Genomic DNA, 98,910 nt, shown 5'->3' with positions numbered 1-98,910 from the left:
GCAGCCGAAGCGGGCCCCTGCCCACAGCCCGCCCAGCTGCGGGCAGCCGTGCCGCTGGGGCGGCACCCGTCCCAAAGAGAGGCGGCACCCCGACAGCGCCGGGCTGCGCGACCCACCCCGCCCCAGGACCAGCGCCGGGAACCTGACCACCTACGCCAGCGGGGCTCCGTACCCGTCCTTCGGGACCGGGCCCTGCTCATAGGGACCGTGCGGCTCGGGGTCCCGGGGCCCGAACAGCGCCGTCAGCCCCAGATGTACCACCAGCGCCGCCAACGACCACGCCAGCAGCGCCCCCTTCGCCCCCAGCTTCAGCGGCGCCGAGAACGTGACCCCCTTGCCCACGTCCTTCGCATGGGCGATCACATCCTGCGCGGGTCCGAGCCACACCCCGATCCGCCAGGCCAGCAGCGACCCGAGCAGTCCGCCGACCGCCAGCGCCACCACCAGCGGCACACCCCCGCGCCGCCGCAGCAGAAACACGACGACCGCGCTCAGCGCACCGAAGGCCAGCGCGAGCAGAGTGAACGTTCCGTCGACGCCCGCGGCCTGCTCCCCCTCGGTGTCCCTGAGGTAGACGACCCAGTTCTTGTCGACGACGTCCCCGACCAGCGGCACGCTCGGCGCCAGCCACCACCACAGCCCGCCGAGCAGCACCCCGGCGAGCGCCACGACCACGGTGATCACTGCGGCTTCCCGCACTTCGGTCTTCATTCCGGGCCCGTCCTGTCCATACGAACCGTACGAGCCGTGCGGCTCCTGCGAGCCGTACGCCTCGTGCCCGGCGTCGTGATACGCAGGGGCCACCTGTCCACCGGGCGGCTGCCACTCGTTCTGCGGGGACTGGTCACGCGGCGGGGGAGGGGGAGTCAGCGGTGCGGTCACTCTGACATCGTGCCAGGCCCGCCTGTGCGGCGCGTCACCGGACGGCCGCCCGGCGGTACGCCCAGGTGGCGACGGCCAGCGAGACAACGCCGACGACTCCGCACACGGCGAGGTCACCGAGCACGAAGGCCCAGTCGGGGTCCGGCCCGAAGGTCCGGGCGAAGGCCTCCACGCCGTACGTCGACGGCAGCAGATCCCGTGCGAACCGCACCGCCTCCGGCATCCGGTCGGCCGGCAGCACGCCCAGCAGCAGCGCCGCCGACATGCCCAACTGCCCGAGCAGGGTCGCCAGTTCCGGCCGCGGAGCGAGCAGCCCGAGGGCCGCGCCCAGCCCGGACAGGGCGGCGCCCGCGAGCGGGATCACGGCGACCAGTACCCAGAGGTGCGAGAGAGGCAGTCCGAACAGCACGCAGCCGAACACCGCCGTCACCACGGTCCCCGGCACGGTGAACGACGCGTACGCCCCCGCCGCCCCGAGCACCACCGCCGCCGGCGGCACCGGCAGCGTGGCGTAGTGGTCGAGGCCGCCGCTGGCCCGCAGCTGGCCGAAGTACTGCGCGAGCAGGTTCAGCGCCACGAACGCCACGACGAGCACCGCCGACCCGGCCACCACGGCCCGCGCCTCGCCGCCGCCGTCCACGACCCCGCGCATCAGGATCATGATCCCGATCGACTGGAAGGTCGCCACGAACAGCAGCGGGATCCGCGCGACCCGGGCCCGGGACAGCTGCGCCCGGTACACGGCGCACAGCGACGGCCACAGCCTCGCACGCGGCCCGAGCTCGGCCGCCTCGCGGACCGTCTCCTCGACGGGCAGGGCACTGCCGGGCAGAACCTCGGCGGGTACGACACTCACGTGGCGCTGCTCCCTTTCACAGTCGGGTTCACTCCGGCGTTCGCCCTGGTCCGTACGGATACGGTGGTCCGCGCGCTCAAACCTTCACCAACCCCTGCCGCGCGGCCCCGCCCAGCGCCAGATACACGTCCTCCAGGCTCGGCGTGGCGAGTGTGAAGTCGTCGAGGGCGGCGAAGGCGGCCCCGCCGGTGACGGTGGCGACGACGGCGCGGGCCTCGTCGGGCGCGAGCCGGAGCGTCCAGCGCCGCCCGGACTCCACGACCCTGTCCCGCAGTGCGGCGACCTCGGGCACGTGCAGGGGCGCCGCCTCGCGCCACACCAGGTCGACGCGGACCTCCCCGGCGACCTGTTCCTTGAGCCCGGACGGCGTGTCGCAGGCGATCACCCGTCCGCGGTCGAGCACCGCGACCCGGTCCAGTACCGTCTCGGCCTCGATGACGTTGTGGGTGACGAGCAGCACGGTCGTCCCGCGTTCGGCGCGCCGCCGGTCCACGGCGGACCACACCGCCCGCCGCGCCACGGGGTCCATCGCGGTGGTCGGTTCGTCGAGCACGAGCAGCGGCCGCTCCCCCACCAGCGCGGCGGCGAAGCACGCGAGCCGCCGCTGGCCGCCGGACAGCTTCTTCAGCGGCCGCCCGGCGAGCGGCGTGAGGCCCAGCTCGTCCAGTACGGCGTCCCGCTCGGCCCGCGCCTGCCGTACGTGGAGGCCGCGCAGCCGTCCGGTCGTCTCGGCGGCGAGGGAGACGGTGAGTTCGTCGAGGGCGGTGGACTCCTGGCCGAGGTAGGCAAGGATCCGCGAGGCCCGCTCCGGGTGCCGCACGATGTCGTGCCCGAGGATCTCCACGCTGCCGCGGTCGGGCCGCATCAGTCCGGTGAGCTGGCGTACGAGGGTGGTCTTGCCCGCGCCGTTCGGTCCGAGCAGCCCGAAGATCTCGCCGCGCCGGATGTCCAGCCGCACGTCGTCGGTGGCCCGCACCGCGGGTGTCGCGGGGACGCCGCGCCTGCCGCGTACCGCCGGATAGGTCTTGGTCAGTCCGCGCACCGCGCACACGACATCGTCACCGTGCCGAAATGCCTGTGCCGCGCGCGTACTCACAAGGGACGAGACTACGGGGTCGGGAACCCTCGCCGGCTCCCGGGTCGACTCATGGCCACAAATCCGCCGGAAAAGATCTCACTCGCCCGCCGGGGCGTGTTCCGCGGCCGTCCGCACGTCGATCTCCCGCCAGAACCCGGCCCGGATCGCGTACCGGTCGTGCTCGTCGATCTGGTCGTCCTTGTGTGCGAGCAGCCCGAAGCGGGCGGCGTACCGCAGCAGCTCGCCGTCGATCCGGTGCGGGATCCGCGGGTACATCCCGGACAGTTTCTGCAGATGAGTTTGGTCGCCGAGCCGCTCCATCCATCGCCGCGCGAACACCTGTCCGACCTCGTACGGGTCGCCGCCGACCGTGGTGATGTCCTCCTCCCGGTCGGCCCACCGCTGCTCGGCCGTGGTCAGCTGCGCGAGCGTCGGCATGGAGGCCGCCTCGGGCGGTTCGGCGGCGACACCGGGGCGGTCCACCCAGCCCTTGTCGGAGGACCAGCGCAGGGTCGCGTTCGGCGGATGCTGGGCGGGCTGAACGCCGGGGGCGCGCAGGGCGGCGAGGTCCTTGGGGGTGGGTACGCCCTTGGGCGCGGGCACCCGCTCCTGCGTGCCGTTCTCCGAGGGCGCCGGCGACGGTCCGTGCTCGCCCTCCTCCGCGTGCCGCTCACCCGTCGAGGAGAGCGCGGACTCGGGCAGCGGTGCGGAGAGGATCGCCGCGATCTCGGGCCGGGGCACGGGCGACGGCGCGCACACCCCGCCGAGCTCCTTGGCTCGTACGGCCTTGGTGATCCACGTACGGTCGAGGACGCGCCGTTCGTCGGCCTCGGCGACCAGGTCCTCGGACTGGTTGTAGTCGCCGTCGGCGGCCTGCACCGCCCACAGGTGTACGGCGACGCCGTGCTCCTTGGCGGCCATCATGCCCGGCAGCAGGTCACCGTCGCCGGTGACGAGGACGATGTCGGAGCAGGCGCGGTTACGGGCGAGCTCGGTCAGCTCGGCGTGCATCGCGGCGTCGACGCCCTTCTGCGCCCAGCGTCCGTCGCTGCGGGTCAGGGCGCCGAGCCGGACGGTGACCCGGGGCATCACGCGCAGCCTGCGGTGTTCGGGCTGTGGGACGCGGTCGGGGGCGCCGTCGAACCAGTAGATGCGCAGCAGGGGCCGTTCCGTGTCGGACTCGGCGCGTTCACGCAGGCCCTGAATGAGGGCGGCGTGGTCGACGGTGATGCGGGAACGGGAGGGCTCCCCGGCAAGGAGACTGGCGGCGGCCCCCAGCAGATACCCGGCGTCCACCAGGACGATGCAGCGGTCCACGCGATCCACCCTCTTTCCGGGAGGTTTGCTTCGGGCTTGCTTCGAGTCTGCCCGACCGCGCGGGGGTTAACGGCCCGAACTCGATCTTCGGCGTGGCGTTTCGGGGCATAGCACGCCGACAGGCCCTGTGACACAGGGTAATTATCCGAAATGCGTTCTTCATCAGCCTATGTGAATCTGGTCGCGGCCCTGGCCCCTAGATCCCCCACAGGAGGCAGAGCACCATGGCCAAGAACAAGAACCGTGATCGCAAGCAGCCGCAGCAGTCCGAGCGCGGGCAGCAGCAGGTCGAGCAGTCCGCGATGGAGTCGCAGGACGAGCAGCGCGCCACGCAGGTGACGCCCGGCGACATGGCCCGCAAAGGCCGGCAGAAGCGCTTCGGTCACAACTGAATCTGCGTAACGGGCCGTTGCAGCCCAGGCACACGCAAGGGGCGCACCCCGTACAGGGTGCGCCCCTCGCGCACGTCACCCGCCGCGGCTCAACCCGCCAGGCAGGACGGTCCGAGCAGCACCTTCAGGTCGCCGAACAGCGCCGGGTCCGGCTTCACCCGGTGCCGGTCCAGCCGTAGCACGGTCGTCTTGGTCGGGCCCTGGAGCTTGATGCGGACCTCGCTCTCGCCCTTGTGATGAGAGAGGATCTCGCCGAGCCGGCTCACCATCGGCGGGGTGACCCGGGTGGCGGGGATGGTGAGGATCACGGGCGCGTTGGTGCCCGCGTTGGACAGGTCGGGGACCTGGAGCTCCATCGCGACCAGGCGCGGCACGTCCTCGCGCTTGTCGAGGCGGCCCTTGACGAACACCACGGCGTCCTCGACGAGTTGGGTCGACACCAGCTGGTAGGTCGCCGGGAAGAACATGCACTCGATGGAACCGGCGAGGTCCTCGACCGTGGCGATCGCCCAGGCGTTGCCCTGTTTGGTCATCTTGCGCTGGAGGCCCGAGATGATGCCGCCGATGGTGACGACCGCGCCGTCCGCGTGCTCACCTCCGGTGAGCTGGGCGATGCCCGCGTCCGCCTTGTCGGACAGGACGTGCTCCAGGCCGAAGAGCGGGTGGTCGGAGACGTACAGACCGAGCATCTCCCGCTCCTGGGCGAGCAGATATGCCTTGTCCCACTCCTCAATGGTGAACTCCACGTCGAGTCCGAAGCCGGGCTCGGTGCTCTCCTCCTCACCCATGCCGCCGAAGAGGTCGAACTGGCCCTCGGCCTCCTTGCGCTTGACCGCGACCACGTTGTCGATCATCGGCTCGAACTGGGCGGTGAGGCCCTTGCGGGTGTGCCCCATCGTGTCGAAGGCGCCCGCCTTGATGAGCGACTCCGTGGTGCGCTTGTTGCAGGCGACCGCCTCGACCTTGTCGAGGTAGTCGGGGAAGGAGGCGTACTTCCCCTTGGCCTTGCGGCTCTTGATGATCGACTCGACCACGTTCGTGCCGACGTTGCGGACGGCTTCGAGGCCGAAGAGGATCACGTCGTCGCCCTGCGCGGCGAAGTTGTGCACCGACTCGTTGACGTTGGGCGGGAGCACCTTGATGCCCATGCGCCGGCACTCGTTGAGGTAGATGGCCGACTTGTCCTTGTCGTCCTTGACCGAGGTGAGCAGCGCGGCCATGTACTCGGCCGGGTAGTTCGCCTTCAGGTACGCGGTCCAGTACGAGACCAGTCCGTACGCGGCCGAGTGCGCCTTGTTGAAGGCGTAGCCGGCGAACGGGACCAGCACGTCCCACAGTGCCTGGATCGCCTCGTCGCTGTAACCGTTCTTCTGGGCGCCGGCCTGGAAGATGGTGAAGTTCTTCGCCAGTTCGTCGGGCTTCTTCTTGCCCATCACGCGGCGCAGGATGTCGGCCTCGCCGAGCGAGTAGCCGGCGATGATCTGGGCGGCCTTCTGCACCTGCTCCTGGTAGACGATCAGGCCGTAGGTGACGGCCAGGACCTCCTCGAGGGGCTCCTCCAGCTCCTTGTGGATCGGGGTGATCTCCTGGAGCTTGTTCTTGCGCAGCGCGTAGTTGGTGTGCGAGTCCATGCCCATCGGGCCGGGACGGTAGAGCGCGGAGACGGCGGAGATGTCTTCGAAGTTGTCGGGCTTCATCAGGCGCAGCAGCGAGCGCATGGGGCCGCCGTCGAACTGGAAGACGCCGAGCGTGTCGCCGCGCTGGAGCAGATCGAAGGTCGTCGGATCGTCGAGCGGGAGGCTCAGCAGATCGATGTCGGTGCCCTTGTTGGACTTCACCATCTTGACGGCGTCGTCCATGATCGTCAGGTTGCGCAGGCCGAGGAAGTCCATCTTCAGCAGGCCGAGCGACTCACAGCTCGGGTAGTCCCACTGTGTGATGGTCACGCCGTCGGTGTGCCTCACCCACACCGGGACGTGCTCGGTGATGGTCTCGCTGGACATGATCACGCCGGCGGCATGCACGCCCATCTGCCGGACCAGGCCCTCGACGCCCTTGGCGGTGTCGATGACCTTCTTCACGTCCGGTTCGTTCTCGTACATCCCGCGGATCTCGCCGGCCTCGCTGTAGCGGGGGTGCGAGGGGTCGGTGATGCCGTTCAGGTCGATGCCCTTGCCGAGGACGTCGGCGGGCATCGCCTTGGTGAGGCGGTCGCCCATCGCGTACGGGTAGCCCAGCACGCGCGCGGAGTCCTTGATGGCGTTCTTCGCCTTGATCTTGCCGTACGTGCCGATCATGGCGACCTTGTCGGCGCCGTACTTCTCCGTCACGTACCTGATCACCTCGACGCGCCGACGCTCGTCGAAGTCGATGTCGACGTCGGGCATGGAGACGCGCTCGGGGTTCAGGAACCGCTCGAAGATCAGGCCGTGCGGGATCGGGTCGAGGTCGGTGATGCCCATGGCGTAGGCGACGATCGAGCCGGCCGCGGAGCCTCGGCCGGGGCCGACCGCGATGCCGTTGTTCTTGGCCCACATGATGAAGTCGGCGACGACGAGGAAGTAGCCCGGGAACCCCATCTGGATGATGACGTCCATCTCGTACTCGACCTGCCTCTGGCGGTCCTCGGGGATGCCGCCGGGGAAGCGGCGCTCCATGCCGCGGCGGACCTCCTCCTTGAACCAGGTGACCTCGGTGTAACCCTCGGGGATGTCGAACTTCGGCATGAGGTTCTTCGCCTCGAACATGCCGGTGGTGTCGATCTGCTCGGCCACCAGGAGGGTGTTGCGGCAGCCCTCCTGCCAGGCGTCCGAGGAGTCGACGGCGTACATCTCGTCCGTGGACTTCAGGTAGTAGCCGGTGCCGTCGAACCTGAAGCGGTCGGGGTCGGAGAGGTTCTTGCCGGTCTGGATGCACAGCAGGGCGTCGTGGGCGGTCGCCTCGTGCGCGTACGTGTAGTGCGAGTCGTTGGTGACCAGCGGCGGGATGCCGAGCTTCTTGCCGATCTCCAGGAGGCCGTCGCGGACCCGGTGCTCGATGTCGATGCCGTGGTCCATCAGCTCCAGGAAGTAGCGGTCCTTGCCGAAGATGTCCTGGTACTCGGCGGCGGACTTCAGGGCCTCGTCGAACTGGCCGAGGCGCAGCCTGGTCTGGAGCTCGCCGGAGGGGCAGCCGGTGGAGGCGATGAGCCCCTCGGACCACTGGGAGATGGTCTCCTTGTCCATCCGGGGCCACTTCTGCAGCCAGCCCTCGGCGTACGCGTCCGAGGAGAGCCGGAAGAGGTTGTGCAGGCCCGTCCTGTTCGCCGCCCAGATCGTCTTGTGGGTGTAACCACCCGAACCGGAGACGTCGTCCCGCTTCTGGTGCGGCTGACCCCACTGGATCTTCCGCTTGTTGCGCCGGGACTCGGGGGCGACATAGGCCTCGATGCCGATGATCGGGGTGACTCCGGACTTCTTCGCGGTGTGGAAGAAGTCGTACGCCCCGTGCAGGTTGCCGTGGTCGGACATGGCGATATGGGTCATGCCCATCTCGTTGCAGGCGTTGAACATGTCCTTGAGCCGCGCGGCACCGTCCAGCAGCGAGTACTGGGTGTGGACGTGCAGGTGCGTGAACGGCGGCTTTGACACGGCTTGGCCTCCAACGGAAACACTCGGCGACAGGCTGCGGACAGTCTGGGGGGACAGCGTCGAAGTCTATGCCTCGGCACTGACACCGGGAGGCGTCTCCCCCGTACCTTCGAGGAGGAGTCGCGGGCACTCCCGCGTACTTTCGGACGTTGCAAGAGGACGGGCGATCCGTCCCCCCAAGCCGCGCACCACCTGCACCAGGAGGCACCCAGCGATGTCGGTACCGCAGCTCAGCGCCGAGCGACGCGGTGAGGAGATCCTCGCCGTCTTCGACACCGCCTTCGGCCGGCTCCTGGCCGCCGATCCGGCCGCGTTCCGCGTGAAGTTCCGGAAGATGGCGGCCTCGGCCTTCGCGTTCTACCGCGGCACGGCGTGCCTCTTCTACCACGACCTCACTGCGAACAATGGGTTTGGCTCCAAGCGGGGCGGACCGTACCTCGACGAACGCACCTCGCGCGTGTGGATCCACGGCGACCTGCACGCGGAGAACTTCGGCACGTACATGGACGCCAACGGCCGGCTGGTCTTCAACGTCAACGACTTCGACGAGGCGTACGTCGGCCCCTTCACCTGGGACCTCAAGCGCTTCGCCGCGTCGATCGCCCTCGTCGGGTACGCGAAGGCGCTCAGCGACGAGCAGATCACCGAGCTGGTGCAGATCTACGCGGGCGCGTACCGGGAGCGGATCCACGCCCTGGCGACCGGCGCCAAGAGCGACGAGGTGCCGCCCTTCACGCTGGACACCGCCCAGGGCGCGCTGCTGGACGCGCTGCGCGACGCCCGCTCGCTGACCCGGTTCGGGCTGCTGGAGTCGATGACCGAGATCCGTGACTTCGAGCGCCGGTTCGCCCCGGGCGGCGGCTCCATCGAGCTGGACGCGGCCAACCGCTACAAGGTGCTGGCGGCCTTCGACGGCTATCTGGAGACGCTGCCGGACGCGTCACTGGCCCGCCCGGACTCGTACCGGGTGAAGGACGTGGTCGGCCGGCGCGGCATCGGCATCGGGTCAGCCGGGCTGCCGTCGTACAACATCCTCCTGGAGGGACACAGCGACGCCCTGGAGAACGACGTGGTGATCTACATCAAGCAGGCCCAGACCCCGGCCGTCTCCCGGCACATCACGGACCCGGCGATCCGCGACTACTTCCAGCACGAGGGCCACCGTACGGTGATCTCCCAGCGTGCCCTCCAGGCGCATGCCGACCCGTGGCTGGGCTGGACCGAGCTGGACGGCTCGGGCCAGCTGGTCGCCGAGGTCTCGCCGTACGCCGTGGACCTGGACTGGGGTGACATCGACGACCCGGAGGAGATCGCGGCGGTGGTCGCCGACCTCGGCCGGGCGACGGCCACGATGCACGCGGCGGCGGACGACACCTCCGGCGAGTCCCTGGTGCCGTTCTCCACGGAGCGGGCCATCGACGCGGCGATCGCGGCGGACTCCGACGACGGCGCCGGCTTCGCGGACCTGCTCGTCGACTTCGCGCACGGCTACGGCGCACGCGCGCGTGCCGACCACCAGATCTTCGTGGACCTGTTCCGCAACGGCCGCATTCCGGGTCTGTGACGGAAAGGCCGCGCACAGGCACCCTTTAGGGGTCCTTTACCGGCCCACGTGACAGACTCTCCTCCGCTATGGACATATCCGGGATCCAGCTAAGAGCCGTACGCGCGGCGCTGTTCACGGCACTCGTCGTGACGCTCAGCACTGCGTCGCACGTGCTGCTGTCCCGGGTCCCGCTGCCGCTGAACACGGTGGCCGTGGTCGCGGCCGCCGTGTTCGTCGTCGCGTTCGCGCTGGCCGGCCGCGAGCGGAGCTTCGGGCGGATCGCCGCCCTGCTGATCCCGCTGGAGCTGGCCGCGGACACGGTCTTCACGACCGGTCAGGACGTCTGTTACGGCGAGGCGGGCGGCCCGGTCGCGGGCCCGCTGCGCTCCGTCGGCTTCGACGTGCTGTGCGGTGACAACACCGCCGTGGGCGCCCCGCTGGCCCAGGTGACCGGCACCGCCGGCGACCGCCTCGCGGTGCTGCTCGCCCACTCCGGCCCGTCGACGACCGCCTGGCTGCTGCTGGGCGCCCATGTCGGCGTCGGCCTCCTCGCGGCCGCCTGGCTGCACCGGGGCGAGCGGGCGCTGGCCCAGCTGCTGCGGGCGGTGACGGCGACGACGTTCCGCCCGCTGCTGCTTGCGGTCGCGGCGGTCACGGTGCGGCCGGCTCCGGCGGTACGCCGCCCGCGGCAACCCGTGCGCCGTACGGCCACCGCCCTCGACCGGATCCTCGTGCACTCCCTGGGACGGCGCGGACCGCCGTGCTCGCTCGCCTTCGCCTCCGCGTGAACGGCCACTGAGCACACGTAAGTCCACCCGTACGTATCCCGCGCACCCGACGTGCGCGCGTTTCCCATGGAGAACACCATCATGAGCAAGCGGAACACCCAGGCGGCGAAGACGGCGGCCCGTGAGCGGCTGCGCATCGAGCGCGAGCGTGAGGCCAAGCGGGCGAAGGTCAAGCGGCAGGCCATCGTGGCCGGTTCGGTCGTCGCCGTGCTGGCGCTGGCCGGCGGCATAGGCTACGCGGTCGTGCAGGGCAACAAGCCCAGCGAGTGGGAGGCCGCGGTGGACGCCAAGATCGTCGCGCCGGCCAACACCACGGGCAAGAACGGCACGACCGTCGTCATCGGCGAGAGCAGCGCGAAGAAGACCCTCAAGCTCTATGAGGACCCGCGCTGCCCGATCTGCGCCCAGTTCGAGCAGACCGTCGGCTCGACCGTCAAGAAGGACTGGGACGAGGGCAAGTACAAGATCCAGTTCATCGGCGGAACGTTCCTGGACGGGGACACCAACGACGACGGGAAGCTCGCGGTCGGCTCCCGGGGCGAGGGCTCCAAGAACGCGATGAGCGCCCTGGGCGCCGCGCTGAACGTGAGCCCCGAGGCCTTCCTGGAGTACAAGGAGGCGCTCTACTCGGCGAAGTTCCACCCCGAGGAGTCGGACGACAAGTTCAAGAGCGACGACTACCTGATCGAGGTGGGCGACTCGGTCGACGCACTGAAGGGCAACAAGAAGTTCCAGGACGCCGTCAAGAACGGCACGTACGACGCGTGGGCGCTGGCCATGTCGCAGACGTTCAACACCAACAAGGACGACGTCAACGGCACACCGAGCCTCGTCATGGACGGCAAGAAGCTCACGGGTTCGGACGGTCAGAACGCCCCCATGACGGTCGCCGAGTTCAACACCGCGATCGACAACGCACTCAAGTCCTGACGGGCCCTCCAGTCGGTTCACGAGGGCATTTGGTTCCCAACTCCCTTTATTTCTATATGAGTTGACCGTCGAAGATCCTCTGGCATATACATGATCACGACCACGGAAACTTCACAAAGGGGGTAGAACCATGTCCTTTCGTCTGAAGACGCTTGGCGGCGCTCTGGCCACCGGGGCTGCGGCCGTGATGTTCGCGGCCGGCCCGGCGGTCGCCGGCACGGACATCTACGTCGACACGACGGACCCGTTCAGCGGCGGTGCCGCCGGCTTCAAGGCGGACGGCGAGATATACACCGTCTGCGACAACCGCTCCGACGGCATGCGGGCCAGCGCCCACATCGGCTGGATCGACTCCAGTGCCTCCCACTGGATCAAGCTGGAGGACACCAACGGCTCCGGCAACGCCTGCGCGAGGATGAACCTGGAGATCGCCGAGGGAGAGTCGGTGGCCATCGAGGTCTGCCTGAAGAACGGGGCCAACGGGACGCCGAAGTACTGCGCGACCGACCGCAGCGGCAAGGCGTAGCCCCGGGCGCCGACTGGCAGACGAAGAGCGGGCGAACTTTTACGAGTTCGCCCGCTCTTGTTCGTACCGATCAGTAACCTGATCGTCCGTGACCAGTCGATACAGATCATCCGAGAGCACGACCTCGCCCTCCGAGGGCGCCAAATCCCACTCCCCGCGCCGCCGTACGGTCGTCAAGGCCGCGGCGGCGACGGCTGTCCTGGCCGGCCCTCTCGCCGCGCTGCCCGCCCGCGCCGCCGAGGAGGCGCCCGCCTTCCTCCACGGCGTCGCCTCCGGCGACCCGCTGCCCGACGGCATCCTGCTGTGGACCCGGGTGACGCCGACGCCCGAGGCGATACCCGGTTCCGGGCTCGGCCCGGACACCGAGGTCAGCTGGACCGTCGCCCGGGACAAGGCGCTGACGGCCATCGTCGCCAAGGGCTCGCTCACCGCCACGGCCGCCTCAGACCACACCGTCAAGGCGGACATCCGCGGCCTGGAGCCGGCCACCGACTACTGGTTCCGCTTCTCCGCCGGCGGCACCGACTCCCCCGTCGCCCGCACCCGCACCGCACCCGCCGCCGACGCGGCCGTCACGGGCCTGCGCTTCGGCGTGGTGTCCTGCGCCAACTGGGAGGCCGGCTACTTCTCGTCGTACCGCCATCTCGCGAACCGCAGCGACCTGGACGCCTGGCTGCACCTCGGCGACTACATCTACGAGTACGGCACCGGCGAGTACGGCACCCGCGACAAGGTCGTACGGCCGCACGCGCCGGCCCACGAGATCCTCACCCTCGCCGACTACCGCACCCGGCACGGGAAGTACAAGACGGACCCCGATCTCCAGGCCCTGCACGCGAAGGCGCCGGTCATCGCCATCTGGGACGACCATGAGATGGCCAACGACGCCTGGCAGGGCGGCGCCGAGAACCACACCGAGGGCACGGAGGACACCTGGGCGGCGCGTCAGGCGGCCGCCAAGCAGGCGTACTTCGAGTGGATGCCGGTGCGCCCGGCGCTCGCGGGCACCACCTACCGCCGGCTGCGCTTCGGCAAGCTCGCCGACCTGTCGCTGCTGGACCTGCGTTCGTTCCGCTCACAGCAGGTCGCGGTGGGCAACGGCGAGGTCGACGACCCGAGCCGGACGCTCACCGGGCGCGCCCAGCTCGACTGGCTGAAGGCGGGGCTGAAGTCCTCCGACACCACTTGGCGGCTGGTCGGCAACTCGGTGATGATCTCGCCGTTCGCGATCGGCTCGCTCTCCGCCGACCTTCTGAAGCCGCTCGCCAAGCTCCTCGGACTCCCCGGGGAGGGCCTCGCCCTCAACACCGACCAGTGGGACGGCTACACAGACGACCGGCGTGAGCTGCTGGCCCACCTGCGCTCGAACGCGATCCGGAACACCGTGTTCCTGACCGGCGACATCCACATGGCGTGGGCCAACGACGTGCCGGTGAACGCCGGCACATACCCGCTGTCCGCGTCGGCCGCCACGGAGTTCGTGGTCACGTCGGTGACCTCCGACAACCTCGACGACATCGTCAAGGTCCCCGAGGGCACGCTCTCCGCGGTCGCCGCGCCGATCATCAGGGCCGCCAACCGGCATGTCCACTGGGTCGACACCGACCGCCACGGCTACGGCGTCCTGGACATCACCGCCGACCGCGCGCAGATGGACTACTACGTGCTGTCCGGCCGCGCGAACCCGAACGCGACCTCCTCCTGGGCCCGTTCGTACCGCACCCGCAGCGGCACCCAGAAGGTCGAGCGGACGTACGCCCCTGTGTAACAGCTGTGCGTGAGGATCAATTTTCGGCCAATCGTGGTCCAGTCGAGGCCTGTTAACCGAAGATCACGTCACTACGGCGGGTGGTGCGAGCCGCGGTCCGAATCCGGACACACCACCCGCCCGGGTGACCGAAACCGTTACGCCCTGATCTCACGCTCCGGTCGGCAGCACTTACCACTTCCATCAATTGCCCGTGTTTGCCGGGAATTTGATTGGGCTTGATCAACCCTCTTCCAGCCTAGGCATGTCCACGTAATCTCCGGGCGGCGGCCAGGAAGACCCCTGCGCCCGTTCTCCCCGACGCATCAGCTAGGAGTCAGCATGCGTGTGCTTGCCCGGATATCCCCTCTTACGCGCAGACGCTTGGTCGGCACGGCCGTAGTGGCCGGAACTCTGATGCTCACTCCCCTGTCAGCACCCACCGGTGTCGCGGCGGCCCAGGCTCCGGCCGCCGAATGCGCAGAGGAGACCGGCCACTCCGCGGCCCGCGAGGCCCACCCCGGGCACACCGGCGAGGGCGTCGCCGAGCCCAACGAGATCAGCGCCGCCAAGGCCGAGACGATGGACGCCGACCTCAAGAAGAAGCTCGACAAGCTGCCCGCCTCGGGCAGCCGCAGCCTCGCCGCCACGGCGGCCGCCACGACCTCCGTCCCGGTGTACTTCCACGTCATCCACAACGGCGCCACCGGCCAGCTCAGCTCCGCCGACGTCAACGCCCAGATGAGCGTGCTGAACTCGGCGTTCGGCGGCCAGGGCACCGGCAACGCCGACTCCGGCTACCAGTTCACGCTGGCCGGCACCGACTACACCGACAACGCCGCCTGGTACAACGTCGGTTACGGCTCCGCCGAGGAGAAGGCGATGAAGTCCGCCCTGCGCAAGGGCGGCGCGAGCGCACTGAACATCTACAGCGCCAACCTCGGCGGCGGCCTCCTCGGCTGGGCCACCTTCCCCAGCTCCTACAAGTCCAGCCCGACCATGGACGGCGTGGTCCTCCTGGACGCCTCCCTGCCCGGCGGCTCGGCCACCAACTACGACGAGGGCGACACCGCCACCCACGAGGTCGGCCACTGGATGGGCCTCTACCACACCTTCCAGGGCGGCTGTAACGGCAACGGCGACTACGTCGAGGACACCCCCGCCGAGAAGAGCGCCGCCTACGAGTGCCCCGAGGGCCGGGACACCTGCACCCGCAAGGCGGGCGTGGACCCGATCCACAACTTCATGGACTACACGTACGACAACTGCATGTACCAGTTCACCGCGGGCCAGGTGACGCGCATGCAGGAGAACTGGGCGGCGTACCGGGCGGCCGGCTGAGCCTAGAGCGAGTCGAGGAAGCCGAGCGCCACCCGCCAGGTGGCCTCGGCGGCCTCCTCGTCGTGGTCCGGCAGGCCGGGGTCGGTGTAGAGGTGCCCGGCCCCGGCGTACCGGTAGATCTCCACATCCGCGCCCGCTCTGCCCATCTGCAGATACCAGGCGCTCAGCCAGTCGTCCGTCTCGAACGGGTCGGGTTCGGCGACGTGCAGCTGGACCGGCAGGTCATCGACGGACGTATTGGCCGCGAGGTCCGAGGTGCCGTGCAGAAGCAGCAGCCCGCGCGCCTTCTCGTCGCCGAGCGCGAGGGTCTGGGCGATGGAGGCACCGAGCGAGAACCCGGCGTACACCAGCCCTCTCGCCGAATACGGCGCGGCGGCCAGCACGGCCCGCTTCAGCAACTCGTCCTTGCCGATCTGCTCCTGGAACTCCATGCCCTCCTCGACCGTCTCGAAGGTGCGCCCCTCGAAGAGGTCCGGCGTCCACACCTCGTGTCCGGCGGCGCGCAGCCGGTCCGCGGCCTGGCGCACCGCGGGCCTGAGTCCCTGGGTCGAGTGAAAGAGCATGATGTTCATGAGGCCATGGTGCCAGCCGGGTACGACAACGCCCGCGCACCCCTTCTGACCGGGCAACATGTTCATGACCGCCCTCGTCCGGTTACGGTTCGGAAGCATGGAGAACGTACTCCGCCCGTTGATCGTGATCGGCAGCTCCGTCCTGCTCACCCTGCTCATCGGCTGGGCCACGGACCTGTTGCTGCGCAAGGCCGACCAGCGGCACAGCGAGACGCCCCTGTGGGGTCTGCTGCGCCGCGGCCGCATCCCCTACCAACTCGTGCTCTGCGCGGCCCTGCTCAGAGGGTCCTACGACGAGACCCACCTGCTGGAGGAACTGTCGACCGGCATCGGCCAGGGGCTGACGCTGGTCCTGATCGGCTCGGCGGCCTGGCTGGTGATCCGTATCGCGGCCGCGGTCGTGGAAACGTCGTACGCCCGCTACGCCAACGCCCGGTCCCAGCGCGACCCGGCCCGGGTCCGCCGGGTGCGCACCCAGGTGACGCTGATCATGCGCGTGGTGGCCGCGGTCGTCGGCGTGATGGCGATCGCCTCGATGCTGCTGACGTTCCCCGCGATGCGCGCCGCCGGCGCCTCGCTGCTGGCCTCGGCCGGGATCCTCGGCATCGTCGCCGGTGTGGCCGCCCAGTCCACGCTGGGCAACATGTTCGCCGGGCTGCAGATCGCCTTCGGCGACATGGTGCGCATCGGGGACACGGTCGTGGTGGACGGCGAGTGGGGCACGGTCGAGGAGATCACGCTCACGTTCCTGACGGTCCGCACCTGGGACGAGCGCCGGATCACCATGCCCGTCTCGTACTTCACCTCGCAGCCCTTCGAGAACTGGTCCCGCGGCGGCGTCCAGATGACCGGCACCGTCTACCTCCACGTCGACCACTCGGCGCCGCTGGAGAAGATGCGCGAGAAGCTCCGCGACATCCTGCGCGAGTGCCCGGCCTGGGACGGCCGCGACTACGGCCTGGCCGTCACGGACTCGACGCCGAGCACCATGGAGGTACGGGCGCTGGTGACGGCGAAGGACGCGGACGACGCCTGGACGGTACGGGTCACGGTCCGCGAGCAGCTGATCCAGTGGCTGGCCGACGAGCACCCGTACGCCCTGCCCCGCGTCAACGCGGCGGACGCGGCACTCCCGCCGGGCCGCCTGCCCGCCGACCGCCTGACGGCCCGCCGAACCCACCAGCACCAGCCGTCACCACGCACGGAACGCACCTGATCAACCGGCGACCACAACCCGCAGCCGCCAACGGCGAACACCCTCACGGGCGAGGCCCACCCCGCTCCCCACTGGAAACGGGCCGTGCGCGGGTGGAGAAGGTCGTCGACCTACAACGCGCGCCGCATCGCCCGGTGCGGAATGTCCGCCTCCAGATACTCCGGCCCGTACGCCTCGTACCCCAACCGCTCGTAGAACCCCAGCGCATGTGTCTGCGCGTGCAGATCCACGGCCGCCAGCCCACGCACGCGTGCCGCCTCCTCGATGGCCCGCACCAGCGCGACACCCACGCCCAGCCCGCGGGCCTCCTCGGCGACGGCGAGCCGTCCCAACGACCCCACCGACAGGTCACCGCCGACCTTCGCCGCGGCCACCTCCCCGAACAGCAGCCGCCCGGTCCCGAGCGGCACGCCGTCCTCCCGCACCGCCAGCACATGCACGGCCACGGCGTCGTACGCGTCGTACTCCAGGTCCTCGGGCACTCCCTGCTCCCCGACAAAGACCTCCTTGCGCACCGCGAAGCACGCCTCGCGGTCGGCGGGGTCCTCGGCGACGCGGACGGCGTACGGCGGCACGCTCATGCGTAGGTCTCCTCACGGACCTGGTCCAGGGCCTGCTGCAGGTCCTCCGGGTAGTCGCACCCGAACTCGACCCACTGCCCGTCCCCGGGGTGCTCGAAGCCGAGCCGTACGGCGTGCAGCCACTGCCGGGTCAGGCGCAGCCGCTTGGCGAGAGTGGGGTCGGCGCCGTAGGTCAGGTCGCCGACGCACGGGTGCCGGTGGGCGGCCATGTGGACGCGGATCTGGTGGGTGCGGCCGGTCTCCAGCTTCACGTCGAGGAGGGAGGCCGCGCGGAACGCTTCGATGAGGTCGTAGTGCGTGACGGACGCCTTGCCGTCGGCCGTGACCGCCCACTTGTAGTCGTGGTTGGGGTGGCGGCCGATGGGCGCGTCGATGGTGCCGCTGGTCGGGTCGGGGTGGCCCTGGACCAGCGTGTGGTAGCGCTTGTCGACCGTGCGCTCCTTGAACTGGCGCTTGAGCGACGTGTACGCGTACTCGGACTTCGCTACGACCATCAGGCCCGACGTGCCGACGTCGAGGCGGTGCACGATGCCCTGGCGTTCGGCGGCGCCGGACGTGGAGATGCGGTACCCGGCGGCGGCGAGCCCGCCGATGACGGTCGGCCCGGTCCAGCCCGGCGACGGGTGCGCTGCCACACCGACCGGCTTCACGATGACGACCACGTCATCGTCGTCGTGCACGATCTCCATGCCCTCGACCGGCTCGGCGACGATCTGCACGGGCGCGGGCGCCTGCGGCATCTCGACCTCGAGCCAGGCCCCGCCCTGGACCCGCTCGGACTTCCCGACCACCGAGCCGTCGACCGTGACCTTCCCCGCCGCGGCGAGCTCGGCGGCCTTCGTACGGGAGAAGCCGAACATGCGGGAGATGGCGGCGTCGACGCGCTCGCCCTCCAAGCCGTCGGGCACGGGCAGGGTACGGATCTCGGGAATCGTGCTCACCCGTCGAGTATGCCGGACGGGTGAGCCGGTCCCGACCGGGCGCTCAGTCCTTGTGGACGGTGCCGTCCGGGTCGAGCCCCTTGAAGGACAGCAGCACGATCAGGATGCCGCCGCACACGATCGCCGAGTCGGCCAGGTTGAAGACGGCGAAGTGCTTGGGTGCGATGAAGTCGACGACCGCGCCCTCGAAGACGCCCGGCGAACGGAAGATCCGGTCGGTGAGGTTGCCGAGCGCACCGCCCAGCAGCAGACCGAGCGCGATCGCCCACGGCAGGCTGTAGAGCTTGCGGGCGAGCCGGGCGATCACCACGATCACGGCCGCCGCGATCACCGTGAAGATCACGGTGAACGCCTCGCCGAAGCCGAAGGCGGCGCCCGCGTTGCGGATCGCCTCGAACTTCAGCCAGTCCCCGATGATCTCGATCGGCGCGTGGTGCTCCAGCTTGGCGACCACGATCATCTTGCTGATCAGGTCGAGGGCGTACGCGAAGGCGGCGACCCCGAACAGCACGGCGATCCGGCGCTTGCCCCGGGGCCGCTCGGCCGCGGCGGCCGCCGGCTCGTCGCTGCCGGACGCGCCGGCCGGGGTCCTGGCCCCCTCGGAGCCGGACCGATCGCCCGGCGCCGCGTTCTCGCCGGGCTGCTCCTGCCCGGTCCGCGCCGCGTCCGGGATGTCCGGCGTACCGATGATGCGCTCCGCCTCTGCCACGTGAGTCCTTCAACCTAGGTACCTGACTGAGGACGAGGGTACGACACGCCCTGCGGGCCGATCAGTACCGGCGTTCCTGCTTCTGCTTGCACTCGACGCACAGGGTGGCCCGCGGGAAGGCCTGCATACGGGCCTTGCCGATCGGGTTGCCGCAGTTCTCGCACAGACCGTACGTGCCCGCGTCGAGCCGTTCCAGGGCGCGCTCGGTCTGGATGAGCATCTCGCGCGCGTTGGCGGCCAGCGCCATCTCGTGCTCGCGCGTGATGTTCTTGGCGCCGGTGTCCGCCTGGTCGTCACCCGCGCCGTCCCCGGAGTCCCGCATCAGGCCCACGAGGGACGCCTCGGACGACTCGATCTCGGCACGCAGCCGCGCTCCCTCGGACAGCAGCTCGGCTCGCGCCTCCTCGACCTCCTCCGGCGTCCAGGGGTCCTCACCGGGGCGCACCGCGAGCTCGCCGGGCTCCGCCGCGGCGGGCCGCGCCTTGGGTACGGCGGTCTTCGCCGCCGTGGCCGTGCCAGGAGTCTTCTTCGCAACCACCGTCGTGGCTCCCGTCTGCTCCGCGGCCTGCGCCGCGCCCGCCTTCTTGGCCGAACCCTTCTTGGCCGCCCCCTTGGAGGCGCCCTTACCGACACCCCCCCGACCAACACCGCCCTCAGAAACAGCGGTGCCCTTCCCAGCCACCTTCTTCACGACCGCCTTCTCGCCGACCACGTCCTTCGGGGCCGCCTTCTTCCGGGCCGCCTTCTTCGTGACGGCCTTCTTCGGCACCGTCTTCTTTGCAGCCGCTTCCTTCGTCACCGCGTCCTTCAAGGCAGCCGCCTCAGCGATACTTTCCACACCCGCCGCCTCCTCGCCCCGAGCTTTCCCACCGGCCACGGCACTCTTCGCGAGCGACGCCTTCTTGACAGCCGGCGCCTTCTTGGTGACCGCCTTCTCAGCCGACACCTTCGCGGCCGCCGCCTCCTCGCCCTGAGCCTTCCCACCGGCCACGGCCCTCTTGGCAGCCGACGCCTTCTTGCCGACCACCTTCTTGACCGACGTCTTCGGGGCCACCGTCTCCTCACCCTGAGCCTTCCCACCAGCCACGGCCTTCTTGGCGGGCGACGCCTTCTTGCCCGAAGCCTTCTCGGTGACCGCCACCTCCGCAACGCCCTCCACGCCCGCCGCCTCCTTGCCCTGAGCCTTCACACCAGCTACGGCTTTCTCGGCGGCCGGCGCCTTCTTGGTGACTGCCCGCTTCGGAGCGGCCGTCTTCTTGCCCTGAGGCCTCCTACCGGCCACGGCCCTCTTGGCGGCCGACGCCTTCTTGGCCGACGGCGCCTTCTTGGTGACCGCCTTCTTGGCCGACGCCTCCCGGCCCTCAGCCTTCCCACCGGCCACAGCCTTCTTGGCGACCGACGCCTTCTTGGCAGCCGGCTCTCCAGCAGTCGACGCCTCCTTGGCCGCCGGTCCCGCAGCCCCCTGCTCCTCGACCACCCCCTTCGAGGCCGCCGTCGTAGCGGCCCTCTTCTTCGCTACCGCCTTGCTGGACGCCGCTTCCACGGAGGCGGCTCTCCCGGCACTCACCTTCGTGGAGACGCTCTTGGCGGTGACCGCCTTCTCAGTGCCCGACCGTCCAGAGGCCCTCTTCGCGGCGCCCCCCTTCTTCCCGCCACCAGCACCAGCGTCGGCCCCGCCGACGACCGCTCCCGCCCCCCGCTCCCCCTTCCCCCCGGCAGCAACCCCCCGCACCGCCTTCACTGCCTTCACCGGCCCGGCCCGCTTAGCCTCACGCCCCGCCCCGGCACCCCCCTGCGCACGCTTCTTCCCACCCACGTCCTTGGCCCCAGCGCCGGACGCACTGGCACCGCCGGAGGCATGCGCACTCCTGGACCTGCCGGACGCCGAATGCTGTACGGCGGTCTTCTTCGCCACCATGGCCGCGGCCCCTTCACATATTGTGATCTTGCTCGCGAATCGTGCTGGGACGATAAATCGACTTAGGTCCCGCGGCAACGGGGCGCACCGCCCGATTCGCCCGCCTCACGCGTGCCGCTCGGCAGACCTGCATGCGTTGTGCCCAGCTCCCCGCCGGGTAATCCGCCGCTTCGAACGTCCCAGAATCCGAACACTCGTACCGCTCCATTCGGGTCAACGCAGGCCCCGCGGCCCCTCACCGCCGGCCCCCGGAAAACCGGTCGGCCGCTGTCCCCGCGGCGCCGTACACTGGGCGGAGCGAAAAGCGTGGATGGGGACGAGTAGCGACGTACGCAGCCCAGAGCGACCCGGGGACGGTGGAAGCCCGGGGGCGAGCGCGACGTGAAGATCACCCCGGAGCCGCCGGAAGAAAGCCGCAGTCGGACAGCAGCGGCGAGTAGACCCGGCATCGCGACCCCAATGAGAGGGCTCGCTGGTGCGTACGGCGCACCGGAGGGCCAAGGAGGGTGGTACCGCGGGAGCGCGCCGAAGACGGCGCAGGAAATGACGTAGCTCTCGTCCCTCCGGACGGAAGGCAGAAGTCCGCCGGAGGAAGCTCGCTGATGACAACGCCGACGTACCGCCAGGTGCCCGCCCAGGTCGACCTGCCCGCGCTCGAGCACGCGGTGCTCGATTTCTGGCGCGAGCAGAAGATCTTCGCCAAGACCCTGGAGCAGTCCGAGGGCCGCCCCGAGTGGGTGTTCTACGAGGGCCCGCCCACCGCCAACGGCATGCCGGGCGCCCACCACATCGAGGCACGCGTCTTCAAGGACGTCTTCCCCCGCTTCCGCACCATGCGCGGCTACCACGTGGCCCGCAAGGCCGGCTGGGACTGCCATGGCCTGCCCGTGGAGCTGGCGGTGGAGAAGGAGCTCGGCTTCAGCGGCAAGCAGGACATCGAGGCGTACGGCATCGCCGAGTTCAACGCCAGGTGCCGCGAGTCCGTGACCCGGCACACCGACGCGTTCGCCGAGCTCACGACCCGTATGGGCTACTGGACCGACCTCGACGACCCCTACCGCACGATGGACCCCGAGTACATCGAGTCCGTCTGGTGGTCGCTCAAGGAGATCTTCGACAAGGGCCTGCTGGTCCAGGACCACCGCGTCTCCCCCTGGTGCCCGCGCTGCGGCACGGGCCTGTCGGACCACGAGCTGGCGCAGGGCTACGAGACGGTCGTCGACCCCTCGGTGTACGTCCGTTTCCCGCTCACCTCCGGTCCGCTCGCCGGCCAGGCCGCGCTCCTGGTGTGGACGACGACCCCCTGGACGCTGGTCTCCAACACCGCGGTCGCCGCGCATCCCGAGGTCACCTACGTCGTCGCGACGGACGGTGAGGAGAAGCTCGTCGTCGCCGAACCGCTCGTCGGCAAGGCGCTCGGCGAGGGCTGGGAGACCACCGGCGAGTCCTTCACCGGCGCCGAGATGGAGCGCTGGACGTATCAACGTCCGCTCGAGCTCGTGGAGTTCCCGGCGCCCGCCCACTTCGTGGTGAACGCCGAGTACGTCACGACCGAGGACGGTACGGGTCTGGTCCACCAGTCACCCGCTTTCGGTGAGGACGACCTCAAGGTCTGCCGTGCCTACGGCCTGCCGGTCGTGAACCCGGTCCGCCCGGACGGCACCTTCGAGGAGGACGTCCCGCTGGTCGGCGGCGTCTTCTTCAAGAAGGCGGACGAGAAGCTCACGGAAGACCTCCAGCAGCGCGCTCTGCTCTTCAAGCACATCCCGTACGAGCACAGCTACCCGCACTGCTGGCGCTGCCACACCGCGCTCCTCTACTACGCGCAGCCGTCCTGGTACATCCGCACCACCGCGGTGAAGGACCGTCTCCTCCAGGAGAACGAGAAGACCAACTGGTTCCCGGAGACGGTGAAGCACGGCCGGTTCGGCGACTGGCTGCAGAACAACATCGACTGGGCGCTGTCCCGCAACCGCTACTGGGGCACCCCGCTGCCGATCTGGCGCTGCGAGGACGACCACCTCACCTGCGTCGGCTCGCTCACCCAGCTCACCGAGCTGACCGGCACCGACCAGTCCGGCCTGGACCCGCACCGCCCGTACATCGACGACGTCACCTTCGCCTGCCCGCAGGACGGCTGCGGCAAGTCGGCCACGCGCGTGCCGGAGGTCATCGACGCCTGGTACGACTCGGGTTCGATGCCGTTCGCGCAGTGGGGCTACCCGTACCAGAACAAGGACCTGTTCGAGTCCCGCTACCCGGCGCAGTTCATCTCCGAGGCGATCGACCAGACGCGCGGCTGGTTCTACACCCTCATGGCCGTCGGCACGCTGGTCTTCGACAAGTCGTCGTACGAGAACGTCGTCTGCCTGGGCCACATCCTCGCCGAGGACGGCCGCAAGATGTCCAAGCACCTGGGCAACACCCTGCAGCCGATCCCGCTGATGGACCAGCACGGCGCGGACGCGGTCCGCTGGTTCATGGCGGCCGGCGGCTCTCCCTGGGCGGCACGCCGCGTGGGCCACGGCACCATCCAGGAGGTCGTCCGCAAGACGCTCCTCACGTACTGGAACACGGTCGCCTTCCAGGCCCTGTACGCCCGTACGTCCGAGTGGGCGCCCAGTGAGGCGGACCCGGCCCCGGCCGACCGCCCGGTCCTGGACCGCTGGCTGCTGTCCGAACTGCACGCGCTCACCGACCAGGTCACCCAGTCCCTGGAGGCCTACGACACCCAGCGCGCCGGCAAGCTGCTCTCGGCGTTCGTCGACGACCTGTCGAACTGGTACGTACGCCGTTCCCGTCGCCGCTTCTGGCAGGGCGACAAGGCGGCGCTGCGCACCCTGCACGAGGTCGTCGAGACGGTCACCAAGCTGATGGCGCCGCTGACCCCGTTCATCGCCGAGCGGGTCTGGCAGGACCTGGTCGTCCCGGTCACCCCCGGCGCCCCGGAGTCGGTCCACCTGTCGTCCTGGCCGGAGGCGGACCTCTCCGCCATCGACCCGGAGCTGTCGAAGCAGATGGTGCTGGTCCGCCGGCTCGTGGAACTGGGCCGTGCCACGCGCGCGGAGTCGGGCGTGAAGACGCGCCAGCCGCTGAGGCGAGCCCTGATCGCGGCGACGGGCTTCGACTCCCTCAACCCGGAACTGCACGCGCAGATCGCGGAAGAGCTGAACGTGGAGGGCCTCGCGTCCCTCTCCGAGGTCGGCGGCAGCCTGGTGGACACGACCGCCAAGGCCAACTTCCGCGCCCTGGGCAAGCGCTTCGGCAAGCGTGTCCAGGAGGTGGCGAAGGCCGTCGCCAACGCGGACGCGGCGGCGCTGTCCCTGGCCCTGCGTGAGGGCACGGCGTCGGTGGAGGTCGACGGCGAGACGGTCACGCTCGCTCCCGACGAGGTCATCATCACGGAGACCCCGCGCGAGGGCTGGTCGGTGGCGTCCGACTCCGGTGCCACGGTCGCCCTGGACCTGGAGATCACGGAGGAGCTGCGCCGTGCGGGCCTGGCCCGTGACGCGATCCGCCTGATCCAGGAGGCCCGCAAGAACAGCGGCCTCGACGTCGCCGACCGCATCGCGCTCCGCTGGACCGCGACGGACCCGGCGGTGACCGCGGCCCTGTCCGGTCACTCCGGCCTGATCGCGGACGAGGTCCTCGCCACGGACTTCGCCCAGGGCGAGGCCGGCGACACGTACGGCACCCCGTTCACGGACGAGGGCCTGACGCTGACGTTCCGCCTGCGCAAGGCGTAAGCGCACGACCCAAGAGGGCCCGGTCTCCCCGTGTACGGGGGCCGGGCCCTTCTCAGCGGGCGCCCGCTGCTCGCAAGGAGTCGAGGTCCAGCCGCTCCAGCAGCCACTCCTCCGGCGGCCGTACTACGTACAGCGCCCCGGCCGCGAGGTCGTTCGGGCTCTCGCCCATCTCGAAGCCTCCTGCCATGAGGATGTCCCGGATCGCACGCATCATCGCGTCCCGGACCGCACCCCCGTGCCGCATGGCCGGGTCCTGCGGATCCTGTCGCCAGGTGGCTCGTATGACGGCCACCCGCAGCACCGGCGCCGGTTGCCAGTCCACGTAGACCCCGCCCACGCCTTCCAGCTCCGCAGCGTCTCCGCGTCCGCCCGCCGGTACTCCCAGACCTTCCCCTCACCCACGCCCCGCACGCTGCAACCCCCGGCTGACACCGCCGTCAACACGCCGAAAAAGGGCGGGGCCCCGGATCGAAATCCGGGGCCCCGCCCTGAACGCTGCCGACGCCTGAGGCGTACTACGTACCGTCAGTTGTCGTCCTCGTCGATGAGGAACCCGCGCATCGGCGAGGGAGCCTGCCCCATCGGGGAGGGACCCTGCGGACGTACGGGAGCCATCGGCTGGGTCATCGCCGGGGACATCTGCTGCTGACCGCCGTAGGACGGAGCGGCCGGCGACGGGGCGCCGCCCATCGTCTGGTTGCCGCCACCGTACGACGGGGCGCTCGCGCCGGCCGGAGCCATCGAGGGCGCCGGGGACGGCGGCAGGGAGGCGGTGGCCGGGGTGCGCGGCGGGGCCAGCGAGTCGTCGGCCTGGGTCTCCAGCTGACGCAGCTGGGACTCCAGGTAGGACTTCAGCCGCGTGCGGTACTCGCGCTCGAAGCCACGCAGGTCCTCGACCTTGCGCTCCAGCGTGGCGCGGGCGGACTCCAGGGAGCCCATCGCGACGCGGTGCTTCTCCTGCGCGTCCCGCTCCAGGGCGTCGGCCTTGGCACGGGCGTCACGCTCGAGACCCTCGGCACGCGAACGCGCCTCGCCGACGATCTTGTTGGCCTCGGAACGGGCCTCGGCGATCGCCTGGTCAGCGGTCTGCTGGGCCAGCGACAGAACGCGCGCGGCGCTGTCGCCACCGGGGCCGCCCTGACCGGGACCGCCCATGGGGCCACCCATCGGACCGCCCATGGGGCCGCCCATCTGCTGCTGCATCGGGGGCTGACCCATCGGCCCCGGACCCTGGCCCATCGGACCGGGACCCTGCGGACCACCCTGACCGCCGGGACCGGCGGGCAGCTGCGGGGCACCGCTAGGCAGCTGGGGCGGGCCTCCCATGGGGCCGCCCATCTGCTGCTGCGGCGGGCCCGATATGCCGGCCGGCACCGGGGCACCGGGTCCAGGCCCGCGCATGCCCTGCTGCGGCATGCCCTGCTGCTGCGGGGGCATACCCTGCTGCTGCGGCATACCCTGCTGCTGGTCCTGCGGCTGCTCCGGAGGCTTGCGCATGTTCTGCTGGTTCTGGGCAGCAGCGCGCGTGGCCGCGGCCAGCTTGGCCCGCAGGTCCTCGTTCTCGCGGAGCAGGCGGGTCAGTTCGGCTTCGACCTCATCGAGGAAGGCATCGACCTCGTCCTCGTCATAGCCTTCTCGGAGGCGGACGGTCGTGAACTGCTTGTTCCGCACGTCCTCGGGGGTCAACGGCATCTCTTCACCTCAACGTAGTCGTCGGCATTCGGCAAGACGGTAGTTCACATCGCTCACAGCCGGCTCACGATCGAGATCAGGATGTAGACGATGATCATCAGTACGAAGAAGGACAGGTCGAGCGCCACGCCCCCGAGACGCAGCGGCGGAATGAACCGCCGCAGAAGCTTGAGCGGTGGATCAGTGACAGTGTAGGTGGCCTCCAGAACGACCACCATCGCCTTGCCGGGTTGCCACGAGCGGGCGAACTGGAAGACGTAGTCCATGACCAACCGGAAGATGAGCACGATGAGGAAGCACATCAGCGCGATGTAGACGACATCCAGGACCACGCCCATGATCGGTGCTTCCCTCTCCCCTGCTTATGTGCTGTCGGTACTGCTGTTTTCCGGTCGTGCATCTCAGCTCTGGTTGAAGAACCCGCCCTCTGCGATACGGGCCTTGTCCTCCGCCGTGACATCGACGTTAGCAGGAGACAACAGGAATACCTTCTGCGTCACCCGCTCGATGCTGCCGTGAAGACCAAACACCAAACCAGCCGCAAAGTCGACAAGTCGCTTGGCGTCTGTGTCATCCATCTCAGTCAGATTCATGATCACCGGGGTGCCCTCACGGAAGTGTTCCCCGATGGTACGGGCCTCGTTGTAGGTTCGCGGGTGAAGCGTGGTGATCCGGTAAGGCTCTCGTTCCGACACGACCTTGGGCATGATCACCGGTGCGTTCTTCTCCAGGCTTGCGCGTTCTTGTGTGATGGATGCCACGGGCGCGATGCGCGCCGGACGTCCGGATTCCGCGGCTAGCGAAGCGGATCGGGCCACCGGTTCGCGTGGCGCGGGAGCTTGCACGATTCGCACCTCTTCGTCCCTCTGGGACTGATGTGCGCCGTGTGACTGGTGGGACGGCTCGTGCCGCCTGTGGTCCCGCTCGGGCTCCGGGTCCAGTTCGGGTTCGAAGTCGTCGTCGGGGTCGAACCCCCGGCCGTCGTACCCGTCGTCCTCCACGAGGCCGAGGTAGACCGCCATCTTGCGCATCGCGCCGGCCATTCTCTGAGTCCTCCGCTCTGTGGTGGATCGGCTGACGACTGCCAAGTGTCCGCGATCCACGAGGTCGTTACGACCGCCTTTCGGCGGTAATGACCATATTTTCTGCTGTGGTCCGACTTCCTGGCGACGTTACCCGAGCCTGGGGCGGAGTCCGAGTACCGCAGTGCCGACGCGTACATGTGTCGCTCCGGCCGCCACGGCCTCCTCGAGGTCCGCACTCATCCCTGCCGACACCATGTTCGCAGCCGGATGGGCTCGGCGCATGTCAGTCGACAAATCCATCAACCGCTCGAACGCAGCCTGTTGGCGCCCCGCGTACTCCCCGGTCAGCGGAGCCACGGTCATCAGTCCGTCGAGCCGCAGCCCCGGCGCCGCGGCGACAAGTCCGGCCAACTCCTCGATTCCGCCCGGCGCCACGCCACCCCGCTCCCCTCTTCCGCCCGCCCCCGCGTCGAGTGCGACCTGGATGAGACATCCCACCTCACGCTCCGCGCGTACGGCCTCCCTCGAGAGAACCGTGACGAGCTTGGAACGATCGACGGACTGCACGAGATCCGCGTAACCGACCACGGAACGCACTTTGTTGGTCTGCAACTGACCGACGAAATGCCAAGTAAGGGGCAGATCCGAACATTCGGCGGCCTTGGGTGCCGCGTCCTGGTCCTTGTTCTCGGCGACATGGCGCACACCGAGTTCCGACAGGACCCGCACATCGGCGGCGGGGTAGGTCTTGGTGACCACGATCAGGGTCACCTCTTCGCGCTTGCGTCCGGCGGCCACGCACGCGGCGGCGATGCGCTCCTCCACCTTCGCCAGGTTCGCGGCGAGTTCGCCCTTACGGTCCGTCATGCCCCATCAGTCCAGCCAGACATAGCCGGCGAGCCGACCCGTGGTGCGGTCGCGGCGGTACGAGAAGTGGTCCTCCGACTCCAGCGTGCACACCGGCGACTGCTCCCGGTCGCGCACCCCGAGCCGGCCGAGCTGCGCGTGCACTCCGGCGCTCACGTCGACGGCGGGAGTGCCCCAACTCGTCTCGGCGTACGCCGCCGGCTCGGCGGCGGCGACCTCGGCGCGCATCTCCTCCGGCACCTCGTAGCACCGGCCGCAGACGGCGGGTCCGGTGCGGGCGACGATCCGGGACGGCTCGGCGCCGAGTTCGATCATGGCCCGTACGGCGGCGGGGACAACCCCGGTCACCATGCCGGGCCGGCCGGCGTGGGCCGCGGCGGCGATGCCGGCGACGGGATCGGCGAGCAGAACGGGTGTGCAGTCGGCGGTGAGGACGGCGAGGGCGAGACCGCGCTCGGCGGTGACGATCGCGTCGACCTCGGGCACCGGACGATCTCCCCAGGGCTCGTCGACCACGGCGACGTCGGCCCCGTGCACCTGGTTCATCCAGACCACCTGAGCGGCGTCGGCGCCCAGGGACTTGGCGGCCAGCTCACGATTCGTGCGTACGGCGTCCGCGTCGTCGCCGACCGCGCCGCCGAGGTTGAGTTCCTCATACGGAGCGGCGCTCACCCCGCCCCACCTGTCGGTGAAGGCGAAGTGCGCGCCGCTCACGCTTTCGCGCTGTCCTATCACTTCAGGAAGTCCGGCACGTCCAGCTCCTCGGCGGCGCTGTCCGTGTAGGACCGGGACGGCGGGACCGGCGGGGAGACCTGAATGTCGGCCACCGGCTCGGGGGCCGGCTCCGGCTCCTCCTTCGGCGTGACGCTGCCGAGCGAGCCGAAGGACGGACGGCTCTCGGTCTGCCGTACCGGAGTGGGCTCCTCGCGGCGGGCCGAGTTCGAGGCCGAGCCGAGGATGTTGTCGCGCTTGGCCGGCGGCTGGCCCCCGTCGAAGCCGGCCGCGATCACCGTGACCCGGACCTCGTCGCCCAGGGCGTCGTCGATGACGGCGCCGAAGATGATGTTGGCCTCGGGGTGGGCGGCCTCGCTGACCAGCTGGGCGGCCTCGTTGATCTCGAACAGACCCAGGTCGGAGCCGCCGGAGATGGAGAGCAGGACACCGCGGGCGCCGTCGATGGACGCCTCCAGCAGCGGCGAGGAGATCGCCATCTCGGCCGCGGCCACCGCGCGGTCGTCGCCGCGGGCCGAGCCGATGCCCATGAGGGCCGAACCCGCCTCGGACATGACCGACTTCACGTCGGCGAAGTCGAGGTTGATCAGGCCGGGCGTGGTGATGAGGTCGGTGATGCCCTGTACACCGGAGAGCAGGACCTGGTCCGCCGACTTGAAGGCGTCGAGGACCGAGACCTGGCGGTCCGAGATGGACAGCAGCCGGTCGTTCGGGATGACGATGAGGGTGTCGACCTCTTCGCGGAGCTCCGCGATGCCGTCCTCCGCCTGGTTCGCGCGGCGCCGTCCCTCGAAGGTGAACGGGCGCGTGACCACGCCGATGGTGAGGGCGCCGAGGTTGCGTGCGATGTTGGCCACGACGGGCGCGCCGCCGGTGCCGGTGCCGCCGCCTTCACCGGCCGTCACGAAGACCATGTCGGCCCCCTTGAGGACCTCCTCGATCTCCTCACGGTGATCCTCGGCGGCCTTGCGGCCGACGGCCGGGTTGGCTCCGGCGCCGAGTCCGCGGGTGAGTTCACGGCCGACGTCGAGCTTGACGTCGGCGTCGCTCATCAACAGAGCTTGCGCGTCGGTGTTGATGGCGATGAACTCGACGCCCTTGAGACCGACCTCGATCATCCGGTTGATGGCATTGACACCACCGCCGCCGACACCGATGACTTTGATGACTGCGAGGTAGTTCTGCGGTGCTGCCACGTCGAAGGCCTCTCGCCTCGAGTTACGTGTCGTCGCCTCGCGGGTGCGCCGCGATCCGACGACTGATGCCGAATGGGACGGTCCGTAGCGCCGACCCGAACCCTAACCCTGAAGTTTAGGGTTACCAGTGTGTCTGTTCCATGAAGTCTTCTGAACAGGACACTAAGTCGACAAGTGGCGCCCGTTCAACGAACACGCCGAACCTCCCGTTTTTCTTTTCACCCTATGTGATCAGCCGTGTCGCTGCCCAACCAGGGTGCTGGCCTGCGCGGATGTGCGTCAACTCCCCGCTGACGCAGGGGCCGTGGGAACGCTGACGTCGAAGTGCCGCGCATCCGGGGAGGCTTTCATGAGAGCGGTGAGTGTACGGGCCTTCGCGGCCCCCTTCTCGCCGCTCCCCCACGCGACGATACGGCCGCCGCTCAACTCCAGCGAGATGTCGTCGTACGAGCGCACCTTGACGGTCCGGGTGTCCCGCGCGACGGCGGACGGAATGGCATCGGCGACCCGTACGGCCTCGCGCACCAGGCGGGCCTCGCCGAAGCGGCGCAGGCTCGCCGCCGCGGAGCTGGACCGGGACACCGACAATTCCAGTGCCGGAACGCCTTTCGGAGCCTCGGAAACCGTCGCGAATCGGACACCTTCATCGTCCACTTCGACGAAGTTTCCGCCCTTTTGGACAATCAGAACCGGAGTGCGCTCGGTCACTTTCAGTGCGATTCCATGAGGCCAGGAACGGACCACGTCAACCGCGTCAATTCGGGGCAATTTCCTGCGCAGTCTTGCCTCGATCTCATCGGTGCCGACGGAAATCAGCGGTGCGCCGACCGGGACCGCGGCCGCCTCCCGCACCTGCTCGGGCGTCAGCACCCGGGTGCCGGAGACGGACACGCGTTCCACACGCAGCCACTGCGAGCCGTACAGGAGCCAGACCGAACCCGCGCCGAGGAGGACCAGCACGACGGCGAGGATGATGATCGTACGAAGCTTCGGCGGCCTCAACCGCCGGGCGAGGGGCGGGTCGGGCGACTCCTGCTGGCGTTCACCGCGCTCGGCGGTCGTCGGTCCGGCCACGCTCCCCTGCCCTCCGTCACACGGTCCTAGCGTCGCTGCGCGGCGATCGCCTCGTACACCATGCCGACGAGCAGGTCGTCGGCGTCCCGGCGGCCGAACTCGCTTGCGGCGCGGGACATCTCGTACAGCCGGTGCGGGTCGGCGAGCACGGGCAGGACGTTCTGCTGCAGCCACTGGGGCGTCAGTTCCGCGTCGTCGACCAGCAGTCCGCCGCCGGCCTTGACCACCGGCTGGGCGTTCAGCCGCTGTTCGCCGTTGCCGATGGGCAGCGGGACATAGGCGGCCGGCAGTCCGACGGCGGAGAGTTCGGCGACGGTCATCGCGCCCGCGCGGCAGAGCATCATGTCGGCCGCGGCGTACGCGAGATCCATCCGGTCCAGGTAACTTACCGGGATGTAGGGCGGCATCCCCGGCATCTGGTGCACCTGTGGCAGTTCGTTCTTGGGGCCGACCGCGTGCAGGATCTGGATGCCGGCCTGCTGCAGCCGGGGCGCGACCTGCTGGACGACCTCGTTCAGGCGCCGGGCGCCCTGTGAGCCGCCGGAGACCAGCAGGGTCGGCAGGTTCGGGTCGAGGCCGAACATCGCGCGGGCCTCCGGGCGCATGGCGGCCCGGTCGAGGGTGGCGATGGAGCGGCGCAGCGGGATGCCGATGTAGCGGGCGTCACGGAGCTTGCTGTCGGGCGTGGAGACGGCGACCCGGGCGGCGTACCGCGAACCGATCTTGTTGGCGAGACCGGGGCGGGCGTTGGCCTCGTGGATGATGATCGGCACGCCGAGGCGCTTGGCGGCGAGGTAGCCGGGCAGCGCGACATAGCCGCCGAAGCCGACGACGGCGTCCGCCTTGGTGCGCTCCAGGATCTGCTCGGTCGCCTTGATCGTGCCGCGCAGCCGGCCCGGGACGGTGATCAGCTCGGGGGTGGGCTTGCGCGGCAGCGGCACGGCCGGGATCAGCGCGAGCTCGTAGCCCCGCTGCGGTACGAGCGTGGTCTCCAGGCCCCGCTCCGTGCCCAGGGCCGTGATCCCCACGGTCGGGTCCTGCCTGCGCAGTGCGTCCGCGAGGGCGAGCGCGGGCTCGATGTGGCCGGCGGTCCCCCCACCGGCGAGTACGACATGCACCGAAATTCACCGCTCTCCGGACGAGCGCGCCACAGGGGCACGCCGTCGCATCGTGTTCCATCTCCGAGGTCCCCGCACAGGACCTCCCGCCCGCTTTCTACCAAAGCGGGGTTGGCGCATCGAAAGCGCCGCCCGCGCAGCGGGCTCGTCGCGTGCGAAGGCGATCAGCAGCCCGATGGCGAACATGGTCGGCAACAGGGCGGAACCCCCGTAGGAGAACAGCGGGAGGGGGACCCCGGCGATCGGCAGCAGGCCGAGCACCGCACCGATGTTGATCACCGCCTGAGCGGTGATCCAGGTGGTCACACCTCCCGCGGCATACCTCACGAAGGGGTCCTCCGTGCGTCCGGCCACGCGGATACCCGCATAGCCTAGAGCCGCGAAGAGGGCGAGTACCGACAGCGTCCCCGCGAGGCCCAGTTCCTCACCGGTGACGGCGAAGATGAAGTCGGTGTGGGCTTCGGGGAGTCGGCCCCATTTTTCCACACTCGCGCCGAGCCCGGAACCGAAGATTCCGCCGGACGCGAGGGCGTAGATGCCGTGCACGGCCTGCCAGCAGTCGATCTCGCCGCTGCGGGGCTCGGTGGCGCCGAGGCACTGCAGGCGGGCCATGCGGTTCGGGCTGGTCCTGATGAGGAGCAGGCCGATCGCGCCGGCGACCGACAGGACCCCCACGAACAGCCTGGTCGGGGCGCCCGCCAGCCAGAGCAGGCCGAACAGGATCGCCGTCAGGATGATCGCCGTGCCCATGTCGCCGCCGAGCATGATCAGCCCGAGGAGCATGAAGGCGACCGGAACCAGCGGCACCAGCATGTGCTTCCACTGTGTGAGCAGCTTCTTGTCCTGCTTGCGGGCGAGCAGGTCGGCGCCCCACAGCACCAGCGCGAGCTTGCCGAACTCGCTGGGCTGGATCTGGAAGGAGCCGCCGAGCGCGATCCAGTTCTGGTTGCCGTTGATCGCGACCCCTATCCCCGGCACCTGCACCAGCGCCATCAGGAAGACGGCGCCCGCGAGGATCGGATAGGCCAGCGCCCGGTGCAGCTTGACCGGCATACGCGAGGCGATCAGCAGCAGCCCGGCGCCGATCGCGGCGGCGAGGAGCTGCTTGCGGAAGAAGTACGAGCCCGGAAGCGAATTCTGCAGCGCCTTGATCTGGGAGGCCGAGTAGACCATCACCAGCCCGAGCACGGTGATCAGCAGGCTGCCGCCGAGGATCAGGTAGTACGCGGTCAGCGGCCGGTCCCAGGCGTTGCGCGCGCGGGTGTAGAGGCGTCGTACTGCGTTGTCGCGCGGCGGACGCTGAGTGACGGGCCGTCTGACGCGGCGCTGCACGGGCGGACGCCCGGTACGGCTACCGGGCATCGGCTGCTCCGCTGAACGTCGGCCTTGACGGTCCCACGCGTCCCTCCCAAGGTCGCCCGGCAGGCGGCCGGGTCAGGCGCCGAGTTCGCGAACCGCCTCCGCGAACGCGTCACCGCGCTTGTTGTAGTTGGCGAACATGTCCATCGAGGCACAGCCCGGTGCCAGCAGCACCGTGTCTCCGGGCTCGGCGAGGCGCTGGGCCTCCTGGACAGCCGCGAGCATCGCCCCAGTGTCGGTCCGGTCGAGGTCGACGACGGGTACCTCCGGCGCGTGTCGCGTCAGGGCTTCACGGATCAGCGCGCGGTCGGCGCCTATCAGGACGACGCCCCGAAGTCGCTTTGCCGACTTGGCGACCAGCTCGTCGAAGGTGGCACCCTTGGCGAGCCCGCCCGCGATCCACACGATCGACTCGTACGCCGACAACGAGGCTTCCGCGGCGTGGGTGTTGGTCGCCTTGGAGTCGTCGATATAGGTGACACCGGCCACGTCCGCCACGTGCGCGATGCGGTGCGCGTCCGGGGTGAAGGCCCGCAGCCCGTCCCGTACGGCCGTGGGGGGCACCCCGAAGGCGCGGGCGAGGGCCGCCGCCGCCAGGGCGTTGGCGATGTTGTGCGGGGCCGGCGGGTTGACGTCGGAGACCTCGGCGAGCTCCTGGGCGTTCTTCTGCCGGTTCTCCACGAAGGCGCGGTCGACCAGGATGCCCTCGACGACGCCGAGTTGGGAGGGCGCGGGCGTACCCAACGTGAAGCCGACGGCCCGGCAGCCCTCCTCGACGTCGGCCTCGCGGACCAGGTCCTCGGTGGCCTTGTCGGCGACGTTGTAGACGCAGGCGACCCGATTGCCCTCGTAGATGCGGCCCTTGTCAGCGGCGTACGCCTCCATGGAGCCGTGCCAGTCGAGGTGGTCGGGGGCGAGGTTCAGCACGGCCGCCGAGTGGGCGCGCAGTGAGGGCGCCCAGTGCAGCTGGTAGCTGGACAGCTCCACCGCGAGGACGTCGTACTCCTCCTCGCCGAGGACGACGTCCAGCAGCGAGACGCCGATGTTGCCGACGGCTGCCGTGCGCAGGCCCGCCGCCCTGAGGATGGAGGCGAGCATCTGCGTGGTGGTGGTCTTGCCGTTGGTGCCCGTGACCGCGAGCCAGGGTGCCGCGTCCGGGCCCCTGAGCCGCCAGGCCAGCTCGACGTCGCCCCAGACCGGGACGCTGGCCTCCCGGGCCGCCACGAACAGGGGCTTGTCGGGCTTCCAGCCGGGCGTGGTGACGATCAGTTCGGTGCCTTCGGGCAGGGTCCCCGCGGCGGAGCCGCTCATGGATGCAGTGTCGCCGAGACGGACGGTGATGCCGAGCGCCTCCAGTTCGGCGGCCTGCTCACGCGCGCGTGCGTCGTCGCCGTCGTTGACGACGGTGACCTTCGCGCCGAGCCCGTGCAGCACCTTGGCCGCCGGGATGCCGGAGACGCCGAGCCCGGCGACGGTGACGTGCTTCCCCTGCCAGTCGGTCACTTGTCCGCTGCCCATCCCGCGTAGAAGAGGCCCAGGCCGACGATCACGCAGATGCCCTGGATGATCCAGAAGCGGACCACCACGAGCACTTCGGACCAGCCCTTGAGTTCGAAGTGGTGCTGCAGTGGCGCCATCCGGAAGACGCGCTTGCCGGTGAGCTTGAAGGAGCCGACCTGGATGACCACGGACATGGTGATCAGGACGAACAGGCCGCCGAGGAGGGCGAGCAGCAGCTCGGTACGCGAGCAGATCGCGAGGCCGGCGAGCACACCGCCGAGCGCGAGCGAACCGGTGTCACCCATGAAGATCTTGGCCGGCGAGGTGTTCCACCACAGGAAGCCGAGGCAGGAACCCATCAGCGCCGAGGCGACGACGGCGAGATCGAGCGGATCTCGAACCTCGTAGCAGGCGCCCGGGTTGGTCAGGTCCAGGGCGTTGGCGCAGGACTCCTGGAACTGCCAGACGCCGATGAAGGTGTAGGCGCCGAAGACGAGCACCGAGGCGCCCGTGGCCAGACCGTCCAGACCGTCGGTGAGGTTCACGCCGTTCGACATCGCGAGGATCATGAACAGCGCCCAGACGACGAACAGCACCGGGCCGATCGTCCAGCCGAAGTCCGTGATGAACGACAGCCTCGTGGACGCCGGGGTGTTGCCGCGGGCGTCCTCGAACTGCAGCGAGAGCACCGCGAAGGCGATACCGCCGAGCAACTGGCCCGCCATCTTCGCCTTGGCCCGCAGACCGAGCGACCGCCGCTTGACGATCTTGATGTAGTCGTCCAGGAAGCCGACCAGCCCCATGCCGACCATCAGGCCCAGCACCAGCAGACCCGAGTAGGTCGGGGGGAAGCCGGTGATGACCTTGGACAGGAAGTAGGCGGCGACCGTCGCGAAGATGAAGGCGATACCGCCCATCGTCGGCGTACCGCGCTTGCTGGCGTGCTCGCGCGGGCCGTCGTCGCGGATGTACTGGCCGTAGCCCTTGCGGGCCAGCAGCTTGATCAGCAGCGGAGTGCCGACCAGAGTCAGGAAGAGGCCAATGACTCCCGAGAACAGGATCTGCTTCATCATCGGGCGGCAACCTCACCCTCGGCACCGGTCTCGACGAGCGCCTGCGCCACGCTCTCGAGCCCGACCGACCGGGACGCCTTCACGAGTACGACGTCCCCTGGGCGCAACTCGCTGCGCAGCAGGTCGACCGCCGCCTGTGCGTCGGACACGTGCACCGACTCCTCACCCCACGAACCCTCGTTATATGCGCCCAGTTGCAGCCAGGACGCTTCCCTGCCCCCGACCGCGACGAGCTTGCTGACGTTGAGCCGGACGGCCAGCCGTCCGACCGCGTCGTGCTCGGCGAGCGCCTCGTCCCCGAGCTCGGCCATCTTGCCGAGCACCGCCCAGGTCCGCCGCCCCTTGCCCATGGCCGCGAGCGCGCGCAGGGCGGCTCGCATGGACTCGGGGTTCGCGTTGTAGGCGTCGTTGACGACCGTCACGCCGTCCGGGCGCTCGGTGACCTCCATCCGCCAGCGGGAGAGGGAGCCCGCCTCGGAGAGCGCGGTGGCGATCTCTTCCGCGGACATGCCCAGTTCGTGGGCGACGGCGGCCGCGGCGAGCGCGTTCGACACGTGGTGCTCACCGTACAGGCGCATGGTCACTTCACTTGCACCGGTGGGTGTGTGAAGCAGGAAGGCGGGCTGTCCACTGTCCGTGAGTCGCACGTTCTCGGCGCGTACGTCCGCTTCGCCGGACTCGCCGAAAAGGATCACCTTCGCCTTCGTACGGGATGCCATGGCCCGTACGAGGGGATCGTCGGCGTTGAGGATCGCCGTACCGTTCTCGGGCAGTACCTCGACCAGCTCGCCCTTGGCCTCGGCGATCTGCTCGCGGCCGCCGAACTCACCGATGTGGGCGGAGCCGACGTTGATCACGAGGCCGATCCTCGGCGGCGTGAGCTCCGTGAGGTATCGGATGTGGCCGATGCCACGGGCGCCCATCTCCAGCACGAGGAACTTCGTCTCCTCGGTGGCGCTGAGCGCGGTCAGCGGCAGCCCGATCTCGTTGTTGAGGGAGCCGGGCGTGAACACCGTGGGCGCCTTGCGCGCGAGGACCTGGGCGATCAGGTCCTTGGTGCTGGTCTTGCCCGCGGAGCCGGTGAGGGCCACGAGGGTGGTGCCGAGGCGCTGGACGACGTGCCGGGCGAGGGCGCCGAGGGCCGTCTGGACGTCCTCGACGACGATCGCGGGTACGCCGACCGGACGGGACGCCAGTACGGCGGCCGCGCCCGCTTCGACGACCGTTGCCGCGAAGTCGTGGCCGTCCACGCGCTCGCCGGCGAAGGCGACGAAGAGGCTGCCGGGCTCCACCTCACGGGAGTCCCGGACGACCGGTCCGGTGACCTGCGCCGACGGATCCGGTATGTCGTAGGTCTGCCCGCCGACGACTGCTGCGATCTCGGCGAGAGAGAGGGCGATCACAAGTTCATCCCTGGGTCTTCTGGATAGCTTCGCGAAGCACCTGGCGGTCGTCGAAGGGACGCACCACCCCGGCGATGTCCTGGCCCTGCTCATGGCCCTTGCCCGCGACCAGCACGGTGTCCCCGGGCCGCGCGCGGACGACCGCGGCGGCGATCGCGGCGGCCCGGTCCTCGAAGACCTGGACCTCGCCGCGCTCGTGTGCCGGTACGGACGCCGCACCCTGGAGCATGGTCGCGAGGATCGCGAGGGGGTCTTCGGAGCGGGGGTTGTCGGAGGTCAGTACGGCCGTGTCGGCGAGCCGGGCCGCGGCGGCTCCCATCGGGCCGCGCTTGGTCTTGTCCCGGTCTCCGCCGCAGCCGAGCACGAGGTGCAGCCGGCCCTCGGTGACCTTGCGCAGGGCGCGCAGGACCGATTCGACGGCGTCCGTCTTGTGGGCGTAGTCGACGACCGCGAGGTACGGCTGCCCGGCGTCCACGCGCTCCAGCCGGCCCGGTACGCCCGGCACGGCGGCGACGCCGTCGGCGGCGGCCTGCGGGTCCAGGCCGGCGACGGCGAGGGCGGTGATCGCGGCGAGGGTGTTGGCCACGTTGAAGGGGCCGGCGATCGGGGACCTGGCGTCGATCCGCTCGCCCTTGGGGCCGACTGCGGTGAACGTCGAGTCCATGGGGCCGATGTGGACGTCCTCGGCACGCCAGTCGGCGTCGGGGTGGCCCTCGGCGGAGAAGGTGACGACCGGGACGGTGGCTTCCTTGGCGAGCCTGCGGCCGTACTCGTCGTCGAGGTTGACGACGCCGAGTCTGCTGCGTTGCGGCGTGAAGAGCTGCGCCTTGGCCCGGAAGTAGTCCTCCATGTCGGAGTGGAACTCCATGTGTTCCGGGCTGAGGTTGTTGAAGACGGCGATGTCGAAGACGCAGCCGTCGACCCGGCCGAGGACCAGCGCATGGCTGGAGACCTCCATGGCGACCGCCTCGACATCGCGTTCGCGCATGACGGCGAACAGGGCCTGGAGGTCGGTGGCCTCGGGGGTGGTGCGCTCGGACTTGATGCGTTCGTCGCCGATGCGCATCTCGACCGTGCCGATCAGTCCAGTGGACCTGACCGTCTTCAGACCGCCCTCGACGAGATAGGCGGTGGTGGTCTTGCCGGAGGTGCCGGTGATGCCGATCTGGAGGAGGTCGCGGCCGGGGTGGCCGTAGATCGTGGCCGCCAGCTCACCCATCCGCCCGCGCGGGTTCTCCACGACCAGCACCGGGAGGCCGGTCGCCGCGGCGCGCTCGGCGCCGGTCGGGTCGGTCAGCACGGCGGCCGCACCCAGGCCGGCGGCCTGCGTGACGAAGTCGGCGCCGTGCAGGCGGGCGCCCGGCAAGGCGGCGTACAGGTCGCCGGGGCGGACGGCGCGCGAGTCATGGGTGATGCCCGTGACCTCGGCCGCGCCCCCCGGCGCTACGGCACCCAGCTGAACGGCGAGCTCCGCGAGGGGTGTGGCGGAGACCTGGACCGGCCTGGGCGGTCCCGGATACGTCACGAGATGCCCCTTCTGGGTGGTTTGGGACTGATCGGCGTGTGGCACGGCGGCGAGCGTACCGGGCGCACCCGCTTCGGAGCTAAAAAGGGGCCCGCGCGCAGCGATGTCGAGCAAGGGTGGTGGTGGGCGACGGGTGGGCGAGGGCACGGGCGCGCCCTGATTCCCGGAATCCGGGGTGATCGTTGTCACGAGGTGGTTCCTGGCTGCTCGGTGCTGGTCAGGGTTTGTAGGCGACCGGGAGGCTGGCGGCCTTGGCCCCGGTCGGCGGGACCTGGAGGGTCTTCAGGGCGAACTCCATGACCTGCTTGTAGATGGGGCCGCAGATCTGGCCTCCGAAGTAGTTGCCCTTGGTCGCGTTCTGGATGGCGCAGTAGACGGTGATCCGGGGGTTGTCCGCGGGCGCGAACCCGGCGAACGACGAGGTGTAGCCCTTGTACTTGCCGGTGGCCGGATCCACGCGGTTGGCCGTACCCGTCTTGCCCGCGACCCGGTAGCCAAGGATGCGCGCCCTGGTGCCGGTCCCCTCCTCGTCGTCCACGACCGACTCCAGCATCTGGGCGAGGGTCTTCGCCGTCTTGGCGCTGACGACCCTTGTCTTCTTGGGCGTGGGGGCGGGGGCGAAGCGTCCGTCGGGTCCCTGTGTGCCGCGTACGAGGGTGGGTTCGACGCGTACGCCGCCGTTGGCGATCGTGGAGTAGACGGAGGCCGCCTGCAGGGCGCTGACGGAGACGCCCTGGCCGAAAGGAATCGTGTACTGCTGCGATGTCGACCACTGTCCGGGCGCGGCGAGGATGCCCTTGGTCTCGCCGGGGAAGCCGAGCCCGGAGTAGCTGCCGAGGCCGAACTTGCGCAGGTACGAGTAGAGGACCTCGTTGGCCTCGGACTGCGTCTTGCCAAGCTGGCCGGTGGCGAGGATGGTGCCGATGTTGCTGGACTTGGCGAGGACGCCGTTGAGCGTCAGGTACCAGGTCGGGTGGTTGATGTCGTCCTTGAAGAGCCGGTCGCCGCGGTGCAGCCGGTTGGGCACGACGACATGCGTGCGGGGCGTGGCGGCTCCCTCCTCCAGTACGGCGGCCATCGACAGGACCTTGGCGGTGGAGCCGGGCTCGTAGGCGTCCTCGATGGCCCAGTTGTGCAGGGAGCTCGGATCGGCCCGCGAGAGGTCGTTGGGGTCAAAGCCGGGTGAGTTGGCCATGGCGAGGATCTGGCCGGTGCGGGTGTCCTGGACGATCACATAGCCGCGGTCGGCCCGGGACTTCTTCACCTGCTCGCTGATCGCGTTCTGCGCGGCCCACTGGATGTCGCGGTCGATGGTGAGTTCGATGTCGCTGCCGGGCACCGCGGGGGTCTCGGTGGAGCCCGCGGTGGGGACCTGGCGGCCGCCGGACTGGGCGTAGCGGATCTCGCCGTCCTTGCCGGCCAGCTCCTTGTTCAGCTGCTGCTCGACACCGCCGCCGCCCTTGCCGTCGGAGTTGACCCAGCCCAGTATCCCGGCGGCGAGGTCGCCGTTCGGATAGATCCGCTTGCTGCTGGCGACGGCGAGGACGCCCGCGAGGAAGTTGACCGTGCTCTTGTCCTTGTCCGCCTTCACGGCGAGCGCGGTCCTGAGGTCCTTGATCTGCTTCCAGACCTGCGGGGTCTGCCGGTTGGCCAGCACGACGTAGCGCAGGTCCTTGTTCTGGGGCCTGAGCTTCCTGACGATCGTGTCCTGTTCCTGGCCGAGGATCGGGGCGAGGAGGGCGGCCGCCTGTTCGGGGCCGTCGTCGATCTTCAGCTGCTTGCGGGTGAACAGCGTGGGGTCGGCGGTGACGTCGTACGCGTCCACGCTGGTCGCGAGGGCCACGCCGTTGCGGTCGCTGATGCCGCCGCGCTCGGCGGCCAGGGTGTAGCCGACGTACCGGTTCTGCTCGGCCTTGGCGGCGTAGGTGCTCGCGTCGACGGCCTGCACCTGGAGCAGCCGTACGACGAAGGCGATCAGGACGAGGGTCAGCGCGAGGCTGACCATGCGCAGCCGGGGGCGGGGGCTGCCCAGCCGGATGACGCGGGGGGCCGCGGGGCGGGGCGCCGCCGGGCGGCGGGCCGGGCGGGCGCCGGGTCCGGGGCGCCGTCCGCCGCCGGAACGGGCGGGGCGTGCGGGTCCGGGCACACGGCGGCGCGGCGGTTCCCTGTCGGACACTTCCGTCACCTGCCGGGGGTCGTGGGCTGTGGTGTCGAGGGGGTGGCCTCGGGGGCCGCGGGCACGGTGGACGTCGGGGGCTCCGCGGGCAGGGTGCCGAACGCCTCGGGGGCGAGGGCCAGCGGGTTGCGCGCGGTGGTCTGCCGGGCGGCCGCGGGGGTGGGGACGCCCTTGACCGTGCCGTCGGGGTTGAGGAAGGCGGGGTCGCCGCCGGGCACCATGCCGAGCTCGCGGGCGCGGCGCTGGAGGGCGTCGGGGGCGGAGTAGGCATCGACGTCGCGCTGGAGGGACTGTTCCTCGTCGGTGAGGGACTTCGTCTCCTTCTGCAGGTCGTCGAGTTTGAACGCGCCTTCGCTGAGGGCGGAGTTCAGTACGAGGAGCCCGATGAGGCCTCCGCCCAGGAGGAGGACGACAAGGAGGACGAAGGGGGTGCGGGCGGCCTGGCCGGGGCCGGTGGGAAAGAGGCGCGCGAGCCGAGCCGCGCGCCCCTTCAGTTCGGGTTTCCTACTCACTCGCCCTCCCCGGTCTGGTTTCCGAACCCACGAGTCCGGCGCGGGTTGGGTTCTCAAACCCGCGCGACCGCGCCTGAGTCAGGCATTCAAACCCGTACGACCGCGCCCGGGTCGAGGTTTCGACCCCACCCGCGCGCCTGCGCCGCCGGATCCCGGTCGCAGCGCCGGGCGCCCGTCCCTGGGTTCGGGGGACGGGCCTGCACGCGCACGCCTCGGTTCGGATCTCCGACCCGAGTGCCCGGCGCCGGATCGGGATTCCGACCCCCCACCGGCACCCGCGCCCCCGCCCCTCCGCCCTTCTCACTCGACGTCCTCCCTGATCCGCTCGGCTCCGCGCAGTCGGGCCGGAGCCGCGCGCCGGTTCTCGGCGACCTCTTCCTCGGTCGGAAGTTCGGCACCGCGTGTGAGCAGCTTGAGCCGGGGCTGGTAGCGCTCGGGGACGACGGGCAGTCCGGGCGGGGCCGTGGTGGCGGCGCCGCCCGCGAAGACCTGCTTGACCAGCCGGTCCTCCAGCGAGTGGTACGACAGGACCGCGATCCGCCCGCCCACGTCGAGGGCCTTCACGGCGGCCGGGATCGCCCGCTCCAGGACGGAGAGCTCTCCGTTGACCTCGATGCGCAGGGCCTGGAAGGTGCGCTTGGCCGGGTTGCCGCCGGTGCGCTTGGCGGCCTGCGGCAGCGCGTCCCGGATCAGCTCCACGAGCCGCGCGCTGTTGCTGAACGGCTCCTTCTGACGCTCGCGCACGATGGCGGCCACGATCCGCTTGGCCTGCTTCTCCTCGCCGTACGCGCGCAGGATCCGGACCAGCTCGCCGGGCGGGTAGGTGTTGAGGACCTCGGCGGCGCTCATGCCGGTCGTCTGGTCCATGCGCATGTCGAGGGGCGCGTCCTGGGCGTAGGCGAAGCCGCGGTCGGCCTCGTCGAGCTGCATGGAGGAGACGCCGAGGTCGAACAGGACGCCCTGCACGCGCGGGATACGGAGCCTGGTCAGTACGTCCGGGAGCTCGTCGTAGACCGCGTGCACCAGGGTGGCCCGCTCACCGAAGCGGGCGAGCCGCTCACCGGACAGCCGCAGGGCCTCCTTGTCGCGGTCGAGGGCGACCAGCCGGGCCTCGGGGAACTGTTCCAGCAGGGCCTCGCTGTGGCCGCCGAGGCCGAGCGTGCAGTCGACGACCACCGCTCCCGGCGTCCGCAGGGCGGGAGCCAACAGGTCCAGGCACCGCTGGAGCATCACCGGGACGTGTCGACTCTGTCCCTCCCGTCGCCCACCGCCGCCCTTGTTCGAATGCGCTTCGCGCGCCATTTGGTCCTGGGCCCTCTCAGATCCGGCGCGGCGTACGCACCGCCGGGTCCCCGCCCGCTCGAGAAGGGGAGGCCTGCCGGCGCCGGAAAGCGTCAGCCGACCGGGAGCGGGAGGAGGCCGAGCCGTACGTACGCGCCGCGCACGTGGGGAGATCTCCGGAAAGTCGCCGGGATCCCCGGGGGAATTCAGTCCAGCGGGGAGAGTCTCGCCTCCCGCTTCGCGTCACTTTAGTCCACCCTGTCTCGCGGTCAATCAACCGGCCTGCGCGTCGCGGCCCGGCGCCGTCCCGACGCGGCGGACCGCGGAAAATCCCTCACTCGGACGTGTCCACCTCACTCCTGTGGGTTACCTCACAGTGAGCAGGTGATAACGCTCTTTTCCCTTCTCATGGCAAGACCGGAAACACCGTGACCAGTAACGTCGTGGGTATGTCGACTTCTGCATCGGTTCCAGCGGGCCCTCAGCGGGCCATAGCCCACCGCGGCACGGTCACCGACCGCCTCGTCGAGGCCAACGAGCGCTACGCCGCCGCGTTCACCGACCCCGGGATGGACGCCCGTCCCGTGCTGCACGTCGCCGTCGTGGCCTGCATGGACGCCCGTCTCGACCTGCACGACGCCCTCGGCCTGGAGCTGGGCGACTGCCACACCATCCGCAACGCGGGCGGGGTGGTCACCGACGACGTCATCCGCTCCCTGACCATCAGCCAGCGGGCGCTCGGCACCCGCAGCGTCGTCCTCATCCACCACACCGGCTGCGGCCTGGAGAGCCTCACCGAGGACTTCCGGCACGAGCTGGAGGACGAGGTCGGCCAGCGTCCCCCGTGGGCCGTGGAGGCCTTCCGGGACGTCGAACAGGACGTACGGCAGTCGATGCAGCGGGTGCGCACGTCGCCGTTCCTGGTGCACACCGACGACGTGCGCGGCTTCGTCTTCGACGTGAAAACGGGCCTGCTGCGCGAGATCGACCCCACGTAACCACCTGCCGCAGCTGTCGTTTCGCTGTTAATTTCCCGCCCTGGGCTGCCCAAAAGGCCGCAAGGTCCGACAAATCGCAGGCAGTTGTCCACAGGCGAGTGACACGAATCGGTAACGGCAGCAAGAATGCGGGTGTGGCGTCACGCGGAACTTTTCACGCGTGGTGTCCGTGTTTCGGGGTGGGCCGGTCCGCATCGCAGAGCGTCGGCCCGGAAAGAACGGGCCGAGGAGGGCCGGGTGACGACCTATGACGATCGAGCGAGCCTCACTGATCTGACCGCCACTGTGGAGCGTGTCCGCAGTTCGGTGGAAGGAGTGATCGAGGGCAAGCCCGAGGTCGTACGGCTTTCGCTGACCGTGCTGCTCGCCGAGGGACATCTTCTGATCGAGGATGTCCCCGGCGTGGGCAAGACAATGTTGGCCAAGGCGCTGGCACGGTCCATCGACTGTTCGGTGCGGCGTATTCAGTTCACGCCCGACCTGCTGCCGTCGGACATCACGGGTGTGTCCATCTGGGACCAGCAGCGGAAGGACTTCGAGTTCAAGCCGGGCGCGATCTTCGCGCAGATCGTGATCGGCGACGAGATCAACCGCGCCTCACCGAAGACGCAGTCCGCGCTGCTGGAGTCGATGGAGGAGCGCCAGGTCACCATCGACGGGCAGACCTATGAGCTGCCCAGCCCCTTCATGGTGGTGGCCACGCAGAACCCGGTCGAGATGGAGGGCACCTACCCGCTGCCCGAGGCCCAGCGCGACCGCTTCATGGCCCGCGTCTCCGTCGGCTACCCCAGCGTGGAGGCCGAGCTGCAGATGCTGGACGTGCACGGCGGGGCCTCCCCGCTGGAGGACCTCCAGCCGGTGGCGCACGCGCACGAGATCGTGAAGCTGATCGACGCCGTCCGCGGCGTCCACGTGGCCGAGCCGGTCCGGCGGTACGCGGTGGAGCTGGTGTCCGCCACCCGCACGCACCCCGACCTCAGACTCGGCGCCTCCCCGCGCGCGACGCTGCACCTGCTGCGCGCGGCGAAGGCGTCCGCAGCCCTGAGCGGCCGGGAGTACGCGCTGCCGGACGACGTGCAGGCCCTGGCCGTCGCCGTCCTGGCCCACCGTCTGCTGCCCACCGCACAGGCCCAGCTCAACCGCCGTACGGCGGAGCAGGTCGTCCAGGAGATCCTGCAGCGCACCCCGGTGCCCGCGGCACCCCAGCAGCAGAGCGGCTTCGGGCTCGGCCACGGCACGCAGGCCTACGACCAGCAGTCGCCGCGGAGGCTGTGATGAGCTCCGGAGGGACGGGGTATGCGGAGGCGGACCGGGGCGAGAGGGGCGGCGTGCGCACGGCCCTGGCCGGTCTGACCACCCGCGGCCGCTCCTTCCTGGCCGCCGGTGTCGCGGCCGCCGTGTGCGCGTACGTCCTCGGACAGAGCGACCTGCTGCGCGTCGGCCTGCTGCTCGCGGTACTGCCGCTGGTGTGCGCGACGGTCCTCTACCGCACGCGCTACCGGGTCGCCGGCAGCCGCCGGCTCTCCCCCGCGCGCGTTCCCGCCGCCAGCGAGGCCCGGGTCCATCTGCGGATGGACAACGTCTCGCGGCTGCCCACGGGTCTGCTGATGCTCCAGGACCGGGTGCCCTACGTCCTCGGTCCGCGCCCCCGCTTCGTGCTCGACCGGGTCGAGGCGGGCGGCCGCCGCGAGGTGTCCTACCGGGTCCGCTCCGACCTGCGCGGCCGCTATCCGCTGGGCCCGCTGCAGCTGCGGCTGACCGACCCGTTCGGCATGTGCGAGCTGACCCGGTCCTTCTCGACGTACGACACCCTGACGGTGATCCCGCGCGTGGAGCCGCTGCCGCCGGTGCGCTTCAGCGGCGAGGCCAGGGGGTACGGCGAGGGGCGGCAGCGCTCGCTCGCGCTGGCCGGCGAGGACGACGTGATCCCGCGCGGGTACCGCTACGGCGACGACCTGCGCCGTGTGCACTGGCGGTCCACCGCGCGCTACGGCGAGCTGATGGTGCGCCGCGAGGAGCAGCCCCAGCGCTCCCGCTGCACGGTGCTCCTGGACACCCGGGGCCTCGCCTACCAGGGCGCGGGCCCGGACGCGCCGTTCGAGTGGGCCGTGGCAGGCTCCGCGTCCGTCCTGGTCCACATGCTCGAACGGGGCTTTTCCGTACGGCTGTTGACGGACACCGGCAGCTCGGTGCCCGGCGAGGGCGCCGAGGGTTTCGCGGGCACCAGCCAGGACTCGGCGGACGCGGCCGGGCTGATGATGGACACCCTCGCGGTGATCGACCACTCCGACGGCGCGGGTCTGTCCCGCGCGTACGACGTGCTGCGCGGCGGCAACGAGGGGCTGCTGATCGCCTTCTTCGGCGACCTCGACGAGGAGCAGGCCGCGATGGCCGCCAAGATGCGCCGGCGCAGCGGCGGCGCGATCGCGTTCGTGCTGGACAGCAACGTCTGGGGGCGGGAACCGAGCGATGCGCCCGGCCCGTTGGACGAGAGCGAGGAGCGGCTGCGGATGCTGCGGGAGGCGGGCTGGACGGCCCTGACCGTGCCGCGGGGCGCTCCGCTGAGCGACCTGTGGCGCCAGGCGGACCATGAGCGCACCGGTGTCGCCATGAGCAGCGGTGGGGAGGGACCGGCATGAGCGGGCGGGCACGGATGGCGCTGTGCGCCGCGGCGGCCACACTGATGGCGGCGGGCGCCCTGCTGCCGCTGGTCGACCGGGCCACCTGGTTCCTGCAGGCGGCCTTCCTGCTGGCCGTGCAGACCGGCGTGGGCATGGCGGCCCGGCGGGTACCGCTGGCGCGGCCGCTGACAGTGGCGGCGCAGACCCTGGTCGCGCTGATCCTGCTGACCCTGACCTTCGCCCGGGAGCACGCGTTCGTCGGGCTGATCCCCGGGCCGGACGCCTTCGTCCGCTTCGCCGACCTGCTGCAGGCCGGTGCGGACGATGTCGGGCGGTATTCGATACCGGCTCCGCTGTCCGCCGGCATCCGGCTGATGCTGGTCGGCGGCGTGCTGATCATCGGGCTCGCGGTGGACACCCTCGCCGTGACGTTCCGCAGCGCGGCCCCGGCCGGGCTGCCGCTGCTGGCGCTGTACTCCGTGGCGGCGGGGCTGTCCGACGGCGGTGCCGACTGGCTGTGGTTCCTGATCGCCGCGGCCGGCTATCTGTTCCTGCTCCTGGCCGAGGGACGTGACCGGCTCTCGCAGTGGGGCCGCGTCTTCGCCGGGGCGTCACGTGCGGGCGCGGAGTCGAGCGGTGCGTTCGCGCCGGTCCGCACCGGGCGGCGCATCGGTGTGGTCGCGCTGGGCATCGCCCTGGCGGTGCCCCTCGCCCTGCCCGCGATGAACGGCGGTCTGCTGGACCCCGCCGGCACGGGCGTGGGCGGGGGCGGCGGGAGCGGCGGCACGATCTCCGCGGTGAACCCGCTGGTGTCGCTGCGCGACAACCTCAACACGGACGAGGACCGCGAGGTCATGTCCCTGCGCACCACCACGGACGACATCTCGAACCTGTACCTGCGGATCGTGTCCCTGGACGACTTCGACGGCACCACCTGGAAGCCGTCCCGGCGGAACATCGTCGCCGTGCCGGAGGGGGAGTTCCCCACCCCGATCGGCCTCGGCGCCGACGTCCGGCGCACGGAGTTCGACACCCGCATCTCGGCCGCCGACTGGTACGCCCAGGACTGGCTGCCGATGCCGTACCCGCCGAGCGGCGTGAACATCGAGGGCAACTGGCGGTACGAACCGCTGGGCATGACCCTGGTCGGCGACCACGACCAGAACACCCGCGGTGCGACGTACACGGTGCGCAGCCTGGACGTGCGGCCGACGGCGGAGCAGCTCTCCTCGGCGCCGGAGCCGCCCGCGGCCCTGAAGCGCGAGTACACCGATCTGCCGGACTCGCTGCCGGCGGTGGTGGCCAGCACCGCCCGCGAGATCACCGACGGCGCGACGACCCACTACGAGCAGGCGGTCAAGCTCCAGGAGTACTTCGCCGTGACCGGCGGCTTCCAGTACGACACCGATGTCCAGGTCGGCAGGGACTCGCAAGCGGTTGCCCGGTTCCTGCGGGACAAGCAGGGCTTCTGCGTGCACTTCTCCTTCGCGATGGCGGCGATGGCCCGCTCGCTGGACATACCGGCCCGGGTCGCGGTGGGTTTCGCGCCCGGTACCCCGCAGGGGGACCAGACGGTGTCGGTGGGTCTGCGGGACGCGCACGCCTGGCCGGAGCTGTACTTCGAGGGTGTGGGCTGGACCCGCTTCGAGCCGACCCCGACGCGTGGTTCGGTGCCGTCGTACACCCTGCCGGACACGCCCGGCAGCGCGCTGCCGAGCCCCGTGCAGCCGTCCCAGTCGGCGAGCACGGCGCCTTCCGCCGCGCCCTCGGCGAGTGAGAGCTGCACGGCTCAGCAGAGGCGGCTGGACGGCTGCGCGAGCGAGTCCCCCCAGGCCGCGCTGACCACGGGCGGCGGCGGTCCCAAGTGGTACGTCGTGCTGGCGTGGGTGCTCGGCGGGCTCGCCGCCCTGGCGATCCCGTTGGCACCGATGCTGCTGCGGCTGCGGACCAGAGCCCTCCGGCTGGGGGCGCACGGCCGCACCGAGGCGGACGCGGCGCGGCACACACTGGCGGTCTGGCAGGAACTGACCGACATGGCATGGGACTTCGGGATCGCGCCGGACGACTCGCAGACTCCGCGCAAGGCGGCCGCCCGGATCGTCCGGCTGGGCCGTCTGGATCCGGCGGCCGCGGCCGCGGTGCACCGGGTGGCGGACGCGGTCGAGCAGGTCCTGTACGCCCCGCGGCCCCAACCGGCGGCGGGTCTCGCGGAGGACGTCCGCCGTGCGCTCGCCGGTCTCCAGGCCCCGGCCGACCGGATCACGAACGTGCGGGCGCTGCTCGCACCGCGCTCCACCGTGCGGGTGGTCTGGGCGGCGTCGGAGTGGTGGACCGGTCTGAGGGCCCGCGTGGCCGCGGCCCGTCCGACCCTGCGCAAGCCGTCCGATCAGCGGAGCTGAGCGCACAGAGCGCGGCTGAGCCCCGGTTCGAGGTGATCTCGGTGATCTCCTCGGGCCGGGGCTCAGGTTGTGGCCGAGTCCGTTCGGTCGGGTGTCGTGGAGGCAGCGTCCTACCGGCCGGAATCGGGCACACCTGAGGGGGTGGCCACCTGGCGGTGGTCACCCCCTGCGTATGTCGGGGAGCTGCTGGTCGAGCTGGTGGAGCTAGTGGCCCTGTTCGTCGCGGCGCCGCTGCCAGCGCTGTTCGATCCGGTCCATCATGGAGCGCTTCTGCCGTCCCTGACGGCGGGCGTGCGGGCCACCCGCGGCGGGCTGTTCGCCCGGCTTGGGGGCCTTGCGCCAGCCGGTCACGGCGAGTACCGCGCAACCCAGCATGACCAGGAAGCCCACCACACTGAGCCAGACCTGCTTGGCGACCATTCCAGCCATGAGGAGCGCGATACCCACGAGGAAGCCAGCGACCGCCTGGTATACCCGTCGCCGGGTGTACGTACGCAGCCCGCTTCCCTCAAGCGCTGTCGCGAACTTGGGATCTTCGGCGTACAGCGCTCGCTCCATCTGCTCGAGCATTCGCTGCTCGTGCTCCGAGAGCGGCACGGAGTCCTCCTCATCGTGCAGTCGCCGGGGCGACCCGGGGGTCCCTTCAGGATAGGCAGGGAATCGCCCCCGTGAAACCCGCCCCTCTGCGCCAATTGGCCAACCGAAATCCGCCATGGGCGACTCGGCTCGCTGAAGCTTGCATTCCCCAGCAGCCGACCCGTCATGCCAGAACGGTCTCCCTCGATCATACGGCGCAGAGCGCGCGATCGGGGGGCCTGTGGCGTACTCCATGCGCAGCCAACTACCTGATCAGCGGCGGCGCACACGAGGCGGCTCAGGCCTCGGCGGCACCCCGCGTCTCCCCGAGCACGTGAAGCTGCGTGGCCACGGAGTGGAAGGCCGGCAGTTCGGCCGCCGCCTCCTCCAGCTTGAGGAGCGCCTCCAGGGCACCGGGCTCGGTGTCCACCAGGACGCCCGGGACGAGGTCGGCGAAGACCCGCACGCCGTGCACGGCACCCACCCTGAGGCCCGCGGCCTCGACCAGTCCGGTGAGCTGCTCGGCGGTGAAGCGGCGCGGCACGGGGTCACCCGAGCCCCAGCGGCCGTCCGGGTCGTCGAGGGCCTGCTTGGCCTCCTTGAAGTGGCCGGCGAGGGCACGCGCGAGCACGGCGCCGCCGAGGCCGGCGGCGAGCAGACTGAGGACACCCTCGGAGCGCAGGGCGGCCACGGCGTTGCGCAGTCCCTCGGCCGGGTCGTCCACGTACTCCAGGACGCCGTGGCACAGCACGACGTCGTAGCCGCCGCGCTCGACCACGTCGAAGAGGCCGTGCGCGTCGCCCTGGACGCCCTGTACACGGTCGGCGACACCGGCCTCGGCGGCGCGGCGCTCCAGCGCGAACAGCGCGTTCGGGCTGGGGTCGACGACGGTGACGCGGTGGCCGAGGCGGGCGAGGGGCACTGCGAAGTTGCCGCTGCCACCGCCGGTGTCGAGGACGTCCAGCGACTCCCGGCCCGTGGCCTTGACCCGGCGGTCGAGGGCGCCCTGGAGGACCTCCCACACCACGGCGGTACGGAGAGAGGCGCGGGGGCGCATCGGGTCCGACACGGCAGTTGACTCCTCGGCGCGGCACCGCCACTTGCACGGCGGAGCGATCGGGGTGCCTCCCCGGCCCGGAGTGCGGGGTGGGGACGGCTTCAGGCATCTCCCACCCTATTGCCTCCCGTACCGCACCTGGTCACCATGGCGCTGGGCGTACCTGCCGGTCTCACCCGGCGAACCGCGGACCGGCCGGGGCCCGGCTCCCCGGCGGCCCCGGGAGCGGGCCCGCCCCCACCCCGCTCAGCAACCCCGGGAGCAGCCCGCCTCACCCTCCCAGCCGCCCCGGACTCCTATCGGCAAACGCCGAGCCACCCGGGTCCGACCACTCCAAGCCCTCCGAGTCAGCCCGCGTCCGGGATGCCCCTGCCTGTGCCCGGTCCGTCCTCCGGGTGGTCGGCGTCGTGGCGGGGCTGGGGCAGGACCGGCTGGAGTACCAGCATTCGCTCGACCAGGCGCAGGAACATCGCCACGTCGCGTATCAGGTCGTCGGCGTCCCGGCGGCTGGCCGCGCCTTGTATGCCTGCCTCGGCCCGGGCGCGGCGCCGGGCCCCGGAGGCGAACAGCGCGCTCCACTCGGTGAGTTCGGGCGCTATTTCGGGGAGCACTTCCCAGGCGCTCCGGATGCGGGCCCGGCGTCGTGACGTGGGTTCCGGGCGGCCTCGCGCGGCGAGCACCGCGGCGGCGGTGCGCAGGGCGGCGAGGTGCGCCGTCGCATAACGCTCGTTCGGCGTTTCCAGGACGGCGGCCTCGTCGAGTCCGGCGCGGGCCTGGGCGAGCAGGTCGAGGGCGGCGGGCGGGGCCGTGGCCCGGCGGAGCACGGGGTGCACGTCGCTCGCCGGGCCGGTCAGTGAGGGGGCAGGGCCGGTGGCGCGGCGCCGGTGGGCGGCGGCTGCGTGGTAGCTGGCCATGACGAACCTCCTGTCGTCGTGTGACGGCACGCCCTGATACGAGGTGCCGTATGTGCCCATCGTGAGGTATGGCACTGACAATCCGTTCTGACCTGGGCTTTTGCTTCGAGCGGGAGTTCGGGCTAGTTTTTGCACTGACCAGTCAGTTCAAATTCAGGTTCAAATTCAAGGGGCAACTGTGGGCGGAGTCGGTGTCACAGCCGATGGCCTCGGGCTCAAGGGCCCGCGCGGTTGGGCGTTCCGCGGGATCACTCTCGCCGCGGAGCCCGGCTCGCTGATCGCGGTCGAGGGGCCTTCCGGCTCCGGCCGCACATGCCTGCTGCTCGCGCTCACGGGGCGGATGAAGCCCACCGAGGGGATCGCCGAGGTGGGCGGGGCGCGGCTGCCGAAGCAGATGGCGGCGGTGCGGCGGGTCAGCGCCCTCGCGCACGTCCCGGGTGTCACGGACCTCGATCCGGCCCTGACCGTCGCCGAACATCTGCACGAACGGGCGTTGCTGCAGCGGCGGTTCGGCGACTCGCTGCGCGGCTTGCTGCGACCCCGTGGGGAGCGGGTGACCGCGGAGAAGCTGCGCATCGACGCCGCGCTGGCCGCCGCCGGCCTCGACCGGGAGGCGCTCCCGAAGGGCACGCGGACCGCCGTACGCGATCTGGAGCGGGTGGAGGCGCTGCGGCTGTCCGTCGCGCTGGCGCTGATCGGGCGGCCGCGGCTGCTCGGCGTCGACGACACCGACCTCAAGCTCTCGGACGCTGAACGGCACGAGGTGTGGGCGTTGTTGAGGTCCCTCACCGAGGCCGGGACGACGGTCGTGGCGGTGTGCAGCGAGGCTCCGGAGGGCGCCGTCGTGGTGTCCGCGAAGGGCACGGACGTACGCGAGGAGCCCGAGGCCGACGAGACCGGCGTAGAGCCTGCGGAAACCGCGACCGACGACGAGACGAAGGAGGCGGCCGATGCGCTCGCCGAGGCTGGCCGCGCTTGAGCTCAGGCGCTTCGGCCGGGGGAAGCTGCCGCGTGCCGCGCTGGTCGCGCTGCTGGTGCTGCCCCTGCTGTACGGCGCCCTGTACCTGTGGTCGTTCTGGGATCCGTATGGGCGTCTTGACCGCATCCCCGTGGCGCTCGTGAACGACGACAAGGGGGCGACCGCCGACGGGAAGAAGATCTCGGCGGGCGACGACATCACCGAAGGGCTGCGGGAGAGCGACGTCTTCGACTGGCACCAGGTGAGCGGCGCCGAGGCACGCGCGGGCGTGGAGGACGGCACGTACTACCTGTCGCTGACCATGCCGGCCGACTTCAGCGAGCGGATCGCCTCCAGTTCGGGCGACTCGCCGGAGACGGGCGCGCTCCAGGTGCGCACGAACGACGCCAACAACTACATCGTCGGGCAGATCTCGCGGACGGTCTTCGGCGAGGTGCGGCAGGCCGCGTCCACGAAGACGTCGCGGTCGCTCCTCGACAGGATCTTCGTCTCCTTCTCCGACATCCACGGCGAGACCGTGAAGGCCGCCAAGGGCGCCGACGAGCTCGAGGGCGGCATCGGGAAGGCCGAGAAGGGGTCGAAGGACCTCGCGGACGGCCTGGAGGACGCCAAGAGCGGCAGCGGGAAGCTGTCCAAGGGGCTGACGAAGCTCGACAAGGGCGCGGGTGACCTGGAGGACGGCTCGAAGCGGGTCGCGGAGGGCACGCAGGCGCTCGCCGACAAGGTCAACGGGGTCGACGAGAAGATCGGCCCGTTCCTGAGGGGCAACGAGAAGACCATCGGGGACACCGCCCAGCTGGTCGCCGACGGGTCGGGGGCGATCCGCGACAACCTCGACGACCTGGTGAAGCGGGCGCCGACCGCAGCCAAGGGCGCTCATACGGCCTCCGACGCGCTGGCCGCCGTCTACAGGGCGCGCTGCGAGGACCCGCTGGTGCCCGACGCCGCCTGTTCCGACCTGAAGAAGGCCAAGGACGCGGCCGCGGACGTGGCGGCCATCGCGGACGGCCTGAACACGCTGGTCGCCGATCACGACGGCGACCTGAAGAAGCTCGACAAGAACCTCGCCGTCCTGCAGAAGCAGGCCCAGGCACTCGCTGACCGCGCCCCGCACCTGTCCGAGGACCTCGACGACGCCGTCACCAAGATCAACGACCTCAATGAGGGCGCCACGAAGGTCGCCGCGGGCGCGCAGAAACTGCACACAGGGCTCGGCAGGTCCAAGACCGGCGCGGTCGACCTGGACAAGGGCGTCGGCGAGCTCAAGACGGGCGCCGACGACCTGAGCGGCGGCATGTACAAGCTCGTCGACGGCTCGGGCAAGCTCTCCGACGGGCTGCACGACGGCGCGCAGCAGATCCCCGACTACGGCAGGAAGGACCGCGAGCAGCGCACCGAGGTCATGGCCGACCCCGTCCAGCTGGTCACCGACGACCTGCACAAGGCGCCCAACTACGGCACCGGTTTCGCCCCGTACTTCATCCCGCTGTCCCTCTGGGTGGGCGCGATGGTGGCGTACATGCTGATCGCGCCGATGAACCGGCGGGCGCTCGCCGCGGGCGCCTCGGCGTGGCGGATCGCGCTGGCGGGCTGGCTGCCGGTGGTGGCGATCGGGGTGCTCCAGACGGTGGCCCTGATGTCGGTGCTGCACTGGGCGATCGGGCTGCAGATGGCACGGGCGGCCGGCACGGTGGGCTTCCTGTTCCTTGTGACGGCGTGCTTCGCGGCGATCGTGCAGTGGCTGAACGCGCGCTTCGGGGCGGCGGGGCGGATCCTCGTCCTCGCCCTCCTGATGCTGCAGCTGACGTCCGCGGGCGGCACCTACCCCGTGCAGACCAGCCCGGGCTTCTTCAACGCGCTGCACCCCTTCCTGCCGATGAGCTACGTCGTCGAGGCCCTGCGGAGGCTCATCACGGGCGGCGGCCTGGTACCGGTGTGGCACGCGTGCGTGGTGCTCGCCGCCTTCACTGCGGGTGCCCTCGCGCTGACCGCGCTGTCGGCCCGCCGCCGGCAGGTGTGGACGCTGGACCGGCTGCACCCGGAGCTGAGCCTGTGAGCCCTGCGGTGACTTCTCACGTACCGGTTCCTGTGACAATCAGGGCCATGGAAAGCAGCAGCACCACGTCGGGCGGCAGCACACGCCGCGAGGCCACCCGGCAGAAGCTCTACGAGGCCGCCGTCACGCTCATCGCCGAGCAGGGCTTCTCCGCCACCACGGTGGACGAGATCGCCGAGCGGGCCGGTGTCGCGAAGGGCACGGTCTACTACAACTTCGCGAGCAAGTCCGTCCTCTTCGAGGAGCTGCTGCGGCACGGCGTGGGACTCCTCACCGCCTCCCTCCGGGAGGGGGCCGAGCAGACGGAACGGGACGGCCGCAGCAAGGTCGACGCCCTGGACGCCATGATCCGCGCGGGGCTCGGCTTCATCGCCGCCTACCCGTCCTTCACCCAGTTGTACGTCGCCGAGCTGTGGCGCACCAACCGGGCCTGGCAGTCCACACTCATGGTGGTCCGGCAGCAGGTCGTCGCCGTCGTCGAGGGCGTCCTGCGCGACGGCGTGGCGAACGGCGAGTTCAGCGAGGAGATCGACGTTCCGCTGACCGCGGCCGCGCTGGTCGGCATGGTGCTGGTGGCCGCGCTGGACTGGCAGGCCTTCCAGCCGGAGCGCTCACTGGACGATGTGCACGCCTCGCTGTCGCGGCTGTTGCAGGGGCGGGTGAGCGGCCGCAGGTCCTGAGCGACGGACTTCAGGTCCGGCACAACAGAGAAAAGCGCCGGTTCGATGTGGCCGCGTCCCCCGCGGGCCACCTCGAACCGACGCCTTCTCGTGCTCCCCCGTTTCCCCCGTTCCCCCGTACGCCCCCCGTTCCCCCGTTGGGTCCCGTCGGTCGTCTCGGTTCCCCGTGCCTCACTTCCGCCGACACTCGCCGACGGAAGGAGCGGAATCGGGAGCCGCTCCGTTCCGGCGCCCCGTGTCGCCGGTGCCGGAGCCGCGCCCCTTTTCCGTGGCTCCACTCTCTCGTTCGCGCAGGTCGAACCCCATCCGCGCGCGTACTCAACTCACTGCCTAGGTACGGATACTCAGTCCTGCGCACTCATGCCCAGGACGCCCCGTTGCCGACTGGTTACGATCGCGTCCGTGTCGGTACTCCCTTTGGTCTTCACGAGTGGCTGGGCCAGCGGTGTCAACGCTTACGCGGTGGTGCTGCTGCTCGGCGTGTTCGGCGCGACGGGGGTGAGCGACGCCGTCCCCGAGACGCTGCAGCGCCCTGAGGTCCTCGTCGCAGCGGGCGTGCTGTTCCTGTGCGAGGCCGTCGCCGACAAGATCCCGTACGTCGACTCGGTGTGGGACTCGGTGCACACCGTGATCCGGCCGGTCGCCGGCGCCTGGGTCGGGGCGCTGCTCGCCGGTCAGAGCGGTTCGCTCTCCGATCTGACGGCGGGCCTGATCGGCGGTTCGTCGGCGCTGGCCAGCCACGCGGTCAAGGCCGGGACGCGGATGGCGGTCAACACCTCGCCGGAGCCGTTCAGCAACGTGATCGTGAGCCTGGCCGAGGATCTCGGCGTCGGCGGAATCGTCACGTTCGCGATATTCAACCCGGAGGCGGCGGCGCTCATCGCCGGCGCACTGCTCCTGGTCGGCCTGACGGTGCTCTTCTTCGTGGCGTCCCGAATCCGCCGCTTCCTGCGGCGCAGGGCACAACGCCGGGAGGAGAGGCGGGTGGGGACTCGGGCGGGGCCGACGTGGGGCTGAGGGTGGGCCGCGGGCAGTTCCTCTGCGGGGAGGGGCGACGCGCGTCCTGGGGGCGGGGAGGGCCTGGACGGGTGCGGCGTCCGCCGGGACGAGGGTGAAAGCGGGTGCGCGGGCGGGATGGCCCAGAGCCATCCAAGCCGGACAGCCGCGAACTTCGGCAAGTGCCTGCGCGTCCTGTTGTGGCCGCCACCTGCGGTCGGATGCCGTGCCCGTCCCGGGCCGCCGAGATGGAGCCACGTCCCACCGAACTCAAGCTCACGAAAGACCTCACCCTGCGGGCTGCAGCCTGCCGCAGGAGGCGGCGGGGCGACTCGGGGGCGACCGCCACCACGGCTTCGAGCGGAGCCACGCGGTCCGCATCGCCCCCCGCGGGACGCCATTCACGCCGGACCGAAACCGCGGGACGCAGGCGGGACCGGGCGGACCCGCGCCAGACCGAAGGCGCGGGTCCGGCCTGCGGCGAGGGTCGACGTACAGCGGAACACCGCAGGTCAGGGCCCCTCGGGTCGGGTTGTCAGTGGCGGCCGATAAAGTCCCAGGCATGGCACGGATTGCGGTGATCGGCGCTGGGATGGGCGCGATGGCGGCTGCTGCCCGGCTGGCCGTCGCGGGCCACCGGGTGGCGGTGTACGAGCGTACGGAGACGTACGGCGGAGCGGTCCGCCGCTTCGAGCGGGAGGGTTTCGGGTTCGACACCGGGCCCGGGCTGCTGACCTTGCCCGCCGTGTACCGCGATCTGTTCATCAAGACGGGCAAGGAGCCGCTGGAGGCGTGCGTCGAGCTGGTCCAGGTCGACCCGTCGTCACGGCACGTCTTCGCGGACGGCACGGAGGTCGCCCTGCCGAACGCCTCGCGCGCGGGCGTCGTCGCCGCCCTCGACGAGGCGCTCGGGTCGGGTGCGGGCGGCCGCTGGGGCGACTTCCTGGTCCGGGCCCGCGAGGCCTGGGACCGGACCCGCCGGCCACTGCTGGAGGAGCCCCTGTGGCCCAACTGGTCGGTGCTGGCCGACCGCGAGCCCTACCCCGCTGTCCCGCACAAGCGGCTGCTGCGTACCCGCCGGGCCGGCACGCTCGGCGAGGTCGGCGCCTGGGAGCTGCGCGATCCCCGGCTCGTCGCCCTCCTGGACGGTTACGCCCTCGCGTACGGCCTCGACCGGGCCGGCACCCCGGCGAGCGCGGCCGTGCTGCCGTACATGGAGCATGCCTTCGGGACCTGGTATGTCCGGGGCGGCATGCGGGAGTTGGCGCGCGCGGTGTACGAGCGGTGCCTGGCCCGGAGGGTCGAGTTCCGTTTCGGCGCCGAGGTCGCCGGGGTCCTGGAGAAGGACGGCCGGGCAGCGGGGCTGGAGCTCGCGGACGGGACGGTCGAGGAGGCGGACACGGTCGTCGGCACCGGACCGTGGCGTCTCGGCGAGCTGGCGCACGGCCGTGAGCTGTACGGCGCGGAGCAGGTCGAGCCCGGCCCCGAGGGCATGTCCCCCGGCCGGGTCGTGGTCTGTCTCGCGCTGCGCGGGGCGCGGAAGGCCGACGCCGCGCATCGGACGGTGGTGCATGCCCCGGACCGGCAGGCCGAGTGGGACGCCTTCGGGCTCGGCGAGCCGCCCCCGCGTCCGACGGTCCGGATCGACCGGCCGGACGATCCCGCCCTGCGCCCCGACGACGCGCACGAGTCGATGGTGCTCACGGCGACGGTGCCGTCGCAGATGCTCTATAACTGGACCGCGCCCGGCGCCGCCGACGCCTTCGCCGACCGCATGGTCGCCGTCGCCGAGCGCGCGATACCGGGGCTGCGTGAGCGGACGCTGTGGCGCGAGGTCCGTACGCCGGTGCACACGCTGGAGGAGACGGGGGCCGAGGGCGGCGGGGTGCCCGCACCCGCGCTGGCCGGGGCGGAGGGGACTTTCCTGCGCCCGTCCAACAGCACGCGGATACCGGGCCTGTTCACCGTCGGCGGCTGGTCGCATCCGGGGGGCGGTCTCCCGCACGCCGGGATGTCGGGCGCGCTGGCCGCCGGGCTGATCGTGGACGGGCCGGAGTTCCGGGGGTCGCAGTGAGCGCCCGACAGGCTGCCTGACGGGCGCTCAGCTCACCGGAGATTCAGAACCGGTACTGCTCGTCGTACCCGTTGCCGTTCCCCTGGCCCTGGCCGTCGCCCTGGTACGGGTACTGCTGCTCCGGCGGGAGTTCACCGCCGTACGGGTCGTCGGTGCTGCGCTGCTGGGGAACCCAGACGCCGCCGGGCGGGGTCTCGCCGTAGGTGCCGGTGGCGTACTGGTCCTGGCCGTAGCCCTGCTGGCCGTACTGCTGCTGGCCATATGCGTCGTACGTCACACCGCCGTAGGTCTGGGTGCCGATGTACGGGTCGGAGTACGCGGCGTACTGCTGCTGGCCGGTCGCGTCATAGCCGTACTGTTGCTGGTCGTAGCCGGTGTAGCCGTCGTACGCGTAGGTCTGGTCGGCGCCCTGGGCCGCCGCCGCGTACTGGTCCTGGGCCGCCGCCGCGTACTGGTCCTGGGCCGGGGCCGCGTAGGACTGGTCGCCGGCGTAGGCGGCGTCGCTGTAGACGCCGTACGAGCCCGTGTCGTCGGGCAGGGGCTGCGGCTCGTACACGGAGGTGGTCTCGGCGGCCGTCGGCTGGGCCTGGCGTGCGGGCGCGAAGACGTCGTCGCGGTCGTAGTCGTCGTAACCGAGGTTGTCCTGGCCGTACTTGGCGTCGTCGTCGGCGAAGCCGGTGTCGGCCGCCTGGAGGTCGGAGACCTCGAGGCTCGGGTCCTGGTGCTCCGGCTCACCGCGGCGGCGCTTGGCGAGGCCGCTCAGGCCCGGCGCGGAGACCGCCCAGCCGGCCGCGAAGCCACGGCGGAACGACAGCGTGACGTACGTCTGGCCGACCGCGAACGCGACCGCGCCCAGCGCGATGACGGGCACGGACGGGATCAGCACCCCGAGCACGACGCCGAGGAAGCCGACGAAGGCGAGCAGCCGCCAGCGCAGACGCGCCTTGTACTGCAGCAGCACCTCACCGAGCAGCCACAGCGCGACAACTCCGAACGCGATGTAGAGGACCGTCCAGCCCATGTACGCCCCTCTCCCAGTGACCGCCTACGCAGTGTGACGTATAGCAGTGCGGCCGGTCTAGGCCTGCGGCGGTTGGTGCAGGCCCAGGTTCTCGTAGATTTCCAGCGTCGCCGTGGAGTTGTTGAGCGTGATGAAGTGCAGTCCGGGCACTCCCTCGGCCAGCAGCCGTGCGCAGAACTCCGTGGCGTACTCGATGCCAATGGAGCGTACAGCGGCCGGATCGTCCTGTGCTGTGAGGATCCGCTCTTTCAGGACGTCCGGGAACGTGGCGTTGGTGAGGGACGGGATGCGCTCGAGGTTCCGCACACTGGCGATCGGCATGATCTCGGGGATGATCGGGGTGTCGCAGCCGGCGGCCGCGACCCGGTCACGGAGCCGCAGATAGTCCTCCGGCTGGAAGAACATCTGCGTGATGGCGTAGTCCGCGCCCGCGCGGCACTTGTCGACGAAGTGGTTCACGTCGGCGTCCCAGTCGGCGGAGCGCGGGTGCATCGCGGGGAAGGCGGCGACGCCCACACAGAAGTCGCCGGACGTCTTGATCAGTTCGACGAGTTCGGCGGCGTAGGTCAGGCCCTGGGGGTGCGGCACCCAGTCGCCCATCGGGTCGCCGGGCGGGTCGCCGCGCAGTGCCAGCATGTTGCGGATCCCGGCGTCGGCGTACTGCCCGATGATGTTGCGCAGGTCGGCCACCGAGTGGTCGACGGCGGTGAGGTGGGCGATCGGGGTGAGCGTGGTGTCGGAGGCGATGGCCTCGGTCGCCTTGACCGTGCCCGCGCGGGTGGAGCCGCCCGCGCCGTAGGTCACGGAGACGAAGTCGGGTGCCACGGCCTCGACCCGGCGCAGCGCGTTCCACAGGTTCCGCTCGCCCTTAGGGGTCTTCGGGGCGTAGAACTCGAACGAGTACGTCGTCTTACCGGTCGCGAGCATCTCGCGCACGGTTCGGGCGTGGTCCGACCTGATGGATGCGGTGCCTAGGGCCATACCCGCAGGTTAGCCAGGGGTGGCCGGTCCCCCAACCGAATGCCGGACATTTGCCCGGATTGTCGCTTTACTGTCCACCCCTTGGACAGACGTGAGACGAACCAGGCCCCGAGAGCCGCCGCGCCGAGGGGCTCCGAGCCCCGCAGGCAGGACAGGCCAGGCGCTACGCCTGCCGCAGCCGCTTCGCGAACTCCGCCGACGCGGCGCCCGGGTCGTCCGCCTCGGTGATCGCCCGTACGACGACGACCCGGCGGGCGCCGGCCTCCAGCACGTCGTCGAGGTTGCCGAGGTCGATCCCGCCGATGGCGAACCAGGGGCGGTCGGTGCCGAGGGCGGCGGTGTGGCGGACCAGGTCGAGGCCGGGGGCGTGGCGGCCGGGCTTGGTGGGGGTCGGCCAGCACGGGCCGGTGCAGAAGTAGTCGACGCCCTCCTGGACGGCGGCCGCGGCGGCCTCCGCCTCGGAGTGCGTGGAGCGGCCGACGAGGATGTCGTCGCCGAGGATCGCGCGGGCCGCGGGGACGGGGAGATCGCCCTGGCCGAGGTGCAGGACGTGGGAGCCGGCGGCGTGGGCGACGTCCGCGCGGTCGTTGACCGCGAGGAGCTTGCCGTGCCGGGCGCAGGCGTCGGCGAAGACCTTCAGGTGCTCCAGCTCTTCGGCCGCCTCCATGCCCTTGTCGCGCAACTGGACGATGTCGACGCCGCCGGCCAGAACGACATCCAGGAACTCCGCGAGATCGCCCTGGCGCTTGCGGGCGTCCGTGCAGAGGTAGACGCGGGCGTCGGCGACGCGGGCGCGTGCCCCGGCTGCGGTATCGGGCATGTGAGTGTCCCCCCGTTGACAGTGGCGTACGGGCCGCAGTGAACCACGGCCGTGGCCCCATGGGGACCCCGGCCCGTACGCCGGACGGTGTTCGGATCAGCCTGTTCGGTTCAGACGGCGAGCGCCTGGGCGCGGCGCTTCACCTCCGTGCCGCGATTCTCGCTGAGGGCCTGCGCGGGGGTGCCGGGCAGGCTCGGGTCGGGGGTGAAAAGCCACTCGAGCATCTCTTCGTCGGTGAAGCCGTCGTCCCGCAGGAGCGTCAGGGTGCCGGTGAGGCCCTTGACGACCTTCTGCTCCTTCTCGTCGATGAAGGCGGCGGGAACGTGCAGCGCGCGGTTCTCACCCCGGCGTACGGCGATGAGCTGGCCCTCCTTGACCAGCTGCCGCACACGCGTCACCTCGACATCGAGCATTTCGGCGATATCGGGCAGGGTGAGCCAGGCGGGGACGAGAGCATCGATCTTTGCGTCAATCTCGGTCACGGAACAAGCCTGCCATCCCGGACTGACAGTCGGAAGCCAGACCCGTCCGACCAGGGGTGATGCCGGGGCACCCGGGCTAAGCGACCGCCGCCTTCAGCGGCTTGGCGGGGTCCGCCAGCAGCTCCGGGCGCAGCTCCGTCCCCGCCTCGATCAGCCGCCGCCCCTGGGCCAGGTCCCTGGGGCGACCCACGGCCAGCAGGGCGACCAGGCGGTTCTCGCGCAGCCAGCACACCGTCCAGGCCGGTCCCGACGGTTCGCCGCGCCATATGGTCAGGTCGGCGGCGGGGTGATGGCCGGCGTACTGGACGAAGCGGCCGAACTGCTCCGACCAGAAGTACGGGACGGGGTCGTAGACCGCGGGGTTCTCGCCGAGGATGTTCGCGGCCACCGTGCGGGGACCCTGGAGGGCGTTGTCCCAGTGGTGGACCAGCAGGCGCTCGCCGTACCTTCCCGAAGGGAAGGAGGCGCAGTCGCCGACCGCGAAGACGTCCGGCGCCGAGGTGCGCAGGCGGTCGTCGGCCACGACCTCGCCGTACGCGCCGAGCTCGATGCCGGAGCCGGCCAGCCAGCCCGTGGCGGGCCGCGCCCCGATGCCGATCACCACGGCGCCCGCGGGCACCCGCGAGCCGTCGTCGAGCAGGACCGCCCCCGGTTCGACGCGCTCCACGCGCGCGTGCGTGCGCAGCGCGACTCCGGCGTCGGCGTACCAGTCCGTCATCGGCGCCGCGACCTCCGCGGGCAGCGCGCCCGCCAGCGGCCGGTCGGCGGCCTCCACGACCGTCACCGCGCAGCCCGCCTCGCGGGCCGCCGTGGCGAACTCGGCGCCGATCCAGCCCGCGCCGACGACCACGATGTCGTGCTGCCGGGCGAGCACCGGGCGCAGCCGCTCGGCGTCGTCCAGGGTGCGCAGCAGATGCACGCCGGGCACGCCCTCGGCGCCCGGCAGCCGGATCGGTTCGGCGCCGGTCGCGAGGACCAGGACGTCGTACGGGACGGGCCCGGCCTCGGTGTCCAGCTCGTGCGCGGCGGGGCGCACGCCCAGCACCTCGCGCCCGAGCTGCAGTGCGATGCCGAGCGCCTCGAAGTCGACGTCGAAGGCGGAGCCCTCGGCCTTGCCGAGCAGGACGGCCTTGGACAGCGGCGGCCGGTCGTAGGGCTGGTGGGGTTCGGCGCCGATCAGTGTCACGGTGCCGGTGAAGCCCTGTTCCCGCAGGGCGACCGCGGTCTGTACGCCCGCCATGCCCGCGCCCACGACGACGGTCCGCCGCGCGGACGGTGGCCGTTCCTGCGTCTGCTCGCTCACCTGATCACCATAGACAACTGACGAATTGTCAGTCAGCCGTCGTGCTCCGTGACCTGCTCCACAACGCTGGTCCCGCTGCCCCGCTGGGATTCCCACTCCCACGTCTCCTCGAGCCGCACCCTCCCGTCGGGCAGCTCGACGACCGTGGACACACAGTGCCCCGAGGACGTGGTCCCGTCCCGCTTGAGCTGCACGTACCGGAAGTCCAGCCGGTCACCCTCCCGTGTACCCACCAGGTGCCCGCGTACGACATCGCCGCCCGCGTACTCGGCCCAGATCTCCCCGGCCTTCTCGTGGTACGTGAACCGGGTGCGGGTGCCCACCTGACCTGGGGCCTGGTCGGCGACGGGCGCGAGGACGAGGCCGTCGAGCGAGCGGGGCATGACAAAAGGCTCCCTTACAGAGGCACGGAACCAGCGGCTAGGGTGGCCAAAGTAGAGCACTCGCGGGAGCCCGGACGCACCGGGCTGAGAGGGAGGCTGGCGGCCTCCGACCGTACGAACCTGATCCGGGTCATGCCGGCGAAGGGAGGGGCTGGACGCCCATGTCGCGTACGCGAACGTCAGACGTCCTCGTCATCGGGGGCGGCATCATCGGCCTGGTCACGGCGTGGCGGGCCGCGCAGCGCGGGTTCGCCACGGCCGTCGTGGACCCGGAGCCGGGCGGCGGGGCCGCCCAGGTGGCTGCCGGGATGCTGGCCGCCGTCACGGAACTGCACTACGGCGAGCAGACCCTGCTCGGTCTGAACCTCGCCTCGGCCCGCCGCTACCCGGACTTCGCGGCCGAGCTCACCGAGCTGACCGGCCATGACCTCGGCTACCGCCGGTGCGGCACGCTCGCCGTTGCCCTGGACGCTGACGACCGCGCCCATCTGCGCGAACTGCACGCGCTGCAGCGGCAGTCGGGGCTGGACTCCGAGTGGCTGTCGGGGCGGGAGTGCCGGCGCCTGGAGCCGATGCTCGCGCCGGGCGTGCGCGGGGGGCTGCGGGTGGACGGCGACCACCAGATCGACCCGCGGCGTCTCGCCTGCGCGCTGGTGGCCGCGTGCGAACGGGCGGGCGTGGTCTTCCACCGGGTGTGGGCCGAGCGGCTCAGCGTCGTACGGGAGCGGGCCGCGGGCATCGTCACGGCCGACGGCGGCGCGCTGGGCGCCGGGCAGGTGGTGCTCGCGGGCGGCAGCCTCAGCGGGCGGCTCGACGGGGTCCCGGAGGACGTCCTGCCGCCCGTACGGCCCGTGAAGGGGCAGGTGCTGCGGCTCACCGTGCCGAAGCGGTACGCCCCGTTCCTGAGCCGGACCGTGCGCGCCGTGGTGCGCGGCAGCCAGGTCTATCTGGTGCCGCGCGAGAGCGGTGAGCTGGTCGTCGGGGCGACGAGCGAGGAACTGGGCTGGGACACCACGGTGACCGTCGGCGGGGTGTACGAACTGCTGCGGGACGCGCACGAGTTGGTCCCCGGCATCACGGAGCTGCCGCTGACGGAGACCCGCGCGGGCCTGCGCCCCGGCTCCCCCGACAACGCGCCGCTCCTCGGCCCGACCGAGCTGGACGGCCTGCTGCTGGCCACCGGGCACTACCGCAACGGCGTGCTGCTCACGCCGGTCACCGGCGATGTGCTGGCCCATGCCCTGACCACCGGTGAACTGCCGGACGAGGTCCGCCCCTTCACCCCGAAGCGTTTCGCTCGCACGGAGCAGCCCGTATGAACATCTCCCTCAACGGTGAGCCGCGGGAGTTCGCCCCCGGCACCGCTCTCGACACCGTCGTGAAGACACTCACCCCGGCGCCCTCCGGAGTCGCCGCCGCCCTCAACGAATCCGTCGTCCCGCGCGCGCAGTGGCCGTCGACGTCCCTCTCCGAGGGGGACCGTGTCGAGGTCCTCACCGCCGTCCAAGGAGGCTGACCCATGGCCGACGATCCCTTTGTCATCGGCGGTACGTCCCTCTCGTCCCGGCTCATCATGGGTACGGGCGGGGCGCCCAGCCTGGAGACGCTGGAACGGGCGCTGGTCGCGTCCGGGACGGAGCTGACCACGGTCGCGATGCGGCGCGTGGACCCCTCCGTGCACGGCTCGGTGCTGTCGGTGCTGGAGAAGCTCGGCATCCGGGTACTGCCGAACACGGCGGGCTGTTTCACCGCCGGCGAGGCCGTACTGACGGCCCGGCTCGCGCGCGAAGCCCTCGGCACCGACCTGGTCAAGCTGGAGGTCATCGCCGACGAACGGACCCTGCTGCCGGACCCGATCGAACTGCTGGACGCGGCGGAGACCCTGGTGGACGACGGGTTCACGGTGCTGCCGTACACGAACGACGACCCCGTGCTGGCGCGGAAGCTGGAGGACGCCGGGTGCGCGGCGATCATGCCGCTGGGGTCGCCCATCGGGTCCGGGCTGGGCATCCGCAACCCGCACAACTTCCAGCTGATCGTGGAGCACGCGCGCGTGCCGGTGATCCTGGACGCGGGTGCCGGTACGGCATCGGACGCGGCGCTGGCTATGGAGCTGGGGTGCGCGGGTGTGATGCTCGCCTCGGCGGTGACGCGGGCGCAGGAGCCGGTCCTGATGGCGGACGCGATGCGGCACGCGGTGGAGGCGGGGCGGCTGGCGTACCGGGCCGGTCGGATTCCGCGGCGGCACTTCGCGGAGGCGTCGTCTCCGGTGGAGGGGCGCGCTCAACTGGATCCCGAGCGCCCCGCGTTCGAGTAGGCCCCTTCGTAGGTGTGTGAAGCGTCACAGGTCGGCTGCAGTCCCGCCCCGATCTTGCCCGAACCGGTGGGGCTGTCAGCGGCGGCTCGTACACTCACCTGCGTGGATACGACCCTTCAGGACCCGTTGGTCGGGCAGGTGCTCGACGGCCGGTATCGCGTGGACGCGCGGATCGCCGTCGGCGGGATGGCCACGGTCTACCGGGCCGTGGACACCCGGCTCGACCGCGTCCTCGCGCTCAAGGTGATGCATCCGACGCTGGCGGTCGACGGGTCGTTCGTCGAGCGGTTCATCCGGGAGGCCAAGTCCGTCGCCCGGCTCGCGCACCCCAATGTCGTGCAGGTCTTCGACCAGGGCACCGACGGGTCGTACGTCTATCTCGCCATGGAGTACGTGGCCGGCTGCACCCTGCGTGACGTCCTGCGCGAGCGCGGGGCGCTGCAGCCGCGGGCCGCCCTCGACATCCTGGAGCCGGTGCTGGCCGCGCTCGGCTCCGCGCACCGCGCCGGGTTCGTGCACCGGGACATGAAGCCGGAGAACGTCCTGATAGGGGACGACGGCCGGGTCAAGGTCGCCGACTTCGGTCTGGTCCGGGCCGTGGACACGGTCACCAACACCACCGGGACCGTGCTCGGCACCGTCTCGTATCTCGCCCCCGAGCAGATCGAGAACGGCACCGTCGATCCGCGCGTCGACGTCTACGCGTGCGGTGTCGTCCTCTACGAGATGCTGACCGGCGAGAAGCCGCACGACGCGGACTCCCCCGCCGTGGTGCTGTACAAGCACCTCCACGAGGACGTCCCGCCACCGTCGGCCGTCGTGCCGGGCCTGGCATACGAGCTCGACGAGCTGGTCGCCTCGGCCACCGCGCGCACTCCCGACATCCGCCCGCACGACGCCGTTGCGCTGCTCGCGCAGGCCCGTGAGGCGCGCGCCGCGCTCAGCGCGGACCAGCTGGACGCGGTGCCGCCGCAGGCGGTCTCGGCGGAGCACAGCAACGCCGACGACCGTACGAGCGTGATCCCGCGCGCGCTGACCGTGCCGCGTCCGCTGCCTGTCAACGAGGACGAGCACGAGCGCGAGGCCGTGTTCCACCGCACCAGCCGGCTCGAGTCTCCCCCGCCACCCCCGCCCTCGCGGCGCCGCTCACGCGGCCCCCTGCGCGGCCCGCTCACGATCATCGCCGCCGTCCTGCTGGTGCTCGGCCTCGGCGCCGGCGTCTGGTACATCAACTCCGGCCAGTTCACCAAGGTCCCGCCGCTGATCCAGAAGACGGAGACGCAGGCCCGGAACCAGCTCGAGAAGGCCGGCCTCGAGGTCGGCGGGGTGGAGCGCGCCTACAGCGACGTCGTCAAGCGCGGCACGGTCATCGACTCGGACCCGACGGCGGGCACCCGCATCCGCGACAACGACACCGTTAAGCTGATCATCTCCGCGGGCCCGGAGACCGTGAAGGTGCCCGACGTACAGGGCTACAGCCTCGCCAAGGCGAAGGAGCGGCTGAAGACCGAGGGACTCGAACCGGGCATGGTGACCCGGGCGTTCAGCGAGGACGTCCCCCGGGGCTTCGTGATCTCCACTACGCCCGAGGGGGGAACGGAGCGCCGTTCGGGCTCCGCGATCGCGCTCACCGTCAGCAAGGGCAGCCCGATCGACGTCCCGGACGTCACCGGCGACACCCTGGAGGACGCGACGGCGGAGCTGGAGGAGGCGGGCCTGAAAGTGAGGGTCTCCTCCCAGGAGGTCAACTCCGAGTTCGACAAGGGCCAGGTCGCCCGGCAGTCCCCGGAGAACGGCAGCGAGGCCGGCCAGGGCGACACCGTCACGCTGACGCTGTCCAAGGGCCCGGAGATGATCGAGGTCCCGGACGTGGTCGGTGACAAGGTCGACGACGCGAAGGCCGAGCTGGAGGCCGCCGGCTTCCAGGTCGACGAGGACCGCGGGCTGCTCGGGCTGTTCGGCGACACGGTCAAGCGCCAGTCCGTGAGGGGCGGGACGACGGCGCCCAAGGGGTCCACGATCACCATCGTGATCCGCTGACGGAGCAGGTGGGGCCGCATGACACCCTGAAATGGTGAAGAGTCAACAGCCCGGCCCCACCCGCAACCCCGTCGGCGGCCACGTCCCGGTGGCAGGCGGTCTCCACTCCGTCGGCATCTCCTACGCCCACGACCTCAAGGCCGAGACCGTCCAGGTCTTCGTCGCCAATCCGCGCGGCTGGGCCACGCCCGCCGGGAATCCGCGGCAGGACGAGGAGTTCCGCGCGGTGTGCGAGGCCGAGTCGATCCCGGCCTATGTACACGCCCCCTATCTGATCAACTTCGGCTCGCACACCGAGGCGACCGTCGAGAAGTCCGTAGAGTCGCTGCGGCACTCGCTGCGGCGCGGGCGGGAGATCGGGGCACTGGGCGTGGTGGTGCACACGGGCAGCGCGACCGGGGGCCGGGAGAGGTCCGTGGCGCTGCGGCAGGTGCGGGAGTACCTGCTGCCCCTGCTCGACGAGCTCACCCACGACGACGACCCGTTTCTGCTGCTGGAGTCGACCGCCGGGCAGGGTGCCTCGCTCTGCTCGCGGACCTGGGACTTCGGGCCCTACTTCGAAGCGCTGGACGCCCATCCGAAGCTGGGCGTATGCCTGGACACCTGCCATGTCTTCGCGGCCGGCCACGACCTGACCGGGCCGTCCGGCATGCACCAGACGCTCGACCTGCTGGTGGACACCGTCGGCGAGGGCCGGCTGAGGCTGATCCACGCCAACGACTCCAAGGACGTGGTCGGCGCGCACAAGGACCGCCACGAGAACATCGGCGCCGGCCACATCGGCGAGGACCCGTTCCGCGCGCTGATGACGCACCCCGCCACCGCGGGCGTACCGCTGATCATCGAGACGCCCGGCGGCAAGGAGGGGCATGCGGCGGACGTGGAGCGGCTGAAGAAACTCCGGGACGCGTAGGCCTTACAGGAATACCCCAGGGGGGTATACGGTTCTGCTCGGTGCAGGAACCGTCACCTGACATTGGGGGCACACATGACGCACGAGGCGCACGCAGCACACGCTCACCACCACGAGGCACCGGCCCGGGCCACCAGCACCTGGGCCATGGCAGTGCAGGCCACCCTGCACTGCCTCACCGGGTGTGCCATCGGCGAGGTGCTCGGCATGGTGATCGGCACCGCGCTCGGCTGGGGCGATGTACCGACCCTGGTCCTGGCGATCGTGCTGGCCTTCTTCTTCGGCTACGCGCTCACGTTGCGCGGCGTCCTGAAGTCGGGCCTCGGTCTGCGCGGGGCGGTCCGGGTGGCACTGGCCGCGGACACCCTGTCGATCGCCGTGATGGAGCTCGTCGACAACGGCGTGATCGTGCTGTGGCCGGGCGCGATGGACGCCCAGCTGGACGACCTGCTGTTCTGGGGCGCCCTGGCGATCGCGCTCGTGGTCGCCTTCGTGGTCACCACGCCGGTCAACAAGTGGATGATCGGCCGCGGCAAGGGCCACGCGGTGGTGCACCAGTACCACCACTGACACACAGGCAAGGGCCGGGAGTCAGAGCTCGGGGCCGTCCCCGGGCTCCTCCTGGTAGGAGTAGCGCTGTTCCTTCCAGGGGTCGCCGATGTTGTGGTAGCCGCGCTCCCCCCAGAAGCCGCGGCGGTCGGCGGTCATGTACTCCACGCCACGGACCCACTTGGGGCCCTTCCAGGCGTACAGATGGGGGACGACCAGACGGAGGGGGAAGCCGTGCTCCGCGGTCAGCAGCTCGCCGTCCTTGTGGGTGGCGAAGATGGTGCGCTCGGCGGCGAAGTCCGCCAGCCGGAGGTTGGAGCTGAAGCCGTACTCCGCCCACACCATCACATGGGTGACGGCGGGCGCGGGCGGTGCGATCTCCAGGATCGTGCGGGCCGGGATGCCGCCCCACTCGGCGCCGAGCATGCTGAACTTCGTGACGCAGTGCAGGTCGGCGACGACGCTGGTGTACGGCAGGGCCGTGAACTCCTCGTGGGTCCAGCAGTGCTTCTCGCCGTCGACGGTGGCGCCGAAGACCCTGAACTCCCAGCGTTCGGAGCGGAACTTGGGGACCGGGCCGTAGTGCGTGACGGGCCAGCCGCGCTGCACTCGCTGCCCCGGCGGAAGCTCGGACAGTGCGGCGCCTCCCGATTCACGTCCTCCCGAATCGCGTTCTCCCGATTCGCGTTCCACCGGCTGACCCATGACTCCATCCTGACAGACCCGGGACGATGCCCCTGACCGGGCCCTCTAATTTCGTGCAAAACGGACTAAGTGTGCCCTTACTTACTAAGTGCAGACTTACTGGACGATCTTCGATCGCGGTGGAATCATGCGGCGCAACTGCCAGTCAGTCCGTGTGGAAGGAGCCTCTGCGATGCAGGGCGACCCCGAGGTCATCGAATTCCTGAATGAGCAGCTCACCGGCGAGCTCACCGCGATCAACCAGTACTTCCTGCACGCGAAGATGCAGGAAAACTTCGGCTGGACGAAGCTCGCCAAGTACACACGGCACGAGTCGTTCGACGAGATGAAGCACGCGGAGGTGCTCACCGACCGGATCCTGTTCCTGGAGGGGCTGCCGAACTACCAGCGACTGTTCCATGTGCGCGTGGGCCAGACGGTCAAGGAGATGTTCGAGGCGGACCGGCAGATCGAGGTCGAGGCCATCGACCGCCTCCGGCGCGGCATCAAGGTGATGCGCGAGAAGGGCGACATCACGTCCGCGAACATCTTCGAGTCGATCCTCGAGGACGAGGAGCACCACATCGACTACCTCGACACCCAGCTGGAGCTCGTCGAGAAGCTCGGCGAGGCGCTCTACATCGCGCAGCTGATCGAGCAGCCGGAGAGCTAGTGCCCCGGCAGGCAACGTTCGCCCGTTAAGGAGCGGCGTCCGGTGCGTGCTCTCGGCGTGCCGGACGAAAGCCCTCGTACTGGACGTACCTGGGTTTGCGCCCGGTGCGGCGAGAGGGGGCACCTCCCACGCCCTTAACGCAGTGGGGGAGCGTGCCGGGCGTCGCGACGGGGCGAATGTCGCCTGTTGGGGCACTAGCCGCGACTAGGCGGCCTCGTCCAGTTCGACCAGTTCGGCCAGCACCGGCTGGCCCTGGTCGACCAGATCACGGCGCGGGCACGCGCCCCGGCCGAGGATCGCCTGGATACGGCGCACGCACGACCCGCAGTCCGTGCCCGCCTTGCAGGCGGACGCTATCTGGCGGGGGGTGCAGGCACCGTCCTCCGCATGCTTCTTGACCTGCTGCTCGGTGATGCCGAAGCAACTGCAGACGAACACGCGGTTCACCTCCCGCCGGGATCGATAAGTGGTGCCGTACCGACTGACCGGAGGCCCGCTTGATCGGTGAGGCTAACCTAACCTTACCCGGGTCACGGGAACCGCAAAAGTGGTGAGGGGCGCGGATCGTATGTGATCCGCGCCCCACTACATACGCCCGTAACAGGCGAAACGGCTACTGGTCCCTGTACATCTCCGCGACGAGGAACGCCAGGTCGAGCGACTGGCTGCGGTTGAGCCGCGGGTCGCAGGCCGTCTCGTAGCGCTGGTGCAGGTCGTCGACGAAGATCTCGTCGCCGCCGCCCACACACTCGGTGACATCGTCACCGGTGAGCTCCACGTGGATGCCGCCCGGGTGGGTGCCCAGGCCCTTGTGGACCTCGAAGAAGCCCTTGACCTCGTCGAGCACGTCGTCGAAGCGGCGGGTCTTGTGGCCCGAGGCCGCCTCGTACGTGTTGCCGTGCATCGGGTCGGTGATCCAGGCCACCGTCGCGCCCGAGGCGCTGACCTTCTCGACCAGCTCGGGCAGCTTGTCGCGGACCTTGTCGGCGCCCATGCGGACGATGAAGGTCAGCCGGCCGGGCTCGCGGTCGGGGTCGAGGCGCTCGATGTACTGCAGCGCGTCCTCGGCCGTGGTGGTCGGGCCGAGCTTGATGCCGATCGGGTTGCGGATCTTCGAGGCGAACTCGATGTGCGCGTGGTCCAGCTGCCGGGTGCGCTCACCGATCCACACCATGTGCGCCGACACGTCGTAGAGGTGCCCGGTGCGGGAGTCGACGCGCGTGAGTGCCGACTCGTAGTCGAGGAGCAGCGCCTCGTGCGAGGCGTAGAACTCGACGGTCTTGAACTCCTCCGGGTCGGCCCCGCAGGCGTGCATGAAGTTCAGCGCGTTGTCGATCTCGCGCGCCAGCTGCTCGTAGCGCTGCCCGGACGGGGACGACTTCACGAAGTCCTGGTTCCAGGCGTGCACCTGGCGCAGGTCGGCGTAGCCGCCGGTGGTGAAGGCGCGCACCAGGTTCAGCGTCGAGGCGGAGGCGTGGTACATCCGCTTCAGCCGCTCGGGGTCCGGGATGCGGGCGGCCTCGGTGAAGTCGAAGCCGTTGACGGAGTCGCCCCGGTAGGTCGGGAGCGTCACGCCGTCGCGGGTCTCGGTCGGCTTGGAGCGCGGCTTGGAGTACTGGCCGGCGATCCGGCCGACCTTCACCACGGGCACGGACGCGGCGTACGTCAGCACGGCGCCCATCTGGAGCAGGGTCTTGAGCTTGTTGCGGATGTGGTCGGCGGACACCGCGTCGAAGGCCTCGGCGCAGTCGCCGCCCTGGAGGAGGAACGCCTCTCCCTTGGCGACGGCCGCTATCCGGGCACGCAGCTGGTCGCACTCGCCTGCGAAGACGAGCGGCGGATACGACTCGAGGTCCGCGATCACTGCGCGCAGAGCCTCGGTGTCGGGGTACTCGGGCTGCTGCGCCGCGGGCAGGTCTCGCCAGGTGTTGCCAGCGCTCGCGCTGGTCTTAGCGTTCACGGTCACGCCCTCAACATTACGGGGTCGTGTCGACCGATTTTCGTCCGGCTCGACAGGTGAGACGCCTGTGCGCTCACCTGTGGACCCGTCAGGCATGGGGTATGGTGCCTCGCATGTTCGCGCACTCGACCCAGAACTGGTGGTGGACCGCTCATCCGGCGGCCCACTGACTGCGCGTACGCAAGACTTCGCGAAGGCCGCCCGAGGGGCGGCCTTCGGTGTGTCCGGGGTCGTTCCTCATCCCTATGAGGAGGATCACGGATGAACCTGCTGGAGCTGCTGCCCGACTCCCGCCCCTTCGCCCTGCTGCGGCGCCGTACGCCGGGCCATGACGAGAAGACGGTCGAGCTGTTCCTCGGCCCGGTCGCCGCGTACGAGCGGCTGGCCGACCTGCCCGACGAGGGGCTGGCGCTCGTCCCTTTCCGGCAGATCCGCGAGCGCGGCTTCGACGTCCGCGACGACGGCACGCCGCTGCTCGTGCTGACCCCCGAGGAGACGCACACCTTCTCCCTCGAAGAGACCCTGGCCGGGCTCCCGGCCCATGAGGTGCGCGTCGAGGGCGGCGGCTTCGACGTGGCCGACGAGGAGTACGCGGAGATCGTCGGCCGGGTGCTGCGGGAGGAGATCGGGCAGGGCGAGGGCGCCAACTTCGTGATCCGGCGGACGTACGAGGGTGTGCTCCCGGGGTTCGGACGGGCCGACGCGCTCGCCCTGTTCCGGCGGCTGCTGGAGGGCGAGCGGGGCGCGTACTGGACGTTCGTCGTCCACACCGGGGACCGCACGCTGGTCGGGGCCAGCCCCGAGGTGCACGTCCGGATGTCCGGCGGCACGGTCGTCATGAACCCGATCAGCGGGACGTACCGCTATCCCGCCGAGGGCCCCACCCCCGAGCACCTGCTCGGCTTCCTCGCCGACGGCAAGGAGATCGAGGAGCTGTCGATGGTCGTCGACGAGGAGCTCAAGATGATGTGCACCGTCGGCGACATGGGCGGAGTGGTCGTCGGGCCCCGACTGAAGGAGATGGCGCACCTCGCGCACACCGAGTACGAGCTGCGCGGCAAGTCCTCGCTGGACGTCCGGGACGTGCTGAAGGAGACCATGTTCGCGGCGACCGTCACCGGGTCGCCCGTGCAGAACGCCTGCCGGGTCATCGAACGGCACGAGGTCGGCGGGCGGGGCTATTACGCGGGTGCGCTGGCGCTGCTCGGGCGGGACTCCGGCGGCGCCCAGACCCTGGACTCCCCCATCCTCATCCGTACCGCCGACATCGACGCGGACGGGCGGCTGCGGGTGCCGGTCGGCGCCACGCTGGTACGCGGCTCGGACCCGGCGAGCGAGGTCGCGGAGACGCATGCGAAGGCGGCGGGTGTGCTCGCCGCCCTGGGGGTAGGTCCGTCCCGGCCGCGTGCGGAGCAGACGCTCCCCCGGCTCGCCGACGACCCCCGGGTGCGGGCCGCGCTGGACGGGCGCCGGGCCTCGCTGGCGCCGTTCTGGCTGCGGATGCAGGAGCGGTCGGACTCCCAGGAAGGCCATGCCCTGGTCGTCGACGCGGAGGACACCTTCACGGCGATGCTCGCCCACGTCCTGCGGTCCAGCGGCCTCGATGTGACCGTCCGCCGGTACGACGAGCCGGGGCTGCGGGAGGCGGTGCCGGCGCACGAGGGGCCGGTGGTGCTGGGGCCGGGCCCCGGTGACCCGTCGGACACGGCCGACCCGAAGATGCGGTTCCTGCGGGACCTCACCGCCGAGGTGGTCCGGAAGCACCGGCACGGGGTGCTCGGCGTCTGTCTCGGGCATGAGCTGATCGCGGCCGAGCTGGGGCTGGACATCGTACGGAAGGAAGTGCCGTACCAGGGGGCGCAGACCACGGTCGACCTGTTCGGGCGGCCGGAGACCGTCGGCTTCTACAACAGCTTCGTGGCGCGCTGCGACGACGAGGCCGAGCGGGAACTGGCCGCGCACGGCGTCGAGGTGAGCCGGAGCGCCTCGCACGAGGTGCACGCGCTGCGCGGCCCCGGGTTCGCGGGGGTGCAGTTCCACCCGGAGTCGGTGCTGACGCTGAACGGTGCCGCCGTCGTGCTGGAGCTGGTCGGTCAGGTGCGCGGCACGAGCACGTTCTCGGAGCGGCGGCCGGCCTTGTAGTCGAGGACGTTCTTCACCGTGGTCTCGATGATCTGGCCGACGGCGTCCACGGTGTAGTACGCCTGGTGCGAGGTGACCAGGACGTTCGGGAAGGTGACGAGGCGGGCCAGGGTGTCGTCCTCGATGGCCTCCAGGGACTTGTCGAGGAAGAACAGGCCCGCCTCCGCCTCGTAGACATCCAGTCCTACGCCCGTGAAGCGGCCCTCGCGCAGTTCGGCGACGAGGGCCGCGGTGTCGATGAGGCCGCCGCGGCTGGAGTTCACCAGGATCGCGTCGTCCTTCATAGCCTTCAGGGCGGCCGCGTCGATCAGCCGCCGGGTCTCCGGCATCAGCGGGACGTGCAGGCTGACCAGGTCGGCCTCGGCGAGGAGCTGTTCCTTGGGGACGTACTTCATGCCGAGTTGCATACAGGCCGGATTCTCGGCGATGTCCCAGCCGAGCAGCCGCATGCCGAAGCCGTGGGCGATCCGGGCGAACGCCTCGCCGATCTTGCCGGTGCCGAGGACGCCGGCGGTGCGGCCGTGCATGTCGCGGCCCATCAGACCGTCGAGACGGAAGTCGAAGTCGCGGGTGCGGGTGGAGGCCCGGACGATACGGCGGTTGACCGCCATGGCGAGGGTCCAGGCGAACTCGGCGACCGAGTACGGCGAGTAGTACGAGACACGGGCGACCGTCATGGCGAGGCGCTCGGCGACCTTGAGGTCGATGTTGTTGAAGCCGGTGGAGCGCTGGGCGACCATATGGGTGCCGCCGGCAGCGAGGGTCTGCAGGACGCGGTGGCCGAGGTCGCAGTTGACGCTGGTGCAGATGACCTCGTAGCCGGCGGCGATGGGGGCGGTGTCCTCGTTGAGGAAGACGTCCAGACAGCGGATCTCGTGGTGACCCTGGAAGGCGTGCTCGATCAGACGCTTCTCGTCCGCTTGCACACCGAAGGCGAGAATCTCCACGACAGCTCCCGTTCTGCTGGGTTATGGGCCGAATATACGGCCCACAACCCCCTGCTGCCCCGTCAGCCGAAGAAGACTCCGACCTCCTCGTAGAGCTTCGGATCCACCGTCTTCAGCTTGGCCGTGGCGTCCGCGATCGGGACCCGGACGACGTCCGTGCCGCGCAGCGCGACCATCTTGCCGAAGTCGCCGTCGCGGACGGCCTCGATGGCGTGCAGGCCGAAGCGGGTGGCGAGCCAGCGGTCGAAGGCGCTCGGTGTGCCGCCGCGCTGGATGTGTCCGAGGACCGTCGTGCGGGCCTCCTTGCCGGTGCGCTTCTCGATCTCCTTGGCCAGCCACTCGCCGACGCCGGACAGCCGCACATGCCCGAAGGAGTCCAGCGACTCGTCCTTGAGCACCATGTCGCCGTCCTTCGGCATGGCGCCCTCGGCGACGACCACGATGGGGGCGTACGACGCCTTGAAGCGGGACGTCACCCAGGCGCACACCCGGTCGACGTCGAAGCGCTGTTCGGGGATGAGGATGACGTTGGCGCCGCCGGCCAGGCCGGAGTGGATGGCGATCCAGCCCGCGTGACGGCCCATCACCTCGCAGACCAGGACGCGCATGTGCGACTCGGCGGTGGTGTGCAGCCGGTCGATCGCCTCTGTCGCGATGCCGACCGCGGTGTCGAAGCCGAAGGTGTAGTCCGTGCCGGACAGGTCGTTGTCGATGGTCTTGGGCACGCCGACGCACGGCACGCCGTACTCGTCGGACAGCCGGGCGGCGACGCCGAGGGTGTCCTCGCCGCCGATGGCGATGAGCGCCTCGACCTCCTGCTTGGCGAGGTTCTCCTTGATCCGGCGGATGCCGTTCTCGTGCTTGAGGGGGTTGGTGCGCGAGGAACCGAGGATGGTGCCGCCGCGGGGCAGGATGCCGCGCACGGCGGGGATGTCGAGGCGGACGGTGTCGTTCTCGAGCGGACCCCGCCAGCCGTCCCGGAAGCCGACGAAGTCATAGCCGTACTCCTGCACGCCCTTACGGACGATGGCCCGGATGACGGCGTTGAGCCCGGGGCAGTCGCCGCCTCCGGTCAGTACTCCGACCCGCATGGAAATGTCCCTTCGCCGCGGATGCCTGGTGAGAGCCACGGTAGTAGTGATCCAGGTCACACAGGGATGGGTCGGAAGGGCAATTCTGGTGAATCGTCAGGTGCCGGGTTTACGCGCCGTCAAGCCGACAGATCGTCAAGTCAGCTCATCACTCGTCGTCGAGGCCGCGCTCTATGGCGTACCGGACGAGCTCCACCCTGTTGTGCAGCTGGAGCTTGCCGAGGGTGTTCTGGACGTGGTTCTGGACCGTGCGGTGGGAGATGACCAGGCGTTCGGCGATCTGCTTGTAGCTCAGGCCCTTGGCGACCAGCCGCAGTACCTCGGTCTCGCGGTCGGTGAGCTGCGGGGCGCCCGGATGGTCGGCGTCCTGCGCGGCGGGCGCGGGCTCGGAGGCGAGGCGGCGGTACTCGCCGAGGACCAGCCCGGCCAGGCCCGGCGTGAACACCGGGTCGCCGACGGCCGTACGGCGCACCGCGTCCAGGAGCTCCTCCGTCGAGGCCGACTTCAGCAGATAGCCGGTGGCGCCGGACTTCACGGCCTCCAGTACGTCGGCGTGCTCACCGCTGGCCGACAGGACGAGGACGCGCAGGGCCGGGTTGTGGCCGACGAGTTCCTTGCAGACCTGGACGCCGGGCTTGGCGGGCAGGTTGAGGTCGAGCACGAGGACGTCGGGGGCGGCGGCCTTGGCCCGGCGTACGGCCTGGTCGCCGTCGCCGGCGGTGGCGACCACGTCGAAGCCGGACTCGGCCAGGTCGCGGGCGACGGCGTCGCGCCACATGGGGTGGTCGTCGACCACCATCACCTTGATCGGACCCTTGTCACTCATCGCTGTCCTGCCTTCCCCCGTGAGACCTTCGGTACCTTCAGCTCGACTTCCGTGCCCTGCCCCGGAACCGAGATCAGCTCGGCGCTGCCGCCGAGGTCGCGCAGCCGCCCCCGGATCGACAGAGCGACCCCCATCCGCCCCTCCCCCTCGGCCTGGGCGAGCCGGCCCTCGGGGATGCCGGGTCCGTCGTCCCGTACGGTCACGATCACCTCGTCGGGCTCGTCCTCGACGAGGAGCCACGCGCGCGCCTGCTCCCCGGCATGCTTGCGGACGTTGTCCAGGGCGGCCCCGACGGCGGCGGCCAGTTCGCGGGCGGCGTCCGGGGGCAGGACGACAGGAGCGCCGGGCTCGGCAAGGCTGACCTTAGCGGCGGCGTACGGCGCGAGCAGCACGCGCAGATCGACCGGCCCGTCGTCGGGCTCCTCCTCGACGGCCCGTACGACGGCCCCCTCGGCGGCGTCCTCCGACGCACGGGAGACGGGCACCAGGCCGCCGGAGACCAGCGTGCGCAGCGCCACCTCCTGCTCGCCGGCCATCCGGCCCAGCTCGGCCGCCTCGCCGCCGAGGACGGCGCCGCGCCGCTGCACCATGGCCAGCACCTGGAGGACGCCGTCGTGGATGTCCCGGGCGAGCCGCTCCCGCTCTCTCGTCGCCGCCTCGATCTCCAGGGCGCGGGCGAGGGTGCGCTCGGAGGCGCGGGCGACCTCGACGACGTAGCCGATGGCGATGGAGGCGACCCAGACGAGGATGACGTTGTGGATGGTGTCGCGGGCCGGGGCGCCGCGCTCGATCAGGTTGGCGACGGCGACCGCCGTGGAGGCGAACGCCGCCCAGCGCCAGCCACCCTTGATGGCGAAGGCCAGCACGGAACCGGCGGTCCATATCGACGGCAGCGTGGGGCCGCCGGACTGGATCCGCTCGTACTCGGCGGCGAGGGGCGTGAGCAGGATGCCGGTGAGCGCGATGGTGAGGTCGGCGGCGAGGAAGCGCTTGGTGCAGCTCGCCGCGTTCTGTACCCGGGGCAGGGTGGCCAGCGTCCAGACGCACAGGACGGCGTAGTAGGCGACGGCGATCCAGGGGCGGACGAACTCGTCGTAGGCGGTGCCGAAGAGGCCGACCGCGTACAGCATGGTGAGGACCCGGTATGCCGTGAGGGCACGCCAGAGCGGCTGCTCGACGGACATCCTCATGACTTGCACGCGCTTGGCCATATCCCCCACCCCTGGCCCAGACTCCCCGTCTAGGACTCCTGCTGCTTTTCCTTCTCGGCCTGTTCCTTCTGGGCCTGCACCAGGGCGGCTCTGGCCGCCTTCTCCGCTTCCCTCTCGGCCTTCGCCGCCTCCGCTATCTGCCGTTTGGCGGCAGTCGCGTACATGTCGACGTACTCCTGGCCGGAGAGCTTCATGATCTCGTACATGACCTCGTCGGTCAGTGCGCGGAGCACGAAGCGGTCGTGTTCCATGCCCTGGTAGCGGCTGAAGTCCAGCGGCCCGCCGATCCGGATGCCCGGCCGCATCAGCTTCGGCATGACCTTGCCCGGCGGCTGGATCTTCTCCGTGTCGATCATGGCGACCGGGATGACCGGAGCGCCGGTGGCGAGCGCCACGCGCGCGAGGCCGCCGGGCTTGCCCCGGTAGAGGCGGCCGTCGGGCGAGCGCGTGCCCTCCGGGTAGATACCGAACAGCTCACCGCGCTCGAGGACCTCGATACCGCTCTTGATCGCCGCCTCGCCCGCGCCACGCGCCCCCGAACGGTCCACTGGGAGCTGGCCGACGCTCTTGAAGAAGGCGGCGGTCATCCGGCCCTTGATACCGGGCGTCGTGAAGTACTCGGCCTTCGCGATGAAGGTGATCTTGCGGTCGAGGACCGCGGGCAGGAAGAACGAGTCCGAGAAGGAGAGGTGGTTGCTCGCCAGAATCGCGGGGCCCTCGGCGGGAATGTTCTCCAGGCCTTCCACCCAGGGTCTGAAGGCGAGCTTCAGCGGCCCCCCGATGGATACCTTCATCGCGCCGTACAACAACCGAGTGCCTCCTGTGTCTGTCGATCAGACCTTAACCCGGCGCACTGTCAAAGAGTCCGACGACCCTGGTCGGTGTCAGTGCGGTCGCGTACGGTGAAGCAACCTGGACTTGTTCACGCCCTTCTCATGAACAGGAGACCTTAGGTGCCGGTCCTCCCCGGAGCCGAGCCGTTCCGCCACGAGGGCGGGGAGACAGGGGTCCTCCTCTGTCATGGCTTCACCGGTTCCCCCCAGTCGCTGCGCCCCTGGGCTGAGTATCTAGCCGAGCGTGACCTGACCGTCTCGCTGCCGCTGCTGCCGGGCCACGGCACACGCTGGGAGGACATGCAGCTCACCGGCTGGCAGGACTGGTACGCGGAGGTGGACCGCGAGCTGCGCGCCCTGACCGAGCGGTGCGAGCGGGTCTTCGTGGCCGGCCTGTCCATGGGCGGTGCCCTGGCCCTGCGACTGGCGGCGAAGCACGGGGACGCGATCAGCGGCGTGATGGTCGTCAACCCGGCGAACAAGGTGCACGGCCTGGCCGCGTACGCCCTTCCGGTGGCCCGCCACTTCGTCCGGACGACGAAGGGCGTCGCCAACGACATCGCGAAGGAGAGCAGCATCGAGCTGGGCTACGACCGGGTCCCGCTGCACGCCGCGCACTCGCTGCGCCGGTTCTTCCAGGTGCTCGACGGCGAGCTGCCGCAGGTCACCCAGCCGCTGCTGGTGCTGCACAGCCCACAGGACCATGTGGTGCCGCCGGTCGACTCGGCGCGCATCCTCGGCCGGGTCTCGTCGACGGACGTTCGGGAGATCCTGCTGGAACAGAGCTACCACGTCGCGACGTTGGACCACGACGCGGACCGGATCTTCGAGGAGAGCCTCGCGTTCATCGGCCGGCTCGCACCCCGTGTCGGCAAGGAGACGGCCGACACGGGCCGGACGAGCGAGCAGGAAGGGACGGCCGCAGGTGGCTGAGCACGATTCCGACCGTGAGAACCGCGAGGACCGGGACCGCGAGCCGGAAGAGCAGAGCGTCCCCTTCGACGAGGACGCCGCCTGGGACGCGATCGTCGCCGGGTACGGCGACGAGCCGCCGGACCCGCCGGGCGCGAAGCCGTTCAAGTCGGTCGAGGACCTGGCGCTGCTGGAGACCGGGACGAACGACGACGAGCCGGCGAGTAAGGCAGACAAGACAGACAGAGCGAGCAACGCTGACGAGGAGGAGGCGAAGGACACGGCCGACGGCACAGGCGACGCGGACGAGAAGCCCGGCAAGCCCGCGTCGGCCAAGCCGCTGGGCAGTTCGATCGCCTTCGCGCCCGGCGTGGGTCCGCGCGACTACACCCCGTCGGAGCCCGCCGAGGACGACTTCGACGAGGACGACGAGGGCCACTTCGTCCCGCCGGAGCCGCCGCCGCTCCCCGAGGCCGACCCGACGGCGAAGTTCGCCTGGCTGGCGGTGGTCGGCGGGCCGGTCCTGCTGCTGCTCGCCGTCCTGCTCGGCTGGGACATGACCTGGTGGCTGGCCACGCTCGGCGTCGGCGGCTTCCTGGGCGGGTTCGCGACGCTGGTGATGCGGATGCGGACGGACGACGAGGACGACGACGATCCCGGGCGGGGCGCGGTCGTCTGACCTGTTGAGCCTATTGAGCTGCGGGGATTCTGAGGGCGGCCAGGACCGGGAGATGGTCGGTGGCCGCCCTCAAGGCAGTACCTTCTCAACGCCCCCCTCGCACCGCCCGGCAGCTGCGGCTCAGGTCGCGGGCACGCGAAGTGCCGCCAGCACAGGCAGGTGATCCGTCGCCCTCTTGAGATCGGCCTCGGCCACGCCGGGATGGCCCAGCGGAACCCCGCACCCCAGCACCTCGATGTCCTTGGTGGCGAAGATCGCGTCGATGCGCTGGTGGGGGTCGGTGGGCGTCGAGGTGTGCTCGCTGCCCCAGGGGGCCGTGGTCCAGCAGTCCTGGAGGGCGTCGGCGATGCGGTGGAAGGTGCGGCCGCCGGGGCGCTCGTTCAGGTCGCCGCCCGCCACCACGTGCTCTACGCCCATCCCGGCCACGCGGTCGAGGAGCATGCCGCCCTGTTCGTAGCGCTCGTCCTGGTGCAGGGAGAGGTGGCAGCTGAGCACGCCGAGGCGTGCGGCGCCGAAGCGGATCACTGCCGTGGAGAAGCCGCGGCGGTGGTGGCCGGGGGTGAGCGGGAGGAGGACGTCCTCGGTGCGCTCGACGGTGGCCCGCAGGGTGCAGAGGATCGCCGGGCCGGCGGCTGTGGCGCCGCCGGAGAGGATCACCTGGCCGGAGGCCGCGGCGAGTCTTGCCAGCTTCTTGCGCCAGCGGAAGAAGCGAGGGGCTTCTTGGACGAGGACCAGGTCGGGGGTGCAGGCGGTGATGACGCGGGCGAGGGCGGTGGTGTCGTCGCGCATCGAGCGGATGTTGTAGCTGAGGACGCGGATGACGGCTGAACCGTCTGGCTCGGTATGGGAGTTGGGGAGCGGCGTCATATGGATCAATGTACGCCGAGAGCTCGGAGGAATTGTCCGTTTGCGGGTGCGGGCTCATTGTGGCCGGTCGCGCCCACGCGGCGGAGCCGCATATCGATGCAGCCCCGCGCCCCTGGAGGGGCACGGGGACTGCCGCACCTCAATCAGTGACCGTTACATGATCGGGTCGGGCTCGCGGGCCAGGTCGGCTGCGCCAACCAGACCCGCCTTGTTGCCCAGCTGGGCTGCGATCACGTCGGCCACGGGGCGCCAGTTGCCGCCGACCAGCCAGCGCTTGTACGACTTGCGGATCGGGTCGAGGACCAGTTCGCCCTCGTCCGAGAGGCCGCCGCCGACGATGAAGGCGGACGGGTCGAAGAGCGAGGCCAGGTCGGCGAGGCCGGCACCGGCCCAGCGGGCGAGTTCGCGGTAGGAGTCGACGGCGACCGGGTCGCCCTGGCGGGCGGCCATGGAGATGTGCTTGCCCTCGATGCCGTCGGGGGTGCCGTCGCCGAGGCCGAGCAGGATGTCGGCGTTCTCGGGGGTGGCGTTGGCGCGCTGCTTGGCGTATCTGACGAGGGCGCGCCCGGAGGCGTACTGCTCCCAGCAGCCCTGTGAGCCGCAGCCGCACAGCAGTCCGTCCGGAACCATGCGGATATGTCCGAACTCGGCGGCGACGCCGAAGTGGCCGCGGCGCAGCTTGTTGCCGATGATGATGCCGCCGCCGAGGCCGGTGCCGAGGGTGATGCAGATGACGTTGCGATGGCCCTTGCCGCCACCGAACTTGTACTCGCCCCACGCGGCCGCGTTCGCGTCGTTCTCCACGACGACCGGCAGGTGGACGCGCGCCTCGACCTTCTCCTTCAGCGGCTCCTGACGCCAGTCGATGTTGGGCGCGAAGTAGACCGTGGAGCGCTGACGGTTGACGTATCCGGCGGCACCGATGCCCACGCCGACGATCTCGTGTCCGGCGCGCGCGCCCTCGACGGCGGAGGCGATGGCGTCCACGATGCCCTCGGGCGTGCCGGGGGTCGGCACCTTGTGGGTCGAGAGGATGTTGCCTTCCTCGTCGACCACGCCGGCCGCGATCTTCGTGCCGCCGATATCGACGCCGATGGTGAGTCCCATGAATCCCTCAGTTTCGGTCGAGCCCCGCTACGGCCAACCGTACCCGAGGCCCTGCCGTCAGGGTCCCGTCGTCCGCCCGCCGGGCAGGCGGGAACCCCAAGGAGGCGTCACGGAGGCGTCAGTCCAAGTCGATGCGTTGGCTCGGGCCCGCGTCGTCGCCGTCGTCCTCGGGCTCGTCCAGGTCGTTCGTGCGGGCCGTCCAGCGCTGCTCCTGAGCCTGGACCGCGGAGCGGTACGCGGCGAGAAGTTCGTTACCGGCCGACGCCAGGTGGTCGAAGACGTCCGGGTTGCGTTCGATGACGGGTTCGACGGCGGCCTTGGCCTGCTGGACGACCTGCCTGACCACCTGCTGGGCGGCGGGCCCGCCGACGGCCCCGAAGAGCGGGGACTGGATGGTCGACAGCTTGTCGGCGACGGCGTCGACGAGCTTGCGCAGTTCCTCGGCGGCCGAGCCCGGGGGCGGGCCGTACTCGGCGCGGCGGCGGGCCTTCTCCGCCGCGAGGTCCTCGGCGCACGCCGTCGCCCAGGCGTCGGCGTCGGTCGCCCGTACCTCGTCGACGGCCTCGGGCTCCACGGCGTCGGACGGGGGGAGCTCTTCGCTCATGACGGACTCCTGACTACGGTTCGTCTCTACGACGTTACCCGAACGGGCGCACCTGGTTCATCGTGTCGCCGGCCATAGAGCGGGGTCCGGCGCGAACCTGATCCGCAGCTCGCCGTCGCGCAGCGCGGCCCCGTCGACACCGCACCGGCGCAGGGCGGACGGCAGCGGCACGACACGGCGGAACGGGCCGACGGTGACGACGAGTTCTTCGCCGCGGCGGATGAGGTCGAGGTCGTCCCTTGTCGCACCCGGCAGGGGGACGTGCCAGACGAACACCCCGTCGTCGGCGAGGTGGTCGGTGACCGGCCACTCGACGGCGGAGGTGCCGGCGTCCCCGACGGGAGCGGCGAGCGCGTCGAGGTCGTCGGTGCCGCGCGGGTCCCGTCCGAGGTGGGCGACGGTACGGACGTCGTACGACTCGCCCCACTCCTCCAGGGCCTTGCGCTGCTGGGCGACGAGGCCGGCGAGCCAGGGGTTCTGTCCGGTGTCCGGCAGGACGCGGTTGGCGACCAGTACGTCGGGGCGCAGGCCACGCAGGGCCAGGGCGAGGGTCGCGTCGTGGACGGCGTCGGTGCCGGCCGGGCCGGGTTCGGCGACCAGGCGTACGGAGGTCTCGCGGTCGGCGACGACGGCTGCCACGGCAGCGAGCTCCACGTCCCAGCGGTCGGCGGTCTCGTACAGCCACTCGGCGGGCATCGGGACCCCGGCGAGCCGGCCGAGGACGGGGCGCAGGGCGCGGGCCGCCTGCCGCTCGGGCGGGAGGAGACGGCGCAGGTAGCGGCGGAGTTCCTCGGAGAGGGAGAGGAGGGCGAGGGCGTGCGGGGTGGCCGGGAGGTCCACGACGAGGAGGTCGTGAGCCTCGGCGAGGGCGGCGTCCCGCAGGGCGCGCAGGAGGGCGAGTTCCTCGGCGCCGGGGAGGGGGGTGACCTCCTCGGGGTCGAGCCGGGAGGCGCCGAGGAGGTCGAGGGCGGAGGAGGCGCGGTCCTGGAAGGCGGCGAGGTCGTCCCGGAAACCGAGGGCGGCGTCGGGGCGCCAGGCGGTGAGGGTCGGGGTGACACGGGTTGGCGTGCCACCTGTGCCGACGCCGAGGGCCGCGCCCAGGGTGTCGGCGCGGTCGGCGCTGAGGAGGAGGGTGCGGGTGCCCTCACGGGCGGCGGCGAGCGCGGTGGCGGCGGCGACGGTGGTACGGCCGCTGCCGCCGGGGCCGGTGATCAGGATGGTGCGCATGGGGGTGAACGGTATCGGGCTCCTTCGCCCACCGGCGCACCACCCGTTTCCAGCCGGTCAAGAGGTGGGAAACGCCATAACGCGAACCCCAACGCACCCGCACCCCGAAACGACCTACTTCCCCGTCTCAACCCGCTTCTTCAACCCCGCCAACGCCCGGTCGATGATGACCTTCTCGGCCTTCCGCTTGATCATGCCGAGCATCGGGATCTTGACGTCCACCGTCAGCTGGTACGTGACCTCGGTCGCCCCCGCCCCCGCCGGCTTCAACAGGTACGACCCGTCGAGCGAACGCAGCATCTGGGACTTCACCAGCGTCCAGGAGACCTCGTGGTCGCCGGTCCAGGTGTATCCGAGGGTCTGGTCGTCCTTGATCGCACCGGCGTCCATGACCAGCCGGACCTGCTCGGCACGCCCCTGGTCGTCGGTCTTGAGGACCTCCGCCTCCTTCACCTCTCCGGTCCAGTCCGGATAGCGGGCGAAGTCGGCGATCACCGCCATGACGTCGGCCGGTGCCGCCTCGATCGTGATGCTCGAGCTGGTGTGTTCCGCCATCGCCGTGGCTCCTCCAGATGCGGGCCGGTAAGTCCAAGTCACCGTGCGCGTCCTGCGTACGTGTGCAGCGTGAAGGCTACCGCGCACCGGTCGGCCCGACGTCACCCCCACCAGCCCGGACCGGACCCGGACCTCACCACTCCAGCGCCCACGGTTTCCCGGACCCCGCGAAGTGGCCCACGTTCACACACTCCGTCGCCCCGATCCGCATCCGCCGGACGAGCGGCTGGTGGACGTGACCGAACAGCGAGTAACGAGGACGCGTCCGGCGGATCGCCTCCAGCAGCGCCCGGCTCCCCCGCTCGAAGCGCCGCGCCACCGTGTCGTAGACCAGCTCCGGCACCTCCGGCGGGATGTGTGTGCACAGCACGTCCACCGCGCCCACTGCCTCGATCTTCGCCGCGTACTCCTCGTCGCTGATCTCGTACGGCGTGCGCATGGGCGTGCGCAGGCCCCCGCCGACGAAGCCGAACACCCGCCCGCCGATCTCCACGCGCTCCCCGTCCAGCACGGTCGTGCCCGGCCCGGCGTACTCCGGCCACAGGGGCGGCATGTCGACATTGCCGTAGGTCGCGTACGTCGGGGTGGGGAACGCGGCGAACATCTCGGCGTACTGCTTGCGTACCGCCTTCTCGATCACCGACGCGCGGTCCGAGCCGATGCCGGCCCACAGCCGGGCCCCGAGGTCCCGCGCCTCCTCGAAGCGCCGGGCGGTGCGCAGCGCGACGATGCGGTCGGCGTTCTCGACGCCGAAGAGGTCGGGGAAGATGCCGCGCGAGTGGTCGGCGTAGTCGAGGAAGAGCACCAGGTCACCGAGACAGATCAGGGCGTCGGCACCGTCACCGGCGCGGGCCAGGGCACGGGCGTTGCCGTGCACGTCGCTGACCACATGAACGCGGGTCCTTCGGTTTCCGGCCGGTGTGGGTGCCATGACGATCAAGCCTAAGCGTGTGCGGCATACGTGAACAGTGGCGACCGGACCAGCGATTACTGGCCAGTCATCAGAGGCCTCGACTACTGTGCGCGCAGAAACACCAATCCGTGTGACGCAGCGAACATCTCGCCGGGACCCCCTGTCGTAGAGGCCATACCGGCGGGTAACGTCCGGGCAGTCCAGTGCTCAGGATTTCAACATGTGGCTGCAACCACGAAAGAGATCCGAGTACCTGCCCGAGCCTTGGACCGCACCGTCGCATCGCACAACGTCGTGGCGCCGGCGTCCTATGAGGAGCAGCAGTCTTGCGCGAGTTCAGCCTTCCGGCTTTGTACGAGGTCCCTGCGGACGGCAATCTGACCGACATCGTCCGCAGAAACGCCGCGCAGCACCCGGATGTCGCCGTCATCGCCCGCAAGGTGGGCGGCACCTGGCAGGACGTGACGGCCACCGCGTTCCTCGCCGAGGTGCGGGCCGCCGCGAAGGGGCTGATCGCGGCCGGTGTCCAGCCGGGCGACCGGGTCGCTCTCATGTCCCGCACCCGCTACGAGTGGACGCTGCTGGACTTCGCGATCTGGTCCGCGGGCGGGGTCACGGTGCCGGTGTACGAGACCAGTTCGCCGGAGCAGGTGCAGTGGATCCTCTCCGACTCGGGCGCGACCGCCTGCGTCGTGGAGGCGGACCACCACGCGGCCGCCGTCGAGTCGGTGCGCGACCGACTGCCCGCCCTCAAGCACGTCTGGCAGATCGAGGCCGGCGGTGTGGAGGAGCTGGGGCGCCTCGGGCAGGACATCAGCGACGAGACGGTCGAGGAGCGCGGCTCGCAGGCGAAGGCCGACGACCCGGCGACCATCGTGTACACATCGGGCACGACCGGCCGGCCCAAGGGCTGTGTGCTGACCCACCGCAACTTCTTCGCGGACTGCGGGAACGTCGTCGAGCGGCTGCGCCCGCTGTTCCGTACCGGCGAGTGCTCGGTGCTCCTCTTCCTCCCGCTCGCGCACGTCTTCGGCCGGCTGGTGCAGATCGCCCCGATGATGGCGCCGATCAAGCTGGGCTGTCTGCCGGACATCAAGAACCTCACCGACGAGCTGGCCGAGTTCCGGCCGACGCTGATCCTCGGTGTGCCGCGGGTCTTCGAGAAGGTCTACAACTCGGCGCGCGCCAAGGCGCAGGCGGACGGCAAGGGCAAGATCTTCGACAAGGCGGCGGACACGGCGATCGCGTACAGCCGGGCGCTGGACACCCCGTCGGGCCCGTCCCTCGGTCTGAAGATCAAACACAAGACGTTCGACAAGCTGGTCTACAGCAAGCTGCGCGCGGTCCTCGGCGGCAGGGGCGAGTACGCCATCTCCGGCGGCGCCCCGCTGGGCGAGCGCCTGGGCCACTTCTTCCGCGGCATCGGCTTCACGGTCCTGGAGGGCTACGGCCTGACCGAGACCTGTGCCCCGACCGCCTTCAACCCGTGGGACCGGCAGAAGATCGGCACGGTCGGCCAGCCGCTGCCCGGTTCGGTGGTGCGGATCGCCGACGACGGCGAGGTGCTGCTGCACGGCGAGCACATCTTCAAGGAGTACTGGAACAACCCCGAGGCCACGGCCGAGGCACTGGCCGACGGCTGGTTCCACAGCGGTGACATCGGCACCCTGGACGAGGACGGCTACCTCCGTATCACCGGCCGCAAGAAGGAGATCATCGTCACCGCGGGCGGCAAGAACGTCGCCCCGGCCGTGATCGAGGACCGGATCCGCGCCCATGCGCTGGTCGCGGAGTGCATGGTGGTGGGCGACGGGCGGCCGTTCGTGGGCGCGCTGGTCACCGTCGACGAGGAGTTCCTGGGCCGTTGGGCCGCCGAGCACGGCAAGCCGTCGGAGTCCACCGCGGCGTCGCTGCACCGGGACGCGGACCTGCTGGCCGCGATCCAGTCGGCGATCGACGACGGCAACGCCGCGGTGTCGAAGGCGGAATCGGTGCGGAAGTTCCGCATTCTGTCCTCCCAGTTCACGGAGGAGTCGGGCCATCTCACCCCGTCCCTGAAGCTCAAGCGCAATGTCGTGGCGAAGGACTTCGCGGACGAGATCGAGGCGATCTACCAGAAGTAGCAGGGCCGCTCAAAGAGCGTCATGGCGCGGTGTCCTCGGCGAGGACCCGCGCCATGGTGCGTTCGGCGAGCGCGGTGATCGTCACGAACGGGTTCACGCCGATCGAGCCGGGCACGAGCGAGCCGTCGGTGACGTACAGCCGCGAATAGCCCTTCACCCGGCCGTAGTTGTCGGTGGCCCTGCCCAGCACGCAGCCGCCCAGCGGGTGGTACGTGAAGTTGTCGGCGAAGGCCTTGTTGGACGAGCCGAACAGGTCGTACCGGTAGATCGTGGAGTTGGCCGAGTTGATCCGGTCGAAGAGCTTCTTGGCCATGCCGACGGACACCGCGCTCTGTGCCGCGGTCCAGCCCAGCCTCACCGCCCCGCTCCCCGAGTCGTACGAGAACGAGGCCCGCTCCGGATTCTTGGTGATCGCCAGATAGAGGCTGACCCAGTGCTCCAGTCCCGTCGGCAGCGGGGCGATCTCGGCGAAGACGGGGTTCGAGGCGTTGGCCCAGTCGTCGATGCCCATGACCGGCATCGTGGACTGGTTTTCCCCGACCGTGTCCCACAGGTGGTTGGCCCGCCCGAGCATGACGTTGCCGTTGGTCCCCCACCCGGTGCCGACGGCGGCGTCCAGGGCGGGCAGGGTGCCGGACTCCCGGGCGCGGACGAGGAGTTCGGTCGTACCGATACTGCCGCCGCCGAGGAACAGGTACGTGCAGCCGTACTCCTTGGTCTCGACGACCGTGCCGGTGGCGTCGATCCGGTCGGCGGTCAGGACGTACGTCCCGTCGACGGCCCGGCGGACCGACGTGACCCGTTCCAGGGTGTGCAGGGTGACGTTCCCGGTTCCGAGCGCCGCGGCCAGGTACGTCTTGTCGAGGGTGCGCTTGCCGTGGTTGTTGCCGTAGATGACCTCGCCGGCGAGGGCCGACTTCGTCGCCGTACCGGCCGCCTCGCGCTGCATGTGGCCGAAGTCGTAGACGCTGGGTACGAAGGTGGTCTTCAGGCCGGTGTTGGTGGCGTGCTTGCGGGAGATCCGGCTGAAGCGGTACCACTCGGTCGACTCGAACCACGCGGGGTCGACGGTGTTGACGCCGAGCATGGAACGGGCGCGTGGGAAGTAGGTGCCGTACATCTCCGCGGGGTCGACGGTGGGGAACTGCTCGGCGAAGTACGACTGGAGCGGGGTGACCGCCATGCCGCCGTTGACCAGCGAGCCGCCGCCGACACCGCGCCCGACGTACACGGACATGTTGGCGTAGTGCACGCGGTCCAGGACCCCGGGGTACGGGCTGATGTCCCTGTTGACGACGTCCAGCCACAGGAAGGTGGCCAGCGGCGCCTCGGTGCGGGTACGGAACCACATGGACCGCTGGTCGGGGGCGCTGGCGGAGCAGAAGACCTTGCCGTCGGAGCCAGGCGTGTTCCAGAGCCGGCCCATCTCGAGGACGACCGTGCGGATGCCCGCCTGACCGAGCCGGAGAGCGGCGACGGCACCGCCGTAGCCCGAACCGACCACGATCGCTGGGGCGTTGTCGACGGCGGCCGGTTCGACGGCCGACGCGGACTGGAGACCGATGCGGGTGAGACCGGACGCGGCGGCGGTCTGGAGGGCGACCATGCCGAGTACGTGACGTCTCGTCAGCTGATGCTGCATCAGTTTTGCTGTCATGCGCGCAGCATCGGCGGACTATCGCCTTCCGGCTAGGCCCTCAGAGCAATGACCTCAACTTCTCCGCCAGCAAGTCCCACCGCCACTTCTCCTCGACCCACTCCCGGCCCCGCTCCCCCATCCGGCGGCGCAGCCCGGCGTCGCCGAGGAGGACCAGGATCCGGTCGGCGGCCTCGTCGGCAGAGCCGCCGCGGACCACCCATCCCGTCTCGCCGTCGAGCACCGCGTCCGGCGCGCCGCCCGAGTCGCCGGCGACGACGGGGAGGCCGGTCGCGGAGGCTTCCAGGTAGACGATGCCGAGGCCCTCGACGTCGAGGCCGCCGCGGCGTGTACGGCACGGCATGGCGAAGACGTCTCCGGCGCCGTAGTGGGCGGGCAGCTCGGACCAGGGCACGGCGCCGGTGAAGCGGACCGAGCCGGCGACGCCGGTGTCGTGCGCGAGCCGGCGCAGGTCCTTCTCGTACGGCCCGCCACCCACGATCAGCAGGACGGCGTCGGGCTCCTTCGCCAGGATCCGGGGCATGGTCTGGATCAGGGTGTCCTGTCCCTTGCGCCGGACCAGCCGGGACACGCACACCACCACCGGCCGGTCCGTCAGCCCCAGCCGTGCCCGGATCTCGGCGCCGCCCGACCCGGGGTGGAAGGTCTTCTCGTCGACGCCCGGCGGCAGCTGCACCATCCGCGAGGCCGCCTCCGGCGTCAGCGCACCGGCGATCCGCGAGCGCGTGTACTCCCCGAGGTAGGTGATCGTGTCCGTCGACTCCCCTATCCGGCGCAGCAGTTGGCGCGCTGCGGGCAGCTGGGCCCACCCCGCCTCGTGACCGTGGGTGGTGGCCACCAGCCGCTCGGCCCCCGCCCTGCGCAGCGCGGGCGCCATCAGCCCGAGTGGTGCCGCCGCCCCGAACCACACCGACGTGCACCCGTGCTCGCGCAGCAGCCCGACCGCCCGCCGGGTCGCCCCCGGCGTCGGCAGCAGCATGGTCGTACGGTCCCGTACGACAGTGAAGGGCTGCTCGGCGTCGAAGGCCGCGGTCGCCTCGGCGCCCTCCCGGCCTCGCTTCCAGGTGGAGGCGTGGACGACCAGCCGCTCGGGGTCGAGGCGCAGCGCCATGTTGTGCAGGAACGCCTGGATGCCGCCGGGCCGGGGCGGGAAGTCGTTGGTGACGACGAGGGTCTTGTGCATCGCCGCCGACCCTACCGAACCGCTGCTCACAGCACCCGCCCGGCAGTTCGGTGGCGTCGGCCACGTTGGTGGCCGGTACACAGCCCGGCAGGACATCATGTTCACCTCGAGGCGGGCAGCGAACGGCAGGGGATCAGGGTGGAGACGACGGGCGCGTGGCGGTCCCTGGCATGGCTGCTGGGGATCTGGGGGCTGACCCGGACGGTCCTGCTCCTCTTCGTCTTCAAGGTGTACGTCTTCCCGGGCCCGGACGTCACCAGCGACGTGTCCGTGATCTACCAGGGCTGGTACGAGGTGCTGCGCACCGGCACCTTCCCGCTGGACGACGTGACCTGGCAGTACCCGCCGGCCGCCGCGCTCGCGATCCTCTCCCCGGGGCTGCTGTTCCACCTGGACTACACGTCGGCGTTCTTCGTCCTCGCCTTCACCGCCGACCTGACGGCGCTCCTGCTGCTCCTGTACGCGGGCCTGCGCCCCGGCAAGACGCTGCGCGGCGCCTGGGTGTGGCTGGTGGGCGTTCCACTGCTCGGGCCGACCGTGTACGCCCGCTACGACGTGATGGTCACCGCCGTCGCCGTGGCCGCGCTGCTCGCGGGGTCCCGGCATCCCCGGGCGATGGGTGTACTGACGGCGTTCGGGGCGATGCTGAAGGTGTGGCCGGTGCTGCTGCTGGTCGGCGCCCGAAAGCGCGGTGTGTGGGGTGCGGCCGCGGTCACCGCCGCCGTCCTGTCGGTAGTGTTCGCCGTCGCCATGCCGGGCGCGTTCGCGTTCCTGACCTTCCAGCGGGACCGGGGCACCGAGGTGGAGTCGCTGGGCTCGCTGGTCTTCCATGTGGCCCGGCAGTTCGGCTGGGACGGGCAGGTGCTGCTGAACTACGGCTCGGTGGAGTTCCTCGGCCCGTATGTCGGCGCCGTCAGCACGGCCGCCCTGGGCCTGACCGGCATCGCCTTCGGCTGGCTGCTGCTGTGGCGGCTGATGGCGACGCGGTTCCTGGCCCACACGCCGGCGGACGCGGCGTTCGTGGGGGTGCTGATGTTCACGGCCACCAGCCGGGTGATCAGCCCGCAGTACATGGTGTGGCTGGTCGGGCTGGCGGCCGTCTGCCTGTGCTTCCGCGGCAGCCGCATGAAGCTCCCCGTCGTCCTGGTCCTGGCGGCGGCCTTCGTGACGGTGCTGGAGTTCCCGGTCTGGTTCGCCCACGTCGTCGCGAGCGACGCCCTCGGCGTCACCCTCCTGTTCGTCCGCAACGGCCTGCTGGTCCTCGCCACGGTCCTCGCGGCCCGCGAGCTGTGGCGCTCGACGGTGACCCGCACCCCGGTGCCCGCACTCCCCGCTCAGGCGACCCGCACGAAGGAGACGTCGCTCCCTTCCTGACGCGGCTCGGCGGGCGGGCGTCGCGAGCCCCATCGGGGTCGCGGTTCAGCCCAGCTGCGCCCGCAGATACGCACGCCACCGCGCCGTGAAGTCCGCCGGCGTCGTCCCCAGTACGTCCTTCAGCGCGCCCTCCACCACGCCCGCCCGCTTCTCGTGCGCGCCCACGGCCCGGTAGAACTCCCCGAGCCTGACCTCGCCCCACCGGTCGGCGATCATCCGGCATGCCATCCAGCCGCCCTCGTACGCCAGCGCCAGCCTCGTCGCGTCCCCCGTGAAGCCGAAGTCCGCGTCGGACGGCAGCGTCGCCGGTAGCCGCCCCTCGCGCACCGCGCGGCCCAGCTCGGGGGCCGCCTGGGACGGGGAGCGGCCGGTGCCGAGGTAGCCGACCCAGTCGGCGTAGCCCTCGGACAGCCACAGGGGCGTGGCCGCGCTGGTGTCGGCGCGGGTGGCGACGTGGGTGGTCTCGTGGGTGAGGACCACCTGTTTGCCCACGCGGCCGAGGACGCCGTACGCATCGGGGTTGACGATGATCCGGTCCGCGGGCGCGTCGGCCTGGGCGCCGGTCTCGCCCGTGGTGACCGCGGCGATCCCCCGGTAGGAGGAGGCCGGTGAGCCGAGCAGCCCGGCCATTGCCTCCAGCGACTCCGGTACGAGGACCACGACGTGCCGCGCCCACTCCGTGCCCCACGTCTCCGACACGGCCGGCACCGCGCGGTGCGCCAGCTCCGCGTATCCGCGCAGTGACTCGGCGGACTGCCCGACGCCGAGGACGAGGCTCTCCTCGCCCCGTACGGCGGTCACCTCGCCCTGGTCCCACAGCTGTTCGGCGGACTTCTCCGCGGGCCGCTCCGCTTCGACGTACCACTGGCCGCCCGCGTCCAGGCTGAGAGTGAGGGTACGGCCGGCGGTGACCGGTGCCTTGTCGTAGCCGCGGACGCGGTAGCGCAGGTCGGCCTCGGCGGTGGCCGTGTCGCCGGTGCGGTGCAGGGCGGTCACGCGGTACGTCCAGGCGGCGAGGGGCACCGCGCGCAGGTTCCCGAACCAGTCCCGCGCGCCGGTCTTCAGGAACGCCGGCTCGTCGTGCCCGACTATCGCCTCCGCCCGCCGGTCCAGCACCCGCTGGACGTCGGCCCTGGCGGTGTCGGCCGGCGCTCTGCCGCCGCACGCCACCAGCGCGACGAGCAGCAGACAGAGCACGACGACTCCGGAACCCGACGCCCGCCTTCGACCAGCCATTTCCCGATCGTACGGCGGCGAAGGCGGGAGGGTCAGACCGCCGGTGCGCGAAGGTCAGACCCTGGTGACCGTGGCGCCCGGCATCATGCCCACCGGGTCGTAGCGCACGGGGGCGCCGGGATAGGGGGCGTGGATGACCTGGCCGTTACCCATGTACATCCCGACGTGACTGGCGTCGGAGCGGTAGGTGACCAGGTCGCCGGGCTGGGCCTGGGAGAGCGGGACCTGCCGGCCGGCGAACCGCTGGGCCTGCGAGGTGCGCGGCAGGGCGACGCCGGCCTGGGCGTAGGACCACTGCATCAGGCCCGAACAGTCGAAGCCGGAGGGGCCGTTGGCGCCCCAGACGTACGGCCTGCCCAGCGCGGACTGGGCGGCGGCCACCGCTGCCGCCGCGCGCGCCGAGGGCGTGACGACGCCCCCGAGGTCGGGCATGCCGTCGCGGCCGGAGCGGGAGGCGCGGTCGTAGGCGGCGCGGTCGGCGGACGGCAGGGAGTTGAGCAGCTGCCGGGCCTTGGCGAGTTTCCGCTCGACGGTCTTCTTGTGGGAGGCGACGGCCTTGCGGCTCCTGTCCAGCTCGGAGAGTTTCCGGGTGCCCTCGGCGCGCTCCTGGGCGAGTTGGCGCATCGCGTCCTGGAGGTCCTCGAGCTCACCGGCCTGGTGGGCGGTGATCCGGTCCAGTACGGCTGCCTTGTCGAGGTAGTCGTCCGGGCCGTCGGAGAACAGCAGGGCGAGGGACGGGTCGATGCCGCCGGAGCGGTACTGGGCGTCGGCCAGCGAACCGACCGCCTCCCGCAGCGCGTTGATGCGGTCCTGCTGGCGGGCGATCCGGTCCTGGGCGGTGCTGACCTGCTTGCGCAGGGAGTCGGCGCGCTCGTCGGCCTTGTTGTAGGCCTCGGTGGCCTTCTCGGCCTCCGCGTAGAGCGTGTCGACTTCGGCCCGGGTGTCGTCGTGCGTCGCGGCCACCGCCGATGTGGCGGGGACGACCCCGAGGGCCGCGGCGGCGGCTGACATGACGCAGAGCGCGGCAGTGGCGCCCCGGTCGAACCCGGATGGTACAAGGCGGCGATGGGACCCCACGGGAAGCCGCACTCCTTCCGCTGGCGGACAGGGAAACGCGGCAGACAGTAGCTCCGGGGAGGGGCGACAACCAAGGACCTCGGCGGGCACACAAAGTGACGCCCCGCCTCTGACGCAGGTCATGGGCGGGGCGTGCGGTCAGCGCGAGTTGTCGCAATTCGCCCGTTCGGACGGCGCGCGGTGTTGATCTTCGGAGATCAGACCCGGACGCCCCACATGAAGGGGCCGCCGATCGTGTTCATCGACTCGTAGCGGACGACGGTGCCGCTGCGCGGGGCGTGGATGATCTGGTTGTTGCCGGCGTAGATACCGACGTGATGCAGGTCACCGAAGAAGAACACCAGGTCGCCGGCCTTGAGGGCGGACACCGAGTTGATGCGGGTGCCGATCTGGGCCTGCGCCTCGGAGGTGCGCGGGATCTGGATGCCTGCCTGGGCGTAGGCCCAGGAGGTCAGGCCCGAGCAGTCGTAGGAGGCGGTGCCGGTGGCGCCGTAGACATACGGCTTGCCGAGCTGGCTCTGGGCGGCGGAGTAGGCCGCCGCGGCGCGGCCGGAGGCTGCGGTGCCGCCGCCGAGGGCGTCGCGGGCGCTGGCGCGGTTGGCGCGCTCCTGCTCGGCGTCGAGGGCGGCCTTCTCGGCAGCCGTCAGGGAGTTGAGCAGCTTCTGCGCGGCGGCGAGCTTGCTCTGGACTTCCTTCTTCTTCTTGCCCAGCTCGGTGCGGGTGGAGGCGAGGTCCTTGAGCTTCTCGGAGGCCTCGGCCCGCTCCTGGGCGAGTTCGCGCTGCTTGTCCTGGATCTTCTTCAGCGACTCGACCTGCTGGCTGCTCAACTGATCGAGCGTGGACGCCTTGTCGAGGTAGTCGTCCGGGTCCGCGGAGAGGAACAGCTGGACGGAGGAGTCGATGCTGCCGGTGCGGTACTGGGCGGCGGCCGCCAGGCCTATCCCCTCGCGCAGCTCGTTGAGCTCCTCCTGGCCGCGGGCGACGTTGTCCTGGATGGTGGAGATCTCCTTCTGGAGCTTCTCCTGCTTCTCCTTGGCGCCGTTGAACTTCTCGGTGGCCTGCTCGGCCTCTTCGTAGAGCTTGTCGACCTTGGCCTTGACCTCGTCCTTGCCGGGCTTCTCGCTCGGCGCGGCGTTGGCGGCCTGCGAGCTGATGGCCACGGCGGCTGCCGCCGCGGTGGTCAGCACGGTCACACGTGCCCGGCTCGGCTGCTTCGGTCGACGGTGGGACGCCACGGAGGTGAACTCCTTCTCTTGAGTGATCACCTGCTCGGAGGTTCGAGGCCAGACCCTAGTGACCTTCCCGTGATCAGTTCAAATCCTCACGAGGAAAATCTCGTCACACCGTGCATTCTTTGCCCACAACTCACATGCAGTGACGCCCGCTTGACACTACGTTGCGTGACGATTCCACCAATTCGGATATTAGGCCCGTACGTTGACCTTCAGGACAGCCGCTTGAGGAGCATCGCGGAAGCGACGGGCCGGGCGCCCGCCCGGGCGACCCCGTCGGCCACCTCGCGGTCGGTCGAGGCGACGATCACCGGACGGCCGGGCGGCTCGGCGCGCACCAGCTGGCGGATCAACTCGTCGGCGGTGACGCCCGGCTTGGAGAACAGCACCCGCACCCCGCGCGGCGGCGCCAGCAGCACCGGCGCGGCCAGCTCGGCCCCGTCGAAGACACAGGTCACTTCCGCCCCGGTCTGGGCGGCGAGCTGGGAGAGCTGACCGAGGAGCCTGAGGCGCTGCTTCTCGAGCGGCATCTGGGGATAGCCGGTCTTGGTGACGTTGTAGCCGTCGACCACCAGATGGGCCTGCGGCAGGGCGAGGAGCTGGTCGAGGATCGCGGGGTCGTTCTCGGACAGCGCCCGCGCGGCGATGTCCTTCGGGGTCATCCGTCCCGGTTCGACCGCGTCCACGGTCTCGGCGGGCCGTACGGACACGGGCGGCAGGGCGAGTTCGCGCCGCAGCCCCTGCGCCGCGTCGAGGACGGTGTCCAGAAGCAGACGCACGCGCATGTCCTCGACACTGCGCCCCTCCCGCGCTGCTTTGCGCGTGGCCTCCAGGGCGGCCTCCGCCTCCCCGAGCCGGGACTTCAGGCGCCGGGTCTCACTCTCGGCCGCGGACACCTGCGCCTGCCCCTCGGTGCGTACGGCGTCCATCTCGGCGTGCACCTTGCGCAGGGCTGCCTCGCCGCGCTTGACGTCACTGAGGGCCGCGCGCAGCTTGCGGTGAAGCGAGTCGGCTTCCTTCTTCGCCGCGTCCAGCTCGGTCCGCATCCGCTCGGTCTCGGTACGGGTGTGGTCCCGGGCGGCGGCGAGTTCCTCGCGCAGCCGCTCCAACTCGGCGCGGTTCTCCTCGTCGGCGCGCTCGGCGTCGGCCCGCAGGGCCTCCTCGCCGGCCGCGGTCACCAGCTTCACCCAGCCGGTGGGGCGCAGCACATAGGCCGCGGCCGCCACGTCGAGCGGATCCGCGGCCGGGGGCGGCGAACCGGCGTCGAGGGCGCCGGACAGCTCCGGCTGGGCCTCTCTGAACTTCTCCCCGATCCGCTGCCGGAACAGCGGATCGGTCTCCAGCGCGGCCGCCATCGCGTTGCCGGCGAACTTGGCCCGCCGGTTCGGGGCGAACCGGGCGTACTGCCTGAGCTGGGCGGGCAGCTCACCGACGGTCAGCCCGCCGAAACCGTCGGACACGATCTGGACGACGCGACGGCGCACACCGTCGGGCAGCGGACGGTCGAGCACCTCAGCGGCGCCGTCGCCCGGCCCCCCGCCTGCGCTCTCCACCATCCGTCACACCCCAATGCCTGTGCGGGGCCCGCTCCCGTCAGGAGCCGGCACCCGGCCTGTCAACGAGTTCCACCTGGTCCACGGCGTTGCACCAGCGGCAGCGCACCGACTCGATGGTCTCACTGACCACCTCGCGCTCCTCGACCTTCGGCTCTCCGGCCAGGTCGAGGTGGACATACTCGACGACCTTCGACGAACGGGTCACGTCGAAGCGCGTGAGATTGCCGCAGAGGGTGCAGCGCCACCGCGTCGTGGCGGTCGGCAGGGGAACCGTCATCGTGACTGTGCTCTTTCCTTCTTGGCTTCTATTGTCAGTGACGCGCCGGCCTCCCCGGTGCGTGTGGCTCGTTACCCTACGGCCTGGCGGGTAGTCGCCGCCCGTCCGTCCACGGCGGCGAGGCGGTCTGTGCCGTTCGGTCCGGTTACGTCATGCTCTGTGTCCATGGTCGGTAACTGGGGCGTATCCGTCGGCAGGACCTTGTGGCGGCCGTCGGCGCCGGTGACGTACGCACTGATCGCCCTGTGCTGCCTGATCTTCCTGATCGGCCCGGCGGCCGGCCTGAATCCGGCGTACGGCTCCGGCGAGGGGCTGCTCACCGCGCAGCACGCCTACTTCCGCCGCTGGGGCGTGATCCCCGTAGAACTGTTCGAGGGTTCCGCCCGGGCCGCCCTCACCCCCGCCACAGCCCTGTTCATCCACGGCAGCTGGGTCCATCTGCTCGGCAACATGCTCTTCCTCTACGTCTTCGGGATGATGACCGAGGAACGGATGGGCCGCGTCCAGTTCACGCTGTTCTACCTCGGCTGCGGCTACCTCGCCCTGCTGGGCTACGC

At 70.7% G+C, this 98,910-nt stretch carries 88 protein-coding genes, 1 pseudogene and 1 riboswitch (1 of these 90 running past the window's edge); of the genes and pseudogenes, 32 read left to right on the top strand and 57 right to left on the bottom strand.

What is annotated here, in order from left to right; genetic code table 11:
• Positions 1-150 precede the first annotated feature (150 nt).
• The 4 genes from AQJ91_RS01455 to AQJ91_RS01440 form a co-directional block, all read right to left on the bottom strand.
• Positions 151-882, bottom strand: a complete 732-nt coding sequence (locus AQJ91_RS01455; protein WP_067014967.1) for an AAA family ATPase — start codon at positions 880-882, stop codon at positions 151-153.
• Between the two features lie 34 nt (positions 883-916).
• Positions 917-1,738: an ABC transporter permease gene (locus tag AQJ91_RS01450; RefSeq protein WP_067014964.1), complete on the bottom strand. Its 822-nt coding sequence runs from the start codon at positions 1,736-1,738 to the stop codon at positions 917-919.
• A 76-nt stretch (positions 1,739-1,814) separates the two neighbouring features.
• Positions 1,815-2,789, bottom strand: a complete 975-nt coding sequence (locus tag AQJ91_RS01445; RefSeq protein ID WP_067014961.1) for an ABC transporter ATP-binding protein — start codon at positions 2,787-2,789, stop codon at positions 1,815-1,817.
• A 123-nt stretch (positions 2,790-2,912) separates the two neighbouring features.
• A complete protein-coding gene (locus AQJ91_RS01440) occupies positions 2,913-4,133 on the bottom strand; it encodes an NYN domain-containing protein (protein WP_067014958.1) in 1,221 nt (406 codons plus the stop codon).
• 224 nt (positions 4,134-4,357) lie between these two features.
• Here AQJ91_RS01440 and AQJ91_RS54280 point away from each other — a divergent pair, with 224 nt between their 5' ends.
• Positions 4,358-4,525 carry a hypothetical protein gene (locus AQJ91_RS54280; protein ID WP_199847819.1) on the top strand — a complete coding sequence of 56 codons (168 nt, stop codon included), beginning with the start codon at positions 4,358-4,360 and terminating at the stop codon, positions 4,523-4,525.
• A gap of 89 nt (positions 4,526-4,614) precedes the next feature.
• On the opposite strand, the gene dnaE is transcribed toward AQJ91_RS54280, so the two are convergent.
• Positions 4,615-8,154, bottom strand: a complete 3,540-nt coding sequence (gene dnaE, locus AQJ91_RS01435; RefSeq protein WP_067014956.1) for a DNA polymerase III subunit alpha — start codon at positions 8,152-8,154, stop codon at positions 4,615-4,617.
• A gap of 214 nt (positions 8,155-8,368) precedes the next feature.
• Here dnaE and AQJ91_RS01430 point away from each other — a divergent pair, with 214 nt between their 5' ends.
• The 6 genes from AQJ91_RS01430 to AQJ91_RS01405 all read left to right on the top strand — a co-directional run bounded on the left by AQJ91_RS01430 (position 8,369) and on the right by AQJ91_RS01405 (position 15,032).
• The gene (locus tag AQJ91_RS01430; RefSeq protein WP_067014954.1) at positions 8,369-9,718 is read left to right on the top strand and encodes a DUF2252 domain-containing protein; all 1,350 of its coding nucleotides are present in this window, start codon (positions 8,369-8,371) and stop codon (positions 9,716-9,718) included.
• 68 nt (positions 9,719-9,786) lie between these two features.
• Positions 9,787-10,488: a hypothetical protein gene (locus tag AQJ91_RS01425; protein ID WP_067014951.1), complete on the top strand. Its 702-nt coding sequence runs from the start codon at positions 9,787-9,789 to the stop codon at positions 10,486-10,488.
• Positions 10,489-10,569: 81 nt separating this feature from the next.
• Positions 10,570-11,418 (top strand): thioredoxin domain-containing protein, encoded by an 849-nt coding sequence (locus AQJ91_RS01420; protein ID WP_067016060.1) that lies wholly within the window; start codon positions 10,570-10,572, stop codon positions 11,416-11,418.
• A gap of 130 nt (positions 11,419-11,548) precedes the next feature.
• Positions 11,549-11,944: a hypothetical protein gene (locus AQJ91_RS01415; protein WP_067014950.1), complete on the top strand. Its 396-nt coding sequence runs from the start codon at positions 11,549-11,551 to the stop codon at positions 11,942-11,944.
• Between the two features lie 88 nt (positions 11,945-12,032).
• The gene (locus AQJ91_RS01410) at positions 12,033-13,712 is read left to right on the top strand and encodes an alkaline phosphatase D family protein (RefSeq protein WP_067014947.1); all 1,680 of its coding nucleotides are present in this window, start codon (positions 12,033-12,035) and stop codon (positions 13,710-13,712) included.
• Between the two features lie 321 nt (positions 13,713-14,033).
• The gene (locus AQJ91_RS01405; protein WP_067014944.1) at positions 14,034-15,032 is read left to right on the top strand and encodes a zinc metalloprotease; all 999 of its coding nucleotides are present in this window, start codon (positions 14,034-14,036) and stop codon (positions 15,030-15,032) included.
• Positions 15,033-15,034: 2 nt separating this feature from the next.
• Here the strand turns inward: AQJ91_RS01405 and AQJ91_RS01400 are convergent, their stop codons facing one another.
• Positions 15,035-15,604 (bottom strand): dienelactone hydrolase family protein, encoded by a 570-nt coding sequence (locus AQJ91_RS01400; protein WP_067016057.1) that lies wholly within the window; start codon positions 15,602-15,604, stop codon positions 15,035-15,037.
• Positions 15,605-15,701: 97 nt separating this feature from the next.
• On the opposite strand from AQJ91_RS01400, the gene AQJ91_RS01395 reads away from it, so the two are divergent.
• Entirely contained in the window at positions 15,702-16,820 is a 1,119-nt protein-coding gene (locus AQJ91_RS01395; protein ID WP_067014943.1) for a mechanosensitive ion channel family protein, read from the top strand.
• A gap of 110 nt (positions 16,821-16,930) precedes the next feature.
• Here the strand turns inward: AQJ91_RS01395 and AQJ91_RS01390 are convergent, their stop codons facing one another.
• The 4 genes from AQJ91_RS01390 to AQJ91_RS48580 form a co-directional block, all read right to left on the bottom strand.
• Positions 16,931-17,401: a GNAT family N-acetyltransferase gene (locus AQJ91_RS01390; RefSeq protein WP_067014939.1), complete on the bottom strand. Its 471-nt coding sequence runs from the start codon at positions 17,399-17,401 to the stop codon at positions 16,931-16,933.
• Positions 17,398-18,342 (bottom strand): RluA family pseudouridine synthase, encoded by a 945-nt coding sequence (locus tag AQJ91_RS01385; protein WP_067014937.1) that lies wholly within the window; start codon positions 18,340-18,342, stop codon positions 17,398-17,400. The genes AQJ91_RS01390 and AQJ91_RS01385 overlap by 4 nt, the downstream gene beginning before the upstream one ends.
• 43 nt (positions 18,343-18,385) lie before the next feature.
• A complete protein-coding gene (gene lspA, locus AQJ91_RS01380) occupies positions 18,386-19,051 on the bottom strand; it encodes a signal peptidase II (protein ID WP_067014934.1) in 666 nt (221 codons plus the stop codon).
• A gap of 61 nt (positions 19,052-19,112) precedes the next feature.
• Positions 19,113-20,138, bottom strand: coding sequence for a TraR/DksA family transcriptional regulator (locus AQJ91_RS48580; RefSeq protein ID WP_234381788.1), 1,026 nt, complete (start codon positions 20,136-20,138; stop codon positions 19,113-19,115).
• Between the two features lie 1,433 nt (positions 20,139-21,571).
• On the opposite strand from AQJ91_RS48580, the gene ileS reads away from it, so the two are divergent.
• Positions 21,572-24,715 carry an isoleucine--tRNA ligase gene (gene ileS / locus AQJ91_RS01370; protein ID WP_067014931.1) on the top strand — a complete coding sequence of 1,048 codons (3,144 nt, stop codon included), beginning with the start codon at positions 21,572-21,574 and terminating at the stop codon, positions 24,713-24,715.
• Positions 24,716-24,767: 52 nt separating this feature from the next.
• Here ileS and AQJ91_RS01365 read toward each other — a convergent pair whose 3' ends face one another.
• The 17 genes from AQJ91_RS01365 to rsmH all read right to left on the bottom strand — a co-directional run bounded on the left by AQJ91_RS01365 (position 24,768) and on the right by rsmH (position 43,269).
• Positions 24,768-25,052, bottom strand: a complete 285-nt coding sequence (locus AQJ91_RS01365) for a hypothetical protein (protein ID WP_067014930.1) — start codon at positions 25,050-25,052, stop codon at positions 24,768-24,770.
• 188 nt (positions 25,053-25,240) lie between these two features.
• On the bottom strand, positions 25,241-26,407 hold the full coding sequence (locus tag AQJ91_RS01360; protein ID WP_067014927.1) for a DivIVA domain-containing protein: 1,167 nt from the start codon (positions 26,405-26,407) through the stop codon (positions 25,241-25,243).
• A 53-nt stretch (positions 26,408-26,460) separates the two neighbouring features.
• Entirely contained in the window at positions 26,461-26,745 is a 285-nt protein-coding gene (locus AQJ91_RS01355; RefSeq protein ID WP_067014924.1) for a YggT family protein, read from the bottom strand.
• 63 nt (positions 26,746-26,808) lie between these two features.
• Positions 26,809-27,450 carry a cell division protein SepF gene (locus AQJ91_RS01350; protein ID WP_067014921.1) on the bottom strand — a complete coding sequence of 214 codons (642 nt, stop codon included), beginning with the start codon at positions 27,448-27,450 and terminating at the stop codon, positions 26,809-26,811.
• Positions 27,451-27,579: 129 nt separating this feature from the next.
• Complete coding sequence (locus tag AQJ91_RS01345; RefSeq protein WP_067014919.1) at positions 27,580-28,299, bottom strand: YggS family pyridoxal phosphate-dependent enzyme; 720 nt, start codon at positions 28,297-28,299, stop codon at positions 27,580-27,582.
• A 6-nt stretch (positions 28,300-28,305) separates the two neighbouring features.
• Positions 28,306-29,034, bottom strand: a complete 729-nt coding sequence (gene pgeF / locus AQJ91_RS01340) for a peptidoglycan editing factor PgeF (protein WP_067014917.1) — start codon at positions 29,032-29,034, stop codon at positions 28,306-28,308.
• On the bottom strand, positions 29,031-30,227 hold the full coding sequence (ftsZ, locus tag AQJ91_RS01335; RefSeq protein WP_067014915.1) for a cell division protein FtsZ: 1,197 nt from the start codon (positions 30,225-30,227) through the stop codon (positions 29,031-29,033). Before ftsZ ends, pgeF begins: the two co-directional genes overlap by 4 nt.
• Positions 30,228-30,506: 279 nt before the next feature.
• Entirely contained in the window at positions 30,507-31,301 is a 795-nt protein-coding gene (locus AQJ91_RS01330; RefSeq protein ID WP_067014913.1) for a cell division protein FtsQ/DivIB, read from the bottom strand.
• 26 nt (positions 31,302-31,327) lie between these two features.
• Positions 31,328-32,419, bottom strand: a complete 1,092-nt coding sequence (murG, locus tag AQJ91_RS01325) for an undecaprenyldiphospho-muramoylpentapeptide beta-N-acetylglucosaminyltransferase (protein WP_067014909.1) — start codon at positions 32,417-32,419, stop codon at positions 31,328-31,330.
• 6 nt (positions 32,420-32,425) lie between these two features.
• The gene (ftsW, locus tag AQJ91_RS01320; RefSeq protein WP_067014908.1) at positions 32,426-33,781 is read right to left on the bottom strand and encodes a putative lipid II flippase FtsW; all 1,356 of its coding nucleotides are present in this window, start codon (positions 33,779-33,781) and stop codon (positions 32,426-32,428) included.
• A 72-nt stretch (positions 33,782-33,853) separates the two neighbouring features.
• A complete protein-coding gene (gene murD / locus AQJ91_RS01315; RefSeq protein WP_067014905.1) occupies positions 33,854-35,296 on the bottom strand; it encodes a UDP-N-acetylmuramoyl-L-alanine--D-glutamate ligase in 1,443 nt (480 codons plus the stop codon).
• On the bottom strand, positions 35,278-36,348 hold the full coding sequence (gene mraY / locus AQJ91_RS01310; protein WP_107122329.1) for a phospho-N-acetylmuramoyl-pentapeptide-transferase: 1,071 nt from the start codon (positions 36,346-36,348) through the stop codon (positions 35,278-35,280). Before mraY ends, murD begins: the two co-directional genes overlap by 19 nt.
• Positions 36,348-37,754, bottom strand: a complete 1,407-nt coding sequence (locus AQJ91_RS01305; RefSeq protein ID WP_067014900.1) for a UDP-N-acetylmuramoyl-tripeptide--D-alanyl-D-alanine ligase — start codon at positions 37,752-37,754, stop codon at positions 36,348-36,350. Before AQJ91_RS01305 ends, mraY begins: the two co-directional genes overlap by 1 nt.
• 4 nt (positions 37,755-37,758) lie before the next feature.
• Positions 37,759-39,279 carry a UDP-N-acetylmuramoyl-L-alanyl-D-glutamate--2,6-diaminopimelate ligase gene (locus AQJ91_RS01300; RefSeq protein WP_067014898.1) on the bottom strand — a complete coding sequence of 507 codons (1,521 nt, stop codon included), beginning with the start codon at positions 39,277-39,279 and terminating at the stop codon, positions 37,759-37,761.
• A gap of 217 nt (positions 39,280-39,496) precedes the next feature.
• Entirely contained in the window at positions 39,497-41,455 is a 1,959-nt protein-coding gene (locus tag AQJ91_RS01295) for a peptidoglycan D,D-transpeptidase FtsI family protein (RefSeq protein ID WP_324617964.1), read from the bottom strand.
• A gap of 5 nt (positions 41,456-41,460) precedes the next feature.
• On the bottom strand, positions 41,461-41,967 hold the full coding sequence (locus tag AQJ91_RS01290) for a cell division protein FtsL (protein ID WP_067014894.1): 507 nt from the start codon (positions 41,965-41,967) through the stop codon (positions 41,461-41,463).
• Positions 41,968-42,267: 300 nt separating this feature from the next.
• On the bottom strand, positions 42,268-43,269 hold the full coding sequence (gene rsmH, locus AQJ91_RS01285; RefSeq protein WP_079084613.1) for a 16S rRNA (cytosine(1402)-N(4))-methyltransferase RsmH: 1,002 nt from the start codon (positions 43,267-43,269) through the stop codon (positions 42,268-42,270).
• 428 nt (positions 43,270-43,697) lie between these two features.
• Between rsmH and AQJ91_RS01280 the strand changes: the two genes are divergently transcribed.
• From AQJ91_RS01280 to AQJ91_RS01265, 4 genes are all read left to right on the top strand, one after another.
• Positions 43,698-44,246 (top strand): beta-class carbonic anhydrase, encoded by a 549-nt coding sequence (locus tag AQJ91_RS01280; RefSeq protein ID WP_067014890.1) that lies wholly within the window; start codon positions 43,698-43,700, stop codon positions 44,244-44,246.
• A gap of 237 nt (positions 44,247-44,483) precedes the next feature.
• Entirely contained in the window at positions 44,484-45,521 is a 1,038-nt protein-coding gene (locus AQJ91_RS01275) for an AAA family ATPase (RefSeq protein ID WP_067014887.1), read from the top strand.
• Complete coding sequence (locus AQJ91_RS01270) at positions 45,521-46,885, top strand: DUF58 domain-containing protein (protein WP_067014884.1); 1,365 nt, start codon at positions 45,521-45,523, stop codon at positions 46,883-46,885. The genes AQJ91_RS01275 and AQJ91_RS01270 overlap by 1 nt, the downstream gene beginning before the upstream one ends.
• Positions 46,882-49,266 carry a transglutaminase TgpA family protein gene (locus tag AQJ91_RS01265; RefSeq protein WP_067014882.1) on the top strand — a complete coding sequence of 795 codons (2,385 nt, stop codon included), beginning with the start codon at positions 46,882-46,884 and terminating at the stop codon, positions 49,264-49,266. Before AQJ91_RS01270 ends, AQJ91_RS01265 begins: the two co-directional genes overlap by 4 nt.
• A gap of 204 nt (positions 49,267-49,470) precedes the next feature.
• Here AQJ91_RS01265 and AQJ91_RS01260 read toward each other — a convergent pair whose 3' ends face one another.
• From AQJ91_RS01260 to AQJ91_RS01250, 3 genes are all read right to left on the bottom strand, one after another.
• Entirely contained in the window at positions 49,471-49,863 is a 393-nt protein-coding gene (locus tag AQJ91_RS01260) for a DUF3040 domain-containing protein (RefSeq protein WP_067014880.1), read from the bottom strand.
• A 277-nt stretch (positions 49,864-50,140) separates the two neighbouring features.
• On the bottom strand, positions 50,141-50,911 hold the full coding sequence (locus tag AQJ91_RS01255) for a methyltransferase (protein WP_067014878.1): 771 nt from the start codon (positions 50,909-50,911) through the stop codon (positions 50,141-50,143).
• Positions 50,912-51,246: 335 nt separating this feature from the next.
• On the bottom strand, positions 51,247-51,813 hold the full coding sequence (locus AQJ91_RS01250; RefSeq protein ID WP_067014875.1) for an SAV_6107 family HEPN domain-containing protein: 567 nt from the start codon (positions 51,811-51,813) through the stop codon (positions 51,247-51,249).
• 178 nt (positions 51,814-51,991) lie between these two features.
• On the opposite strand from AQJ91_RS01250, the gene AQJ91_RS01245 reads away from it, so the two are divergent.
• The 5 genes from AQJ91_RS01245 (at position 51,992) to AQJ91_RS01225 (ending at position 58,598) form a co-directional block, all read left to right on the top strand.
• Positions 51,992-52,792: an ATP-binding cassette domain-containing protein gene (locus AQJ91_RS01245; protein ID WP_079084612.1), complete on the top strand. Its 801-nt coding sequence runs from the start codon at positions 51,992-51,994 to the stop codon at positions 52,790-52,792.
• Complete coding sequence (locus AQJ91_RS01240) at positions 52,764-54,848, top strand: YhgE/Pip family protein (protein ID WP_067014872.1); 2,085 nt, start codon at positions 52,764-52,766, stop codon at positions 54,846-54,848. Before AQJ91_RS01245 ends, AQJ91_RS01240 begins: the two co-directional genes overlap by 29 nt.
• 47 nt (positions 54,849-54,895) lie before the next feature.
• On the top strand, positions 54,896-55,528 hold the full coding sequence (locus AQJ91_RS01235) for a TetR/AcrR family transcriptional regulator (protein ID WP_067014869.1): 633 nt from the start codon (positions 54,896-54,898) through the stop codon (positions 55,526-55,528).
• Positions 55,529-55,930: 402 nt separating this feature from the next.
• Positions 55,931-56,545 carry a DUF4126 domain-containing protein gene (locus AQJ91_RS01230; protein WP_067014866.1) on the top strand — a complete coding sequence of 205 codons (615 nt, stop codon included), beginning with the start codon at positions 55,931-55,933 and terminating at the stop codon, positions 56,543-56,545.
• A gap of 541 nt (positions 56,546-57,086) precedes the next feature.
• A complete protein-coding gene (locus AQJ91_RS01225; protein ID WP_079084611.1) occupies positions 57,087-58,598 on the top strand; it encodes a phytoene desaturase family protein in 1,512 nt (503 codons plus the stop codon).
• A gap of 43 nt (positions 58,599-58,641) precedes the next feature.
• Here the strand turns inward: AQJ91_RS01225 and AQJ91_RS01220 are convergent, their stop codons facing one another.
• The 6 genes from AQJ91_RS01220 to AQJ91_RS01195 form a co-directional block, all read right to left on the bottom strand.
• Positions 58,642-59,619 (bottom strand): SCO2102 family sporulation regulator, encoded by a 978-nt coding sequence (locus tag AQJ91_RS01220; protein ID WP_067014860.1) that lies wholly within the window; start codon positions 59,617-59,619, stop codon positions 58,642-58,644.
• Positions 59,620-59,676: 57 nt separating this feature from the next.
• On the bottom strand, positions 59,677-60,600 hold the full coding sequence (gene metF, locus AQJ91_RS01215) for a methylenetetrahydrofolate reductase [NAD(P)H] (RefSeq protein WP_067014857.1): 924 nt from the start codon (positions 60,598-60,600) through the stop codon (positions 59,677-59,679).
• A gap of 163 nt (positions 60,601-60,763) precedes the next feature.
• The gene (gene thiE / locus AQJ91_RS01210) at positions 60,764-61,420 is read right to left on the bottom strand and encodes a thiamine phosphate synthase (protein ID WP_067014854.1); all 657 of its coding nucleotides are present in this window, start codon (positions 61,418-61,420) and stop codon (positions 60,764-60,766) included.
• Positions 61,421-61,530: 110 nt separating this feature from the next.
• Positions 61,531-61,902, bottom strand: coding sequence for an Rv2175c family DNA-binding protein (locus AQJ91_RS01205; protein WP_067014851.1), 372 nt, complete (start codon positions 61,900-61,902; stop codon positions 61,531-61,533).
• Positions 61,903-61,978: 76 nt separating this feature from the next.
• Positions 61,979-63,205: an NAD(P)/FAD-dependent oxidoreductase gene (locus AQJ91_RS01200; protein ID WP_067014848.1), complete on the bottom strand. Its 1,227-nt coding sequence runs from the start codon at positions 63,203-63,205 to the stop codon at positions 61,979-61,981.
• A 32-nt stretch (positions 63,206-63,237) separates the two neighbouring features.
• Positions 63,238-63,588 (bottom strand): avidin-fold protein, encoded by a 351-nt coding sequence (locus AQJ91_RS01195; RefSeq protein WP_067014845.1) that lies wholly within the window; start codon positions 63,586-63,588, stop codon positions 63,238-63,240.
• A gap of 52 nt (positions 63,589-63,640) precedes the next feature.
• A riboswitch (TPP riboswitch) is annotated at positions 63,641-63,752 on the top strand.
• Between AQJ91_RS01195 and thiO the strand changes: the two genes are divergently transcribed.
• From thiO to AQJ91_RS01165, 6 genes are all read left to right on the top strand, one after another.
• Positions 63,750-64,907, top strand: a complete 1,158-nt coding sequence (gene thiO / locus AQJ91_RS01190) for a glycine oxidase ThiO (protein ID WP_067016048.1) — start codon at positions 63,750-63,752, stop codon at positions 64,905-64,907. (Overlaps the previous riboswitch by 3 nt.)
• Positions 64,904-65,104, top strand: coding sequence for a sulfur carrier protein ThiS (gene thiS, locus AQJ91_RS01185; RefSeq protein WP_067014842.1), 201 nt, complete (start codon positions 64,904-64,906; stop codon positions 65,102-65,104). The genes thiO and thiS overlap by 4 nt, the downstream gene beginning before the upstream one ends.
• A gap of 3 nt (positions 65,105-65,107) precedes the next feature.
• Positions 65,108-65,905 (top strand): thiazole synthase, encoded by a 798-nt coding sequence (locus AQJ91_RS01180; protein WP_067014839.1) that lies wholly within the window; start codon positions 65,108-65,110, stop codon positions 65,903-65,905.
• 102 nt (positions 65,906-66,007) lie between these two features.
• Positions 66,008-67,945, top strand: a complete 1,938-nt coding sequence (gene pknB / locus AQJ91_RS01175) for a Stk1 family PASTA domain-containing Ser/Thr kinase (RefSeq protein ID WP_067014835.1) — start codon at positions 66,008-66,010, stop codon at positions 67,943-67,945.
• 31 nt (positions 67,946-67,976) lie between these two features.
• Positions 67,977-68,858 (top strand): deoxyribonuclease IV, encoded by an 882-nt coding sequence (locus AQJ91_RS01170; protein ID WP_067014832.1) that lies wholly within the window; start codon positions 67,977-67,979, stop codon positions 68,856-68,858.
• Between the two features lie 75 nt (positions 68,859-68,933).
• Positions 68,934-69,428: a DUF4396 domain-containing protein gene (locus tag AQJ91_RS01165; RefSeq protein ID WP_067014829.1), complete on the top strand. Its 495-nt coding sequence runs from the start codon at positions 68,934-68,936 to the stop codon at positions 69,426-69,428.
• A gap of 21 nt (positions 69,429-69,449) precedes the next feature.
• Here AQJ91_RS01165 and AQJ91_RS01160 read toward each other — a convergent pair whose 3' ends face one another.
• A complete protein-coding gene (locus AQJ91_RS01160; RefSeq protein WP_067014826.1) occupies positions 69,450-70,112 on the bottom strand; it encodes a sulfite oxidase-like oxidoreductase in 663 nt (220 codons plus the stop codon).
• A gap of 172 nt (positions 70,113-70,284) precedes the next feature.
• Here AQJ91_RS01160 and bfr point away from each other — a divergent pair, with 172 nt between their 5' ends.
• Complete coding sequence (bfr, locus tag AQJ91_RS01155; protein WP_067014823.1) at positions 70,285-70,764, top strand: bacterioferritin; 480 nt, start codon at positions 70,285-70,287, stop codon at positions 70,762-70,764.
• 204 nt (positions 70,765-70,968) lie between these two features.
• On the opposite strand, the gene AQJ91_RS01150 is transcribed toward bfr, so the two are convergent.
• Both AQJ91_RS01150 and AQJ91_RS01145 read right to left on the bottom strand, forming a co-directional pair.
• Complete coding sequence (locus AQJ91_RS01150) at positions 70,969-71,211, bottom strand: (2Fe-2S)-binding protein (RefSeq protein ID WP_067014820.1); 243 nt, start codon at positions 71,209-71,211, stop codon at positions 70,969-70,971.
• A gap of 166 nt (positions 71,212-71,377) precedes the next feature.
• Entirely contained in the window at positions 71,378-72,730 is a 1,353-nt protein-coding gene (locus AQJ91_RS01145; RefSeq protein WP_067014817.1) for a class II 3-deoxy-7-phosphoheptulonate synthase, read from the bottom strand.
• 95 nt (positions 72,731-72,825) lie between these two features.
• Here AQJ91_RS01145 and AQJ91_RS58060 point away from each other — a divergent pair, with 95 nt between their 5' ends.
• Both AQJ91_RS58060 and AQJ91_RS01140 read left to right on the top strand, forming a co-directional pair.
• Positions 72,826-72,894 carry a trp operon leader peptide gene (locus tag AQJ91_RS58060; protein ID WP_082319554.1) on the top strand — a complete coding sequence of 23 codons (69 nt, stop codon included), beginning with the start codon at positions 72,826-72,828 and terminating at the stop codon, positions 72,892-72,894.
• Positions 72,895-72,985: 91 nt separating this feature from the next.
• Complete coding sequence (locus tag AQJ91_RS01140) at positions 72,986-74,866, top strand: anthranilate synthase family protein (protein ID WP_067014814.1); 1,881 nt, start codon at positions 72,986-72,988, stop codon at positions 74,864-74,866.
• Here the strand turns inward: AQJ91_RS01140 and AQJ91_RS01135 are convergent.
• From AQJ91_RS01135 to AQJ91_RS01115, 5 genes are all read right to left on the bottom strand, one after another.
• Positions 74,818-75,813, bottom strand: a complete 996-nt coding sequence (locus AQJ91_RS01135) for a 2-hydroxyacid dehydrogenase (RefSeq protein WP_067014811.1) — start codon at positions 75,811-75,813, stop codon at positions 74,818-74,820. The two genes, AQJ91_RS01140 and AQJ91_RS01135, sit on opposite strands and share 49 nt — an antisense overlap.
• A gap of 62 nt (positions 75,814-75,875) precedes the next feature.
• A complete protein-coding gene (locus AQJ91_RS01130) occupies positions 75,876-76,904 on the bottom strand; it encodes a 6-phosphofructokinase (protein WP_067014808.1) in 1,029 nt (342 codons plus the stop codon).
• A 148-nt stretch (positions 76,905-77,052) separates the two neighbouring features.
• Positions 77,053-77,730, bottom strand: coding sequence for a response regulator (locus AQJ91_RS01125; protein WP_067014805.1), 678 nt, complete (start codon positions 77,728-77,730; stop codon positions 77,053-77,055).
• Positions 77,727-78,941, bottom strand: coding sequence for a MacS family sensor histidine kinase (macS, locus tag AQJ91_RS01120; protein WP_067014802.1), 1,215 nt, complete (start codon positions 78,939-78,941; stop codon positions 77,727-77,729). Before macS ends, AQJ91_RS01125 begins: the two co-directional genes overlap by 4 nt.
• Before the next feature lie 29 nt (positions 78,942-78,970).
• Entirely contained in the window at positions 78,971-79,735 is a 765-nt protein-coding gene (locus tag AQJ91_RS01115) for a lysophospholipid acyltransferase family protein (RefSeq protein ID WP_067014799.1), read from the bottom strand.
• Between the two features lie 159 nt (positions 79,736-79,894).
• On the opposite strand from AQJ91_RS01115, the gene AQJ91_RS01110 reads away from it, so the two are divergent.
• Both AQJ91_RS01110 and AQJ91_RS01105 read left to right on the top strand, forming a co-directional pair.
• Positions 79,895-80,707, top strand: a complete 813-nt coding sequence (locus tag AQJ91_RS01110) for an alpha/beta hydrolase (protein ID WP_067014796.1) — start codon at positions 79,895-79,897, stop codon at positions 80,705-80,707.
• Entirely contained in the window at positions 80,700-81,365 is a 666-nt protein-coding gene (locus AQJ91_RS01105; RefSeq protein WP_067014793.1) for a hypothetical protein, read from the top strand. Before AQJ91_RS01110 ends, AQJ91_RS01105 begins: the two co-directional genes overlap by 8 nt.
• Before the next feature lie 120 nt (positions 81,366-81,485).
• On the opposite strand, the gene AQJ91_RS01100 is transcribed toward AQJ91_RS01105, so the two are convergent.
• From AQJ91_RS01100 to AQJ91_RS01075, 6 genes are all read right to left on the bottom strand, one after another.
• Positions 81,486-82,232, bottom strand: coding sequence for an endonuclease/exonuclease/phosphatase family protein (locus tag AQJ91_RS01100; protein ID WP_067014790.1), 747 nt, complete (start codon positions 82,230-82,232; stop codon positions 81,486-81,488).
• 153 nt (positions 82,233-82,385) lie between these two features.
• Positions 82,386-83,339 (bottom strand): ROK family glucokinase, encoded by a 954-nt coding sequence (locus AQJ91_RS01095; protein ID WP_067014787.1) that lies wholly within the window; start codon positions 83,337-83,339, stop codon positions 82,386-82,388.
• Positions 83,340-83,457: 118 nt separating this feature from the next.
• Positions 83,458-83,943 carry a DUF5304 domain-containing protein gene (locus tag AQJ91_RS01090; RefSeq protein WP_067014784.1) on the bottom strand — a complete coding sequence of 162 codons (486 nt, stop codon included), beginning with the start codon at positions 83,941-83,943 and terminating at the stop codon, positions 83,458-83,460.
• A gap of 57 nt (positions 83,944-84,000) precedes the next feature.
• Complete coding sequence (locus AQJ91_RS01085) at positions 84,001-85,170, bottom strand: ArsA family ATPase (RefSeq protein ID WP_067014781.1); 1,170 nt, start codon at positions 85,168-85,170, stop codon at positions 84,001-84,003.
• 114 nt (positions 85,171-85,284) lie between these two features.
• Entirely contained in the window at positions 85,285-85,725 is a 441-nt protein-coding gene (locus AQJ91_RS01080; protein WP_067014778.1) for an SRPBCC family protein, read from the bottom strand.
• A 133-nt stretch (positions 85,726-85,858) separates the two neighbouring features.
• Positions 85,859-86,656 (bottom strand): metallophosphoesterase family protein, encoded by a 798-nt coding sequence (locus AQJ91_RS01075; protein ID WP_079084609.1) that lies wholly within the window; start codon positions 86,654-86,656, stop codon positions 85,859-85,861.
• Positions 86,657-86,964: 308 nt separating this feature from the next.
• Here AQJ91_RS01075 and AQJ91_RS01070 point away from each other — a divergent pair, with 308 nt between their 5' ends.
• Positions 86,965-88,761: an AMP-dependent synthetase/ligase gene (locus AQJ91_RS01070; protein WP_067014771.1), complete on the top strand. Its 1,797-nt coding sequence runs from the start codon at positions 86,965-86,967 to the stop codon at positions 88,759-88,761.
• Positions 88,762-88,780: 19 nt separating this feature from the next.
• Here the strand turns inward: AQJ91_RS01070 and AQJ91_RS01065 are convergent, their stop codons facing one another.
• Positions 88,781-90,418, bottom strand: a complete 1,638-nt coding sequence (locus AQJ91_RS01065) for a GMC oxidoreductase (RefSeq protein ID WP_456113448.1) — start codon at positions 90,416-90,418, stop codon at positions 88,781-88,783.
• A gap of 40 nt (positions 90,419-90,458) precedes the next feature.
• A complete protein-coding gene (locus AQJ91_RS01060; RefSeq protein ID WP_067014767.1) occupies positions 90,459-91,601 on the bottom strand; it encodes a glycosyltransferase family 4 protein in 1,143 nt (380 codons plus the stop codon).
• 138 nt (positions 91,602-91,739) lie between these two features.
• Between AQJ91_RS01060 and AQJ91_RS01055 the strand changes: the two genes are divergently transcribed.
• Positions 91,740-92,975 (top strand): glycosyltransferase 87 family protein, encoded by a 1,236-nt coding sequence (locus AQJ91_RS01055; RefSeq protein ID WP_067014764.1) that lies wholly within the window; start codon positions 91,740-91,742, stop codon positions 92,973-92,975.
• 45 nt (positions 92,976-93,020) lie between these two features.
• On the opposite strand, the gene AQJ91_RS01050 is transcribed toward AQJ91_RS01055, so the two are convergent.
• The 5 genes from AQJ91_RS01050 to AQJ91_RS01030 form a co-directional block, all read right to left on the bottom strand.
• A complete protein-coding gene (locus AQJ91_RS01050; protein WP_067014761.1) occupies positions 93,021-94,211 on the bottom strand; it encodes a hypothetical protein in 1,191 nt (396 codons plus the stop codon).
• Positions 94,212-94,265: 54 nt separating this feature from the next.
• A complete protein-coding gene (locus AQJ91_RS01045) occupies positions 94,266-95,288 on the bottom strand; it encodes a C40 family peptidase (RefSeq protein WP_067014758.1) in 1,023 nt (340 codons plus the stop codon).
• Between the two features lie 197 nt (positions 95,289-95,485).
• A complete protein-coding gene (locus tag AQJ91_RS01040) occupies positions 95,486-96,523 on the bottom strand; it encodes a C40 family peptidase (protein ID WP_067016042.1) in 1,038 nt (345 codons plus the stop codon).
• A gap of 209 nt (positions 96,524-96,732) precedes the next feature.
• Complete coding sequence (locus AQJ91_RS01035) at positions 96,733-98,076, bottom strand: NYN domain-containing protein (RefSeq protein ID WP_067014755.1); 1,344 nt, start codon at positions 98,074-98,076, stop codon at positions 96,733-96,735.
• A gap of 37 nt (positions 98,077-98,113) precedes the next feature.
• Positions 98,114-98,353: a hypothetical protein gene (locus tag AQJ91_RS01030; protein WP_055541554.1), complete on the bottom strand. Its 240-nt coding sequence runs from the start codon at positions 98,351-98,353 to the stop codon at positions 98,114-98,116.
• Positions 98,354-98,518: 165 nt separating this feature from the next.
• Here AQJ91_RS01030 and AQJ91_RS01025 point away from each other — a divergent pair.
• Positions 98,519-98,910: pseudogene (locus AQJ91_RS01025) on the top strand (rhomboid family intramembrane serine protease); it runs 395 nt beyond the window's last position.

This window comes from Streptomyces dysideae, assembly GCF_001514305.1.
GTDB classification, from domain to species: Bacteria; Actinomycetota; Actinomycetes; order Streptomycetales; family Streptomycetaceae; genus Streptomyces; species Streptomyces dysideae.
Note: the sequence above shows the minus strand (reverse complement) of the source record. Positions and strands in the feature narration are given on the sequence as shown.

What these genes read in the sequence shown, in the direction of transcription:
- AQJ91_RS54280 (WP_199847819.1), top strand. Translation starts at nt 4,358, where the DNA reads ATGGCCAAGAACAAGAACCGTGATCGCAAGCAGCCGCAGCAGTCCGAG.
- AQJ91_RS01430 (WP_067014954.1), top strand. Translation starts at nt 8,369, where the DNA reads ATGTCGGTACCGCAGCTCAGCGCCGAGCGACGCGGTGAGGAGATCCTC.
- AQJ91_RS01425 (WP_067014951.1), top strand. Translation starts at nt 9,787, where the DNA reads ATGGACATATCCGGGATCCAGCTAAGAGCCGTACGCGCGGCGCTGTTC.
- AQJ91_RS01420 (WP_067016060.1), top strand. Translation starts at nt 10,570, where the DNA reads ATGAGCAAGCGGAACACCCAGGCGGCGAAGACGGCGGCCCGTGAGCGG.
- AQJ91_RS01415 (WP_067014950.1), top strand. Translation starts at nt 11,549, where the DNA reads ATGTCCTTTCGTCTGAAGACGCTTGGCGGCGCTCTGGCCACCGGGGCT.
- AQJ91_RS01405 (WP_067014944.1), top strand. Translation starts at nt 14,034, where the DNA reads ATGCGTGTGCTTGCCCGGATATCCCCTCTTACGCGCAGACGCTTGGTC.
- AQJ91_RS01400 (WP_067016057.1), bottom strand. Translation starts at nt 15,604, where the DNA reads ATGAACATCATGCTCTTTCACTCGACCCAGGGACTCAGGCCCGCGGTG.
- AQJ91_RS01395 (WP_067014943.1), top strand. Translation starts at nt 15,702, where the DNA reads ATGGAGAACGTACTCCGCCCGTTGATCGTGATCGGCAGCTCCGTCCTG.
- AQJ91_RS01390 (WP_067014939.1), bottom strand. Translation starts at nt 17,401, where the DNA reads ATGAGCGTGCCGCCGTACGCCGTCCGCGTCGCCGAGGACCCCGCCGAC.
- ileS (WP_067014931.1), top strand. Translation starts at nt 21,572, where the DNA reads ATGACAACGCCGACGTACCGCCAGGTGCCCGCCCAGGTCGACCTGCCC.
- AQJ91_RS01360 (WP_067014927.1), bottom strand. Translation starts at nt 26,407, where the DNA reads ATGCCGTTGACCCCCGAGGACGTGCGGAACAAGCAGTTCACGACCGTC.
- AQJ91_RS01355 (WP_067014924.1), bottom strand. Translation starts at nt 26,745, where the DNA reads ATGGGCGTGGTCCTGGATGTCGTCTACATCGCGCTGATGTGCTTCCTC.
- AQJ91_RS01350 (WP_067014921.1), bottom strand. Translation starts at nt 27,450, where the DNA reads ATGGCCGGCGCGATGCGCAAGATGGCGGTCTACCTCGGCCTCGTGGAG.
- AQJ91_RS01345 (WP_067014919.1), bottom strand. Translation starts at nt 28,299, where the DNA reads ATGACGGACCGTAAGGGCGAACTCGCCGCGAACCTGGCGAAGGTGGAG.
- ftsW (WP_067014908.1), bottom strand. Translation starts at nt 33,781, where the DNA reads ATGCCCGGTAGCCGTACCGGGCGTCCGCCCGTGCAGCGCCGCGTCAGA.
- murD (WP_067014905.1), bottom strand. Translation starts at nt 35,296, where the DNA reads ATGGGCAGCGGACAAGTGACCGACTGGCAGGGGAAGCACGTCACCGTC.
- mraY (WP_107122329.1), bottom strand. Translation starts at nt 36,348, where the DNA reads ATGAAGCAGATCCTGTTCTCGGGAGTCATTGGCCTCTTCCTGACTCTG.
- rsmH (WP_079084613.1), bottom strand. Translation starts at nt 43,269, where the DNA reads ATGGCGCGCGAAGCGCATTCGAACAAGGGCGGCGGTGGGCGACGGGAG.
- AQJ91_RS01280 (WP_067014890.1), top strand. Translation starts at nt 43,698, where the DNA reads ATGTCGACTTCTGCATCGGTTCCAGCGGGCCCTCAGCGGGCCATAGCC.
- AQJ91_RS01270 (WP_067014884.1), top strand. Translation starts at nt 45,521, where the DNA reads ATGAGCTCCGGAGGGACGGGGTATGCGGAGGCGGACCGGGGCGAGAGG.
- AQJ91_RS01265 (WP_067014882.1), top strand. Translation starts at nt 46,882, where the DNA reads ATGAGCGGGCGGGCACGGATGGCGCTGTGCGCCGCGGCGGCCACACTG.
- AQJ91_RS01250 (WP_067014875.1), bottom strand. Translation starts at nt 51,813, where the DNA reads ATGGCCAGCTACCACGCAGCCGCCGCCCACCGGCGCCGCGCCACCGGC.
- AQJ91_RS01240 (WP_067014872.1), top strand. Translation starts at nt 52,764, where the DNA reads ATGCGCTCGCCGAGGCTGGCCGCGCTTGAGCTCAGGCGCTTCGGCCGG.
- AQJ91_RS01235 (WP_067014869.1), top strand. Translation starts at nt 54,896, where the DNA reads ATGGAAAGCAGCAGCACCACGTCGGGCGGCAGCACACGCCGCGAGGCC.
- AQJ91_RS01225 (WP_079084611.1), top strand. Translation starts at nt 57,087, where the DNA reads ATGGCACGGATTGCGGTGATCGGCGCTGGGATGGGCGCGATGGCGGCT.
- AQJ91_RS01220 (WP_067014860.1), bottom strand. Translation starts at nt 59,619, where the DNA reads ATGGGCTGGACGGTCCTCTACATCGCGTTCGGAGTTGTCGCGCTGTGG.
- metF (WP_067014857.1), bottom strand. Translation starts at nt 60,600, where the DNA reads ATGGCCCTAGGCACCGCATCCATCAGGTCGGACCACGCCCGAACCGTG.
- thiE (WP_067014854.1), bottom strand. Translation starts at nt 61,420, where the DNA reads ATGCCCGATACCGCAGCCGGGGCACGCGCCCGCGTCGCCGACGCCCGC.
- AQJ91_RS01195 (WP_067014845.1), bottom strand. Translation starts at nt 63,588, where the DNA reads ATGCCCCGCTCGCTCGACGGCCTCGTCCTCGCGCCCGTCGCCGACCAG.
- thiO (WP_067016048.1), top strand. Translation starts at nt 63,750, where the DNA reads ATGTCGCGTACGCGAACGTCAGACGTCCTCGTCATCGGGGGCGGCATC.
- thiS (WP_067014842.1), top strand. Translation starts at nt 64,904, where the DNA reads ATGAACATCTCCCTCAACGGTGAGCCGCGGGAGTTCGCCCCCGGCACC.
- AQJ91_RS01180 (WP_067014839.1), top strand. Translation starts at nt 65,108, where the DNA reads ATGGCCGACGATCCCTTTGTCATCGGCGGTACGTCCCTCTCGTCCCGG.
- AQJ91_RS01170 (WP_067014832.1), top strand. Translation starts at nt 67,977, where the DNA reads ATGGTGAAGAGTCAACAGCCCGGCCCCACCCGCAACCCCGTCGGCGGC.
- AQJ91_RS01165 (WP_067014829.1), top strand. Translation starts at nt 68,934, where the DNA reads ATGACGCACGAGGCGCACGCAGCACACGCTCACCACCACGAGGCACCG.
- AQJ91_RS01160 (WP_067014826.1), bottom strand. Translation starts at nt 70,112, where the DNA reads ATGGGTCAGCCGGTGGAACGCGAATCGGGAGAACGCGATTCGGGAGGA.
- bfr (WP_067014823.1), top strand. Translation starts at nt 70,285, where the DNA reads ATGCAGGGCGACCCCGAGGTCATCGAATTCCTGAATGAGCAGCTCACC.
- AQJ91_RS01140 (WP_067014814.1), top strand. Translation starts at nt 72,986, where the DNA reads ATGAACCTGCTGGAGCTGCTGCCCGACTCCCGCCCCTTCGCCCTGCTG.
- AQJ91_RS01130 (WP_067014808.1), bottom strand. Translation starts at nt 76,904, where the DNA reads ATGCGGGTCGGAGTACTGACCGGAGGCGGCGACTGCCCCGGGCTCAAC.
- AQJ91_RS01125 (WP_067014805.1), bottom strand. Translation starts at nt 77,730, where the DNA reads ATGAGTGACAAGGGTCCGATCAAGGTGATGGTGGTCGACGACCACCCC.
- macS (WP_067014802.1), bottom strand. Translation starts at nt 78,941, where the DNA reads ATGGCCAAGCGCGTGCAAGTCATGAGGATGTCCGTCGAGCAGCCGCTC.
- AQJ91_RS01115 (WP_067014799.1), bottom strand. Translation starts at nt 79,735, where the DNA reads ATGAAGGTATCCATCGGGGGGCCGCTGAAGCTCGCCTTCAGACCCTGG.
- AQJ91_RS01100 (WP_067014790.1), bottom strand. Translation starts at nt 82,232, where the DNA reads ATGACGCCGCTCCCCAACTCCCATACCGAGCCAGACGGTTCAGCCGTC.
- AQJ91_RS01095 (WP_067014787.1), bottom strand. Translation starts at nt 83,339, where the DNA reads ATGGGACTCACCATCGGCGTCGATATCGGCGGCACGAAGATCGCGGCC.
- AQJ91_RS01090 (WP_067014784.1), bottom strand. Translation starts at nt 83,943, where the DNA reads ATGAGCGAAGAGCTCCCCCCGTCCGACGCCGTGGAGCCCGAGGCCGTC.
- AQJ91_RS01085 (WP_067014781.1), bottom strand. Translation starts at nt 85,170, where the DNA reads ATGCGCACCATCCTGATCACCGGCCCCGGCGGCAGCGGCCGTACCACC.
- AQJ91_RS01080 (WP_067014778.1), bottom strand. Translation starts at nt 85,725, where the DNA reads ATGGCGGAACACACCAGCTCGAGCATCACGATCGAGGCGGCACCGGCC.
- AQJ91_RS01075 (WP_079084609.1), bottom strand. Translation starts at nt 86,656, where the DNA reads ATGGCACCCACACCGGCCGGAAACCGAAGGACCCGCGTTCATGTGGTC.
- AQJ91_RS01065 (WP_456113448.1), bottom strand. Translation starts at nt 90,418, where the DNA reads ATGACAGCAAAACTGATGCAGCATCAGCTGACGAGACGTCACGTACTC.
- AQJ91_RS01060 (WP_067014767.1), bottom strand. Translation starts at nt 91,601, where the DNA reads ATGCACAAGACCCTCGTCGTCACCAACGACTTCCCGCCCCGGCCCGGC.
- AQJ91_RS01050 (WP_067014761.1), bottom strand. Translation starts at nt 94,211, where the DNA reads ATGGCTGGTCGAAGGCGGGCGTCGGGTTCCGGAGTCGTCGTGCTCTGT.
- AQJ91_RS01035 (WP_067014755.1), bottom strand. Translation starts at nt 98,076, where the DNA reads ATGGTGGAGAGCGCAGGCGGGGGGCCGGGCGACGGCGCCGCTGAGGTG.
- AQJ91_RS01030 (WP_055541554.1), bottom strand. Translation starts at nt 98,353, where the DNA reads ATGACGGTTCCCCTGCCGACCGCCACGACGCGGTGGCGCTGCACCCTC.